The organism is Humibacter ginsengisoli (genome assembly GCF_054780095.1).
Genome location: NZ_BAAGWZ010000003.1, coordinates 1 through 115,343, shown reverse-complemented (window position 1 = coordinate 115,343; position 115,343 = coordinate 1). Strand labels below are relative to the sequence as shown.

General features: G+C 68.0%; 103 protein-coding genes and 1 tRNA gene (1 of these 104 running past the window's edge). 22 read left to right on the top strand and 82 right to left on the bottom strand.

Features of this window, described 5'->3' with window-relative positions:
• The 5 genes in view from tal to pgl are tightly spaced (at most 18 nt apart) and all read left to right on the top strand, a layout consistent with a single transcriptional unit that may run on beyond the window.
• Window positions 1-86 carry the final stretch of a transaldolase gene (gene tal / locus ACYVI5_RS05245; protein ID WP_460579284.1) on the top strand. It extends 1,042 nt beyond the left edge of the window, so the window shows 86 of its 1,128 coding nt (coding positions 1,043-1,128); the start codon falls outside the window, past its left edge; the stop codon is at window positions 84-86.
• Complete coding sequence (locus ACYVI5_RS05240) at window positions 83-1,696, top strand: glucose-6-phosphate isomerase (protein ID WP_460579283.1); 1,614 nt, start codon at window positions 83-85, stop codon at window positions 1,694-1,696. The genes tal and ACYVI5_RS05240 overlap by 4 nt, the downstream gene beginning before the upstream one ends.
• 18 nt (window positions 1,697-1,714) lie before the next feature.
• The gene (zwf, locus tag ACYVI5_RS05235) at window positions 1,715-3,253 is read left to right on the top strand and encodes a glucose-6-phosphate dehydrogenase (protein WP_460579282.1); all 1,539 of its coding nucleotides are present in this window, start codon (window positions 1,715-1,717) and stop codon (window positions 3,251-3,253) included.
• Window positions 3,250-4,215: a glucose-6-phosphate dehydrogenase assembly protein OpcA gene (locus ACYVI5_RS05230; RefSeq protein WP_460534025.1), complete on the top strand. Its 966-nt coding sequence runs from the start codon at window positions 3,250-3,252 to the stop codon at window positions 4,213-4,215. Before zwf ends, ACYVI5_RS05230 begins: the two co-directional genes overlap by 4 nt.
• Window positions 4,212-4,982: a 6-phosphogluconolactonase gene (gene pgl, locus ACYVI5_RS05225; RefSeq protein ID WP_460579281.1), complete on the top strand. Its 771-nt coding sequence runs from the start codon at window positions 4,212-4,214 to the stop codon at window positions 4,980-4,982. Before ACYVI5_RS05230 ends, pgl begins: the two co-directional genes overlap by 4 nt.
• A 196-nt stretch (window positions 4,983-5,178) precedes the next feature.
• On the opposite strand, the gene ACYVI5_RS05220 is transcribed toward pgl, so the two are convergent.
• The 8 genes from ACYVI5_RS05220 to rapZ all read right to left on the bottom strand — a co-directional run bounded on the left by ACYVI5_RS05220 (window position 5,179) and on the right by rapZ (window position 11,718).
• Complete coding sequence (locus ACYVI5_RS05220) at window positions 5,179-5,547, bottom strand: RNA polymerase-binding protein RbpA (RefSeq protein WP_460579280.1); 369 nt, start codon at window positions 5,545-5,547, stop codon at window positions 5,179-5,181.
• Between the two features lie 42 nt (window positions 5,548-5,589).
• Window positions 5,590-5,835 (bottom strand): preprotein translocase subunit SecG, encoded by a 246-nt coding sequence (gene secG / locus ACYVI5_RS05215; protein ID WP_460537622.1) that lies wholly within the window; start codon window positions 5,833-5,835, stop codon window positions 5,590-5,592.
• Between the two features lie 52 nt (window positions 5,836-5,887).
• A complete protein-coding gene (tpiA, locus tag ACYVI5_RS05210; RefSeq protein ID WP_460579279.1) occupies window positions 5,888-6,712 on the bottom strand; it encodes a triose-phosphate isomerase family protein in 825 nt (274 codons plus the stop codon).
• Complete coding sequence (locus ACYVI5_RS05205; RefSeq protein WP_460579278.1) at window positions 6,700-7,917, bottom strand: phosphoglycerate kinase; 1,218 nt, start codon at window positions 7,915-7,917, stop codon at window positions 6,700-6,702. The genes tpiA and ACYVI5_RS05205 overlap by 13 nt, the downstream gene beginning before the upstream one ends.
• Before the next feature lie 22 nt (window positions 7,918-7,939).
• Window positions 7,940-8,950, bottom strand: coding sequence for a type I glyceraldehyde-3-phosphate dehydrogenase (gene gap / locus ACYVI5_RS05200; RefSeq protein WP_460579277.1), 1,011 nt, complete (start codon window positions 8,948-8,950; stop codon window positions 7,940-7,942).
• A gap of 101 nt (window positions 8,951-9,051) precedes the next feature.
• The gene (locus tag ACYVI5_RS05195; protein ID WP_460537630.1) at window positions 9,052-9,678 is read right to left on the bottom strand and encodes a superoxide dismutase; all 627 of its coding nucleotides are present in this window, start codon (window positions 9,676-9,678) and stop codon (window positions 9,052-9,054) included.
• Between the two features lie 93 nt (window positions 9,679-9,771).
• Window positions 9,772-10,749, bottom strand: a complete 978-nt coding sequence (whiA, locus tag ACYVI5_RS05190) for a DNA-binding protein WhiA (protein WP_460537632.1) — start codon at window positions 10,747-10,749, stop codon at window positions 9,772-9,774.
• 84 nt (window positions 10,750-10,833) lie between these two features.
• Window positions 10,834-11,718, bottom strand: a complete 885-nt coding sequence (gene rapZ, locus ACYVI5_RS05185; RefSeq protein ID WP_460579276.1) for a RapZ family nucleotide-binding protein — start codon at window positions 11,716-11,718, stop codon at window positions 10,834-10,836.
• Between the two features lie 279 nt (window positions 11,719-11,997).
• Between rapZ and ACYVI5_RS05180 the strand changes: the two genes are divergently transcribed.
• A complete protein-coding gene (locus tag ACYVI5_RS05180) occupies window positions 11,998-12,825 on the top strand; it encodes a M23 family metallopeptidase (RefSeq protein WP_460579275.1) in 828 nt (275 codons plus the stop codon).
• A 45-nt stretch (window positions 12,826-12,870) separates the two neighbouring features.
• Here the strand turns inward: ACYVI5_RS05180 and uvrC are convergent, their stop codons facing one another.
• The 9 genes from uvrC to uvrB all read right to left on the bottom strand — a co-directional run bounded on the left by uvrC (window position 12,871) and on the right by uvrB (window position 24,935).
• Window positions 12,871-14,859 (bottom strand): excinuclease ABC subunit UvrC, encoded by a 1,989-nt coding sequence (gene uvrC, locus ACYVI5_RS05175; protein WP_460579274.1) that lies wholly within the window; start codon window positions 14,857-14,859, stop codon window positions 12,871-12,873.
• A 6-nt stretch (window positions 14,860-14,865) separates the two neighbouring features.
• Window positions 14,866-17,757: an excinuclease ABC subunit UvrA gene (gene uvrA / locus ACYVI5_RS05170; RefSeq protein ID WP_460579273.1), complete on the bottom strand. Its 2,892-nt coding sequence runs from the start codon at window positions 17,755-17,757 to the stop codon at window positions 14,866-14,868.
• Window positions 17,758-17,901: 144 nt separating this feature from the next.
• A complete protein-coding gene (locus ACYVI5_RS05165; RefSeq protein ID WP_460579272.1) occupies window positions 17,902-18,417 on the bottom strand; it encodes a hypothetical protein in 516 nt (171 codons plus the stop codon).
• Complete coding sequence (locus ACYVI5_RS05160) at window positions 18,414-19,745, bottom strand: DUF58 domain-containing protein (RefSeq protein WP_460579271.1); 1,332 nt, start codon at window positions 19,743-19,745, stop codon at window positions 18,414-18,416. Before ACYVI5_RS05160 ends, ACYVI5_RS05165 begins: the two co-directional genes overlap by 4 nt.
• Complete coding sequence (locus ACYVI5_RS05155; protein WP_460537680.1) at window positions 19,742-20,755, bottom strand: AAA family ATPase; 1,014 nt, start codon at window positions 20,753-20,755, stop codon at window positions 19,742-19,744. The genes ACYVI5_RS05160 and ACYVI5_RS05155 overlap by 4 nt, the downstream gene beginning before the upstream one ends.
• Window positions 20,756-20,776: 21 nt before the next feature.
• Window positions 20,777-21,298 carry a hypothetical protein gene (locus ACYVI5_RS05150; RefSeq protein WP_460579270.1) on the bottom strand — a complete coding sequence of 174 codons (522 nt, stop codon included), beginning with the start codon at window positions 21,296-21,298 and terminating at the stop codon, window positions 20,777-20,779.
• A complete protein-coding gene (locus tag ACYVI5_RS05145; RefSeq protein WP_460579269.1) occupies window positions 21,295-22,104 on the bottom strand; it encodes a DUF4129 domain-containing protein in 810 nt (269 codons plus the stop codon). Before ACYVI5_RS05145 ends, ACYVI5_RS05150 begins: the two co-directional genes overlap by 4 nt.
• Window positions 22,105-22,113: 9 nt before the next feature.
• The gene (locus ACYVI5_RS05140) at window positions 22,114-22,869 is read right to left on the bottom strand and encodes an HAD family hydrolase (RefSeq protein ID WP_460579268.1); all 756 of its coding nucleotides are present in this window, start codon (window positions 22,867-22,869) and stop codon (window positions 22,114-22,116) included.
• Window positions 22,866-24,935 carry an excinuclease ABC subunit UvrB gene (gene uvrB / locus ACYVI5_RS05135; RefSeq protein WP_460537652.1) on the bottom strand — a complete coding sequence of 690 codons (2,070 nt, stop codon included), beginning with the start codon at window positions 24,933-24,935 and terminating at the stop codon, window positions 22,866-22,868. Before uvrB ends, ACYVI5_RS05140 begins: the two co-directional genes overlap by 4 nt.
• A 191-nt stretch (window positions 24,936-25,126) precedes the next feature.
• Here uvrB and ACYVI5_RS05130 point away from each other — a divergent pair, with 191 nt between their 5' ends.
• The gene (locus tag ACYVI5_RS05130; RefSeq protein ID WP_460579267.1) at window positions 25,127-26,449 is read left to right on the top strand and encodes an MFS transporter; all 1,323 of its coding nucleotides are present in this window, start codon (window positions 25,127-25,129) and stop codon (window positions 26,447-26,449) included.
• On the opposite strand, the gene ACYVI5_RS05125 is transcribed toward ACYVI5_RS05130, so the two are convergent.
• From ACYVI5_RS05125 to ACYVI5_RS05110, 4 genes are read right to left on the bottom strand one after another with little or no spacing between them, the layout of a single operon-like run.
• Entirely contained in the window at window positions 26,433-27,968 is a 1,536-nt protein-coding gene (locus ACYVI5_RS05125; protein ID WP_460579266.1) for a class I adenylate-forming enzyme family protein, read from the bottom strand. The genes ACYVI5_RS05130 and ACYVI5_RS05125 overlap by 17 nt on opposite strands.
• 23 nt (window positions 27,969-27,991) lie before the next feature.
• Window positions 27,992-31,462 (bottom strand): ABC transporter ATP-binding protein/permease, encoded by a 3,471-nt coding sequence (gene cydC, locus ACYVI5_RS05120; protein WP_460579265.1) that lies wholly within the window; start codon window positions 31,460-31,462, stop codon window positions 27,992-27,994.
• Window positions 31,459-32,490: a cytochrome d ubiquinol oxidase subunit II gene (gene cydB, locus ACYVI5_RS05115; protein WP_460579264.1), complete on the bottom strand. Its 1,032-nt coding sequence runs from the start codon at window positions 32,488-32,490 to the stop codon at window positions 31,459-31,461. Before cydB ends, cydC begins: the two co-directional genes overlap by 4 nt.
• A gap of 32 nt (window positions 32,491-32,522) precedes the next feature.
• Window positions 32,523-34,091: a cytochrome ubiquinol oxidase subunit I gene (locus tag ACYVI5_RS05110; RefSeq protein WP_460579494.1), complete on the bottom strand. Its 1,569-nt coding sequence runs from the start codon at window positions 34,089-34,091 to the stop codon at window positions 32,523-32,525.
• A gap of 135 nt (window positions 34,092-34,226) precedes the next feature.
• Here ACYVI5_RS05110 and ACYVI5_RS05105 point away from each other — a divergent pair, with 135 nt between their 5' ends.
• Both ACYVI5_RS05105 and ACYVI5_RS05100 read left to right on the top strand, forming a co-directional pair.
• A complete protein-coding gene (locus ACYVI5_RS05105; RefSeq protein WP_460579493.1) occupies window positions 34,227-34,586 on the top strand; it encodes a BlaI/MecI/CopY family transcriptional regulator in 360 nt (119 codons plus the stop codon).
• 42 nt (window positions 34,587-34,628) lie between these two features.
• Complete coding sequence (locus ACYVI5_RS05100) at window positions 34,629-35,609, top strand: M56 family metallopeptidase (RefSeq protein ID WP_460579263.1); 981 nt, start codon at window positions 34,629-34,631, stop codon at window positions 35,607-35,609.
• A gap of 20 nt (window positions 35,610-35,629) precedes the next feature.
• Here the strand turns inward: ACYVI5_RS05100 and coaE are convergent, their stop codons facing one another.
• From coaE to polA, 5 genes are all read right to left on the bottom strand, one after another.
• Complete coding sequence (coaE, locus tag ACYVI5_RS05095) at window positions 35,630-36,250, bottom strand: dephospho-CoA kinase (protein WP_460579262.1); 621 nt, start codon at window positions 36,248-36,250, stop codon at window positions 35,630-35,632.
• Window positions 36,251-36,252: 2 nt separating this feature from the next.
• Window positions 36,253-36,831 (bottom strand): MOSC domain-containing protein, encoded by a 579-nt coding sequence (locus tag ACYVI5_RS05090; RefSeq protein WP_460537666.1) that lies wholly within the window; start codon window positions 36,829-36,831, stop codon window positions 36,253-36,255.
• 304 nt (window positions 36,832-37,135) lie between these two features.
• A complete protein-coding gene (gene rpsA / locus ACYVI5_RS05085; RefSeq protein WP_460537668.1) occupies window positions 37,136-38,593 on the bottom strand; it encodes a 30S ribosomal protein S1 in 1,458 nt (485 codons plus the stop codon).
• A 205-nt stretch (window positions 38,594-38,798) separates the two neighbouring features.
• Window positions 38,799-40,472: a DUF885 domain-containing protein gene (locus ACYVI5_RS05080; protein WP_460579261.1), complete on the bottom strand. Its 1,674-nt coding sequence runs from the start codon at window positions 40,470-40,472 to the stop codon at window positions 38,799-38,801.
• A gap of 11 nt (window positions 40,473-40,483) precedes the next feature.
• Window positions 40,484-43,150: a DNA polymerase I gene (polA, locus tag ACYVI5_RS05075; protein ID WP_460579260.1), complete on the bottom strand. Its 2,667-nt coding sequence runs from the start codon at window positions 43,148-43,150 to the stop codon at window positions 40,484-40,486.
• A 62-nt stretch (window positions 43,151-43,212) separates the two neighbouring features.
• Between polA and ACYVI5_RS05070 the strand changes: the two genes are divergently transcribed.
• Window positions 43,213-43,644 (top strand): hotdog family protein, encoded by a 432-nt coding sequence (locus ACYVI5_RS05070; protein ID WP_460579259.1) that lies wholly within the window; start codon window positions 43,213-43,215, stop codon window positions 43,642-43,644.
• Window positions 43,645-43,690: 46 nt separating this feature from the next.
• On the opposite strand, the gene ACYVI5_RS05065 is transcribed toward ACYVI5_RS05070, so the two are convergent.
• Window positions 43,691-44,293, bottom strand: coding sequence for an ANTAR domain-containing response regulator (locus tag ACYVI5_RS05065; protein ID WP_440293280.1), 603 nt, complete (start codon window positions 44,291-44,293; stop codon window positions 43,691-43,693).
• A gap of 81 nt (window positions 44,294-44,374) precedes the next feature.
• Between ACYVI5_RS05065 and ACYVI5_RS05060 the strand changes: the two genes are divergently transcribed.
• Window positions 44,375-44,457: transfer RNA gene (locus ACYVI5_RS05060), tRNA-Leu, on the top strand.
• A gap of 15 nt (window positions 44,458-44,472) precedes the next feature.
• On the opposite strand, the gene ACYVI5_RS05055 is transcribed toward ACYVI5_RS05060, so the two are convergent.
• Complete coding sequence (locus ACYVI5_RS05055) at window positions 44,473-44,883, bottom strand: hypothetical protein (protein WP_460579258.1); 411 nt, start codon at window positions 44,881-44,883, stop codon at window positions 44,473-44,475.
• Window positions 44,884-45,078: 195 nt separating this feature from the next.
• On the opposite strand from ACYVI5_RS05055, the gene ACYVI5_RS05050 reads away from it, so the two are divergent.
• From ACYVI5_RS05050 to ACYVI5_RS05030, 5 genes are all read left to right on the top strand, one after another.
• A complete protein-coding gene (locus ACYVI5_RS05050; protein WP_460579257.1) occupies window positions 45,079-46,461 on the top strand; it encodes an HNH endonuclease signature motif containing protein in 1,383 nt (460 codons plus the stop codon).
• Window positions 46,462-46,514: 53 nt separating this feature from the next.
• On the top strand, window positions 46,515-47,198 hold the full coding sequence (locus tag ACYVI5_RS05045) for an HAD-IA family hydrolase (protein ID WP_460579256.1): 684 nt from the start codon (window positions 46,515-46,517) through the stop codon (window positions 47,196-47,198).
• Between the two features lie 155 nt (window positions 47,199-47,353).
• Window positions 47,354-49,039: an HAD family hydrolase gene (locus ACYVI5_RS05040; RefSeq protein WP_460579255.1), complete on the top strand. Its 1,686-nt coding sequence runs from the start codon at window positions 47,354-47,356 to the stop codon at window positions 49,037-49,039.
• A gap of 139 nt (window positions 49,040-49,178) precedes the next feature.
• Window positions 49,179-49,820, top strand: coding sequence for a hypothetical protein (locus tag ACYVI5_RS05035; RefSeq protein ID WP_460529101.1), 642 nt, complete (start codon window positions 49,179-49,181; stop codon window positions 49,818-49,820).
• 44 nt (window positions 49,821-49,864) lie between these two features.
• The gene (locus ACYVI5_RS05030; protein ID WP_460529104.1) at window positions 49,865-50,416 is read left to right on the top strand and encodes an EXPERA domain-containing protein; all 552 of its coding nucleotides are present in this window, start codon (window positions 49,865-49,867) and stop codon (window positions 50,414-50,416) included.
• A 64-nt stretch (window positions 50,417-50,480) separates the two neighbouring features.
• On the opposite strand, the gene ACYVI5_RS05025 is transcribed toward ACYVI5_RS05030, so the two are convergent.
• Complete coding sequence (locus ACYVI5_RS05025; protein ID WP_460529107.1) at window positions 50,481-50,855, bottom strand: hypothetical protein; 375 nt, start codon at window positions 50,853-50,855, stop codon at window positions 50,481-50,483.
• A gap of 151 nt (window positions 50,856-51,006) precedes the next feature.
• Between ACYVI5_RS05025 and ACYVI5_RS05020 the strand changes: the two genes are divergently transcribed.
• The 3 genes from ACYVI5_RS05020 to ACYVI5_RS05010 all read left to right on the top strand — a co-directional run bounded on the left by ACYVI5_RS05020 (window position 51,007) and on the right by ACYVI5_RS05010 (window position 54,110).
• Entirely contained in the window at window positions 51,007-51,792 is a 786-nt protein-coding gene (locus tag ACYVI5_RS05020; protein ID WP_460579254.1) for an SGNH/GDSL hydrolase family protein, read from the top strand.
• A gap of 120 nt (window positions 51,793-51,912) precedes the next feature.
• Window positions 51,913-53,385, top strand: coding sequence for an MFS transporter (locus ACYVI5_RS05015; protein WP_460579253.1), 1,473 nt, complete (start codon window positions 51,913-51,915; stop codon window positions 53,383-53,385).
• 86 nt (window positions 53,386-53,471) lie between these two features.
• Window positions 53,472-54,110 (top strand): phosphoribosyltransferase, encoded by a 639-nt coding sequence (locus ACYVI5_RS05010; RefSeq protein WP_460529116.1) that lies wholly within the window; start codon window positions 53,472-53,474, stop codon window positions 54,108-54,110.
• A gap of 15 nt (window positions 54,111-54,125) precedes the next feature.
• On the opposite strand, the gene pyk is transcribed toward ACYVI5_RS05010, so the two are convergent.
• From pyk to ACYVI5_RS04790, 44 genes are all read right to left on the bottom strand, one after another.
• A complete protein-coding gene (gene pyk / locus ACYVI5_RS05005; RefSeq protein ID WP_460579252.1) occupies window positions 54,126-55,574 on the bottom strand; it encodes a pyruvate kinase in 1,449 nt (482 codons plus the stop codon).
• A 77-nt stretch (window positions 55,575-55,651) separates the two neighbouring features.
• A complete protein-coding gene (locus ACYVI5_RS05000) occupies window positions 55,652-57,109 on the bottom strand; it encodes a glutamate synthase subunit beta (RefSeq protein ID WP_460579251.1) in 1,458 nt (485 codons plus the stop codon).
• 53 nt (window positions 57,110-57,162) lie between these two features.
• The gene (gene gltB / locus ACYVI5_RS04995) at window positions 57,163-61,740 is read right to left on the bottom strand and encodes a glutamate synthase family protein (RefSeq protein WP_460579250.1); all 4,578 of its coding nucleotides are present in this window, start codon (window positions 61,738-61,740) and stop codon (window positions 57,163-57,165) included.
• 151 nt (window positions 61,741-61,891) lie between these two features.
• Window positions 61,892-62,890 carry a prolipoprotein diacylglyceryl transferase gene (lgt, locus tag ACYVI5_RS04990; protein WP_460579249.1) on the bottom strand — a complete coding sequence of 333 codons (999 nt, stop codon included), beginning with the start codon at window positions 62,888-62,890 and terminating at the stop codon, window positions 61,892-61,894.
• 80 nt (window positions 62,891-62,970) lie between these two features.
• Entirely contained in the window at window positions 62,971-63,774 is an 804-nt protein-coding gene (gene trpA, locus ACYVI5_RS04985) for a tryptophan synthase subunit alpha (protein ID WP_460579248.1), read from the bottom strand.
• Window positions 63,771-65,006 carry a tryptophan synthase subunit beta gene (gene trpB / locus ACYVI5_RS04980; protein ID WP_460529134.1) on the bottom strand — a complete coding sequence of 412 codons (1,236 nt, stop codon included), beginning with the start codon at window positions 65,004-65,006 and terminating at the stop codon, window positions 63,771-63,773. Before trpB ends, trpA begins: the two co-directional genes overlap by 4 nt.
• Window positions 65,007-65,008: 2 nt before the next feature.
• Window positions 65,009-65,797: an indole-3-glycerol phosphate synthase TrpC gene (trpC, locus tag ACYVI5_RS04975; RefSeq protein ID WP_460579492.1), complete on the bottom strand. Its 789-nt coding sequence runs from the start codon at window positions 65,795-65,797 to the stop codon at window positions 65,009-65,011.
• A gap of 3 nt (window positions 65,798-65,800) precedes the next feature.
• Window positions 65,801-66,031 (bottom strand): DUF6704 family protein, encoded by a 231-nt coding sequence (locus ACYVI5_RS04970; RefSeq protein WP_460529137.1) that lies wholly within the window; start codon window positions 66,029-66,031, stop codon window positions 65,801-65,803.
• Window positions 66,032-66,069: 38 nt separating this feature from the next.
• Window positions 66,070-66,771: a Trp biosynthesis-associated membrane protein gene (locus ACYVI5_RS04965; RefSeq protein WP_460529140.1), complete on the bottom strand. Its 702-nt coding sequence runs from the start codon at window positions 66,769-66,771 to the stop codon at window positions 66,070-66,072.
• Window position 66,772: 1 nt separating this feature from the next.
• The gene (locus tag ACYVI5_RS04960; protein WP_460579247.1) at window positions 66,773-68,326 is read right to left on the bottom strand and encodes an anthranilate synthase component I; all 1,554 of its coding nucleotides are present in this window, start codon (window positions 68,324-68,326) and stop codon (window positions 66,773-66,775) included.
• Window positions 68,323-68,733, bottom strand: a complete 411-nt coding sequence (hisI, locus tag ACYVI5_RS04955; protein ID WP_460579491.1) for a phosphoribosyl-AMP cyclohydrolase — start codon at window positions 68,731-68,733, stop codon at window positions 68,323-68,325. The genes ACYVI5_RS04960 and hisI overlap by 4 nt, the downstream gene beginning before the upstream one ends.
• 14 nt (window positions 68,734-68,747) lie before the next feature.
• Window positions 68,748-69,512, bottom strand: coding sequence for an imidazole glycerol phosphate synthase subunit HisF (hisF, locus tag ACYVI5_RS04950; protein ID WP_460529146.1), 765 nt, complete (start codon window positions 69,510-69,512; stop codon window positions 68,748-68,750).
• A 19-nt stretch (window positions 69,513-69,531) separates the two neighbouring features.
• Complete coding sequence (gene hisG, locus ACYVI5_RS04945) at window positions 69,532-70,413, bottom strand: ATP phosphoribosyltransferase (RefSeq protein ID WP_460579246.1); 882 nt, start codon at window positions 70,411-70,413, stop codon at window positions 69,532-69,534.
• 59 nt (window positions 70,414-70,472) lie between these two features.
• The gene (locus ACYVI5_RS04940; RefSeq protein WP_460579245.1) at window positions 70,473-70,736 is read right to left on the bottom strand and encodes a phosphoribosyl-ATP diphosphatase; all 264 of its coding nucleotides are present in this window, start codon (window positions 70,734-70,736) and stop codon (window positions 70,473-70,475) included.
• Between the two features lie 30 nt (window positions 70,737-70,766).
• Entirely contained in the window at window positions 70,767-71,423 is a 657-nt protein-coding gene (gene rpe, locus ACYVI5_RS04935; RefSeq protein ID WP_460579244.1) for a ribulose-phosphate 3-epimerase, read from the bottom strand.
• Between the two features lie 2 nt (window positions 71,424-71,425).
• Window positions 71,426-72,853 (bottom strand): RsmB/NOP family class I SAM-dependent RNA methyltransferase, encoded by a 1,428-nt coding sequence (locus tag ACYVI5_RS04930; RefSeq protein WP_460579243.1) that lies wholly within the window; start codon window positions 72,851-72,853, stop codon window positions 71,426-71,428.
• Window positions 72,850-73,797, bottom strand: coding sequence for a methionyl-tRNA formyltransferase (locus ACYVI5_RS04925; protein WP_460579242.1), 948 nt, complete (start codon window positions 73,795-73,797; stop codon window positions 72,850-72,852). The genes ACYVI5_RS04930 and ACYVI5_RS04925 overlap by 4 nt, the downstream gene beginning before the upstream one ends.
• A 208-nt stretch (window positions 73,798-74,005) precedes the next feature.
• Window positions 74,006-76,003, bottom strand: a complete 1,998-nt coding sequence (locus ACYVI5_RS04920; protein WP_460579241.1) for a primosomal protein N' family DNA-binding protein — start codon at window positions 76,001-76,003, stop codon at window positions 74,006-74,008.
• Window positions 76,004-76,011: 8 nt separating this feature from the next.
• Window positions 76,012-77,205: a methionine adenosyltransferase gene (gene metK / locus ACYVI5_RS04915; protein WP_460529167.1), complete on the bottom strand. Its 1,194-nt coding sequence runs from the start codon at window positions 77,203-77,205 to the stop codon at window positions 76,012-76,014.
• A gap of 98 nt (window positions 77,206-77,303) precedes the next feature.
• Window positions 77,304-78,542 carry a bifunctional phosphopantothenoylcysteine decarboxylase/phosphopantothenate--cysteine ligase CoaBC gene (coaBC, locus tag ACYVI5_RS04910; RefSeq protein ID WP_460579490.1) on the bottom strand — a complete coding sequence of 413 codons (1,239 nt, stop codon included), beginning with the start codon at window positions 78,540-78,542 and terminating at the stop codon, window positions 77,304-77,306.
• Window positions 78,543-78,602: 60 nt separating this feature from the next.
• Window positions 78,603-78,860, bottom strand: a complete 258-nt coding sequence (gene rpoZ / locus ACYVI5_RS04905; RefSeq protein WP_460529170.1) for a DNA-directed RNA polymerase subunit omega — start codon at window positions 78,858-78,860, stop codon at window positions 78,603-78,605.
• A gap of 100 nt (window positions 78,861-78,960) precedes the next feature.
• Complete coding sequence (gene gmk, locus ACYVI5_RS04900) at window positions 78,961-79,917, bottom strand: guanylate kinase (RefSeq protein WP_460579240.1); 957 nt, start codon at window positions 79,915-79,917, stop codon at window positions 78,961-78,963.
• A 23-nt stretch (window positions 79,918-79,940) separates the two neighbouring features.
• Window positions 79,941-80,774 (bottom strand): beta/alpha barrel domain-containing protein, encoded by an 834-nt coding sequence (gene pyrF / locus ACYVI5_RS04895; protein WP_460579239.1) that lies wholly within the window; start codon window positions 80,772-80,774, stop codon window positions 79,941-79,943.
• Window positions 80,771-84,058: a carbamoyl phosphate synthase large subunit gene (gene carB, locus ACYVI5_RS04890; protein ID WP_460579238.1), complete on the bottom strand. Its 3,288-nt coding sequence runs from the start codon at window positions 84,056-84,058 to the stop codon at window positions 80,771-80,773. The genes pyrF and carB overlap by 4 nt, the downstream gene beginning before the upstream one ends.
• A gap of 3 nt (window positions 84,059-84,061) precedes the next feature.
• Window positions 84,062-85,312, bottom strand: coding sequence for a carbamoyl-phosphate synthase small subunit (gene carA / locus ACYVI5_RS04885; RefSeq protein ID WP_460579237.1), 1,251 nt, complete (start codon window positions 85,310-85,312; stop codon window positions 84,062-84,064).
• 1 nt (window position 85,313) lies between these two features.
• A complete protein-coding gene (locus ACYVI5_RS04880) occupies window positions 85,314-85,901 on the bottom strand; it encodes a PH-like domain-containing protein (protein WP_460579236.1) in 588 nt (195 codons plus the stop codon).
• The gene (locus ACYVI5_RS04875) at window positions 85,894-87,258 is read right to left on the bottom strand and encodes a dihydroorotase (protein ID WP_460579235.1); all 1,365 of its coding nucleotides are present in this window, start codon (window positions 87,256-87,258) and stop codon (window positions 85,894-85,896) included. The genes ACYVI5_RS04880 and ACYVI5_RS04875 overlap by 8 nt, the downstream gene beginning before the upstream one ends.
• Window positions 87,258-88,208, bottom strand: a complete 951-nt coding sequence (locus ACYVI5_RS04870; RefSeq protein ID WP_460579234.1) for an aspartate/ornithine carbamoyltransferase family protein — start codon at window positions 88,206-88,208, stop codon at window positions 87,258-87,260. Before ACYVI5_RS04870 ends, ACYVI5_RS04875 begins: the two co-directional genes overlap by 1 nt.
• Window positions 88,208-88,801: a bifunctional pyr operon transcriptional regulator/uracil phosphoribosyltransferase PyrR gene (pyrR, locus tag ACYVI5_RS04865; RefSeq protein WP_460529194.1), complete on the bottom strand. Its 594-nt coding sequence runs from the start codon at window positions 88,799-88,801 to the stop codon at window positions 88,208-88,210. Before pyrR ends, ACYVI5_RS04870 begins: the two co-directional genes overlap by 1 nt.
• A 200-nt stretch (window positions 88,802-89,001) precedes the next feature.
• Complete coding sequence (locus tag ACYVI5_RS04860; protein WP_460529197.1) at window positions 89,002-89,712, bottom strand: DsbA family protein; 711 nt, start codon at window positions 89,710-89,712, stop codon at window positions 89,002-89,004.
• Between the two features lie 52 nt (window positions 89,713-89,764).
• Window positions 89,765-90,181, bottom strand: coding sequence for a transcription antitermination factor NusB (gene nusB / locus ACYVI5_RS04855; RefSeq protein ID WP_440293318.1), 417 nt, complete (start codon window positions 90,179-90,181; stop codon window positions 89,765-89,767).
• Window positions 90,182-90,195: 14 nt separating this feature from the next.
• Window positions 90,196-90,762 (bottom strand): elongation factor P, encoded by a 567-nt coding sequence (efp, locus tag ACYVI5_RS04850; RefSeq protein ID WP_440293319.1) that lies wholly within the window; start codon window positions 90,760-90,762, stop codon window positions 90,196-90,198.
• Window positions 90,763-90,883: 121 nt separating this feature from the next.
• Complete coding sequence (gene aroQ, locus ACYVI5_RS04845) at window positions 90,884-91,354, bottom strand: type II 3-dehydroquinate dehydratase (RefSeq protein WP_460529201.1); 471 nt, start codon at window positions 91,352-91,354, stop codon at window positions 90,884-90,886.
• The gene (aroB, locus tag ACYVI5_RS04840; protein ID WP_460579233.1) at window positions 91,351-92,457 is read right to left on the bottom strand and encodes a 3-dehydroquinate synthase family protein; all 1,107 of its coding nucleotides are present in this window, start codon (window positions 92,455-92,457) and stop codon (window positions 91,351-91,353) included. Before aroB ends, aroQ begins: the two co-directional genes overlap by 4 nt.
• Window positions 92,454-92,954 (bottom strand): shikimate kinase, encoded by a 501-nt coding sequence (locus ACYVI5_RS04835; protein ID WP_460529204.1) that lies wholly within the window; start codon window positions 92,952-92,954, stop codon window positions 92,454-92,456. The genes aroB and ACYVI5_RS04835 overlap by 4 nt, the downstream gene beginning before the upstream one ends.
• On the bottom strand, window positions 92,951-94,150 hold the full coding sequence (gene aroC, locus ACYVI5_RS04830) for a chorismate synthase (protein WP_460529207.1): 1,200 nt from the start codon (window positions 94,148-94,150) through the stop codon (window positions 92,951-92,953). Before aroC ends, ACYVI5_RS04835 begins: the two co-directional genes overlap by 4 nt.
• Before the next feature lie 103 nt (window positions 94,151-94,253).
• The gene (locus ACYVI5_RS04825) at window positions 94,254-95,177 is read right to left on the bottom strand and encodes a shikimate dehydrogenase family protein (protein ID WP_460529210.1); all 924 of its coding nucleotides are present in this window, start codon (window positions 95,175-95,177) and stop codon (window positions 94,254-94,256) included.
• A complete protein-coding gene (gene mltG, locus ACYVI5_RS04820; protein ID WP_460579232.1) occupies window positions 95,161-96,564 on the bottom strand; it encodes an endolytic transglycosylase MltG in 1,404 nt (467 codons plus the stop codon). The genes ACYVI5_RS04825 and mltG overlap by 17 nt, the downstream gene beginning before the upstream one ends.
• Window positions 96,561-97,034, bottom strand: a complete 474-nt coding sequence (gene ruvX / locus ACYVI5_RS04815; protein WP_460579231.1) for a RuvX/YqgF family protein — start codon at window positions 97,032-97,034, stop codon at window positions 96,561-96,563. Before ruvX ends, mltG begins: the two co-directional genes overlap by 4 nt.
• A gap of 7 nt (window positions 97,035-97,041) precedes the next feature.
• Complete coding sequence (alaS, locus tag ACYVI5_RS04810) at window positions 97,042-99,696, bottom strand: alanine--tRNA ligase (RefSeq protein ID WP_460579489.1); 2,655 nt, start codon at window positions 99,694-99,696, stop codon at window positions 97,042-97,044.
• Window positions 99,697-99,758: 62 nt separating this feature from the next.
• The gene (locus ACYVI5_RS04805) at window positions 99,759-99,974 is read right to left on the bottom strand and encodes a hypothetical protein (RefSeq protein ID WP_460529219.1); all 216 of its coding nucleotides are present in this window, start codon (window positions 99,972-99,974) and stop codon (window positions 99,759-99,761) included.
• Window positions 99,975-100,040: 66 nt separating this feature from the next.
• Entirely contained in the window at window positions 100,041-100,421 is a 381-nt protein-coding gene (locus ACYVI5_RS04800) for a DUF948 domain-containing protein (protein WP_460579230.1), read from the bottom strand.
• Window positions 100,422-100,593: 172 nt separating this feature from the next.
• The gene (rpsD, locus tag ACYVI5_RS04795; RefSeq protein WP_440298895.1) at window positions 100,594-101,217 is read right to left on the bottom strand and encodes a 30S ribosomal protein S4; all 624 of its coding nucleotides are present in this window, start codon (window positions 101,215-101,217) and stop codon (window positions 100,594-100,596) included.
• A gap of 262 nt (window positions 101,218-101,479) precedes the next feature.
• A complete protein-coding gene (locus ACYVI5_RS04790) occupies window positions 101,480-102,859 on the bottom strand; it encodes a replication-associated recombination protein A (protein ID WP_460529226.1) in 1,380 nt (459 codons plus the stop codon).
• A 235-nt stretch (window positions 102,860-103,094) separates the two neighbouring features.
• Here ACYVI5_RS04790 and ACYVI5_RS04785 point away from each other — a divergent pair, with 235 nt between their 5' ends.
• The 3 genes from ACYVI5_RS04785 (at window position 103,095) to ACYVI5_RS04775 (ending at window position 105,936) form a co-directional block, all read left to right on the top strand.
• Complete coding sequence (locus ACYVI5_RS04785) at window positions 103,095-103,907, top strand: peptidylprolyl isomerase (RefSeq protein ID WP_460579229.1); 813 nt, start codon at window positions 103,095-103,097, stop codon at window positions 103,905-103,907.
• Window positions 103,908-104,006: 99 nt separating this feature from the next.
• The gene (locus ACYVI5_RS04780; protein ID WP_460579228.1) at window positions 104,007-105,236 is read left to right on the top strand and encodes a DUF349 domain-containing protein; all 1,230 of its coding nucleotides are present in this window, start codon (window positions 104,007-104,009) and stop codon (window positions 105,234-105,236) included.
• Between the two features lie 124 nt (window positions 105,237-105,360).
• Window positions 105,361-105,936, top strand: a complete 576-nt coding sequence (locus tag ACYVI5_RS04775; protein ID WP_460579227.1) for a type IV toxin-antitoxin system AbiEi family antitoxin — start codon at window positions 105,361-105,363, stop codon at window positions 105,934-105,936.
• Here the strand turns inward: ACYVI5_RS04775 and ACYVI5_RS04770 are convergent.
• The 9 genes from ACYVI5_RS04770 to ACYVI5_RS04730 all read right to left on the bottom strand — a co-directional run bounded on the left by ACYVI5_RS04770 (window position 105,906) and on the right by ACYVI5_RS04730 (window position 114,987).
• The gene (locus ACYVI5_RS04770) at window positions 105,906-108,161 is read right to left on the bottom strand and encodes a RelA/SpoT family protein (protein ID WP_460579226.1); all 2,256 of its coding nucleotides are present in this window, start codon (window positions 108,159-108,161) and stop codon (window positions 105,906-105,908) included. The two genes, ACYVI5_RS04775 and ACYVI5_RS04770, sit on opposite strands and share 31 nt — an antisense overlap.
• 76 nt (window positions 108,162-108,237) lie before the next feature.
• A complete protein-coding gene (locus ACYVI5_RS04765) occupies window positions 108,238-108,579 on the bottom strand; it encodes a rhodanese-like domain-containing protein (protein WP_460579225.1) in 342 nt (113 codons plus the stop codon).
• The gene (gene secF / locus ACYVI5_RS04760; RefSeq protein ID WP_460579224.1) at window positions 108,576-109,598 is read right to left on the bottom strand and encodes a protein translocase subunit SecF; all 1,023 of its coding nucleotides are present in this window, start codon (window positions 109,596-109,598) and stop codon (window positions 108,576-108,578) included. The genes ACYVI5_RS04765 and secF overlap by 4 nt, the downstream gene beginning before the upstream one ends.
• Window positions 109,598-111,337 carry a preprotein translocase subunit SecD gene (secD, locus tag ACYVI5_RS04755; protein ID WP_460529247.1) on the bottom strand — a complete coding sequence of 580 codons (1,740 nt, stop codon included), beginning with the start codon at window positions 111,335-111,337 and terminating at the stop codon, window positions 109,598-109,600. Before secD ends, secF begins: the two co-directional genes overlap by 1 nt.
• A gap of 59 nt (window positions 111,338-111,396) precedes the next feature.
• Window positions 111,397-111,801: a preprotein translocase subunit YajC gene (gene yajC, locus ACYVI5_RS04750; protein ID WP_460579223.1), complete on the bottom strand. Its 405-nt coding sequence runs from the start codon at window positions 111,799-111,801 to the stop codon at window positions 111,397-111,399.
• A 76-nt stretch (window positions 111,802-111,877) separates the two neighbouring features.
• Window positions 111,878-112,915, bottom strand: a complete 1,038-nt coding sequence (gene ruvB, locus ACYVI5_RS04745; protein ID WP_460529253.1) for a Holliday junction branch migration DNA helicase RuvB — start codon at window positions 112,913-112,915, stop codon at window positions 111,878-111,880.
• On the bottom strand, window positions 112,912-113,529 hold the full coding sequence (gene ruvA / locus ACYVI5_RS04740) for a Holliday junction branch migration protein RuvA (RefSeq protein WP_460529257.1): 618 nt from the start codon (window positions 113,527-113,529) through the stop codon (window positions 112,912-112,914). The genes ruvB and ruvA overlap by 4 nt, the downstream gene beginning before the upstream one ends.
• Before the next feature lie 47 nt (window positions 113,530-113,576).
• Complete coding sequence (gene ruvC, locus ACYVI5_RS04735; RefSeq protein WP_460579222.1) at window positions 113,577-114,203, bottom strand: crossover junction endodeoxyribonuclease RuvC; 627 nt, start codon at window positions 114,201-114,203, stop codon at window positions 113,577-113,579.
• 25 nt (window positions 114,204-114,228) lie between these two features.
• The gene (locus tag ACYVI5_RS04730) at window positions 114,229-114,987 is read right to left on the bottom strand and encodes a YebC/PmpR family DNA-binding transcriptional regulator (protein WP_460529263.1); all 759 of its coding nucleotides are present in this window, start codon (window positions 114,985-114,987) and stop codon (window positions 114,229-114,231) included.
• Between the last annotated feature and the right edge of the window lie 356 nt (window positions 114,988-115,343).

Below are 115,343 nucleotides of genomic sequence, written 5' to 3'. Positions count from 1 at the left end.
AGAAGTTCGACGTGTCATGGGCTCAGCTGCTCGACACGGTCACCGCGGCGCTCCAGCAGGCGGGCGCGGCGGAGACCGTGCGGTGAGCTTCAAGATCCACGTCTCGGGCGACGCGGAAGCGGCGGTCAGATCGGCCGTGCCCGGCCTGGTGAACGACCTGGTGGCCTCCGGTATCACCGCTCAGGATGCGGCGCTCTGGGGGCCGGACGCGGAGGCCGAGGCGGGCATCCGCCTCGGCTGGACAGAGGCCGTCGCCATCTCACGCCCGCTCGTGCCGCGGATCGTCGAGCTTCGTGAGAAGTTCCTCGCCGAGGGCATCGACCACTTCGTGCTGAGCGGGATGGGCGGCTCGTCCCTCGCCCCCGAGGTGATCACGCGAACGGGCAACCTCGAGCTGACCATCCTCGACACCACCGATCCAGGGCAGGTGCTCGATGCCGTGAACGACAGGCTGCGCTCCAGCGTGCTCATCGTGTCGTCGAAGTCGGGCTCCACCGTGGAGACCGACAGCCACCGTCGCACATACGAGAAGGCGTTCCGGGATGCCGGCATCGACCCCGCCGAGCGCATCGTCGTGGTCACCGACCCTGGCTCGCCGCTCGATGCTTCCGCCCGGGAGGCCGGCTACGCGGTGTTCAACGCGGACCCGAATGTCGGGGGTCGCTACTCGGCGCTGACCGCGTTCGGGCTGGTGCCCTCCGGTCTCGCCGGTTTCGACATCGAGGAGCTGCTGGAAGAGGCCGAGACCATCTCCCTCGAACTCGCGATCGACGACGAGACGAACCCGGGGCTGATCCTTGGTGCCGCCATCGCCGGCACCAAGCCCCTGCGCGACAAGCTCGGTATCGTCTCCGACGGCACGCACATCGCGGGCTTCGCCGACTGGGCCGAGCAGCTCATCGCGGAGTCGACCGGCAAGGAGGGCAAGGGGTTCCTGCCCGTCGTGCTCGACGTGGTCTCCCCCGAGCTGTCGCAGAACCTGTCCGACCTGCAGGTCGTGCGACTGGTCGACAACGCAGCGGCTCACCACCTCTTCCCTGCCGATCGGCATCGCGGCGAGATCCTGGTCTCCGGCTCGCTCGGCGCCATGTTCCTGGTGTGGGAGTACGCGGTTGCGGTTGCTGGCCGACTTCTCGGCATCGACCCGTTCGACCAGCCGGACGTCGAGTCGGCCAAGAAGGCTGCACGCGGCCTGCTGGACGCGCGTCCCGAGCCGACGGAACCGGCTTTCGTCGACGCCGGCATCGAGGTCCGCGGCGACCCCGCGGTGCTCCGCGATGCGGCGACCGTGGATGCTGCCATCGGTGCACTGCTGGAGCAGCTGCCGGTCAACGGGTACGTCGCCGTCCAGGCGTACGTGAACCGGCTGGCGCTGCCGCAGTTGTCAGGCATCCGTGATCTGCTGGCGGCCAGGGCCAAGCGCCCCGTCACGTTCGGCTGGGGGCCGCGCTTCCTGCACTCGACGGGACAGTTCCACAAGGGCGGTCCCGCCGTCGGCGTGTTCCTGCAGATCCTCGCCCGCGAGCCGGACGACCTGCAGGTGCCAGACCGTCCGTTCACGTTCGGCCAGCTGATCCAGGCTCAGGCCGACGGGGATGCCGCCGTGCTCGCACAGCACGGACGTCCCGTTGTCACTCTCACCCTCACCGACCCCACCACGAACGTCGAGACCCTCTTCGGCGACGTGGACGACTGAACCGACACGAGGAGATCCATGTCACCGGTGGCAATCACCGCGGATCATAATCCGCTCCGGGTACCGGAGGACCGCCGGCTCAACCGCATTGCGGGCCCGAGCAGCCTCATCATCTTCGGCGTGACAGGCGACCTGTCCCGCAAGAAGCTGATGCCCGCCGTCTACGACCTCGCGAACCGAGGCCTTCTTCCACCAGGGTTCGCGCTCGTCGGATTCGCCCGGCGCGACTGGGCGGACCAGGACTTCGAGAAGGTTGTCTACGACGCCGTCAAGCAGTACGCCCGCACCGAGTTCCGTGACGAGGTGTGGCGCCAGCTCGCTCGGGGCATCCGCTTCGTGCCCGGCGAGTTCGACGACGATGCCGCGTTCGAGCGGCTCAAGCAGACGGTCGACGCACTCGATCGCGAGCGCGGCACGATGGGCAACCACGCGTTCTACCTGTCGATCCCGCCGAAGGCGTTCCCGCTCGTCACCGAGCAGCTGCGTCGCTCCGGCCTGGCCGAGCAGTCCAAGGGATGGCGCCGAGTCGTCATCGAGAAGCCGTTCGGCTCCGACCTGAAGACAGCCCGCGAGCTGAACAAGGTCGTCGAGACAGTCTTCCCGCCCGACGCGGTGTTCCGCATCGACCACTATCTCGGCAAGGAGACGGTGCAGAACATCCTGGCTCTGCGCTTCGCCAACGAGCTGTACGAACCGATCTGGAACGCGAACTACGTGGACCACGTACAGATCACGATGGCCGAGGACATCGGCGTCGGCGGCCGTGCCGGCTACTACGACGGCATCGGCGCGGCTCGCGACGTCATCCAGAACCACCTGCTGCAGCTGCTCGCCCTGACGGCGATGGAGGAACCGGTGTCGTTCGACGCCGCCGACCTGCGTGCCGAGAAGGAGAAGGTGCTCAAGGCCGTTCGGTTGCCGAAGGATCTGGCCACCGCAACGGCGCGTGGTCAGTACTCGGGCGGATGGCAGGGCGGCGAGAAGGTCGTCGGGTTCCTCGACGAGGACGGGATGAACCCGCATTCCACGACCGAGACCTATGCCGCCATCAAGCTCGAGATCGGAACCCGCCGATGGGCCGGCGTTCCGTTCTACCTGCGAGCGGGAAAGCGCCTCGGCCGCCGCGTCACCGAGATCGCCGTGGTGTTCAAGCGTGCACCGCAGCAGCTCTTCGCCGAGTCGCAGACCAGCGCGCTCGGCCAGAACGCCCTCGTCATCCGGGTGCAGCCGGACGAGGGCGTGACGATCAGGTTCGGCTCCAAGGTTCCGGGGGCCGGCATGCAGGTGCGCGACGTGAGCATGGACTTCGGCTACGGCCATGCGTTCACGGAGGCCAGTCCCGAGGCGTACGAGCGCCTCATCCTCGACGTGCTGCTCGGCGATCCGCCGCTGTTCCCGCGCCACGAAGAGGTCGAGCTGTCGTGGAAGATCCTGGACCCGATCGAGGAGTTCTGGGCATCGCACGGCGTGCCGGAGCAGTACCGGCCGGGAACCTGGGGCCCGGCATCCGCTGACGAACTACTCGCCCGCGACGGGCGGACCTGGAGGCGCCCATGATCGTCGACCTGCCCGACACGACCAGCAGCAATGTGTCGAAGACACTGATCAAGATCCGCGAGGAGGGCGGTGCTGTCGCACTCGGCCGCGTCCTCACGCTGATCATCGCCACCCGGCTCGGCCAGGAGGAAGAGGTCATCGAGGCGGCGAACGAGGCGTCGCGCGAGCATCCGATGCGCGTCATCGTCGTCTCGACGGCAGACCCCGATCATCCGCACGCGGATTCCGCAAGCCGGCTCGACGCGCAGATCCGCGTCGGCGGCGATGCGGGCGCGAGCGAGGTCATCGTGCTACGCGCCTACGGGGAGACCGCGAGCGACGAAGAGGGTCTGGTGACGGCGCTGCTTCTGCCGGATGCCCCCGTCGTCGTGTGGTGGCCGGGCACGGCGCCCGACGTGGTGTCCACCTCGGCGCTCGGACGCATCGCGACCTGCCGCATCACGGACTCGTCGTCTGCCGGCGACCCGCACGAGGCGCTGCTGCACCTCGCCGAGACGTACGCGCCTGGCGACACCGACTTCGCATGGACGCGGCTCACGCTGTGGCGGGCCCAGCTCGCGGCCGCGCTCGACCAGCCCCCGTACGAGCCGGTCGAGTCGGTCGAAGTTTCAGGTGCGCCCGACTCCCCGTCGACGGTGCTGCTGGCCGCGTGGCTGCGCCTTCAGCTGGATGCCCCCGTGCAGCACGACCTGACGGCGCGGCAGCGCGGGCTCAGCGGCATCCACGGCGTCCAGTTGCGCAGGGCATCGGGAACGATCGAGCTGGTGCGCGACATCCCCGATGTCGCGACGCTGAGCCAGCCCGGAGAGCCGACGCACGATCTCGCGCTCCCCCGGCGTAACCTGCGCGACTGCCTCGCCGAGGAGCTGCGCCGACTCGATCCGGACGAGCTGTACGGAAGGGTCCTGACCAAGGGCCTCCCGCTTCTGGAGTCCGAGGAACAGGAAGCGGCGGCACGATGACCGGTGAACGGCGCGTGCTCGTGCACCACGACCGGGACGCCCTGGTCTCCGCCGTCGCAGCACGCTTCCTCTCGAAGACGGCCGACCTCGTCGCCGACCGGGGCAAGGCGCACGTGTGCCTCACCGGCGGCACCGTGGGCATCGGCGTGCTCGCAGCCGTCGGCGGGTCCGAAGCTCGCGGCTCCGTCGACTGGTCGAAGGTGCACTTCTGGTGGGGCGACGAACGCTGGGTGGGCGCGGATTCCGACGATCGCAACGACAAGCAGGCGAGGGAAGCGCTCCTCGACAGCCTCGAGATCCCGGCGGCGAACGTGCACCCGTTCCCTGCACCGGACTCCGGTCTCGGGCTCGACGACGCGGCAGATGCCTACGCACGGGAGTTGGCGCGGTTCTCGAAGAAGGGGCTGCCGTACCCGCGCTTCGACATCACGTTCCTCGGTGTCGGGCCGGACGGGCACATCGCCTCGCTGTTCCCCGACCGCTCGGGCATCCGGGAGACCGAGCGCACCGTGATCGCCGTGCGGGACTCCCCCAAGCCGCCGCCCGAACGACTCAGCCTGACCCGGCCCGTGCTGAACGCGTCCGCGCGCATCTGGCTCGTGCTGGCCGGCGCAGATAAGGCATCCGCGCTCGGGCTGGCACTTGCCGGCGCCAGCTACACGGAGGTGCCGGCTGCGGGCGCGAAGGGCCGCAAGCGCACGGTCTTCTTCGTCGACCAGGATGCCTCGGCTGAGGTTCCGGAGAGCCTCATCGCGCAGGAGTATTGACCGGCACCGTGTAGGCGATCAGCTGAGGCGCGCGGTCGACGCGTCGAGGGCGAAGGCGCTGTCCGGAGGTCCCATACATCGCGCCGTCAGGGAATCCCGTGCTCTTGACTCCTGCGGCCGTGTGCCGGTCAGCTTCAGATACCTGCTCGAAAGCAGCGACGTGAGTGCGTCCGTCGGCTGGTACGGAGAACTTGCGCTATTTGGTCGGCGTGAGCCTGCCTCGACGCTCGCGAAGCTGCTTGAGCGCGTCGTCGAGGAGCTGCTCGGCCTCTTCCTCCGTGCGGCGCTCCTTCACATAGGCCAAATGCGTCTTATACGGCTCGAGCTTGGACATCGCAGGCGGGTTCTCCTTGTCCCGGCCCGCGGGAAGGCCCGACGTCGGGCAATCGATGATGTCCGGGATCTCCTCGTCGGGAAGGTTCGCTGCGAAGTAACGGACGGTCTCATTGCCGAGCGCGTCCCAGTACTGCACAGCGATCCGCTCTGCGTGGAAGCCGTGGTCCTGCTCGCCCATCGGGCCGGAACCGACCCGAGACCCCCTGATCGCGCTGCCGCCAGCTGACATGAATCCTCCTTGATCGCGCGAAAGGCAACGACGTACGCGTCGCTACGCGCTGAACTTCGTGATGAGCCCCAGCACGACGATGCAGGCGAACCAGACCAGACCGAGAACGACCGTGATGCGGTTGAGGTTGCGCTCAGCCACACCGGAGGCTCCGAGGTTGGAGGTCATGCCACCGCCGAACATGTCGGACAGACCGCCACCGCGTCCCTTGTGCAGCAGGATGAGGAGGGTCAGCAGGAGGCTCGTGATGCCGAGCAGCACCTGGAGAACGACCGTGAGAATCTGCACGAGTGAAGGGCCTTTCGGATTGCGGGAGGCGAGGATCAGTATATCGATTTCCTCAAACCCCGACGTGCTTCTGGTAGCGCACGATCGCCGAAAAGCCGTCCACATCGAGGCTCGCCCCGCCCACGAGCGCACCGTCGACATCCGGCTGACGCATGAAGCCCGCGATGTTGTCCGCCTTCACGGATCCGCCGTAGAGGATGCGCGTACCCTTTGCGGTGTCGTCGTCGAGGCGTTCGGCGATCGCGGCGCGCAGCGCTGAGGCGACCTGCTGCGCCTGCTCCGGCGTGGCCGCCTGTCCCGACCCGATAGCCCACACGGGCTCATACGCCACGACGAAGTCGGTGCCCTTCGGGAGCGACTCCAGCACCGCGTTCAGCTGCGCGACCGGCACGGCGCTGGCGCCGTGCGTCTCGAGGTCCTCGGCAGTCTCGCCCACGCAGATCAGCGGCACCAGCCCGGCGCCGAGCGCCGCTCCGGTCTTCGCCGCGACGACCTCATCCGTCTCACCGTGCAGCGTGCGACGCTCCGAGTGGCCGATGACGACGTAGGTGCAGTCCAACTTGGCGAGGAACTCTGCCGCGATTTCTCCGGTGAAGGCACCAGGGGCGTGCTCGCTGACATCCTGGGCCCCGTACACGATCGGAAGCTTGTCTGCCGCGACCAGGGTCTGCACGCTGCGCAGGTCAGTGAACGGCGGGAAGACGGCCACCTCCACAGCGCCGAAGTCGTGGCGGGCATCCTTCAGGCTCCATGCCAGCTTCTGCACGAACGCGATCGACTGCAGATGGTCGAGGTTCATCTTCCAGTTGCCGGCGATGAGCGGAACGCGGCCGCCTTGCGGCTGTCCACCGCCACGAGCCGTTGTCACACCTGCCATCCCAGCACCTCCAGTCCTGGCAGCGATTTGCCCTCGAGGAACTCGAGGCTCGCTCCCCCGCCGGTCGAGATGTGACCGAACTGATCGTCGTCGAAACCGAGCGCGCGCACGGCCGCGGCGGAGTCGCCCCCGCCGACGACGCTGAGTCCGCGCGTCTCGGTCAGAGCCTCGGCCACTGCACGGGTGCCGGCGGCGAACGGCGCCAGCTCGAACACGCCCATCGGTCCGTTCCAGAACACCGTCACCGACTCACGGACGATCTCCGCAAACTTCGCCGCCGTCTCCGGCCCGATGTCGAGGCCGAGTCCGGATGCTCCCCACGGGGTGTCCTCGATGCCCGCGATCGGACGCACCTCGTGCTCCGCGTCGGCGCCGAACTTCGACGCAACGACGATGTCCGTCGGCAGGATGAGCTCGACGCCGAGCTCCTGCGCCTTCTCGAGATAGCCGCGCACCGTCTCGAGCTGGTCCTCCTCCAGGAGGCTGGAGCCGACGTGGTAGCCCTGTGCGGCGAGGAAAGTGAACAGCATCCCGCCGCCGACGAGCAGCGTGTTCACGCGCGGCAGCAGGTGCCCGATCACGCCGAGCTTGTCGGAGACCTTCGAACCGCCGAGCACGACCGTGTACGGCCGCTCCGGGCTGCTGGTGAGGCGCTCGAGCACGTCGAGTTCGGTCGCGATGAGCAGGCCGGCAGCGCTCGGCAGCGCCTTGGCGAGCTCGTAGACGCTCGCCTGCTTGCGATGCACCACCCCGAAGCCGTCCGAGACGAAGGCGTCGCCGAACGCGGCGAGTTTCGCTGCGAAGGCGGCACGGTCATCTTCCGACTTGCTCGTCTCCCCCGGGTTGAAGCGGAGGTTCTCGAGCACCGCCACATCCCCATCGGCGAGCGACGAGACGGCATCCTTCGCAGACTCCCCGACCGTGTCGGTGGCGAAGCGCACCGGCTTGCCGAGCAGTTCGCCGAGGCGCGCCGCCACCGGCGCGAGGCTGTACTTCGGGTCGGGGGCGCCGTCCGGACGGCCGAGGTGCGAGATGACGACGACGCGGGCGCCCTGCTCGACGAGGGCGTTCAGAGTGGGCAGCGACGCGCGGACACGACCATCGTCCGTGATCTCCCCGTCCTTCAGAGGGACGTTGAGATCACAGCGGACGACGACCGTGCGACCGGCGAGCGCACCCAGCGAGTCGAGAGTGCGGAGGGTCAACCGAGTTCCTCGTCTGTCGCGATCAGAGACGCTCGGCGACGTACTCGGTCAGGTCGACGAGGCGGTTCGAGTAGCCCCACTCGTTGTCGTACCAGCTCGAGACCTTCACCAGATTTCCGCTGGCGTTCGTGAGGCCGGCGTCGAAGATCGACGAGTGCGGGTTGTGCTGGATGTCGGTGGAGACGATCGGGTCGTCGTTGTACTGCAGGATGCCCTTCAGCCGCCCGTCGGCCGCCGCGGCCTTGTATGCGGCGTTGATCTCGTCGACGGTCAGGTTCTCACGGCCGGTGACGAGCGTCAGGTCGACGATCGATCCCACTGGGACCGGCACGCGGTACGAGGAGCCGCTGAGCTTGCCGTTGAGCTCCGGGAGGACCAGGCCGATCGCCTTCGCAGCGCCGGTGGATGCCGGCACGATGTTGATCGCTGCGGCGCGTGCGCGGTGCAGGTCCTTGTGCGGGCCGTCCTGCAGGTTCTGGTCGGCCGTGTAGGCATGCGCGGTCATCATGAAGCCGCGCTCGATGCCGAACGTGTCGTTGAAGACCTTGGCCAGCGGGGCGAGGCAGTTCGTCGTGCAGGAGGCGTTCGAGATGATGTTCATCGTCGACGGGTCGTACTTCTCCTCGTTCACGCCCATGACGAACGTGCCGTCCTCGCCGGTCGCGGGTGCGGAGATGATGACCTTCTTGGCGCCGGCCGCGATGTGCTTGCGCGCCAGGTCGGCGTTGGTGAAGAAACCGGTGGACTCGATGACGATGTCGACGCCCAGCTCGCCCCATGGGAGGCCCGCCGGGTCGCGATCCGCCAGAACCTTGATCGGCTTGCCGTTCACCACGATGCTGTCGTCGGTGACCTCGACTGTGGCGTCAAGACGGCCGCCGACCGAGTCGTACTTCAAAAGGTGTGCAAGGGTCTTCGTGTCCGTCAGGTCGTTGACGGCGACGATCTCGAGGTCGCTGCCCTTCGCGAGTGCTGCGCGGAAGTAGTTGCGACCGATGCGGCCGAACCCGTTGATGCCGATCTTCACGGACACGAATGTCTCCTGTTACTGGGGCGCCGAAAAGGCGCTGGATTCGATGGGGGACGAACGGACGACGGTGTCCCGGGCGGTTCCCGCCCGGGACACCGACCCGCTTACGACAGTACCAGCAGGCCCGAGGTCTTCTCGCGCGCCCGCGTGAAGCGCTCCTGCACGTCGGCCCAGTTCGTGATGTTCCAGAACGCCTTGACGTAGTCCGCCTTCACGTTCTGATAGTCGAGGTAGAACGCGTGCTCCCACATGTCGAGCATGAGGAGCGGAACGGTCGCCGTCGCCAGGTTGCCCTGGTGGTCGTAGAGCTGCTCGATGATGAGCTTCTGCCCGAGGGAGTCCCAGGCGAGGATCGACCATCCGGAGCCCTGGATGCCCAGCGCAGACGCCGTGAAGTGCGCGCGGAACTTGTCGAACGATCCGAAGAACTCGTCGATCGCCGCGCCCAGCTCACCGGTCGGCTTGTCGCCGCCGTCTGGCGAGAGGTTCGTCCAGAACACAGTGTGGTTGACGTTGCCGGCGAGGTTGAAGGCGAGATCCTTCTCCAGCTTGTTGATGTTCGTCAGGTCGTCGTTGTCGCGCGCCTCGGCGAGCTTGGCGATGGCGGTGTTCGCCCCGTCGACATAGGCCTTGTGGTGCTTGTCGTGGTGCAGTTCCATGATCCGGCCACTGATGTTCGGCTCGAGCGCCGAGTAGTCGTATGGAAGGTCAGGAAGCGTGTAGTCAGCCATTCACTCTCTCCTCGTGATCGACCCGCGTGCGAGGTGCGCAGCGCGGTCTGAGCAACCGTTCCAGTTTAGTGAGCGCGCTGGAGGTTGGGGTGGCTACAGGTCGAGGTCGGCAGGAAGGCTGGCCTCGGTGCCGGGGATGCCCAGATCGGCGGCGCGCTTGTCCGCCATCGCGAGCAGGCGGCGGATGCGGCCGGCCACGGCGTCCTTCGTCATGGGCGGGTCCGCGTGGTGGCCGAGCTCATCCAGGCTGGCGTCGCGGTGCGAGAGCCTCAGTTCTCCTGCGTAGCGCAGATGATCCGGGATGGTGGGCCCGAGGATCTCCATGGCGCGCTCGACTCGTGCGCACGCGGCGACGGCGGCCTGCGCGGAACGCCGCAGGTTCGCATCGTCGAAGTTCACCAGGCGGTTGGCAGTGGCACGAACCTCCCGGCGCTGCCGCAACTCCTCCCAGGTGCGCACGGTGCCCGTCGCACCCATGCGGGCGAGCATCGCGCTGATCGCCTCGCCATCGCGGATGACCACACGGTGCACGCCGCGCACCTCGCGCGCCTTCGCAGGGATGTCGAGGCGGCCGGCCGCGCCGACCAGCGCCATCGCGGACTCGTTCCCAGGGCAGGTGATCTCCAGAGCAGCGGACCGGCCGGGGTCGGTGAGCGAGCCGTGCGCCAGGAACGCGCCGCGCCACACGGCGGCCAGGTCTTCCTTGGAGCCCGTGGTCAGCCGGTTCGGCAGCCCTCTGATGGGTCGCCGGTGCTGGTCGAGGAGTCCGGTCTGACGGGCGAGCGTCTCGCCCCCTTCGAGCACGCGGACCGTATATACCGTGTTCTTGCGGATGCCGCCGGCAGAGGTGACCGAGACCTCGCTGCGCACACCGTACAGTTCGGCGAGCGCCTTGCGTACGTGACGGGCCAGTGCGGGCGAGTCGAGTTCCGCCTCGACGGCGATGCGGCCGGAGATGAGATGGAGTCCGCCGGCGAGGCGCAGGATGGTGGCCAGTTCCGCTGCACGCACCGTGTTCTTGCCCGCCTCGACGCCGAGGAGCTCTTCTTTGACGTCAGCGGTCAGTGCCAATCGCGTGGTTCCGTTCTGTGTTGAAAGGTCTCGTGTCGGTCGTAGCTGCCGTCCGGGCAGGGAGGCGACGCGGTACGCGATGCGTCATTCCCGGCCGAGATCGCGGTGCTTGATCGCCACTGCGACGCCGGGAGCATCGCGCAGACGAGCGGCCAGCGCTTCCGCCATGGCCACCGAGCGATGCTTGCCCCCAGTGCAGCCTACCGCGATGGTGGCGTGCCGCTTGTTCTCTCTGCGATACCCCTCCAGCACCGGACGCAGTGCCTTCGAGTAGTCGTCTACGAACTCCACGGCGCCCGTCTGCTCGAACACGAAATCGCGCACCTCCGGGTCGAGACCGGTGAGCGCGCGCAGATCGGGCTGCCAGAACGGGTTGGGCAGGAAGCGCGCGTCGGCGACGAGGTCGGCATCCGGTGGCAGTCCGTATTTGAAGCCGAAGCTCATCAGCGTGAGCTGGATGTCTGCGGAGTCCTGAGCAGCGAAGATCTGGTTGATCTCCACGGCGAGCTGGTGGATGTTGAGGTCCGACGTGTCGATGATGATGTCGGCAGATTCGCGCAGCTCGCGTACGCGGGCACGTTCGGCAGTGATGCCGTCGAGGATCGTGCCGGTTCCCTGCAGCGGGTGCGGACGGCGCACGGACTCGAAGCGGCGCACGAGCGCGGCATCCGTCGCGTCGAGAAACAGCACGCGCACCTGCACGCCGCCGCGCAAAGACTGGATCATCTCCTGCAGGTCGGAGAACAGGCCGCGGCCGCGCACATCGACGACAGCCGCGACCCGCGGCAGTCGGGACCCTGCGCGGCCGGCCAGGTCGATGAGCGGGCGCAGCATCTGTGGCGGGAGGTTGTCGACGACGTACCAGTCGAGGTCTTCCAGCGCGTTGGCCACCGTGGAACGACCCGCTCCGGACATGCCGGTGACGATCAACAGCTCCTGCTGCTCCGAGCTCTCGGGTTCCTCGCCCATGCGTCCTCCACCACGCCGCGTGCTCCGCCACGCCGTCCCTGGTGCTCGGCGCTCGGCGTGATCGGGCTCACACCAGCCTATCGGCAACGCCGTTCGGCCAGTGCTGGCGGGGCTGGCAGACCTGCGACGGCGGTTCCGGTGACGGAGAGACGGATGTCTGCCTCGTGTCGGAACGTGACAGAACCGTAATCTTCGAGTACTTTCAGACGGTCGGTCTTGCCCCGGTACGTTTCCGTACGGATTCAACCGCACCGAGGCCGACGACGACACGAATCCCCTATGAACGAATCCCGCACGAAACACCGGGCCGCCCCGGCCGACCTCCGCAGCACGCGCATCCGGCGCGCAGATACGGGCAAGGAACGTCAGGCGACTCGTCGTGGCGGCACTGCGGGAGGAGTCCGGCGGGCGCTGCGTGCGTTCCTCATCTTCGGCGTCGTCGGCGGAATGTTCGCGACCGTCTCGCTGCCGGCCTTCGCCTCGTCGCCGCAGGGCGACCCGGTTGCGACGATGTCGTACCATCACGGCGCCGCTCAGCGACTCGCCATCGGGGCCGTCATGGCACCGGATCCGCAACACGACGACTTCTCCGCGACGACTCAGGAAGAGCTGGACCGCGCGAAGGCGGCGGCCGCTGCAGCGGCGAAGGCGAAGCAGGCGGCATCGGCGCTCGGCAACGTCGACCTCAACATGGTCGCCGCTGGTTCCGGCGCGGTGCGCTGGCCGCTGCCCTACTACGACTCGATCGGCGACGGATTCATGGCAAGGGGTGGCGAGCACCAGGGCGTGGACCTGCTCGTGGGTGCTGGGACGCCGATCTTCGCCGTGGCCGCCGGAACGGTGAAGGTCTCGAGCGAGAGCTACTACGGCTACGGCGTCGGAGTCGTCATCGAGCACGAGATCGGCGGGCAGCGGGTGGAGACGACCTACGGCCACATGACATACGGGAGTCGTGCCGTGCAGGCGGGAGACACCGTTGCCGTGGGACAGCTGATCGGTCTCGTCGGCAGCACGGGGCAGTCGACCGCGAACCACTTGCACTTCGAAGTGCGGGTCAACGGCGGCCTCGTCGATCCGTTGGCCTGGCTGCGGGCGAACGCGGGCTGACGGCACCGGCGAGTCTGTAGTTCCGGCTGACTCCCGCTCCGAGACTCAGCCCCGCAGCGCCTCCTCGACCGTCGCGGCGAGCCGCGGGCCGATGCCGCGCACCTCGGCGATCTGCTCCACGCCGGCCTTCTTCAGCTCGGCGACCGAGCCGAAGTGCCGCAACAGCTCCTTCACCCTGGCCGGGCCCAGTCCGGGCACGTCGGCGAGGACCGAAGCGATGTCCCGCTTCCGACGAGCGCGTTGATACGTGATCGCGAAGCGATGCGCCTCGTCACGAATGCGCTGCACGAGGAACAGGGCATCGCTGTTGCGGGGCAGGATGACGGGAAAGTCGGAGTCCGGCAGCCACAGCTCTTCCAGTCGCTTGGCGATCCCTGCGAGCTGGATGCCCGTCACACCGGACTCCTCCAGCGCACGCCTCGCCGCCGCGACCTGGGGCTGCCCGCCGTCGACGAGCAGCAGCTGCGGCGGATACGAGAACTTGCGCGGGCGCCGGCCCACCTCGGCCTCCGCGATGTCGTTTGCCGTACCCGCAGCATCCGAACCGTCCGCGTCCGCCGTCGCCGGCCCCTTGCTCGCCTCCTCGACGGCATCTGTGCCGGCCTCGTCCGGGTCGGACTTCAGGTACGCGAGCCGCCGGGTGAGCACCTGGTAGATGGATTCCGTGTCGTCGGTGGAAGCGGGAATGCTGAACCTGCGGTACTGGTCCTTTCGCGGAAGGCCGTCTTCGAACACGACCATCGACGCGACGATGTTGGTGCCGGAGAGGTGCGAGACGTCGTAGCACTCCATGCGCAGCGGCGCCTCGTGCATGCCCAGCGCATCCCGGATGTCTTCGAGTGCCTGCGACCGCGCGACGAAGTCCGCGCTTCGCCGGGTCTTGTACAGCATGAGCGCGTTCTTGGCGTTCGTCTCAGCGGTCTGCGCCAGCGCGGCCTTCTCCCCGCGCTGTGCGACGCGGAGTCGCACCTTGGACGGCGCCACTCCCCTGCTGCGCGTGCCTTGCGCACCTTGCGTTCGGCGCGTGCCGAGCCACAGTTCGAGCTCGGCTGCGTCATCAGGCAGCACCGGGACGAGGATCTCGCGCGGCGGGGCGAACTCTCCTTCGTAGGCATTCTCCAGCACCGTCTCGACGAGCTGGGCGACGTCGACGTCGAGCTCCTTGTCGACCACCCAGCTACGTGTTCCGCGAATGCGGCCGCTTCGCACGATGAACTGGTGAACCGCTGCGGCGAGCTCGTCGTCGGCGATGCCGAAGACATCCGTGTCGACGTCGTCCGAGAACACGACGGCCGTCTTCTCCATCACGGCGCGCATGGCCTGGATACTGTCGCGGTGGCGGGCCGCCGCCTCGTACTCCTGGTGCTCGGCGGCCTCGCGCATCCGCTGCTCGAGGGCACGCACGTAGCTGGTGTCGTTGCCGGCCATGAACGACACGAAGTCGTCGGCCACCTCGCGATGCTCATCCAGGGTGACCCGGCTCACACACGGTGCGACGCACTTGCCGATGTCGCCCAGCAGGCAGGGGCGGCCGGTCAGCTCAGCCCTGTGATACACGCCGTCTGAGCAGCTGCGCATCGGGAACGCCTTGAGCATGAGGTCGAGCGTCTCCCGGATGGCCCACACCTTGGTGTACGGGCCGAAGTAGCGCGCCCCCTTGATGCCGCGGTTGCGGGTGACCATGGCGCGCGGCACCTCGTCGGCGAGCGTGACCGCGAGGTACGGGTAGGTCTTGTCGTCGCGGAACTGCACGTTGAACGGAGGGTTGAACTCCTTGATCCACGTGTACTCGAGCTGCAGAGCCTCGAACTCGTTGGCGACGACCGTCCACTCCACGCTGGCGGCCGTGGTGACCATGCGCCTGGTGCGCTCGTGCAGATTGCGCAGTGGCTGGAAGTAGTTGCTCAGCCGGGCGCGGAGGTTCTTCGCCTTGCCGACGTAGAGCACGCGCTTCTTGGCGTCCCTGAACCGGTAGACGCCCGGTCCGGTGGGAATCTCGCCGGTCTTGGGACGATACGGGACGGTGTCTGCCATCGCGGATCAGGCGGTCTTCTGCTCGACGCGAGAGTCGGCATCCAGCATCTCGCGCAGGAACACGCCGGTGTGGCTGCCCTTGACGGTCGCGATCTTCTCCGGTGTGCCCGTCGCGATGATGCGACCTCCGCCTGAGCCGCCCTCCGGACCGAGGTCGATGATCCAGTCCGCGGACTTGACCACGTCGAGGTTGTGCTCGATCACGATGACCGTGTTTCCCTTGTCGACAAGACCGTTCAGCACCTCGAGCAGCTTGCGCACGTCTTCGAAGTGCAGCCCCGTGGTCGGCTCGTCGAGCACGTAGACGCTGCGGCCGTTACTCCGTCGCTGCAGTTCCGTCGCGAGCTTCACGCGCTGGGCCTCGCCACCGGAGAGGGTTGTCGCGCTCTGTCCGAGTCGCACGTAGCCGAGCCCCACGTCGACGAGTGTCTGCAGGTAGCGGTGGATGGCGGAGATCGGCTTGAAGAACTCCGCGGCCTCCTCGATCGGCATGTCGAGCACTTCGGCGATGTTCTTGCCCTTGTAGTGCACCTGGAGCGTGTCCCGGTTGTACCGGGCTCCCCCGCAGACCTCGCACGCGACGTACACGTCGGGCAGGAAGTTCATCTCGATCTTGATCGTGCCATCGCCTGAGCACGCCTCGCAGCGCCCGCCCTTGACGTTGAAGCTGAACCGGCCGGGCAGGTAGCCGCGAGCCTTCGCTTCGGCGGTTTCCGCGAACAGTGTGCGGATGCGGTCGAACACGCCGGTGTACGTCGCCGGGTTCGACCTCGGTGTACGGCCGATCGGCGCCTGGTCGACGTGGACGACCTTGTCGAGGTGCTCCGTGCCGGTGACGCGGGTGTGCTTGCCCGCCACTTTGCGCGCACCATTGAGGCGGTTCGCCAGCACCCGGTACAGGATGTCGTTCACCAGGGATGACTTGCCCGAGCCGCTCACGCCGGTGACGGCGACGAAGACGCCGAGCGGGAAGTCGACCGTCAGGTTGCGCAGGTTGTTGGCGTTCGCGCCGACGACGCGGAGCATCCGTCCCGGGTCGACCGGCCTGCGCACGGCGGGCGTCTCGATCACACGACGACCGGCGAGATAGTCGCCCGTGAGGGACTCCGCGTTGTCGAGCAGTTCGTCGTACGTGCCGGAGTGCACGACGCGGCCACCGCCCTCACCCGCTCCCGGCCCGATGTCGACGATCCAGTCCGCCGTGCGAATGGTGTCTTCGTCGTGCTCGACCACGATGAGCGTGTTGCCGAGGTTGCGCAGGGCGACGAGCGTGTCGATCAGCCGCCGGTTGTCGCGCTGGTGGAGTCCGATGCTCGGTTCGTCGAGCACGTAGAGCACCCCGGTGAGGCCGGAGCCGATCTGGGTGGCGAGCCGGATGCGCTGCGCCTCGCCGCCGGAAAGCGTCGCGGCCGCGCGGCCCATGCTGAGATAGTTCAGCCCGACCTGGATGAGGAAGTCGAGGCGCACCTTGATCTCGCGGAGCACCTGGGCGGCGATGACCTGCTCCCGCTCGGTCAGTTCGAGCTTGTTCATGAACGATCTGGCGTCGGCCAGGCTCAGGTCGGCGACGTCGGCGATGCTGTGGCCGTGGATGAGAACGGCCAGAACCTCGGGTTTCAGCCGTTTGCCCTGGCACACCGGGCACGGCACCTCGCGCAGGTACTCGGCCCAGCGCTGCCGTTGGGTGTCGGAGTCCGCCTGCAGGTACTGGCGCTCGATGTACGGCACCACACCCTCGAATCCCGACGTGTAGCTGAGCTCGCGGCCATAGCGGTTGCGCCACTTGACCTTGACCTTGAAGTCCTTGCCGCGCAGGATCGCGTCGCGCACGGTGCGCGGCAACTCGTCCCACGGCGCATCCAGATCGAAGTCGAGATCGCGGGCGAGGCCGTCGAGCAGCTTGTCGTAGTACTGATACAGGCCCTTGCCCTGGGTGCTCCACGGCAGGATCACGCCCTCCGAGATGCTCAGCGAAGGGTCGCCGAGCAGCAGTTCCTCGTCGACCGACATGCGAGTGCCGAGGCCGGAGCACTCGGGGCAGGCACCGAACGGCGCGTTGAACGAGAACGTGCGCGGCTCGATCTCGGTGAGCTGGATCGGGTGCCCGTTCGGGCAGGCGAGCTTCTCGCTGAAGTTGCGCGTCGCATCCGGCCCCGACTCGTCGACGAAGCTGACCGAGACGAGTCCGTCGGTCAGGCGAAGCGCGGTCTCGAGCGAGTCCGTGAGGCGGGTGAGGATGTCCGGGCCCGCGACCAAGCGGTCTACGACGACCGAGATGTCGTGCTTGTACTGCTTCTTCAGCGTCGGCGGGGCGGAGAGCTGCACCTGTTCCCCGTCGACGAGGGCACGTGAGTAGCCGGAAGCCGACAGCTCGGCGAACAGGTCGACGAACTCGCCCTTCTTCTGCTTGACCACCGGGCTGAGTACGAGGTAGCGGGTTCCCGGCTCCAGCTCCATGAGCTGGTCGGCGATCTGCTGCACCGTCTGCCGCTGGATGACCTCACCGCAGACCGGACAGTGCGGAACGCCGATGCGCGCCCAGAGGAGCCGCATGTAGTCGAAGATCTCGGTGATGGTGCCGACCGTCGATCGGGGGTTGCGGTTCGTGGACTTCTGGTCGATGGACACCGCCGGACTGAGGCCCTCGATGAAGTCGACATCGGGACGGTCCACCTGCCCCAGGAACTGCCTGGCATAGGCCGACAGCGACTCGACATAGCGGCGCTGCCCTTCGGCGAAGATGGTGTCGAACGCGAGCGACGACTTGCCCGACCCGGAGAGCCCGGTGAAGACGACCAGCGAATCCCGCGGGATCTCGACATCCACGTTGCGGAGATTGTGCACGCGGGCACCGCGAACGCTGAGTTTGGAGTGGGTTTCCACTTTCGAGATCGACACGGCGAAAAGTCTAGAGAGAGGGTCTGACAAACGAGTGAGCCGAGAGCGATGGATGCTTGCATCCACCCCGAGGCGATCGAGTTTTTTGAGCTGCGAAGCGGCGATCGCATTCGCCTGCCGCGAACGTCCGAGGCGGGTCGCCGGTCATCGCCTGCGGATGACGAGCACGACGAGCGCGCCGGCACAGACGGCGCCCACGGCGGCGAACGCTCCGGGCAGGGGCAGAAGCATCGGACGCACCGAGGCGAAGATGAGCACCGCGACGAGTACGCACTGAGCCGGCACCTGCACGGCCACCCAGCCGAGCAGCGGTCGGCGGAGCACTCGCGCCTGCAGTACCCCGCCCGGCTCGACCACGATCGAGAGCGCACCGATCACGTGCAGCAGGTGCACGACGGCGAGAGTGACGTACGGATGCCAGTCCGTGGGCTCGGGCACTCTCCCGAGCTGGGCCAGCGCGATGACGAGCGCACACCCCCACACCGCCAGCGTTGCGGGGAACAGGGCGCCGAGGATCGCGAGTGCGAGCCCGAGGTATGCGAACGGAACGGGCACCAGAAGAAGCGCGGCGACGCCGCCGACCAGTGCGATGGCGAGCCGCGGAGCGAATCCGGGCAGGTGCGGGCCGACGGAGATCCTGGCGTGCAGACGTTCGCTCATGACCGCCTCGGCCGGCTCACGGAGCGAAGGTCGGCTGCGAGCTCAGCAGACGACCGGTGCCAGGCGATGACATCGGCACCCACCGCACGCAGATCGAGCAGCCTCTCGTCGCGGCGGCCGAGCACCACGCGCAGCGCGAGGAGCTGGCGACGGTTCAGACCGTTCACGTCGGGCCGCGGCAGCGTGTCGACGGCCAGCACGCGGTGTCCGGCGGCGCGCCACAGGGATGCCAGCCGTACCGCATCGCCGTCGAGGAACGTGGAGAGCAGCACGATCATCGCACCCGGCGCGACAAGCGGCGTGCGCGCGCGCGTGAGGAAACGCGGATGCGGCGCCGTGCGCGCGATCGCCGCCTTCAGCCGCTCGCGCTGCCGGCCGCCCGAGCCGCGAGGCACCGCTCCTCCGGCCCGCGACAGCACCTGGAACGCCACCGCGTCGCCCGCGTCGAGGTAGGCGGAGGCGAGGCTCCAGGCGGCGTCGCGGGCGACATCCATCGACGTCGTCCCGGTCAGCGTCGGGTCACCGAGCGTCCACTCGGCGACCGCTTCCCCCACGTCGTCCGCGTCGTCGAACACGATCGCGACGTCGATGTCGGAGGTGGCGTTGGTGCGTCGTACGTACAGGTCGCCGGGCCGCCGAGCCAGGCGGGCCGTGGCCTTCCAGTCCACCCGGCGGAGCCGGTCGCCGCTGACGAACGGGTGGATGTCGCGGAACTCGCCGCCGTCGCCCGGTCGGCCGGACTGGTGTGCACCGGTGAGTCCACGCAGCCGGTGAGGGACGGGCAGGAAACGGATCGGGGTCAGCTCCGGCTCGACGACCACGTGGAGGGAGGTAGGAGGTGCGACGTCGGCGACGAACGCCGCTCCGCGAGTCACACCACGCTGCTCCGCCGCGAGGAGTTCCTGCTCGCCGGAGTGCGCCAGGGGAACCCGTGCGTGCAGTCGGGCGGGTGGAACCACGGCGAACTGCTGCACCTCGAACCCGAGCGTGGTGACGCGCAGCAGCACGAGTTCGACGTCGTCGGAAGCAGTCACCTCGATGTGCACCGGTGCCGCCGGCCGATACGTTTCAGCGCGTACGGCGGCCCTCGCGGTTCGCGTCCGTTCGCGCGCCGGCGGTCGCTCGGCCGGCTCCTCCCCCTGCGTCTGCACGAGAGTCACCTCGACCGAGTCCGTCGCGGGCCGTCTCGTCGCGATGGCCACGGCGACGAAGAGTGCCACGCCGACGAGCGCGACGTCGCCACGGCCGAACACGATCGCCGCCGCGCAGACGATCAGCCCGCACAGCGTTCCGGCCGCGGGGACGGCGGTGCGCCGCCAGATCGTCACGACCCTGTTCCGTCACGCACCGTTCCGGCCCGCGCCACCACGGGCGGGCCCGGCACCATGTCCACGATGCCCGCGACGATGCGTGCGGCATCCGTTCCTGCGGCCCATGCGGCCGGCGTCAGAGTGAGGCGATGCGCCAGCGCGGGCACCGCAACGCGCTTGACGTCGTCGGGCGTGACGTAGTCCCTGCCGTCCATCACCGCCAGCGACCGGGCGACGAGCATGAGCGCCTGCGAACCGCGAGGCGACGCGCCGACCTCGACCGTGCGGTCGGCACGGGTGGCCGCCGCGAGGTCGACGCAGTAGCGCAGGATGTCCGCATCCACGTGCACGCGCTCGACGCCCGCCTGCATGGCCAGCAGGCCGCCGGCATCCGTCACCGCGGCAACCGTTGCCACCTCCCGGCGGCGTGCCAGCCGGTTCGCGAGCACCCGCTCCTCCTCCGCACGGTCCGGATAGCCGACGCTCAGCCGCACCAGGAACCGGTCGAGTTGCGCCTCCGGAAGGGCGTAGGTGCCCTCGTACTCGATCGGATTCGCGGTCGCGATCACGTGGAACGGGGCGGACAGTGCGAAGCTCGTCCCCTCTACCGTCACCTGTGCTTCCGCCATGGCCTCCAGCAGCGCGGACTGCGTCTTCGGTGCGGTGCGGTTGAGCTCGTCCGCCAGAAGCAGACCGGTGAAGACGGGCCCTGGCCGGAAGACGAAGTCCCCGCTGGCCGGGGCGTACACATACGAGCCGGTGATGTCGGCGGGTAGCAGGTCCGGTGTGCACTGGAGGCGCCGGAACGGCAGACCCATGGCCGAGGCGAGGCTGCGCGCCGCCAGCGTCTTGCCGAGGCCCGGTACGTCTTCGAACAGCACGTGGCCCCCCGCAAGGATGCTCGCCATGGCGATGCGCAACGGCTCACCCTGCCCGATGACGACGCTCTCCACGGCGGCCAGTACCGCGGTCGTCGTCTCGGCGATGGACGCGATGGATGCGGCCTCGGTCTGCGAGCGCACTGTCATGCTGTCGTCGGTCACAAGAGATCAGTGTCCTCTTCTGTCGGGTGTGGATGGAGCGTCGGAAAGGCCGTCCAGCACATCGAGACAGCCCACCAGCTGTGCGACCGAGGGAAGCACGCCTCGTACCGGGTTCAGGGCGGCGTACGACGGCTCCCCGATGAGGGCGACGATCGCGTCCCGATCGCCCGCCGACGAAAGGTCGAGGCCGAACCGTGCAAGGCGCACGGCGGCCAGTTCGCGTACGGCTTTGAAACCCGGTTCGCGCACCGATCCTCTGCGCATCTGGAACCCCCACGCGAGCCGGGAGACATCCGACCGCGTGCCAGGTCGCGGCGTCGGGCGTTCGAACGGCCAGCGTACGGCGCTCGGTCCGCTGTAGGCGGCCCAGGCGAGGCCGATCGCGATCGTGAGGAACCCGATCGCGCAGGCGAACCCGAGATCGACTCCGAAGAACCAGAGCACGACGCTCGCGACCACGCCGGCCGCCACGGCTCCAACGGTCCTGCCCGCTGTGATGCCGCCGGGACGGCCTTGCGGATCTGTCACGGGGTGCCTCCCCGATCCTCGAGGGCGGAGGATCCGCTGCTCGGCAGATCCGGTACCGGGCGGTGCTGCGCCCTGCCGGCGTTAGTCGATTCGTGCCACGAATCCCGCAATCGGGCGAGGCAGGCGCGCGCCGACTCGACCGTGCTCGCGTCGACCTCATGCCCGCCGAATCTCACCCCCTGGTACAGGTCGAGCAGGGTGAGCGCGGCATCTCGATCGGTGCCGAAGCGGGCGATGATACGGGTCGTGTACTCGCCGGGCGTCTCCGACGGGCGGCGCCCCGCGCCGGATGCCTCCGCCGCCTCCTGCAGACCGAGCCACGCCCGCACGATGGCATCGTGCGGCTCCCTGGCGTCGTCGAGCAGTGCGATGGCGCGATCGATGCCGCGCACCACGACCGGCGCGATCGGGTCGTCGGTGCGAGTGTCCGCGGTCGGCGCCGAGACCGCGGACACTCGGCCATCCCTCGGCTCCGTGATAACCCGCGATCGGCGCAGAAAGCGCCTGATGAGGTAGACGAGGATGCCCGCCACCACGATCGCCGCCAGTGCCGCCCATAGCAGCCACAACTGCAGCTCGGCCGGCGAGAAGTGCTGCGCCGGCCCAGGGACCGCGCTGCTGGTCTGGAACGGTGCGGGCGCGACGGAACGCGGTGCTCCGTTCCCGGCCGTCGGGAGCCAGAGCGGCCGCCCTGCGCGGAGCGGTCCCGACACCAGCGTTCCCATGACCAGGGCGAGCCCGAGCAGCGTGACGGCGACGATCACACCGATTGCCGATCGTCGAGGATCCGCACCGCCCTTGCCCACTCGTTCACGTTAGGGCACGTTGCCCGGCACGTGCTCCGCGATGCGCTCGGCATTCCGCCCGTCGATCGCCGCATCGATGATGCGCACGGCCTCCGCGTGCGTGACTCCGCCGTTCGCAAGGTACGAGCCCTCGACGAGGACGGCCCGGATGCCCGCGGCAGTCGCACCCTTGACGTCGGCGACCGGGTTGTCGCCGATCAGCCACACCTCGGGAGGATCGCCGAGCTCGGTGATGGCATACGAGAAGATCTGCGGGTGCGGCTTCTCCCACCCGATCGCGGCTGAGGTGAACACGCGGTCGAAGAAACCCCCGAGCCCCAGAGCGTCCACGATCTGCGGAAGCTCGGGCACGTGGTTGCTGAGCACGGCCTGTCGTGCGCCTGCGGCTTGCAGCGCACTCAGGGCATCCAAGGCCCCGTCGATCACTCGCCAGGCGGAGACGTCGCTGAACCGGATGCGCACAGCGGACGCCGCATCGTCGGCGAGCGTGTCCGGCACACCGGCGCGAAGATACGCGGCTCGCAACACGGGATGCAGGGCGGACCACCAGGCGTCGGGATCGGTGAAGTGCCGGCGATCCACCGTCGTGTCCTGCCACGGGAAACCCGTACGCAGGTGCACCTCGATCGCTTCTGCGGTGAGGCCGTGCCCGGGCCAGAGCGGCTCGAGCACGTCGACCATGCACGACGACCAGTGCCCCGGGCGCTCAGCCAGCGTTCCGTCGAAATCCCACAGCACGACGGTGCCGGCCAGATCACGGGTCACGCGTGCCCGACCTTCTCCATCTGGCGCAGGTCCCGCTTCAGGTCGGCGAGCTCGTCGCGCAGCCGCGCCGCGAGCTCGAACTTCAGCTCACCCGCGGCGGCGAGCATCTGGTCGTTCAGGTCCGCGATGATCGACTCGAGCTCCTCAGCACCCTCGGCCGCGATGCCTTCGCGACGAAGGTTGGGCGTCGGCGCCTTCTTCTTCGACGAACCCGTTCGCGCGGCGAGCATCTTCTGGGTGTCTGCTCCCTCCCGCGCCAGCACATCCGTGATGTCGGCGATGCGCTTGCGCAGCGGCTGCGGGTCGATGCCGTTCGCCGTGTTGTATTCGACCTGCTTCTCCCGGCGGCGGTTCGTCTCGTCGATCGCCTGTTTCATGGAGTCGGTGAGCACGTCCGCATACATGTGAACCTGGCCGGAGACGTTGCGCGCGGCGCGGCCGATGGTCTGGATGAGCGACGTCGACGACCGCAGGAATCCCTCCTTGTCGGCGTCGAGGATGGCTACCAGCGACACCTCGGGAAGGTCGAGTCCCTCGCGCAGCAGGTTGATGCCGACGAGCACGTCGTACACGCCCTGTCGCAGCTCGGTGAGCAGTTCCACGCGGCGAAGGGTGTCGACATCGGAGTGCAGGTACCGCACCCGCACGCCCGCCTCGGCGAGATAGTCGGTGAGTTCCTCGGCCATCTTCTTCGTCAGCGTCGTGACGAGCACGCGTTCGTCGCGCTCCACCCGCACCCGGATCTCCTCGAGCAGGTCGTCGATCTGGCCCTTCGTGGGCTTCACCACGACCTCGGGATCGATGAGGCCGGTCGGGCGGATGATCTGCTCCACCACACCGTCGGCGATGCCCATCTCGTACCGTCCCGGTGTCGCCGACATGTACACCGTCTGCCCGATGCGCTCGGTGAACTCCTCCCACTTCAGCGGGCGATTGTCGAGTGCGCTGGGCAGGCGGAAGCCGTGCTCGACGAGGGTGCGCTTGCGCGAGGCATCCCCCTCGTACATGGCGCCGATCTGCGGCACGGTCACGTGCGACTCGTCGATGATGAGGAGGAAATCGTCGGGGAAATAGTCCAGCAGACAGTGCGGCGCCTCCCCCGGCGCCCTGCCGTCGATGTGGCGAGAGTAGTTCTCGATTCCGGAGCAGAAGCCGATCTGCTCCATCATCTCGATGTCGAACGAGGTGCGCATGCGCAGGCGCTGCGCCTCGAGCAGCTTGCCCTGGCGCTCCAGTTCCTCCAGACGCTCCGCCAGTTCGATCTTGATCGTCCCGATGGCTCGCTGCATCGTCTCAGGGCTCGCGGCGTAGTGCGTTGCAGGAAACACGGAAACCGCATCCAGCTGCTTGATGACCTCGCCGGTGAGCGGATGCAGCGAGTACAGCGCCTCGACCTCGTCGCCGAACAGCTCGATGCGGATCGCGTGCTCCTCGTACATCGGGATGATCTCGATGGTGTCGCCGCGCACCCGGAACTTGCCACGGGAGAAGTCGATGTCGTTGCGCTGGTACTGCATGTTCACGAACATGCGGATGAGATTGTCCCGGCCGATCTGCTGGCCCACCTGCACGGCGGCCATGGCATCCAGGTACTCCTCGGCCGCACCCAGGCCGTAGATGCACGAGACGGTGGACACCACGACGACGTCGCGTCGGCTCAGCAGCGAGTTCGTCGTCGAGTGCCGCAGTCGCTCCACTTCGGCGTTGATGGACGAGTCCTTCTCGATGAAGGTGTCCGTCTGCGGAACGTAAGCCTCTGGCTGGTAGTAGTCGTAGTACGAGACGAAGTACTCGACAGCGTTGTGCGGCATCAGGTCGCGGAACTCGTTCGCCAGCTGCGCGGCGAGCGTCTTGTTGTGCGAGAGCACGAGCGTCGGACGCTGCACCTGCTCGATGAGCCACGCGGCCGTCGCGGACTTGCCGGTGCCCGTCGCGCCGAGCAGAACGACATCCGTCTCCCCCGCGTTGATGCGAGCGGCGAGCTCCTTGATGGCCTGCGGCTGGTCACCGCTCGGGGAGTACTCGCTGACCACCTCGAACGGGCGGACTGCACGGGTGGGTTGCATGGATTCAAGTCTAGGAAGACCCCCTGACAAGCGGGGGCGCCGCGAATACGCTCGGGCCGGATCACGCTCAGAGCGGATCGTCAAGCACGGGCTGCATTCTCAGCAAAATGCTCAGCTGCGCAATCAGGGCACTTACGGTAAAAACGTACCTTTCGGAGAATGTACTCAGACGCGGGTGACGGAACGACACGATGACGGCGACGACGACGAAGCACACGGCGAAACGCGGAACACCTCTCCTCTGGCATCGTCGGCGCGGCCGGGTCGTGGTGCTGCTGTGCATCATGTACTTCATCGCGTACTTCGACCGGAACAACATCGCGACGGCCGGGCCGAGCATCATCAAGGAGTTCCATCTCACCAACGCCGAGTTCGGCCTCGCCGCATCGGTGTTCGCGCTGTTCTACGCGCTGCTGCAGATCTTCGGCGGCTGGATCGGCGAGAAGATCGGACCGCGGCGCGGGCTGCTGATCCTCGGCGTCCTCTGGGGGCTCTCCACCCTGTTCACCGGGCTCGCCGTAGGGCTGGCGACGTTGCTGATCGCCCGCGCGATTCTCGGGTTCAGTGAGTCGGCGACGTTCCCCACCGCGACGCAGGCGATGAGCCGGTGGGTGCCGGCCGACCGCAACGGGTTCGTGCAGGGCATCGTCCACTCGGCGTCTCGCCTGGGAACGGCGCTTGCGCCGATCGCAGTCGCAGCGATGATCCTGTGGAGCGGATGGCGGTCTTCCTTCGTCTACGTCGGCATCCTGAGCATGTTGTGGGCGCTGATCTGGTACGCCATGTTCCGCGACCGGCCCAAGGAGATGAAGGGCATCACGAAGCAGGAGCTGGCCGAGGTTCCCGACCTGCCCAAGGCGGCGGACCTGCCGCCGGTGCCCTGGAAGCGGCTGATCCGCACGATCCTGCCCGTCACGCTCGTCGATTTCGCGTACGGCTGGGTGGCGTGGGTGTTCTTCACCTGGATCCCGACGCTGCTGTCGGATGTCTACCATCAGGACGTCGCGAAGTACGGTCTGCTGACCTCGCTCGTTCTGATCGGCGGCGTAGTCGGCGACACCCTCGGCGGGGTGGCCAGCGACTGGCTGCTGCGCCGCGGCTGGTCCGCCAGCGGCTCGCGCCGCACGCTGCTTCTGATCGGGTTCATCGGCGCGGGCGTCTGCCTCGTGCCTCTGGTATTCACGCCGCCGCTGACCCTGACCGTCGTCTCGCTCGGACTCTCGTTCTTCTTCCTCGAGCTGACGAACGCGCAGCTGTGGGCGATCCCGATGGATGTCGCACCGCTGTGGTCGGGAACGGCGAGCGGCATGATGAACACCGGCTTCGGCGTCGCGGGCATCGTGTCGCCGATCATCGTCGGTTCGCTGGTCGACGTCACCGGAGGATTCGCGTGGCCATTCGGCCTCTCGATCGGCATCCTCGTGGCCGCTACGGTGCTGGCCGGCATCATGCGTCCCCGCATCGTGCGGCCGAACGTGCCGGCTGACGATGCCGCGGTCACCGGTCAGGCGTGAGCGTTCCCCTCAGCCGCACGCGCTGAACCTTACCTGTGGGTGCCCGCGGAACGTCATCCACCACGGTGATCGTGCGCGGTCGCTTGAACCGGGGAAGCCGTTGCGCGGCGAGCGTCGTCAACCGCTCCACCAGGGTGCGGTCGTCCTCGTCGCTGCGTGCCACCTCGGCCGGGATCACGAAGGCGACCGGCACGGCGCCGAGCACGTCGTCGGGCGCGCCGACGACGACGACCTCCCGGACCGCCGGGTCCTCGAGGAGCGCCTCCTCGACCTCCAGCGGGTACACCTTCTCGCCGCCGCGGTTGATCACGTCGTCGACCCGGCCGGCGAGCGTGACGTAACCGTCGGCATCCACCGAACCGAGGTCTCCCGTGCGCAGCCAGCCGTCCGCATCGAACCGGTCGGCCGCCGCTGCGCCGAAGTAGGAGTCCACCACGCCGGCGCCGCGGATCCAGAGCTCGCCGATCTCGTCCTGCCCCACCGGGCTCCCGGCCGCGCCGCGCACCTGCACCTCCGTGCCGACCGGAACGCCAACGGTTCCGGGACGTGGAGCATCCACCGGTGTCGCCGTGATCTGGCTCGACGCCTCGGTCATGCCGTAGCTGACCACGAGCGGGATGCCCGTGAACGCCTCGGCCACCGGGCCGGGCAGTGGGGCCGACGCCGTGCGGATGAGCCGCAGCCCGCGCGGCGCTTCGATAGGTTCGGTGGCGAGCACGGCGAGGATCGCGGGCACGGCGTTGATCCACGTGATGCGGCGGTCGGACATCAGCGGCCAGAATCCGGTGCGGTGGAAGCGCTGGTCGAGCACCAGAGTCGATCCGGCGACCAGTGTGGCGAGCAGCCCGACGACCTCGGCGTTGATGTGGAAGAGCGGCAGCGGGTTGTAACCGCGATCCTCAGAGGTCAGACCGAGGTGCTCGGCGACGGCCGCTCCGACGAACGCGAGCTGATCGGCGCGCAGTTCGACGCCCTTCGGGGTGCCGGTCGAACCGGACGTGAAGAGCATCGCCGAGCCTCCGTCGCGGAAAACGGGTGCCGCGGCCCGGCTTGCCGCGCCGCCCCCGGCAAGTGGCATCGCCGCTGACCGCGTCGCACCGAGCTCAGGCGGGTCGATGCGTCTGACGCCGGCCGCTGCGGCGAACGCGGCATCCGCCGTGACTATGACGGGCTCGCTTTCGCGGGACGAACCGGATGCGACCAGCTCGGCGAGGCGGGCGACGTCGGCAGGCGCGAGTGCCGGATCGAGCGGAACGCATCGGTGCCCTGCAGCGATGACGCCGAGGTGTGCGACCGCGAACGTCAGCGGGTCGGGCTCCCGGAGGAACACAGTCGTGGGTTCATCGAGGCCCGCGCCGGCGGCGAACCCCGACGCCGCCTCCATCGCCTGGGCGTACGTGAGATTGCGATCGCTGCGCGCGTCTTCGAGGTAGGCGCGACCGCCGTCGGAGGCTGCTCGGTCGATCAGGAGCCGTCCGATCGAAGGGATGCCTGTGCCGTCCGTTCGTTCGCCGCTCATCCCATCGAGGGTATCGGTGGCGGCTATGCGGCAGCCGTGTGCGGGATCGGTGCCTGCCGTGATGTTCCGGAGACAGCACTTCCTGGCAGCTCGATCACGTGCTCGGCGCGCCGAGCCTGCTCGGCGTCGTGGGTCACCAGCACCGTGGCGCGATCGCGCAGTGCGGTCCGCAGGTCGGCGATCAGAGCGGCGGATGCCTGTTCGTCCAGCTGCGCCGTCGGCTCGTCGATCAGAACGACGTCGCCGCGTGCGAGCAAGGTGCGCGCCACGGCGACGCGCTGTCGCTGACCGCCGGAGAGGTGCTCCCCCGCCGGGCCGATCCTGGTGTCGAGACCGTGCGGCAGCGTGGCGAGGAGGGGGGCGAGACCAACGCGGTCGAGGGCATCCATCAGCTCGTCGTCGGGCGGCGAATCGGAGCGCGGCCGCGCGATCACCAGGTTCGCACGCAGGGTCGAATCGAAGAGGTGGCCCTCCTGAGGGCACCACGCCACGCGAGTGCGCAGCTGGTGCGGCGGCACCGTGCGGGCATCCACGGTGCGGGTGCCCGCGGCATCGACGTGTGAGCCGGGTTCCTGTTCATCGAGCAGGTAGCGGCCGACGAGCGGGTCCGCGAAGCAGAGCAGCATGGCGAGGAGAGTGGACTTGCCCGACCCGCTCGGACCGGTGATGGCGAGCCACTCTCCGCGCGTGACGGCGCCGTCGATTCCCGTGAAAACGGGCCGTGCCGCGCCTGGGTAACGGTATGCCACCCCGTCGAGCCGGATGCCGCGGAGGCCGCCCATTCTCGCTCGCGTAGCGGGGTTTCCCTGCGGCACGCCGGCCGGGGTGCCCGTCGTGGCGCGCACGTGCGCGAGAACCCCTGCCAGCGCAGGTGCCCGGGACGCCGCCGCAACGCCGTCGAGAAGCGGCTCGATGAGCGCGAGCGGCACCAGCACCAGCACGGCGACGAGTTCCGGCCGCAAGAGGCCGGACGCCACTGGCGCCGCAGCGAGCGGAAGCATTGCGACCGCGGCGGCGCAGCACGCGAGAACGACGAGCGCTGAGGCAACACCTTCGGTGTAGGCCGTTCGGCGCTCTCCCCTGGCGGCTGCGGCTCCGGCGTCATCGATGCGGTGGATGACGCGGTCGGCGGCGGCGGGTGTGAGGTCGTCGCGGGCGACGAGAAGGTCGGTGTACGCGGTGAGGATCCCCGAACGCGCCAGCTCGGTCCGTCTGGCAGCCGACCGCCCGGCCGCGAACGCGACGCCCGGTGCAACGGCAAGGGCGATGACGGCCAGCGCCGCCATCACACCCGCGGCGGCCGGGTGGAGCATGCCGAGCACGACGGCGGCGCAAGCGAGCACGACGGCGGCCCCCACGGGCGGCTGGACTACGCGTGGGACGAGATCACGTGCCCGGTCCGCCGCGCCGATGAGCGTGGCCAGCGCGTTCGCGGGCGAGAGCGCCCGCCGGCCGGCAGGACCGGCCTCGGCGAGAGCGCGCCATAGGCGCAGCCGCAGCGCTGTCGTCGCTCGGAAGACCGCGTCGTGGGTGAGCAGGCGTTCGGCGTAGCGGAGCGCGGATCGGCCGATGCCGAAGAAGCGGACGCCCACGATCGCCACGAGCAGGTACATGATCGCCGGTTCCTGGCTGGCTCGCACGATGAGCCAGCCGGAGAGCGCGGTGAGCGCTATCGCGAAACCGCTGGAGAGCACGCCCACGAGTATGGCGGCGAGCATCCGCCACGAGACCGGCCGAAGGAAGGCGACGAGCTCTCGGATGGCCCCGCTGCTTCCGTTCGATCGACCGGCGCCGGGGGTGTCGACGACGAAGCCGGATCCAGGGGTGGTCCCCTCCGGGGCGCGATCGATGTCGCCAGGGGCGCCGATGTCATCGACCGTTCTCTCGCCTGTGCGCCCGAGGATCGAGTCGGCGGCGTGCGCTGTGCCGACCGGCACGATCTGATCGGCGAGAAGGCGGATCGCGGGATCGTGGGAGGCGACGAGCACGGTGACGTGACCGCGAAGCCGCGCGATCTCGCGTCGGATGCTCGCGGCCGAGTCGGCGTCGAGGTGCGCCGTCGGCTCGTCGAGGAGTACCAATCGTGCCCCCGCGGAGGCTGCAGCGAGCATGCGTGCGAACGCGAGCCTGCGCGCTTCGCCGGGGCTCAGCTCGGCCGGGTCGCCGTCGGCGAGCCTGGTCAGGCCGACGCGGTCGAGCAGGGCGCGGGCATCCGGCGCGCCGAAGCCATCGGCAGGCCCGTACAGCTGTACCTCGTCGAGGACCGTGCGTGACGAGAAGCGCGGGTGCTGCGGCATCCACGCGGTCCGCCCGGCGTCCGGCGCGACCACGCGACCCGTGCAGTCCGCGTCGTCGTCCAGCGCGGCGCCGCGTCCTGCGAGCACGGCGAGCACGGTGGACTTCCCGGCGCCGCTCTCGCCGGCCAGGAGCGTGACCGCACCTTCCGGTGCGCGGAACGACAGCCGCTGCACAGCAGGCTCCGTGCGGGCGGGGTACCGGATCGTGAGGTCGTTGACGACGACACCTGCCCCGGGGCGCCTGGTGATGCCGCTCCGAGCCGATGGTCGCGAGATCGCCGCCCGCGCTCGGCGCAGGGCCTCCCGCCCGGTGTCCGATGCGTGGAACGCGGCGCCGACGTCCCGGAGCGGCGTGTAGCACTCCGGCGCGAGGATGAGCGCCATCAGCCCCGCCTCCAAGGGAAGCTCCCCGCCGAGAAGCCGCACGCCGATCATCACTGCGACGACGGCGACCGAGATGGTGGACAGCAGGTCGAGGGCGAGCGAGGACAGGAATGCCGTGCGCAGCGCGGTCATGCTCTTCAGCCGGTGGCTCTCGGAGATCTCCGCCAGTGCAGCGGTCTGCTCACGGTCGCGGCCGAGCCCGACCAGCACGGGCAGCCCACGCGCGAGCTCGACCAGATGGTCCGAGAGCCGGGCGAGGGCGTCCAGTGATGCCGCCACCCGGTCTGAAGTGTGCAGTCCGATGAGCGCCATGAAGAGCGGGATCAGCGGAACCGTCACGACGATCACGACGGCGCTCACCCAGTCGGCGGCCAGGATGCGCGCACCCACGAGCAGCGGAACGGTTGCGGCGCTGACCAGAGACGGCAGATACGAGGTGTAGTACGCGTCGAGGTCGTCGAGGCCCGTCGCGGCCAGGACGGCGTCTGCGCCGACCCCTTCGCTCCGCCTGGCCAGAAACGCTCGGGCGAGACGGATGCGCAGTCCCTGCTTGACTCCGGCCGCGGTCGACTGAGAGACGACACGGAGTCCCCACACGGCGAGAGCGCGCAGCAGAGCACCGCCGAGGCCCTCCAGCACCGTAGGACCGACATTGCCGTGCGCGATCACCGTGACGATGCCGGTGGCGAGGGCGTCGGCCACGAGCACGAGTCCCATCGCCTTGAGTGCACCGAGAAGTCCGAGCATCAGGAGTCGGTTCCGGCCCACCTCGGCGAGGCCGTCAACGGGCGAGCGCCGGGTCGTGTCCGTCACCGGGGCTTCACCGCCGCTTCAACGGGACGCACGGCAGGGATGCTGGCGCCGGCGATACGCTTGCGGAAGACCCAGTAGGTCCAGCCCTGGTAGGCGAGCACGACCGGGATGCCGAATGCGGCGACGACGCTCATCACTCCCAGCGTGTACGACGAGCTGGACGCATTCGAGACCGTGAGATCGAATGCCGGATCGACCGTCGACGGCAGCACCACCGGATACACGTTCGCGAAGATCGACGCGATGCCGAGCACGAGGAAGCCCGCCGTACCGGCGAACGCGGCCCCTTCCCGCCCGCGCCTGGCCGACAGCAGCGCCCACACGATGGCTCCCAAGGCTCCTGCCACGAGCAGCCAGGTGTATGCCTTGCCGTGCATGAGCTGCACCGCGACCGCCCAGAGCGCGAGCGGGATCAGGAGCACGGGCATCCAGCGCCGTGCGAATCGTCCGGCACGCTCGCGCACATCGCCCTCGGTCTTCAGTGCGAGGAAGGTGGCGGCGTGCACCAGGCAAAAGCCCACGACCGCGAGGCCGCCCACGACGGCCCAGCCGTTCAGCCAGGCGAAGGGACCGCCGACGCCGTCGCCGTTATGGTCGATCGGGAGGCCCGTCGTCGTCAGCGCCAGCGCCGCGCCCACTCCGAATGCGGCCACGAAGGAGCCAGCGCCGAGCGCGAGATCCCAGCAGCGCGTCCAGCGAGCCGTGTGGCCCTTGCCGCGATATTCGATGGCGACGGCGCGGAAGATGAGCCCGAGCAGCACGACGACGAACGGCACATACAGTGTCGAGACGAGCGACGCATACCAGAACGGGAATGCGGCGAACGTGGCGCCGGCCGCGGTGATCAGCCACACCTCATTGCCGTCCCAGACCGGCCCGATCGTGTTGAGCATGACACGACGGTCGTTCTCCGAGCGGGCGGAGATCAGCATGTGCATCCCGACCCCCAGATCGAACCCTTCGAGGAACAGATAACCGGTCCAGAGCACGGCGATCAGGATGAACCACAGTGTGGGAAGGAAGTCCACGGCTCGTACCTCTCTTTACTCGTCCAGGCGGGTCAGTACGCGAAGGCCAGCACGTCGTCGGCGGCGGGCGCGTCCGGGTCCTTGGGCTTCTCGCCCAACTCGGGGATGGCGCTCGCCACTCCACCGCGGATGTACTTCACGAGCAGCCGCACCTCGACCACCATGAGCACCGCGTACACGAGCGAGAACGAGCACAGCGAGAAGAGGATCTCGCCGAACGTCACCCCCGGCGAGACGGCGGCGGCGGTGAACATGAAGACGCCGTCGACGCCGCCGGGCGTCGGGTTCGGGGCCACCACGAACGGCTGCCGTCCCATCTCGGTGAAGATCCATCCGGCCGAGTTCGCCGCGAACGGCGACAGGATGCCTGCGACGGCCAGCCACATCACCCACCTGAACCGCGGCACGGTTCCGCGCCGGGTCAGCCACAGTGCGACGGCGGACGCGAACGCCGCGAGAGCGCCGAACAGGATCATCAGCCGGAAACCCCAGTACGTGACGGCCATCACCGGCACGTAATCGATCTTCTGGCCGGCTCGCGCCCCGAGCTTCGGGTCGTCGGGCAGGTGAGTTCCGTACTTCTGCTGATACGCGGGCACGAGCTCGTTCACGCCGCGCACCGGCTCGTTGAAGTCCCCGTTGGCCAGGAAGCCGAGCACGCCGGGGATCTCGATGACGTTGACGACGCCCTTGCAGTCCTTCGATGCGATGTCGCCGAACGCCAGTACCGAGAAGCTCGTGCCGGTGTGGCAGGCCGCCTCGGCCGACGCCATCTTCATGGGCTGCTGCACGAACATCAGCCGGGCCTGGGTGTCGCCGGTGATCGCGACACCGGCGAACGCGATGATCGCGGTGACCGCGCCGATGCGCAGCGACGTGAGCCACACGCGGTGGTCGGCCTTGTCCCGGCCGGGGATGTCCGGTGCCTCTCCGACGATCACCCGCTTGTCCCGGCCGACGAGATCGATGCCGTCGCGCCGGCGCTGCCACAGGTGGTACCACCCGACGCCAAGCAGCATCGCGCCACCGACGGACAGCGCGCCGAAGACCGTGTGCGTGAACGCCGCGACGGCCGTGTTGTTGCCGAGCACGGCCCAGACATCCGTCATCACCGGCCTGCCGTCGACCAGCTTCACGCCGACCGGATGCTGCATCCATGAGTTCGCCGCGATGATGAAGTACGCGGAGACGACCGAACCGGCCACGGCGAGCCAGAGGCAGGCGAGGTGAATGGGCTTCGGGAGTTTGCCCCAGCCGAAGATCCAGGCGCCGAGGAAGGTCGACTCGACGAAGAACGCGAGCAGGGCCTCCATCGCCAGCGGTGCGCCGAAGACGTCGCCGACGAATCGGCTGTACTCGCTCCAGGCGAGACCGAACTGGAACTCCTGCACGAGGCCGGTGGCCACGCCCATGATGAAGTTGATCAGGTAGATCTTCCCCCAGAACTTCGTCATGCGGTAATAACGATCGTTCCCGGTGCGCATCCACAACGTCTGCATGAGCGCCACCAGCGGGCCGAGCCCGATGGTGAGCGGCACCATCCAGAAGTGGTAGACGGTGGTGATGCCGAACTGCCAGCGGGCGATCAGAAGCGGATCCAGCTCGGTGGTGAAATGCACGTCGCCTCGATTCGATCAGTTCTACGCTACGTAGAATTCTACACGCTGTAGAACGTTGTACCACGGTCGCCCGAACATTTCTACGCGCGGTAGAATCTAGATATGGCAAGTCGCACGGTGGTCAAACTCGGTGAGCTCGAACGCGCGATCATGGACGTCGTGTGGGACTCCCCTGCACCCATCGCGGCGACCGATCTGCGCGACGCGCTCAAGGCATCCGGACCTGAGGGCAAGGAGCCGGCCATCACCACCGTCATGACCGTGCTCTCCCGCCTGGAGGGCAAGGGCTTCGTGGTGCGCGACAAAGATGCCCGGCCTCACCTGTACCGGCCGGCGATGAGTCGCGAGCAGCACGTGGCCGAACTCATGCACGAGGTGCTCGGCTCGGCATCCGATCGCGACGCCGTGCTCGCGCGATTCGTCGGGCAGGTCACACCCCACGACGCGGAGCGGCTGCGCAAGCTGCTGGAGGCGTAGGCGTGTCCCCGAACCCTCGAACTCCGCGAGGCGGCCGATAGCGTGCTCGCCGTAGCCGCATCGCTCGCGCTCCTCGCGTTCGCGCTCGCATGGCCCGTGCCGGTCGTCCTGGCAGGGGCGAGTTGGCCACGCCGCATGCCGGGCGCGGCCCTTGTGCTCTGGCAGGCGATCGCGCTCGCCGGAGGTCTGTCGATGATCGGCTCGCTGCTCGTCTTCGGGTTGATCCCGTTCGGCGACGATCTGCCGCACGCCGCGGGCGCGTTCACCGCGGACCTGTTCGCCGGCCGCCTCCCGCACGACGCGAACTTCTTCGAGATGTTCGCGCTGGCCGGGGCGGTTCTTCTCGGAGTGCACCTTCTGCTGAACCTCGTGCGCACGAGCTGGCGTGCCGAGCGGCAACGTCGTCATCACGTTCGCCTGCTGCGGCTGCTCTCCGACCCGATGCCGGAACGCCCCGGCACGCGTGTCATCGACCACGCGGCACCCGTCGCCTACTGCCTGCCGGGCGCGCCGCGGGCCACGACGGTGCTGTCGGCCGGCCTGCTCGAGCTGCTCAGCGACGACGAGCTCGCCGCGGTCGTGGCGCACGAGCGCGCGCACGTCACGCAACACCACCACGTGCTGCTCGTCGCATTCAGCGCGTGGCGGAGCGCACTCCCGTGGTTCCCGATCGCCACCCGCGCCCATGAAGCGGTGGGCCTGCTGATCGAGCTGCTCGCCGACGACCAGGCCAGGCGCACGGTCTCGCAACGCAACCTGTCGCGCGCGGTCGCTCTCGTGGCCCTCGCCGGAGCGCCCGCCGACGGTGAATCGCCCGCCGGCACACACGGAATGCTCACGTCGACGGTGTCCGGTACGAGCTCGTCGCGGTCGTCGGCGGGTGAGTGGGCGGATGCCCGCGTCGCGAGGCTCACGGATGTCGCAGCGCCCGCGGCCCCAGCGTTACGGCTCACCGTGCTGGCCGGCGCCCTCGCGCTCGTCGTGCTCCCGACTCTGATGCTGCTGGGACCGGCAGTACGCTGACCACACTGTCGGCGGCTTCGCTAGCGGCTGTCCTCGGCGGACTCGCGTAGCTCGTTCCAGAGTGCGTCGACGCGCCGCAGCAGGTCGTCTGTGCTGCCGTTGTTATCGATCACGATGTCGGCCACCGCGCGACGCTGCTCATCGTCGGCCTGCACGCCGATGCGTCGTTCGGCATCGGCCTCGGTCATCCCGCGGTCTGCGACGAGCCGGCGGATGCGCTCTGCCCGGTCCGCCTCCACCACGACGACGCGGTCGAACCGCAGTGGCCGATCCGGCGACGCCTCGACGAGCAGCGGCACGTCGTAGACGACGATGGCGTCCCGGTCCGATGCCTCCGCCTCCGCGAAGCGTTCGAGCGCCGCCCGCCATACGGCGGGATGCGTGATCCCGTTCAGATCGGCGAGTGCGTCGGGGTCGCCGAACACGATCGCTCCCAGCGCCGGTCGATCGAGCGACCCGTCCTCGGCGATCACCGCGTCGCCGAACCTGCTCCTGATCGCCTCGAGGCCCGGAGTGCCGGGCTCGACGACCTTCCGGGCGAGCAGGTCTGCATCCACGATCACGGCACCGTGCTCCGCGAGCCGGTTCGACACGGTCGACTTGCCGGAGGCTATGCCGCCGGTGAGTGCGACGATCTGCACGGTTACACCGGCTCCATCGCGACGTGGTCGCCGGACGGCAGCTCGGCTCGCACGGCATCCCCAGGGCGCACGACGCCGCCGGTCAGCACCACCGACATCACGCCCGCCTTGCGCACGACGGTGCCGTCGGACCGGCGCACGACCATCTCCTTCATCAGGCGCGGTGCGATCCCGTTGATCTGCTCGCACGGATTCCGCAGGCCGGTGAGGCGGATGCTCGCGCTCTCGCCGATGTGCAGCACCGTTCCGGTCGGCAGGGCGAGCAGGTCGAGCCCGGCCGTCGTGATGTTCTCGCCCAGTTCGCCCGGCTCGACGTCGAAACCGTTCCGGTGCACCTCGTCGAACAGTTCAGAGTGGATCAGGTGCACCTGACGCAGATTGGGCTGCTGAGGGTCACGAGCGACTCGGGACAGGTGCTGCACCGTTGTTCCGGCGTGGGCGTCGCCCTCCACGCCCCAGCCCTCGATCAGCCGGATCTCCTCGACGCGCGGCTTGCTGAACCTGTGCCCGTCGTCGCGACTCACGGACACCACCCGCGGGGTGTCGGCATCCGGTCGTGCTGCGCTGTCGCGGTGATCCATGCTCTCCATTCTGCCGGAGACACGGCCACCGGCCGACCGGGCCGACGGCATCCGGAACGCGACGGAGCGGCCGGGCCCCGAAGGACCCGGCCGCTCCGTGTGAACGCAGATTGCGATCAGCTGTGATCCGGCTCTCGCCTCAATCAGCTGTGTTCCGGCTCTCGCCGTCCAACAGCTTCAATCGGCTCGGCCGAGCGAGCAAGCTCGCTCGGCTCTCGCCTCAATCAGCTGTGTTCCGGCTTCGCCGTCCAACAGCTTCAATCGGCTCGGCCGAGCGAGCGAGCTCGCTCGGCTCTCACCTCAATCAGCTGTTGCTCGACAGCTTCTCGCGCAGAGCTGCGAGCGACGCGTCGTCGGCGAGCGTGCCGCTCGCGTTCGAGTCGCTCGAGTAGGTGGCACCGCCACGTGAGGTGGTTTCCGCCGCAGCGGCCTCCTCCTCGATGCCCTTGGCGACCTGGCGCTTGTGCGCCTCCCAGCGCGACTGAGCCTCGGCGTACTCCTGCTCCCACTTCTCCCGCTGAGCGTCGGAGCCCTCGGTCCATTCGCCCGTCTCGGGGTCGAAGCCCTCCGGGTACTTGTAGTTGCCCTGCTCGTCGTACTCCGTGAGCATGCCGTAGAGCGCCGGGTCGAACTCGGTACCCTCCGGGTCGACGCCCTCGTTCGCCTGCTTCAGCGACAGCGAGATGCGGCGACGCTCGAGGTCGATGTCGATGACCTTGACGAACACCTCGTCGCCGACCGACACGACCTGCTCGGCGAGCTCGACGTGCTTGCCGGAGAGCTCGGAGATGTGCACGAGGCCCTCGATGCCGTCCGCGACGCGTACGAATGCACCGAACGGAACGAGCTTCGTGACCTTGCCGGGTGCGAACTGCCCGATGGCGTGCGTACGGGCGAAGACCTGCCACGGGTCTTCCTGCGTCGCCTTCAGCGACAGGGAGACGCGCTCGCGGTCGAGCTCGACGGAGAGCACCTCGACGGTGACCTCCTGACCCACCTCGACGACCTCGCTGGCGTGCTCGATGTGCTTCCACGACAGCTCGGAGACGTGCACGAGGCCGTCCACACCGCCGAGGTCGACGAACGCACCGAAGTTGACGATGGACGACACGACACCCTTGCGCACCTGGCCCGGGTGCAGGTTGGCCAGGAATGTGGAACGGCTTTCGGACTGCGTCTGCTCGAGCAGAGCGCGGCGCGAGAGCACGACGTTGTTGCGGTTCTTGTCGAGCTCGAGGATCTTCGCCTCGATCTCCTGGCCGAGGTACGGCGTGAGGTCGCGCACGCGGCGCAGCTCGATGAGGGATGCCGGCAGGAAGCCGCGCAGTCCGATGTCGACGATCAGGCCGCCCTTGACGACCTCGATGACCTGACCGGTCACGACGCCGTCGGCTTCCTTGATCTTCTCCACATCGCCCCAGGCGCGCTCGTACTGGGCGCGCTTCTTGGACAGGATGAGGCGGCCTTCCTTGTCCTCCTTCTGGAGAACGAGCGCCTCGACGGTGTCGCCGACGCCGACGACCTCGCTCGGGTCGACGTCGTGCTTGATGGAAAGTTCGCGGGAGGGGATCACACCCTCGGTCTTGTAACCGACGTCGAGGAGAACCTCGTCGCGGTCGATCTTCACGACGGTGCCTTCGATGAGGTCACCGTCGTTGAAGAACTTCAGAGTCTTCTCGACCGCGGCAAGAAAATCGTCAGCAGAGCCGATGTCGTTGATCGCGACCTGCTTGGGTGCCTTGTCGGTCGTTGCGGTTGTCATTGAGTGGGTACTCCAGTTATGGACATGAATCAGGCTCGGAAGGATTGCTTCAATTGGATTTCCCGCCGGGCAGACGGATAAGAACGTCACAAAAGTGACTCTCCAGACTACCGTCGTGCGGCAGCCTCATGCAACAACGCGGGCGGGGCATCCGGTATTCCTCTCGGATGCCCTGCCGCGGCGTCTCAACCGCGCCTGCCGCAGATCATCCCAGCAAGGCTGTCTTCAGCGTGTCGAGGCCGACTCCGCCGATGTCGAGCGCCTTCTTGTGGAACGCCTTGATGTCGAATGCCTCGCCCTCCCGACGCTGGTACTCGTCGCGGAGCTGTTCCCAGATGCGCTGACCGATCTTGTACGAAGGCGCCTGCCCTGGCCAGCCCAGATAGCGGTTCACCTCGAAGCGCACGAAACCCTCGTTCATGTTGACGTTCTGGCCGAGGAACTCGAAGGCGTAGTCGCCGGTCCACGGTCCCTCGCCGTCGGGTCGCTGCTTCGCCAGGTGCACGCCGATGTCGAGCACCACCCGGGCGGCGCGCATGCGCTGGCCGTCGAGCATGCCGAGCCGGTCGGCCGGGTCATCGAGGTAGCCGAGCTGTTCCATCAGGCGCTCGGCGTACAGCGCCCACCCCTCGGCATGACCAGAGGTGCCGGCGATCCGGCGCCAGGTGTTCAGCTGCGCCTTGTTGTACGTCGCCGTGGCGAGCTGAAGGTGATGCCCGGGCACACCCTCGTGGTACACCGTGGTCAGCTCGCGCCAGGTGTCGAACTCGGTGACGCCCTCCGGCACGCTCCACCACATGCGGCCCGCGCGGGAGAAGTCGTCCGCAGGGGGCGTGTAGTAGATGCCGCCCTCCTGGGTTGGCGCGATCATGCACTCCAGATGCCGGATCGGTTCTGGGATGTCGAAGTGGGTCTTGCCGAGCTCCTCGATGGCCCGATCGCTGGTCTCCTGCATCCAGCGCTTCAGCGCGTCGGTGCCGTGCAGTTTGCGCGCCGGGTCACCATCGAGGAAGGCGATCGCCTCGGCGACGGATGCCCCTGGCTTGATCTCGCGCGCGATCGATTCCTGCTCGTCCACCATGCGGCGCAGCTCTTCGACGCCCCAGTCATAGGTCTCGTCGAGGTCGACGGTCGCGCCGAGGAAGCTGCGGGAGGCGAGGGAGTAGAGCTCGCGACCGACGGCATCCTGCTCGGGTGCGTGAGCGGCGAGCTCGTCCTCGAGGAACACCGCCAGTTCTCCGTATGCGGCGGCCGCCTCGGCGGCCCCCTTTTCGAGGTCGCTCTTCAGTGCATCGGGCAGTTCGTCGTCGCCGGCTTTCGCGTCGCGTGCGAGCGCGAAGAAGAAGCCGTTCGAGCGGACCTGCTTGTTCGCCTGTGCAATGCCCTCGTTGACCTGACGGATGGCGGGAACGTTACCCGCCTGCATGCCCGATCGCAGTGAAGCGATGTAGCCGCGCATCGCCGCGGGAAGGTTGTGCATGCGGCGCGCGATCGCCTCCCAGTTCTCGATCGTGGCCGTGGGCTCGAGGTCGAAGATCTCGCGCAGGCTCTGTTCGGGCGAAGCGATCACGTTGAGGTCGCGCTGATAGAAGCCCGCCTCGTGCTTTTCGAGCTCGAGCTTCAGCTCGCGGGTCAGATCGAGCTTCGTGACGCGGTCGATCTCGTCGACGGGCTCGGCGGCCTCGACACGACGCAGCACATCGGCCTGTGCTTGGGCGAGCCGGTCGTTGCCCTCTGGCGAGTAGTCGGCGTACTCGCCCTCGCGGCCGGGACGGCCGAGCCAGACGTGGTACTCCGGCACGATGTCGAGTTGGGTGTCGACCCACTCTTCGGCGAGCGCGTCGATGGGTGTGGGAGTTCTCTGCGGTTGCTGAGTCATGGTGGATAAGCCTAATGAGCGGCGGCGTCCCAGTTCTCTCCTCGGCCAAGCTGCACCGTGAGGGGCACGCGCAGCTGGGCAGCCGTGGACATGCGGCGCGAGACGATCTCGGCCAGGGCATCCCACTCCCCCGGGCTCACCTCGAAGATGAGCTCGTCGTGCACCTGCAGAAGCATGCGCGAGCGCAGTTGCTGCTCCCTGATGTCGGCGTCGATTCCGATCATGCCGATCTTCATGATGTCGGCAGCCGAGCCCTGGATGGGGGCGTTCAGCGCGGCACGCTCCGCGTTGTCGCGGATCACGCGGTTGGTGCTCGTGAGATCCGGGAACGGACGGCGACGCCCGAAGATGGTCTCCGTGTAGCCGTCGACGCGCGCCTTCTCGACCACGTCGCGCAGGTAGTCGCGCACAGCGCCGAACCTGGCGAAGTAGTCCGTCATGAGCTGCCTCGCCTCCGCTGTCTCGATGCGCAGCTGCTTCGAGAGCCCGAACGCGCTGAGGCCGTACGCGAGGCCGTACGACATGGCCTTCACCTTCGTGCGCATGATCGGCGTGACATCTTCCGGGGCGACGCCGAAGATGCGTGCCCCCACGAAGCGGTGCAGGTCCTCCCCGGCGTTGAAGGCCTCGATCAAACCGGCGTCCTCACTGAGGTGCGCCATGATGCGCATCTCGATCTGCGAGTAGTCGGCGGTGAGGAGCGTCTCGTAGCCGTCCCCTTTGATGAAGGCCGAGCGGATCTGCTTGCCCACCTCCGTGCGCACCGGGATGTTCTGCAGATTCGGGTCGTTTGAAGAGATGCGTCCGGTGGAGGTCCCGGTCTGGTCGTAGGTGGTGTGGATGCGCGCATCCGGCCCGACCGACTTCTCCAGCGTCTCGATGATCTGCTTGAGCTTCGTGGCGTCCCTGTGCTGCAGGAGCAGGTCGAGGAACGGATGCGGGTTCTTCTCCTGCAGGTCGGCAAGCGAACCGGCATCCGTCGAGTACCCGGTCTTCGTCGAGCGCGTCTTCGGCATGCCGAGCTCGTCGAACAGCACCTGCTGCAGCTGCTTCGGCGAGCCCAGGTTCACCTCGTGGCCGATCTCGGTGTAGGCCGCCTGCGCGAGACCGTCGGCGCGCACCGTGAGCTCCTCCCGCTGGCTGCGCAGGATGCCGGTGTCGATGGCGACGCCGTTCCGCTCCATGCGCGCGAGCACACCGGTGATCGGCAACTCGATGCTCTCCAGCACACCGCGCGTGCTCTCCTCGAGCGCGACCGAGACCGCTTCGGCGACCCGGTGCACGTACCACGCCTCCGTCGCCGCGCCGACGGGCTCCACCTCGGGAACGAGCTGCGCCGGGTCGGACTGCGGCATCTGCTCCCCGAGCACCTCATACACCTGGTCGGCAAGACCCGATGGGGTGCGGTTCGGGTTCACGAGCCAAATGGCCACCCTCGCGTCGCACTGCAACCCGGCGAGGGCGAGGCCCGCGGCATCCAGCGCCTTGAGCTGGTTCTTCGCGTCGTAGAACCACTTCGGCGAATCGGAGGCGAGCCAGGCGACCAGCTCGGGATCGAGCGTGCCGTTCTCCCCCGCCTGCACGTACGCGGACGCGTCGTCGGTGGACAGACCAACGCCCGCGAGCACGACGCCGGCGAGGTCGAGCTGTACCGCTATGGGCCGCGACCCGTTGGCGGATGCCTCGGCCAGCCATCCGCGCAGCTCCTCGCCCACCGGTTCCTGCACTTCGGGCGCGGTGATGGTGCCGATCTGCGCACCGGTGACGGCTCCGGTGTCGGACCCGTCGCCCTCGATCAGCTTGAAAACGCGCTCCAGCAGCGTGCGGAACTCGAGGCGGGCGAACAAGTCGCGCACGGCCTGCTCGTTCATCGGCCGGCGGGCGAGATCGGCCGGCCCGACAGGCAGCTCGACATCGCGCACGAGCTGGTTCAAGCGTCGATTGCGCAGCGCGTTCTCCTTCTGGTCGCGCAGGTTCTGCCCGACCACGCCCTTGATCTCGTCGGCGTGGGCGATGAGGTTCTGCACGTCGCCGTACTGCAGCACCCATTTCACGGCGGTCTTCTCGCCCACCTTGTCGATACCGGGCAGGTTGTCGCTGGTCTCCCCGACGAGCGCCGCCACCTCCGGATACTTCTCCGGCGGGATGCCGTACCGGTCGAGCACGGTCTGCCGGTCGTAGCGCTTCAGCTCTGAGACACCTCGCACGTTCGGATACAGGAGCGTGATGTCGTCGTCGACGAGCTGGATGGTGTCGCGGTCGCCGGAGACGATGAGCACGCGGTAGCCCTGCTCCGCGCCCTGCGTGGCAAGCGTGGCGAGGATGTCGTCCGCCTCGAAGTCGTCTTTCTCCAGCGTCGGGATGTTCATCGCGGCAAGAGCTTCCTGCAGCAGCGGCACCTGGCCGGAGAACTCCGGCGGCGTCGCGCCACGTGTGCCCTTGTAGTCGGCGTACTCCTTCGTGCGGAACGAGTACCGGGACACGTCGAACGCGACGACCAGGTGGCTGGGCCGCTCGTTCTGCAGCAGCAGAAGAAGCATCGAGAGGAACCCGTGAATGGCGTTGGTGTGCTGCCCGTCACGGGTGGTGAAACTGTCGACCGGCAGCGCGTAGAACGCCCGGAAAGCCAGCGAATGGCCGTCGACGATCAGGAGGGTAGGCTTTTCCGAGTCCGACACGCCTGCCAGCCTACAAGCGGCGTGCGACGTTCCTTTCCGGCCCGCGAAGCACCAGGAGCAGCATGTCGACGACCGGTGAAACGGATGCCGCACCCGACGCCCTCGATTACGTCAGGAAGCGCGGATTGGGCGCCCTGGCCGCGAAGATGGGCATCGAGATGGTCGAGTTCTCCGTCGATCGCGCCGTCGCCACGATGCCCGTCGAGGGCAACACGCAGCCGGCGGACCTGCTGCACGGCGGCGCTTACGTCGTGCTGGCCGAGACGCTCGGATCCATGTCGGCGAACCTGTGGGCCGGTGAGGGCCGGCTCGCGGTCGGCATCGAGATCAACGCATCCCACACCCGCTCGGCGACCAGTGGCGTGGTCACCGGAGTGTGCATACCGATCCACCTCGGTCGCACTCTGACGACGCACGAGATCGCCGTCACGGATGACCGCGGGCGGCGCTGCTCCACGATCCGCATCACGAACCTGATCAAGGAGCGCGGCTAACGACCGGTCCCCTCAGGCCGAACGTGCGGGTGTGCGCGCGTAGGTGCTACTTCTTCGGCGCGAGCTGGTCGATGATCGCCTTGGCGACATCGTGCATGGTGAGGCGGCGATCCATCGACGCCTTCTGGATCCAGCGGAACGCCTCGGGCTCCGTGAGCCCCATCTTCTCGTTGAGCAGCCCTTTGGCGCGGTCGACGAGCTTGCGGGTCTCGAACCGCTCGTTGAGGTCGGCGACCTCGGCCTCGAGGGCGATGATCTGCTGGTAACGCGCCAGCGCGATCTCGATGGCGGGCAGAAGGTCGTTCGGGGTGAACGGTTTGACCACATAGGCGAGTGCGCCTGCCTCGGTGGCCCGGTCGACGAGCTCCTTCTGGCTGAACGCGGTGAGCAGCACGACGGGTGCGACGTGATTCTCGGAGAGCCGCTTCGCAGCCTCGATTCCGTCGAGGTTCGGCATGCGGACATCCATGATCACGAGGTCGGGGCGCAGCTCGGTGGCGAGCGCGACGGCCGTCTCGCCATCGCCGGCCTCGCCGACGACCTCGAACCCGTTGTCGCGCAGGATCTCGACGATGTCGAGACGGATGAGCGATTCATCTTCCGCGACGACTACTCGACGCGGTGCAGCGGTGTTCTCAGTGTCGGTCACGGTGAACAAGCCTACGATACGTCGGCGAGGTGATTGAGCCTCTGAGCGGCGAAGCCGCGATATGGTGTACAGCGCACCTGAGCCGGTGTGGCGGAATGGCAGACGCGGAGCACTCAAAATGCTTTGCCCGAAAGGGCGTGTGGGTTCGAGTCCCACCACCGGCACTCTCTAGAGCTCGTTCAGGCGTCTTCCCGCCCGGGATTGTCGAACTGGAAGAAGTTGGACTGGCTGCCGTCGGACTTCTCTTCCTGATAGATGAAGTTCAACTCGCGTTGGTCGAACGTGTCGAACCACTCGTCCCAACTCACCTCGCGCAATCCTTGAGTCTGTTCCCCGAAGTCGAACCGCAGCACGCCGAGGTGGTCGCCGTGTTCGGTTCCGTCGACCGTCGCCGGTCGTGCACCGCGGGCATCCGCCCACCGCTTGATCACCTCGTGGTTGGTGGTGACGAGGCTGCGCCCCTCACGTTCCGGGTCTTCCTCCGTCGAGGTGATCTCTTGCGAGTACTTCACAGACTTCGACTCCTCGGGGCCGTGTCGTACGCCGCCCTGTTCGCTTCCGTTCCGGGACTCATCGTTCGATTCAGCCATGGTTTCCTCCTCTGCGTCGTGAACGGCTTGCATTCGCAGGCGGAGTGTATCCACACCGATTCGGGCCTCACACGGGGTTGCGTCTCCTCGTCATGACGGTGTTGGTGGCGGCGCAGAAGGCCATCCGTCGGCGTTGCATCCGGCTGCTTCGACGACCTCGGTCGATTGTCGGTGGCTTGATCTAGCTTCGGCGGTATGAACGACGACGAGTTCCGTGGCCCGGCCGGCGAGGGCTCGTGGGCTGACGCCGTCGAGTTGCCATGGTTCGAGGAGCTGGATGTTCCTGTGGACGTCGATTGGACGGCTGAGCCTTCGCAGCGCACGTCGTTTGTCTCGGCGCAGGATGTGATCGGTTTCGCTCTGGATGATGCTGTGGCGTCGCAGACGATGGTGAACGTTGAGGCGGCTCGGCAGATGTTCGCGATCCGGGAAGCGTTCCAGTTGGCGCGTGAGGATCCGCGGATCTACGTGCCGGTGGGGATCACGGAACGGGACCCGAAGGCGGATGAGGTGGACTTCGCTCTCCGGTCGGTCGCGTTCGATCTCGCGCACCGGTTGCATGTCAGTGAGAACGTGGTGCGGAACCTGGCGTGGGAAGGTGACGTCCTCACGACGTCGTTGCCGCGGTTGCGTGATCTGTTCACCTCGGGTCGGATCAGCGTGCAGCATGTGCGTGCCGCGGTCGACTCGTCCACCGGTCTCCCGGATGCTGTGCTGGGCACGTACGACGAACGTCTGGCCGGGATCGCCGAACGCATGACTCCCGGCGCGTTCGGTCGTCGGGCGCGCCTGTTGCGGGAGCGCTTGTGTGCGGACACCCTGGAGCAACGGCATGAGGAGGCCAGGAAGCGTCGCCGGGTGTGTGTGGAACCGGCCGAGGACGGCATGGGGTGGCTGTCGGTGTACGGGCCGGTGCTTCAGATCGCGCAAGCCGAAGCCCGGCTCACCGCGGAGGCGCGCCGGTTGCGTGCCCTGCCCGGTGAGAACCGCACCCTGGACCAGCTGCGTGCCGACCTGACCCTGCAACTCCTCACCCGCGGCGGCACCACCCGCGACGGCGACGGCGACGGCACCGCCACCAGCGGCGGCGACGGCGACGCAAAGGGTGTCGCACCGGTGAAGACTGGTGTGCAACCGTTCGTGCTGATCGACGTGGACGGCCGGTTCGCCGAGCTCCTGGGCTACGGTCCGATCCCGCCCAGTGTTGCCGTGAAAGCGTTACGGGACGCACCCTCGTTCCGGAAAGTGCTCGCCGACCCGATCCGGCCGGCACAGCTGAATCTGGACACGAAACGGTACCGGCCCACCCCGGATCAGCGGACCTGGCTCACGTTGAGGTACGGGCTGGACGAAGACGCCGCCCCCTACCTCCCGGTCGGCGTCACCACCGGTGCCGAGATCGACCACGTGATCGAACGACAACACGGCGGACCCACCAACGTGACCAACCTTGCCCCGTTGAAACCCCGGCTGCACCGGTTGAAGACGGTCACGAGGATCCGGTTGGACCCGAAACCCGACGGCGGCATCCGCGTCCGCACCCCCACCGGATACGACAGCAACCCACCACCCTTCTAGGCACCAGCACCGCGTTCGTCGTCCGGCGTTTCGTCCGTGTACTCTTCGGCAAGGTGACCACGATCATCCGGGCATCCGCCGTTCTGCTGGACATGGATGGCACGCTCGTCGACTCGTCGGCCGTCGTGGAGCGTGTATGGACCGATTGGGCTCTCGCGAACGACCTCGAGCCGGCCGGGGTGCTCGAAGTCGTCCACGGTAGGCAGGGTCACGAGAGCATGGCCATTCTGCTTCCGAACCGAGCGCCGGAACAGAACCTCGCCGACAACCGGGCCCTGCTGGAGCGCGAGACCGCGGATCTCGACGGCATCGTCGAGATCACCGGCGCGGCGAGCCTGCTCCGTTCACTGGCGGGTGCCCCGCACGCCCTCGTGACCTCGGCGACGCGTCCATTGGCAACGGCGCGGATGCACGCGTCGGGCCTGGCCATTCCCGGTGTGGCGGTGACCGCGGAGAACGTTTTGGCGAGCAAGCCGGATCCGGAAGGATTCCTGGTCGCAGCCGCAGCACTCGACGTACCGGCCGCTGAGTGCGTCGTCTTCGAGGACTCCGGTGCCGGCATCGCCGCTGCAAGAGCCGCCGGGATGCGGGTCGTCGGGGTGGGCACCATGGCAGAGCGTCACGGCCCGGATTGGCTTGTGCCCGATCTAGCCGATGTGCGCGTTGGCATCCATGAGGACGGCATCGAACTCGTGCTTAGCGACGGAGTCGACGCTTCGCTCACTGCGACCTCATAGGCGGCTCACATGAGCAAAACCGCTGTCCGGTTCTAGTCATCCGCACATCGCGTCGATACGGTGCAGGCGGACCCCTGTTCAGGGGTGCAAAGCGCAGGGCCGCAGAGCACCGGCCCTGACGGATCGAGGAATTCGAATCACACAGGGGGTGTGGAATGCAACCTGAGCACGCGAGGGCGGCAACGCGAAGCCTTGGCCTGCGGATGCTCGCGGGCGCGGCCGTGGTGGCGGTCGCGATGGGAGTCGGGCTGTCTTCGGCGGCGCCGGCCCAGGCATGGGACGGCGGACAAGGCCGGGGCGGCGGCTGGGGCCACGGTCAGCAGCTGGCTCCGCGCACGCAGTTCACGATGGCGCCGGACGGGTCGAGCGGAGCGACGCAGGGCGGCGAGGGCATCCCGAACATCGACTCCGTGAAGAAGACCATCTACACGTACTACGGCGACCCGGGCACCGGGATCGCGAACAAGGAGTCCTCGCCGTACATCAGCGAGATGGACGGCATCGTCGCCAAGGCCACGGCCGAACTGAAGCCCGAGTACGACGCCGCCATCGCCAAGGGCGAGAAGCCCGCCATCGTGTTCGATGCCGACGACACCACGTTGTGGACGTACGACATGGAGGTGGGCGACATGCACTTCAACTACAACCCCGCTGAACAGGATGTCTGGGTGCAGGGTCAGAAGTTCCCCGCGGTTCCCGGAATGGTCGCCTTCGCCAATGCGGCCGCTGCCATGGGCTACACCGTGTTCGGGCTCACCGGCCGCAATGACGACCAGAAGGCCGCCACGCTGGGCAACCTGGCCAAGGTGGGCTACACCGCGTTCACCGCCGACGACTACTTCACGAAGTGGACCGGCAAGGGCACGTCGCAGCAGCCGCCGTACATCACGTGCGCGACGTCAAGCTGCACGACGGTCGAGTACAAGGCGCTCACCCGCAAGCACATCGAGCACGACCTCGGCTACACCGTGACGTTCAATATCGGCGACCAGTGGAGCGACCTGCAGGGCGGTTACGCAGACAACATCATCAAGCTGCCGAATCCGACCTATTACCTGCCCTCCCCCGACCTGCCTGGCATGTCCGAGCCGAACCTGGCACCCCGCACCCACTTCACCATGAAGCCGGACGGGTCCAGCGGCGCGACCGAGCCCGGTGACGGCATCCCGAACATCGACTCCGTGAAGAAGACGATCGCCACCTACTACGGCGACCCGGGAACGGGCATCGCGAACAAGGGCACCTCGCCGTACATCCGCGAGATGACCCGTCTCGTCGCCATTCAGACGCCCATCGTGGCGGCGCAGTGCTTCGTCGCGAAGAAGCTGCACAAGAACCCGGCTATCGTGCTCGACGCCGACGACACGACGTTGTGGACGTACGACATGGAGGTGGGCGACATGCACTTCAACTACAACCCCACCGAGCAGGATGTCTGGGTACAGGGCCAGAGGTTCCCCGCGGTCCCCGGCATGGTCGCCCTCGAACGCGCCGCCGAGAAGGCCGGATGCACCGTGATCGGGCTCACCGGGCGCAACGACAACCAGAAGGATGCCACGCTGGCCAACCTCGCGAAGGTGGGTTACACGGGCCTCACGCCGCAGAACTACTACACCAAGTGGACCGGACAGGGCGCATCCCAGCAGCCGTCGTACATCCACTGTGAGGCAGCGAGCTGCACCACCATCGAGTACAAGTCGCAGACCAGAGCGCACGTGGAGTCGTGGGCTGGCGGCCACTACGACATCGTGGCGAACTACGGCGATCAGTTCAGCGATCTGATCGGTGGCCACGCCGACCGCACGATCAAGCTGCCGAACCCGACGTACTACCTGCCATAGAAATCGGGATCCCGATGGTCCGGCGCCTCTGCAGCGCCGGACCATCGGCGTGTTCGAAGCAGGAGCAGCCTGACATGCAGCACGCTGGTGCCGGCATCCATCGCAATTGATCGCGCGGCGGTTGCCGTGAGGAGGGCAAGTGGACTGGGCTGTGCTGGCCGACTTCGGCACCGCGATCGGCACGCTGGTACTCGCGGTCGCGACGTTCGTCTCGACTCGCTCGGCCAACCACTCTGCGCGCCTGGCGGAGCGGGCGCTTCTGGAGGGGCTACGCCCCCTGCTCCTGCCGTCGAACTTCACCGACGACGCACAGAAGGTGCGCTTCATGGATGGCCGTTGGCTCACCGTGCAAGGCGGGCGAGCCACGATGGAGGTTGACGAGTCCGTTGTCGCGCTCGCACTGTCGGTACGCAACGTCGGCTCGGGCATCGCCGTGCTGCACGGCTGGCACATTCCGGAAGGTCCGTACGCTCAACCCGCAACGCCCGAGGAGTTTCAGCGTCTGACGAGAGACATCTACCTTTCGACCGCGTACGTCGGATTCGTGCAGGTGGCGATCCGGGATCCGCGCTCCGACGCCTACCGGCGCGTCGTCGATCGGATGAGTGCCGGTGAAATCGTGCTGGTGGACGTGCTGTATGGCGATGCGGAGGGGACTCAGCGCGTGATCAGCCGCTTCAGCGTGAGCAGAGGCCCGGCCGAGCACGACGCGTCCGAGCAGGAGTTGTTCGTGACGGTGTCGCGGCACTGGAACATCGACCAGCCGGCGCCGCGCGTCTGAGCGGTACTGCGTCGCAGTGGCCTTCCGGCGATAGTCTGCAGACCATGTCGGAAGCCCCCACCACTACCGCGCACAACGCATCGGTTGCCGGCGCCACGAGCCCTGCGAACCTTCCGCTGAAGAAGCGGCCGATCGACATCGTGTTCCTGGTCATCTTCGCTGCGTTCATCGTCACCTGCATCATCAGCGACTCCGTCGAGGGACTCGGTCTCGACCAGGTGAAGGACTCGCCGAACATCCTCGTGCAGTGGAACTACTGGTACGCGTCGAACTTCGACCCGCTCTACCGCTCGCATCCGGTGTGGCTGCGGTTCATCAGCGGAACGTCGGCGTTCGTCTACGTCGCGTTCTACGTGCTGCTGATCCTGGCCATCGTGCGCAGATGGAACTGGATCCAGCTGCCGAGCGTCATTTACGCGACGATGATCATCTCGCTCACGGGCATCCCGATCTTCGGCGTGGAGTTCTTCGGATCCGCGGCCGAGCGGACGCCGAACCCGGCCGTGTTCCTGGCGTTCAACCTGCCGTACATCGTGTTCCCGTTGCTGCTGCTCATCCGCATGCGCAAGCCGCTGCCGTTCACCCGCAGGTTCTGAGTCAACAAGCTGCGAGCCGGATGCCCAGGAGGGCATCCGGCTCGCGCGGTCTCTGCCGGTTCGCCTACGCGAACACCTTCACGCCGTTGGCCATCTTGAACGTAGGGGCGATGATCACCGCGAAGAACGGCACGGCGATCCGCAGGAAGTAGACGAGCGGCACCAGGTGCAGGAAGTCGCCGAACGCGAAGCCGACGACAGCGATCAGCGCGAACAGCAACGCGATGCCGAATCCCTTGACCGTCTTGAGGAACGGCGTCGCCGTGCCGACACTCGCAATGACGATGCCCACGTCGACGATGAAGGGCTGCCACGCGCCGGTGTTGCCGAGCGCGACCCCGGCGACGATCCAGGCGGCGATCGCCACCACCCAGAACAACAGGAACACGGCGCCTGCGATGCGCTTGTCGAGTTCACCCTTCGGTGGCCGAGCGATCATCTTTTCAGTAGTCCTTCCGAAGGCGGTGGGCCGGCGAGTTCAGCACGTCGTCTGAGGTGAGACGGCTGGTCGAAACGTCCTCTCGATAGTACCGCCGGGCGCGAGCCGCCCGAGCGCGAAGCACCCTGGCTGCGCCGGATACCGTTGAGGGATGTACACGAGCTACGTCGCGATCGGAGACAGCTTCACCGAGGGCGTCGGCGATGTCCTTCCCGACGGTCGTGTGCGCGGGTGGGCCGATCTCGTCGCCGTCGGGCTCGCCGCCGCAGCGGACGAGCCGGTGCGTTATGCGAACCTGGCGATCCGCGGCCGCAAGCTGGGACCGATCGTCGGTGAGCAGCTGGATGCCGCCATCGCGATGCACCCTCAGCTGCTGAGCATCAACGGCGGCGGCAACGACATCATGCGGCCCCGCGTCTCGGTGGACGACATCGCCGGGCAGACTGCCGAGGCGGTGGGCAAGGCCGTGGACGCAGGCATCCACGTGCTGCTGCTGAGCGGCGCCAACCCGAGCGACAACCTTCCGGGCGGTCGTGCGATCCAGCGCAGGGGCGACGAGCTGGCGGTGCGGGTGCGCGCCTTCGTGAGCGAGGTGACGGCGGCCGAGAGCGACGTCACCTTCGTGGACAACTTCGCCGATGCCGGGCTACGCGACCTGCGCTACTGGTCGCTCGACCGGCTGCATCTGAACTCGTTCGGCCATGCACGCGTCGCCTCCAACGTGCTGACGGCGCTCGACGTGGGCGTGCCGTCGGCCTGGCGCGTCGACGAGGTGGCGGCCCAGCCGCCGTACGGACGGCGCCCGCCGTCGTTGAAGTACTACCGGGAGTACGTGCTGCCGTGGATCGGACGCCGGATCACCGGGAGGTCGTCGGGCGACGGCCGCAGCGCGAAGTTGCCTGAGCTGACGCCGATCGATCCCGGCGCCATGTTCTGAGGCGGAGTCTCGCCGCTTTCCGGTTTCCACGAGCGGGGCCTGCAAGGGGTTGTCGCGCCGTCGCTCCTGCCCTTACCGTCGCCAGGTCGCCGTCGAGGTAGGCGGGGTTGAGGAGGACGCATGAGCACGCACGAGTTGAAGACGATCCGCACGAGCATTCCGGCGCGGATGGATCGTCTGCCATGGTCGAAATGGCACTGGATGGTCGTGGTCGGGCTCGGCACCGTGTGGATTCTGGACGGACTCGAGGTCACGATCGTGGGGGCGATCGGCAGCCGCCTCACCGAGAAGTCCAGCGGACTGGGACTCACTGCCGGCGAGGTCGGGCTTGCGGCGGCGATCTACGTCGCCGGTGCCTGCGTCGGAGCCCTGGTCTTCGGCTACCTCACCGACCGGTTCGGCCGCAAGAAGCTCTTCATGATCACGCTCGGACTGTACCTGCTGGCGACGGTCGCGACGGCGTTCTCGTTCACGCCGATCTTCTTCTTCGTGTGCCGGTTCTTCACCGGGGCCGGCATCGGCGGCGAGTACTCGGCCATCAACTCCGCCATCGACGAGCTGATCCCGGCGAAACGGCGCGGCGTCGTGGACCTCGCGATCAACGGCTCGTACTGGCTGGGCACGGCGTTCGGTGCCATGCTCACGGTCGTGCTGCTGAATACCGCGATCTTCGCACCCGCACTCGGCTGGCGCCTCGCGTTCGGCCTCGGCGCTGTGCTCGGCCTCACCATCCTGCTCGTCCGGCGCAACGTGCCCGAGTCGCCCAGGTGGATGTTCATCCACGGCCGCGACAAGGATGCAGAGAAGGCGGTCGGCGAGATCGAGCAGCAAGTCGAGGACGACACGGGCGAGAAGCTTGCGAGCGTCGACGACGACAAGGCGATCGAGATCAAGCAGCGTGAGACGACCGGTTTCGGCGAGATCGCACGCGTGGCCGTGACGAAGTACCCGAAGCGGTTCGTTCTCGGGCTCTCGCTGTTCATCGGCCAGGCCTTCCTCTACAACGCGGTGTTCTTCACGTACGCGCTCGTGCTGACGACGCTTCTGCACGTGCCCGACGACGTGGCACCGTGGGCGCTGGTGCCCATCGCGGTGGGCAACTTCCTCGGTCCGCTCCTGCTCGGCAGGCTGTTCGACACCGTCGGCCGCAGGGTGATGATCTCGCTGTCGTACATCCTCAGCGGTGTGTTGCTGGTGGGCACCGGCATCCTGTTCGATGCTCGCATCCTGGACGCCACGTGGCTCACAGTGTGCTGGGTGATCGTGTTCTTCTTCGCCTCGGCCGGCGCCAGTTCCGCCTATCTCACGGTGAGCGAGATCTTCCCGATGGAGACCAGGGCCATGGCGATCGCGTTCTTCTATGCGGTGGGCACGGGCCTCGGCGGCATCATCGGCCCGTTGCTGTTCGGACAGTTCGTCTCCATGGGCATCGGCGCCGTCGCCGTCGGCTACTTCATAGGTGCAGGCCTCATGATCGCCGCCGGGCTCGTCGAGGTGTTCCTCGGCGTGAACGCGGAGAACCGGTCGCTGGAAGACATCGCCGACCCGCTTTCCAAGACGGATGCCCCGCAGCAGGAAGCGCATGCCACCTGAACTGGTGCGCGGTTGCACCCGTGTTTGCCATCCGACCGGTTCCACGCGGATGCCGCGCCGTAAGCTTGGGCCGGAAAGGGACGGACATGATCTTCGTGGATCGTCTTGACGCGGGACGCCGCCTCGCCGCGGTGTGCTCGACGTACCGGCAGGACTGGCCGCATCCCGTCGTCCTCGGCATTCCACGTGGCGGGGTTCCGGTCGCGGCGGTCGTCGCCGAGGCGCTGGATGCCCCGCTCGACGTGATCCTCGTGCGCAAGCTCGGACTTCCGCACAACGAGGAGGTCGCGATGGGCGCGATCGGCGAAGGCGTGCGCGTGGTCGACGAAGACCTCATCCGCGTGATGGGCGTGACCGATGAGCAACTGGCCCGCGTCGAGGAACGCGAGCAGGCGGAGCTGGAACGGCGGGTGCGGCGGTACCGGGAGGACAGGCGTCCGGTCGATCTGAACGGCGCGACGGCCGTGGTCGTGGACGACGGGCTCGCGACCGGCGCGACCGCCCGCGCTGCGTGCGCCGTGGCGCGGGCGCAAGGGGCGGCATCCGTTGTGCTGGCCGTGCCGGTCGCACCTCCCGACTGGGAGCCCCAGCCGGGAGTAGACGCGGATTCCTTCGTGTGCGTCGCGCGACCGAGCGGGTTCTTCGCGATCGGTCAGTGGTACCGAGACTTCACGCAGACCACCGACGCCGAGGTGCGCCGGCTGCTCGGCTTGCCCAACGAGTAGAAGGGCGAAGCCCGATCACCTGAGTGCGGCGTACGCGGGCGCTGCCTCGTTGTGCACATCTCCGACGACGTGCACGCGCACGTCGTTCGTCGAGCCGGGGATGCCGGGAGGGGATCCGGAGATGACGACGACCTTGTCGCCCATCTCCGCCAAGCCCTTGCCGATGAGCAGGTCGTCGACCTGGCCCATCATCTGGTCGGTGTGGGTCACTCGGTCGACGAGGAAAGCCTCGATGCCCCACGTGAGCGCCAGCCTGCGCCGGATGCCCTCGCTCGGGGTGAACGCTTTCATCGGCAGCGGGGAACGTAGCCGCGACATGCGTCGTGCCGAGTCGCCGGACTCGGTGAAGACGCAGAGATAACGCGCGTCGACGAAGTCCGCCACCTCCGCAGCGGCCAGCGTGAGCACGCCGCCCTGCGTGCGCGGCGTGGTGCCCAGCGGCAGGATGCGCTCCAGCCCGTGCTCCTCGGTGGACTCGATGATGCGCGCCATCGTCTGCACCGTGACGACGGGGTACTCCCCCACGCTCGTCTCGCCGGACAGCATGACGGCGTCGGCACCGTCGAGCACGGCGTTGGCGCAGTCGGATGCCTCGGCGCGGGTGGGCCGTGGGCTGGTGATCATCGACTCCAGCACCTGGGTCGCCACGATGACCGGCTTCGCCATGCGGCGTGCGATCTCGATGGCGCGCTTCTGCACGATCGGCACTGCCTCGAGCGGGAGCTCCACGCCCAGGTCGCCGCGGGCGACCATGATCGCGTCGAAGGCGTTGACGATCTCGTCGAGGTGATCGACGGCCTGCGGCTTCTCGATCTTGGCGATGACCGGCACCCGCCGGTTCTCCTCGTCCATGATCTCGTGCACGCGCTTCACGTCATCCGCGTTGCGCACGAACGACAGCGCGATGTAGTCGGCGCCGAGATTGAGGCCCCAGCGCAGGTCCGCCTCGTCCTTCTCGCTCAGCGCGGGAACGTTGACGGCGACGCCGGGCAGGTTGATGCCCTTGTTGTTGGAGACCGGCCCTGGCACGATGACCTGCGTCTTCACCCGCGGACCGTCGACCTCGAGCACGCGCAGCGCGACCTTGCCGTCGTCGATCAGGAGCGGGTCACCCGGCTTCACGTCCTGCGGCAGGCCCTTGAAGGTGGTGGAAGAGAGCGCCTTGTCGCCGAGCACATCCTCCGTGGTGATCGTGAAGATGTCGCCCTCGGCGAGCTCGTACGGTCCGCCCTCGAACTTGCCGAGACGGATCTTCGGACCCTGCAGGTCGACCATCACCGCCACAGCGCGACCCGAGTCGTCGGCAGCGCGGCGCACATTGGCGTAGACCGCTTCATGCACGTCGTAGGTGCCGTGGCTCAGATTCAGGCGGGCGACGTCGACGCCCGCATCGATGATGGCGCGGATGTTCTCGTAGCTGGACGTTGCCGGGCCCAGCGTGGCGACGATCTTGGCTCGTCTCATACTTATTCTTCGTACTCCATGGTTGCTTGCACGTGCACAATCGATCGGCACCGTGATCGATGCGGATGCGACGAGCGTCAGATCGAGATGGCGCGGTCGGTCGGCCTGATGGGCGACGGAAGGGCGGTCTCCCCTTCAAGATACCGGTCCACAGCCGCCGCCGCAGCCCGGCCCTCCGCGATGGCCCACACGATGAGCGACTGGCCGCGTCCCGCGTCGCCCGCCACGAACACGCCCGGCTCCTGGGTTTGGTAGTCGTCGTCGCGCACGACGTTGCCGCGCTGGTCGAACGGAACGGAGAACTGCTCACCGAGCGTGTCCTGCTCCGGCCCCGTGAAACCGAGCGCCAGCAGCACCAGGTCGGCCGGGATCTCGCGCTCGGTGCCCGCCTTGGGCACGCGCCGGCCGTCCAGGTACTCGGTCTCCGCCACCCGGACGGCCACCACCTCGCCGACGTCGTTGCCGACGAACTCGACGGTGGACGCCAGATACTCGCGTCTGCCGCCCTCTTCGTGCGCGGTCTGCACCTCGAAGAGGGTCGGCGTGGTCGGCCAGGGCTGGTGCTCCGGCCGCTCATTCGGCGGCTGCTTGCCGATCGCGAGATTGGTGACGGATGCCGCCTTCTGCCTGTGCGCCGTGCCGATGCAGTCGGCGCCGGTGTCGCCTCCGCCCAGGACGACGACGTGCTTGCCCTCTGCGGTGATCTGCGTGGGCACCGAATCGCCTGCACCGACGCGGTTCTGCTGCACCAGGTATTCCATCGCGAAGTGCACACCGGCGAGGTCGCGGCCGGGGATGGGCAGATCGCGTGGCACCATGGCGCCGGTGGCGATGACGACGGCGTCGTAGCGTGCCTTGAGGTCGGGCCAGCTGATGTCGACGCCGATGTCGACGCCGGCACGGAATCGGGTGCCCTCTGCGGTCATCTGCGCCAGCCGCGCCTCGATGTGCTTCTTCTCCATCTTGAAGTCCGGGATGCCGTAGCGCAGCAGACCGCCGATGCGGTCGTCGCGCTCGTACACCGCAACCGTGTGCCCGGCGCGGGTGAGCTGCTGGGCGGCGGCGAGACCGGCGGGGCCCGATCCGACGACCGCGACGGTCTTGCCGGTCAGCCGCTGCGGCGGATGCGGCTGCACCCAGCCGTTCGACCAGGCCTGATCGATGATGTCGTGCTCGATCTGCTTGATCGTCACAGCCGGCTGGCTGATGCCGAGCACGCAGGAGTCCTCGCAGGGGGCAGGGCACAGGCGTCCGGTGAACTCCGGGAAGTTGTTCGTCGCGTGCAGACGCTCGATGGCCTGGCGGCCTTCGCCGCGCCACATGAGGTCGTTCCATTCCGGAATGAGGTTGCCCAGCGGGCATCCCTGATGACAGAACGGGATGCCGCAGTCCATGCAGCGGCCCGCTTGGCGACGCAGCTGCGCCGGGTCTCCGGCCTCGTAGACCTCTTTCCAGTCCATCAGGCGCACCGAGACGGGCCGCCGCTTGGGCAGCTCGCGCTCGGTGACCTTGAGGAAGCCCTTCGGATCAGCCACCAGTGACCTCCGGCGTTCTCGAGAGCGCAGCTCGATTCCAGACGACGTTCGGGTCAGCCACCGGTGACCTCCAAGATTCGATTCCAAACAATGTCACCGTCGGGGTCGAGTCCCTCGTCGACAGCGTTCCTGCGTGTCTCCAGCACGGCGGCGTAGTCGCGCGGCAGCACCTTCGTGAAGCGAGCGGATGCCGCCTCGAGATCTGTCAGCAGCGTCTTGGCCACGGTCGAATCGGTCTCGGCGACGTGCTGCTCCAGCAGGTCGCGAACGATCTCGATGTCTCCGCTGCCGAGCGTGGAGAGCTCCAGCTCCCCCGTGGCCAGCGACTCGCGGTTGACGCACTCCTCACGCAGGTCCAGCACGTAGGCGGTTCCGCCCGACATGCCCGCGCCGAGGTTGCGGCCGGTCGTGCCGAGGATCAGCGCGAGACCGCCCGTCATGTACTCCAGCGCGTGGTCGCCGACGCCCTCGACCACGGCGGTGGCACCCGAGTTGCGCACCAGGAACCGCTCGCCGACCGTTCCGCGGATGAACATGCTGCCCTGCGTGGCTCCGTAGCCGATCACGTTTCCCGCGATCACATTGCGCTCGGCCGGGAACACGCTCGACCGATCCGGTCGGACGACGATGCGTCCGCCGGAGAGCCCCTTGCCGACGTAGTCGTTCGAGTCGCCCTCGAGTCGCAGCGTGATGCCGCTCGGCAGGAACGCGCCGAACGACTGGCCGGCCGAACCGGTGAGCGTGACATCGATCGACCCGTCTGGCAGACCGTGCTCGCCGTGCCGCACCGTCACCTCGTGACCGAGCAGGGTTCCGACCGCGCGCTCCGTGTTGCGGATGGGCAGCGCCAGCTCGACATGTCCGCCGTGCTCGAGCACGTCGGCCGCCCGCTCGATGAGCCGGTTGTCGAAGTGCTTCTCGATCTCGTGGTTCTGGTGCCTGCGGTTGCTGCGCGGGGCATCCTCGGGGAACTGCGGCCCGTGGAGCACGGGCGTGAGGTCCAGCCCGGACGCCTTCCAGTGATCGACGGCGCGGTGCACGTCGAGCAGTTCGACGTGACCGACCGCCTCCTCGATCGAGCGGAAGCCCAGTGCGGCCAGGTACTCGCGCACCTCCTCCGCGATGAACTCGAAGAAGTTGACGACGAACTCGGGCTTGCCGCTGAACCTGCTGCGCAGCACCGGGTTCTGCGTCGCGACGCCGACCGGGCACGTGTCCAGGTGGCAGACGCGCATCATGACGCAGCCCGAGACCACGAGCGGTGCGGTGGCGAATCCGAACTCCTCGGCCCCGAGCAGCGCGCCGACGATGACGTCGCGCCCGGTCTTCAGCTGGCCGTCGACCTGCACGACGACGCGGTCGCGCATGCCGTTCAGCATGAGGGTCTGCTGCGTCTCGGCGAGGCCGAGCTCCCACGGGGTCCCCGCGTGCTTCAGCGAGTTGAGCGGGCTGGCGCCGGTTCCCCCGTCGTGCCCGGAGACCAGGATGACGTCGGCCAGAGCCTTCGCTGTACCCGCGGCGACTGCCCCGATTCCGGTCTCGCTGACGAGCTTCACGTGCACCCGGGCATCCGGATTCGCGCGCTTCAGGTCGTAGATGAGCTGCTTCAGATCTTCGATCGAGTAGATGTCGTGGTGCGGCGGCGGCGAGATGAGACCGACGCCGGCGGTCGCGTGCCGGGTGCGCGCGACCCACGGGTACACCTTCGCGGGCGGCAGCTGGCCGCCTTCGCCGGGCTTCGCGCCCTGCGCGAGCTTGATCTGCAGGTCGGTGGCATGCGTCAGATACATGCTCGTCACGCCGAACCTGCCGGACGCCACCTGCTTGATGGCGCTGCGCCGCTCGGGATCGAGCAGCCGGTCGATGTCTTCGCCGCCCTCGCCCGTGTTGGACTTGCCCCCGAGGCGGTTCATCGCGATGGCGAGGGTCTCGTGCGCCTCGCGCGAGATGGAGCCGTAGCTCATCGCGCCGGTGGAGAAGCGCTTCACGATGGAGGCGACGGACTCGACCTCCTCGATCGGCACCGGTGGCCGGATGCCTGTGCGCAGGTCGAACATGCCGCGCAGCGTCATGAGCTGCTCGGACTGGTCGTCGACGAGCTTCGTGTACTGCCGGAAGATGTCGTACCGGCGGGTACGCGTGGAGTGCTGCAGCCGGAAGACGGTCTCCGGGTTGAACAGGTGCGGGGCGCCGTCGCGGCGGTACTGGTACTCGCCGCCGGTGGCCATGCGCTCGTGCGCCAGCACCGCACCCTCTTCGGGGTAGGCGGAGCGGTGACGCGCCAGGTTCTCGGCGGAGATCACCTCGATGCCGACGCCGCCGAGCTTCGAGGTGGTGCCGGTGAAGTACTCGTCGACGAACTCCTGAGCGAGTCCGACCGCCTCGAACGCCTGGGCACCGGCGTACGAAGACACCGTGGAGATGCCCATCTTCGACATGATCTTGAGCACGCCCTTGCCGAGCGCCTTGATCACGTTCTTCACGGCCTTGTCACCGGAGATGCCGGTGATCATGCCGCTGCGCACGAGGTCTTCGCACGTCTCCATCGCCAGGTACGGGTTCACCGCGCTGGCGCCGTAACCGATGAGCAGCGCGACGTGATGCACCTCGCGCACGTCACCGGCCTCGACCACGATCCCGACCTTCAGACGGTCCTCCGTGCGGATGAGGTGGTGGTGCACGGCCGAGAGCATCAGGAGCGACGGGATGGGCGCAAGGTCTTTGTTCGAGTCGCGGTCGCTGAGCACGATGAACTTCGCGCCGTCCGCGATCGCCTGGCTGACCTCCTCGCAGATCTCGTCGAGGCGGCGTTCCATGGCGTTCACACCCACGTCGAACCGGTACAGGCCGCGCACGGTCACGGTAGTGCGCTGTCCAGGCGCCGGGTCGATGTGCTGGATCTTCGCCAGCTCGTCGTTGTCGATCACCGGGAAGTCGAGCACGACCTGGCTGGTGTGCTCCGGCCCGGGCTCGAGGAGGTTGCGCTCCGGGCCGAGGCCGAGGCTCAGCGAGGTGACGACCTCCTCGCGGATCGAGTCGAGCGGCGGGTTGGTGACCTGCGCGAACTGCTGCGTGAAGTAGTCGAAGAGCAGGCGAGGTCGCTTCGACAGCACCGCAATCGGTGTGTCGGAGCCCATGGCGCCGAGCGGCTCTGCACCGGTCTTCGCCATCGGCGTGAGCAGGATGCGCACCTCCTCCTCCGTGTAGCCGAAGGTGCGCTGCCTGCGCGTCACCGACGCGGGCGTGTGCACGATGTGCTCGCGTTCCGGGAGGTCCTTGAGGTTGATGCGGCCGGCATCCAGCCATTCGCCGTAGGGCTGAGCGGATGCCAGCGACGACTTGATCTCGTCGTCTTCGATAAGGCGGCCCTCGACCGTGTCGACGAGGAACATCTTGCCGGGGCGCAGACGCCCCTTGCGCACGACGCGGCTCGGGTCGATGTCGAGCACGCCGGTCTCGCTGCCCAGCACGACGAGTCCGTCGTCGGTGATCAGGTAGCGTCCGGGGCGCAGCCCGTTGCGGTCGAGCGTCGCACCGACGAGCGAGCCGTCGGTGAAGACGAGAGCGGCAGGGCCGTCCCACGGCTCCATGAGCATGGAGTGGTACTCGTAGAACGCCCGGCGCGCCGGATCGATCTCCGTCTGCTTCTCCCACGCCTCCGGCACCATCATCATGATGGCGTGCGGCAGCGAGCGGCCGCTCAGCGTGAGGAGCTCGACGACCTCGTCGAAGGATGCCGAGTCGCTCGCGCCCGGTGTCACGATCGGATACAGCGACTTCAGCTCGCCCAGCAGGTCACTGTGCAGCTGCGATTGGCGTGCGCGCATCCAGTTGCGGTTGCCCTGCACGGTGTTGATCTCGCCGTTGTGCGCGATCATGCGGAACGGCTGGGCAAGCGGCCAGGACGGGAACGTGTTGGTCGAGTACCTGGAGTGCACGAGCGCGAGCTTCGAGGCGAACCGCTCGTCGGAGAGGTCGGGATAGAACGGCTCCAGCTGGAGCGTCGTGACCATGCCCTTGTAGACCAGTGTGCGGGCCGACAGCGATGCGAAGTACACGTCGAGCTCGCGCTCGACTCGTTTGCGCAGCCGGAATGCGAGCCGGTCGAGCGCGATTCCGGACAGGTGCGAACCGTTCTCGGCGGTGCGCTCGGTGTCGACATAGAGCTGCTCGATGGCAGGCATCGCCTGACGGGCGAGCGTGCCGATCTCGTCCGCCCGCACCGGCACCTCGCGCCAGCCGAGCACGCGTAGTCCCTCTTCGTCGGCGATACGCTCGATCGCCGCCTTGACGGGTGCGCGTTCGGTGTCCTCCAACGGCAGGAACGCGTTGCCGACGGCGTACTTGCCGACCTGCGGAAGCTCGAAGTCGACGACGGCGCGCAGGAAGGCATCCGGTATCTGCGTCAGGATGCCTGCACCGTCACCGGTCCCTGCATCGGAGCCGACCGCGCCGCGGTGCTCGAGGTGACGCAGCGCGTTGAGCGCGTTGTCGATGATGTCGTGGCCGGCGGTGCCGCGCAGGGTGGCGACCATCGCCAGGCCGCACGCGTCGCGCTCGGCGCTCGGGTCGTAAAGGCCCTGGGCGTCGGGAACGGTGCTGAACCGGGAAAACGGGGTGCGCTGCGCCATGGGTACCGTCCTCACATCGATCGGGGAGAGGGACGACGTCGGCCCGTGGACAGGGAGGGGATTCGCGGGTCGCCCGCCGTGTGGTGGGGTGACGCTCGCAACGTGGCTGTACGGGTGTGCCGTGATACCTGTCAGCCAGTTGTCGTTGGGATCAGCCTGCAGAGCTTGTGGCTTCGGCCTTGGTTTCACGCGATTCGCTCGAATTGCTCGTCGCGGAGGCGTCGTCGTCGACGTTGTCCTCATCGGAATCGGTGTCGAACGAGTCTACCGCGTCGCCGGACTGCTTCCATTCACGGCCGCGCAGGTACACGCTGGTCTCGAGTCCAGGGTGCCTGCGCGACTGCACGATGAACAGCACCAGCCCGAGCACGAAGGCGAGGAAGGCCGCCCACACGTTGAACGGGATGCTCAGGAACGAGTACTCGCTCGGGTCGATGCGGATGGACTCGAGGTAGCTGCGCCCCAGCCCGTACCACATCAGGTAGCCGGCGAACATCTTGCCCCAGCGCCACTGGAACCGCTTCTCGAGCGCCACCAGCACGATGACGCCGACGACGTTCCAGATGATCTCGTACAGGAACAGCGGCTGGAACAGCGTGCCGCTCGGAAGACCCGTCGGGTACGCGGCGTTCGTGCTCTCGATCTGCAGCCCCCACGGCAGGTTCGTGGGAAGCCCGTACAGCTCGTGGTTGACGTAATTGCCGAGCCTGCCGATGGCCTGGGCCAGCAGGATGCCTGGGGCGAGGGCATCCGCGAAGGAGAGGAAGCGCACCCCGGTCTGCTTGCTGGCGATGAACGCCCCGACCGCGCCGCCGATCAGCGACCCGAAGATGGCGTTGCCGCCCTCCCAGATGAAGAAGATGCGCCACGGGTTCGCGCCCGGGTAGAAGTAGTCGTGCGGGTGCGTGAACACGTGGTATAGACGCGCGCCGATGAGACCGAGCACGACGGCCCAGATGAGGAAGTCGATGACCACGCCCGGCTCGCCGCCGCGGCGGGTGAGCCTGCGAGACGTCCAGATGGTGCAGATGATGATGCCGACCAGGATGATCAGGGCATACGTGCGGATCTCCCAGTGCAGCCCGAAGAGGTCGATCGGGATCGACTGCCACGCAATCGGCGGGCTCGGAATGCTGAGGTGTGCGATCACCTGTCGGGTTCCCTTTCGTGTGGATGCGCGCAAGCAGCGCGCGTAACGCAACTGAAGTCTAAGAGGTCCCGCTGGTGGGACTACTGCGCCCGTGCGCCTTCGGCGAGGCTCCTGGCCGTCTCGGCGGCACCGGCGGCTCCCCCGTCCGCCAGCGCGTGCACCAACGCCGACCCGACGATGGCGCCGTCGGCGTACTCGAGAACCTCGCGCACCTGCTGTCCCGTCGAGATGCCGATGCCGACGCACACGGTGCTGGCGCCGGCGGTGCGCAGACGCGAGACGAGAGTGCGAGCCGCGGAATCCACGTCGGCGCGCTCGCCGGTGATGCCCATGGTGGAGACGGCGTAGACGAAGCCGCGGGAGGCGCCGGCCGCCAGCTGCAGCCGTTGGTCGCTCGAGGTCGGCGCAGCGAGGAAGACGCGGTCCAGCCCCGTTCGGTCGCTGGTGGCGATCCAGTCGGCGGCCGAGTCCGGCGTGATGTCTGGCGTGATGAGCCCGCTTCCGCCTGCGGCGGCGAGCTCGTCGGCGAAGCGGTCGATGCCGAACTGCACCACCGGGTTCCAGTACGTCATGACCAGTGCAGGCACATCCGACCGGGAACGGATCTCACGCAACGCCGTGAACACGTCCCTGACGCGGAAGCCATTGTGCAGGGCCTGCTGGGTCGCCGCCTGGATGACGGGCCCGTCCATGACGGGGTCCGAGTACGGCAGCCCGAGCTCCAGCACGTCGACGCCGTTCTCGGCGAGTGCGACCGCGGCGTCGATGCTCGTGGCCAGATCGGGGAAGCCGACCGGCAGGTATCCGACCAGTGCACCGCCACGGGTCGCGCGTGCGGCCTCCACGGCCGGCTGCACGTGGGCAGGCGTCATCACGTCGCTCATCGTGTCGTGCCGTTCGCGTCGTCCGTGCCGGGGAGCTTTTCGTCGAGAAGGCCGAAGTACGCGCCGGCGGTCTCGACATCCTTGTCACCGCGACCGGACAGGTTGACCAGGATGAGGGCATCCGGTCCCAGCTTGCTTCCCAGCTGGAGCGCGCCCGCCAGCGCGTGCGAGGACTCGATCGCGGGCAGGATGCCCTCGGTGCGGCTGAGAAGCCGGAACGCCTGCATCGCCTCGTCGTCGGTGATCGGCAGGTAGCTGGCGCGTCCGATGTCGCGCAGCCACGCGTGCTCCGGGCCCACCCCCGGGTAGTCGAGACCGGCCGAGATGGAGTGCGACTCCATGGTCTGGCCGTCTTCGTCCTGCAGAACATAAGTCTTGGTGCCGTGCAGGATGCCGGGGGTTCCCTCGCTGAGCGTCGCTCCGTGTTCGCCACTGGAGATGCCGTGACCGCCCGGCTCGAACCCGTAGAGCTGCACGTCCGCGTCGTCGAGGAACGCGTGGAAGATGCCGATCGCGTTCGAGCCTCCGCCCACGCACGCCGCAACGGCGTCCGGGAGCCGGCCGGTGAGATCGAGCACCTGCTGCCTGGCCTCCTCGCCGATCACCTTGTGGAAGTCGCGCACCATCGTGGGGAACGGGTGCGGGCCATTGACCGTGCCGAGCAGGTAGTGCGTGTTGTCCGCGTTGGCGACCCAGTCCCTGAAGGCCTCGTTGATGGCATCCTTCAGGGTGCGCGAGCCGGTCTTCACCGGGACGACCTCGGCGCCGAGCAGCCGCATGCGTGCGACGTTCAGCGCCTGGCGCTTCGTGTCCACTTCGCCCATGTAGATCGTGCACGACATGCCGAAAAGTGCTGCGGCGGTCGCGGTGGCCACACCGTGCTGGCCTGCCCCGGTCTCGGCGATGAGGCGCGTCTTGCCGAGTCGGCGAACGAGAAGGGCCTGGCCGAGCACGTTGTTGATCTTGTGCGATCCGGTGTGGTTCAGGTCTTCGCGCTTCAGGATGACGCGGGCACCCCCGGCGTGCTGGGCGAACCGCGGCACCTCGGTGATGATCGACGGACGGCCGGTGTATGTGGCGTGCAGCCGCGCCAGCTCTTCGGCGAAGGCTGGATCCTGTTTGGCCGCCTCGTACTCGGCGGAGAGCTCGTCGAGAGTGGCGATGAGCGACTCGGGCATGTACCTGCCGCCGTAGTCGCCGAAATCGGGACCGTTCTGGTCGCGTAAGGCCATGGTCACTTCCCGTCGGGGATGGGCACGGAGAGGAATTCGGCCAGGCGCGCCGTCGGGTCGCCCGTGACGAGCGCCTCACCGACGAGCACCACGTCGGCGCCCGCCTCGCGGTAGTGCGCGACGTCGTCCGGACCGAGCACGGCTGACTCCGCGACGCGGATGACGCCTGAGGGAATGCGGTCGGCGAGCGATCCGAAGAGATCGCGGTCGAGTTCGAACGTGTCGAGGTCGCGCGCGTTGACCCCCACCAGGGCGGCGCCGGCATCGACCGCACGCGAGACCTCCTCCGCCGAGTGCGTCTCGATGAGGGCGGTCATGCCCAGCTGCACGGTGAGCTCGTGCAACAGCACCAGCGTCGGCTGGTCGAGCGCCGCCACGATGAGCAGCACGATGTCAGCCCCTGCGGCGCGCGCCTCGTACACCTGGTATGGCTCGGCGATGAAGTCCTTGCGCAGCACGGGGATGCTGACGGACCGGCGCACTGCTCGCAGATCGTCGAGGGACCCCAGGAATCGGCGCTGCTCGGTCAGCACGCTGATCGCGCTCGCCCCGCCCTGCTCGTACAGCGATGCGAGCGCCGCGGGATCCGGGATGTCCGCCAGCCGGCCGCGAGATGGGCTCGCCCGCTTCACCTCGGCGATGATCTTCACGCGGTCGGCGGGTGCAAGCGCCGCAAGCGCATCGAGCGCATCAGGGGTGCGTTCGGCAGCCGCGGCGACAGCGTCGAGCGGCACCTCGGCGGCGCGAGCGCGGGCATCCGCCACCGATCCGCCGACGAGTTCGTTCAGCAGCACTCAGTGACCCTTGGGCTGATACTTCGGCCCGTTCACGCCGTAGCCGGCCCTGGCCATGATGAGGCCGACGATCGGGCCGATGACCACGACGATCGCGCACGCGACGACGACCCACGGCTGGTCGAACCAGAAGGCGAACACCCCGACGACGAAGCCGATCAGCATGATGATGACGGCCGTCCATGCGGCAGGTGAGTGGCCGTGGCCCGGATCCGAGGACTCAGCGCTCATGACTCTCTTTCGGTACTGGCGAGTGGGACCTTCCCATCCTATCGAACGGGAGGATCCTGCCCGTCTTCGGTGGGGTCGTCTCCGCGGCTGAGCTCGTCCCAGTCGTCGATGGCGGCGTCGCGGGCCCTTGCTCGGCGATCTGCGGGTGACAGCGCGTTCTCGTCGTCCGGAACGTCCCGCCCCTCGAGGTGCGCGGAGCGCGCGTTCGGTACCTCCTCCGTCGTGCCGTAACGCCGCGACGTGGCCGGCCACAGGTGACCGGTGCCGGCGACGCAGAGCGCGGCGACAGCCAGCGCGATACCGCCGGCCAGCGCGAGCGCGGGCCAGGGCGAGGCATCCGCGCGGGAGACGATGGCGCGCACGCTGGTATCGCCGGCGATGCCGGTCGCCTTGCTGACCACGGTGATGCCGGTGGCGACCGGATCCGCCATCGCGGAGATCGTCGAGCCGATGATGCCTGCAGCGAGCACGAGGCCGAGCAGCGCGAGCACGTAGCGCAGGATGCGCCCGGCAAGCGCGAGTGCGCCGGCGAACGCGACGCCAGCCAGAGAGAGTGCGGCGATAGCCGGCGCGGCCTGGGCGCCGGTCACCGTCAGCGTCCCCGCATGACCGGAGGCCGCCGTGAGGTGCAGCGTGTACCAGGTCTGCGTCGACGCACTGAGCACGAGACCGCAGGCGAGCACGGCGAGCAGCATCGTGCCGTACTTGAGGCGACCGGCGAGTCGGGTGCGCTCTGCCATGTCAGACCACGCGTTCCAGGGCGTTCGCGATGGCCACGGCGCGCAACGGGGCCGCCGCCTTGTTCTGCGACTCGATGAACTCGCTCTCCGGCACCGAGTCCGCCACGAGGCCGCCCCCGGCCTGAACACGGGCGACGCCGTCCATGATGGTGGCGGTGCGGATGGCGATGGCCAGGTCGGCGTCGCCGCCGAAGCCGAAGTAGCCCACCACTCCCCCGTACACGCCTCGCTGCGCCGGCTCGAGCTCGTCGATGATCTCCAGCGCCCGCGGCTTGGGCGCCCCGGAGAGCGTGCCGGCCGGGAACGTCGAGCGGAAGACGTCGACCGCGGTGGCGTCGTCCCGCAGATCGCCCTCCACCGACGAGACGATGTGCATGATGTGGCTGAACCGTTCGACCCGCATGAACTCGGTCACCTCGACGGTACCGGCCACGCACACTCGAGCCAGATCGTTGCGGGCGAGGTCGACGAGCATGAGGTGCTCCGCTCGCTCCTTCTCGTCGGCGAGCAGCTCGGACTCGAGTTCGGCATCCTCCTCGGGTGTCGCGCCGCGCGGCCGGGATCCGGCGATCGGATGCGTGTACGCTCGCCGCTCCTGCACCTTCACGAGCGCCTCCGGCGAGGATCCGACGACCGTGTACGGCGCTCCGCCGACGCGCTCGAGCCGGAGCAGATACATGTAGGGGCTCGGGTTGAGGCTGCGCAGCACGCGGTACACGTCGAGCGGGTCGGCAGCCGTCGGCAGCTCGAACCGCTGGGAGACGACGACCTGGAAGATGTCGCCCGCCCTGATCCGCTCCTTCGCCGTCTCGACCGAGGAGAGGAAGTCCTCTCGCCGGGTGCGGGAGACGGGCGAGGGCGCTATCGAGAAGTCCGCGCGCTCGAGGTGCGCCTCGGCCGGCTTCGACAGCGCGGCCTGCATGCGGTCGAGCCTGGCCTGGGCATCCGCCCAGCGCGTGTCGGCCCAGTCGGCGCCCGCATCGTCGCCGGGGGCGAGCACGTTCGCAATGAGCTGCACAGTGCCGAAACGGTGGTCGACGGCCACGAGGTCGGAGACGAAGCACAGCGCCTGACCGGGAACGTCGAACTCCGCGGGCGGCTGGTCGGGCAGCCGTTCCAGTTGGCGCACCGCCTCCCAGCCGATGAAGCCGACGAGCCCGCCGGTGAGGGGCGGCATGCCCTCGACCGGCTCGGAGCGCCAGCGCTCGTACAGCAGCGCGAGCAGCTCGAGCGAGGGTGTCGCAGCCAGCCGGGATGCGGCATCCGCTCCGAACGCGGCCGAGGCATCCAGTCCGTAGTCCAGCCACAGAGCGTCGTCGCCGTTCTGCGTGAGAACGCCGAACGCTGCGACGCCCACGAACGAGTAGCGGGAGAAGATGCCGCCCTGCTCGGCCGACTCGAGGAGGAACGTGCCAGGTCTTCCGTCTGCGAGTTTGCGGTAGATGCCGACCGGTGTCTCGCCGTCGGCGAAGAGCTCGCGAGCGACCGGGATGACCCGCCGTGTGCCGAGCAGTTCCTCGAACCGCTCGCGCGTGGTGGTTCCCGCGCTGCTCATGATCCGCTCCGTTCGGCGTGCTGCACGGGAGTCTGGATCTCGAGCGGATCCAGGAGGTCGGTGTCGAAGCACGTGCGCGTTCCGGTGTGGCACGCGGCTCCGATCTGCTCGACGCGCACCAGCAGGGTGTCGCCGTCGCAGTCCAGCGCGGCACCGCGCACGTACTGCACGTGACCCGAGGTGTCGCCTTTCCGCCAGTACTCCTGACGCGACCTGGACCAGAACGTGACTCTGCCCTCGCTCATGGTGCGCAGGAACGCCTCGCGGTCCATCCAGCCGACCATGAGCACCTCACGGGAGTCCCACTGCTGGATGACGGCGGGCAGAAGCCCCTTGTCGTCGAAGCGCACGCGATCGAGAATCGCGGATGCCTGTTCCCTGGCCTGCTCGCGCTCTCCCTGCGTCACTGCACCCTCGTCGGTCACCGCCGCACCTCCTCGCCCGCTGCTTGCAGGGCATCCTTCACGTCACCGATCGTCATCAGCCCGTCGTGGAACACGCTGGCAGCGAGCACCGCATCCGCGCCGGCATCCACCGCCGGGGCGAAGTGCTCGACGGCGCCGGCGCCTCCGGATGCGATCACCGGAACGGTGCTGGCCTCGCGCATCCGGCGCACGAGCTCGAGGTCGAAACCCTGTTTCGTGCCGTCAGCGTCGATCGAGTTCACCAGGAGCTCCCCCGCGCCCAAGTCGATGGCCTGCCGCGCCCAGGCGATGGCATCCAGATCGGTCTCGGTGCGGCCGCCGTGTGTGGTCACCACGAAGCCGGAATCGGTGCGCGGTGACCGTTTCACATCCAGCGAGAGCACGAGCACCTGCGCACCGAACCGGTCGGCGATCTCCGCGATGAGCGCCGGACGGGCGATGGCCGCGCTGTTCACGCCGATCTTGTCGGCGCCACTGCCGAGGAGCCGCGCGACGTCATCGCTCGAACGGACTCCCCCGCCGACGGTGAGCGGGATGAAGACCTGCTCCGCCGTGCGCCGCACGACATCGTGGGTCGTGGCACGGCCCTCGACCGTGGCCGTCACGTCGAGGAACGTGAGCTCGTCGGCGCCCTGCTCGTAATACCTGGCGGCGAGTTCGACGGGGTCGCCGGCGTCGCGCAGGTTCGCGAAGTTGACGCCCTTCACGACGCGCCCGTCGGCAACGTCGAGGCACGGGATGACCCGGATCGCGAGAGACATCGGAAGCCCTCCTTACGCCTCAGAGCCTCGCCGCGTGGATCGCGGTCACCAGGATGGCCCGGGCGCCGAGCTCGTAGAGGTCGTCCATCGTGCGGTTGGTGCTGGTGCGCGGCACCATGGCCCGCACTGCGACCCATCCGGAGTCGCGCAGCGGCGAGATCGTCGGCGACTCGACACCTGGCGTGAGGGCGACCGCCTTCTCGATCAGGTGCGATGGCAGGTCGTAGTCGATCAGCACGTACTGCCTGGCGACCATGACCCCCTGAAGGCGGCGGTGCAGCGTGCCCAGGCCGGACGTCCTCTCCGGTCCGGCCGAGGCATCCGTCGACGCCCGCGCGGCCCCGTCGGGGGCGGCGATCAGCACGGCCTGCGACTGCAGGATGACCGGTCCGAAGATCTCCAGACCCTGCTTGCGCAAGGTGGAACCGGTCTCGACGACGTCGGCGACGGCATCCGCGACGCCGAGGCGCACCGCCGACTCGACGGCCCCATCGAGGCGGACGAGCGTCACCGAGACGCCCGCATCGCGCAGATAGCCGCCGACCAGTCCGTCGTAGCTGGTGGCCACCCGGTGGCCCTCGAGATCCTTGACATCGGTGAACCGCCCCGCCGGTCCGGCGAACCGGAACGTCGAGGAGGCGAAGCCGAGCTCGTCGATCTCTTCGGCGGGCGATCCGGAGTCCAGCAGCAGGTCACGGCCGGTGATTCCCACGTCAAGTGCGCCGCTGCCGACATAGGTGGCGATGTCGCGCGGGCGAAGGTAGAAGAACTCGACGTCGTTCGCCGGGTCGGCGACGATGAGCTCCTTGGGGTCTTTGCGTCCGTTGTAGCCGGCTTCGGCGAGCATCTGGGCGGCGGTTTCGGAGAGCGAGCCCTTGTTGGGCACGGCGATCTTCAGCATGGGGTGCAGGTCTTTCTTGTCGTGTATCTGGCAGCTGTCATCGGCTGGGCTGGTGCCGTTCACAGATGTCGGTACACGTCCTGCAGCGTGAGGCCCTTCGCGAGCATGAGCACCTGAAGGTGGTAGAGCAACTGGGAGATCTCCTCGGCGGTCTCGTCGTCGCTCTGGTACTCGCCCGCCATCCACACCTCGGCGGCCTCTTCGACGATCTTCTTGCCGATGGTGTGGATGCCTGCGTCGAGCTCGCGCACGGTGCCGGATCCCTCTGGTCGGGTCTCGGCCCTCTGCGTCAGCTCGGCGAACAGGTCGTCGAAGGTCTTCACCCCACCAGGTTAGCCGCGATAGTGGCGCGATCAGTGCGCGAGAGACGCACGCTCCCGCAGCAGGTCGATCTGGGCGGCAGGATCGTCGGCACGGAACACGCTCGAGCCCGCGACGAACGTGTCGGCGCCCGCCTCCGCGGCTGTGACGATCGTCTCCTCGGTGATGCCGCCGTCCACCTGCAGCCAGACATCCAGACCCCGCGCGGTCGCGGCATCCCGCAGCCTTCGCAGCTTCGGCAGCGTCTCTGGCATGAAGCTCTGGCCGCCGAATCCGGGCTCGACGGTCATCACGAGCACCTGGTCGAACTCCTCGAGCAGGCCGAGGTAGGCATCCGGCTCGGTACCCGGCTTGAGGGCGATGCCCGCCCGTGCCCCTATGTCACGCAGCCGACGGGCGAGCGCGACCGGCTCGGAGGCCGCTTCGGCGTGGAACGTGACCGAGTAGGCGCCCAGCTCCGCGTAGCCCGGCGCCCAGCGCTCCGGCTCGGTGATCATCAGGTGCACGTCGAGCGGTACGGGCGAGACGTCTTGAATGCGCCCCACCATCTGCGGCCCGAACGTGAGGTTGGGCACGAAGTGGTTGTCCATCACGTCCACGTGCACCAGGTCGGCCGAGGCGATCCGGTCGAGCTCGTGCTGCATGTTCACGAAGTCGGCGGCGAGGATGCTGGGGTTGATACGGGGCATGGCTATTGCTTCTCCAGGAGTGCGATGAACATGGCATCCGTTCCGTGCCGGTGCGGCCACAGCTGTACCTGCGCCGGGTCGCCGGCGAGTTCGAGCGGGTTCACGGCGAGGCCCTGCACGACATCCTGGGTGGGCAACTCCCGCAGCTCCCCCGGATGCCGCTTCAACGCGTCGCTGACCTGCACGCGCGTCTCCGCGAGGTGCGGTGAGCACGTGACGTAGCAGAGCAGTCCGCCGGGCCGCAGCGCCTTCACCGCCGAGTCGATGAGCGCCGCCTGCAGCCTGGTGAGCTCGGGAACGTCGCCCGGTGTCTTGCGCCATCGTGCCTCAGGCCGCCGCCGCAGCGCGCCCAGGCCGGTGCACGGGGCGTCCAGCAGCACACGGTCGTACCGTTCCGGTTCGTGGCTTCCGATCGTCGTCCCGTCGCGCTCGGTGAACTCCACCACGGATGCGACGGGAGCGACCGCGCGTCGCACCAGTTCGAGGCGGGCCTGCACGAGCTCGTTCGCCACGAGCCATGAACCGGATGCCTTCGCAGCCGCCGCGAGGATCGCCGCCTTGCCGCCGGGTCCGGCGCAGAGATCGAGCCAGCGCTCGCCGCGGGCGACGTCGCGGGCACGGAGGAACAACTGCGCCGCGAGCTGAGAACCCTCGTCCTGTACTCGGATCGCGCCGTCCGTCGCCGAGACGATTGCTGCCGGGTCTCCGCCCTTCCACACGAAGCCGATCGGTGAATAGCGGTCGAGGTCGGAATCCTCCGGGCGCTGGGCGAGTCCCGGCAGCGCCGCCAGGTTCACCCGCGGTGCCTCGTTGTCGGCCTTCAACAGCTCCTCGAGCTCCGCTTCCCGGTGCTCGGCGGCCAGCGCATGGCGGAAGGCCCGCACGATCCACGCCGGATGCGACTCGAGTGAAGACAGGCGATCGTCTTCCGTTCGGGCACGGTCGGCCACGCGCTGCTGCCAGACATCCGGCTTCACGCGTGCGATCGCACGAAGCACGCCGTTCGCGAAGCCCACCGCGGAGCGGGACGCTGCCGTGCGCACGAGCTCGACGGTCTCGTTCACGGCGGCGTGGCTCGGCGTGCGCAACGTGAGCAGCTGATGGCAGCCCAGGCGGAGCGCGTCGAGCACGGGTTCGTCGATGCGGTCGGTTGCGCGGCCGGCGGCGAGCTCGATGACCCGGTCGTAGTAGCCGAGCATGCGCAAGGTGCCATACGTCAGCTCGGTGGCGAGCGCCGCGTCGGAGTGCGGAAGGCGGGCACGTTCGAGGCGCACCGGCAGCAGCAGGTTGGCGTAGGCATCCGACTCGGCGACGGCTCTGAGCACGTCGAACGCGATGGAGCGTGCCGAAGCCGCCGTGCGAGCCGGACCAGTTGTGCGGCCGGAGGCACTGGTGCGGCCGGATGCGTGCCTGGCCGGGCGGTCGCTCACGATGTCGCCCCCGCGTCGCAGGGAGCGCAGGCCACGTCAGCGCTCGCGTCTTGCGGGAGGCCCCGGAGCCAGTCCGCAGCGCCCATGGCGCGCTTGCCCGCCGGCTGAACGGTCAGGAGCTCGAGCGGAGACGTGCCCGTGCCGAGGTACGCACGGCTGCCGTGCAACCGAAGCGTACCGGCGGGTAGCGGCTCCGATGCGGCCCGTGCCGCCGCCAGCACCTTCACCCTCGTGCCGCCGATCGTGAAGAACGCACCCGGCTCCGGCGTGACGCCGCGCAGGCGGGCATACACCTCGCGGGCGTCGCGAGTGAGGTCGAGTCGTGCGTCGTCGAGCGTGAGCTTGGGGGCGAGGGTGGTCTCCCCCACCTGCGGAGTCGCGACAGCGGTGCCGTCGGCGATCCCGTCCACGACGCGGGCGACCAGTCCGGCACCGTCGACCGCGAGCGATTCGAGAAGGTCGCCTGCAGTCTCGTCCGCACCGATCGGGCGTTCCAGGGCGTCATACACGTCTCCGGCGTCCAGCTCGGGAACCAGCCGGAACACCGCGGCGCCGGTGCTCTCGTCGCCGGCGATCAGCGCGCGTTGCACCGGAGCAGCACCTCGCCATCTGGGAAGCAGCGAGAAGTGCAGGTTGATCCAGCCGTGCGCGGGCGCGGAGAGCAGCGGTTCGCGCACGAGACCGCCGTAGGCGACGACCACGCCGAGCTCCGCACCTGTCTGCAGGATGCGCTCGGTCGCCTCGTCGTCGAGCCGCGCCGTCTTCAGCACCGGGAGCCCGAGTGCGCCGGCGGCCCGTGCGACCGGGGAGGGCGTGAGCACGCGCTTACGACCGAGCGGCGCGTCCGGCCGGGTGACGACCAGGGCCACGTCGTGCTGACCGCCGGCCAGCATCTGCAGCGTGGGAACCGCGGCGGACGGAGTTCCGGCGAACACGATCCTCATCGGATGGGCGCTCCTTAACGGTGGGCTGGCAGCTCTGGGAAGTCTTCGTTCTATCGCGGCTCCGCGGCTCAGAGACTCAATCGGTTCGGCCGTGCGAGTGAACTCGCACGGCTCTCACCTCAATCGTCTCTATCGCGGCTCCGCGGCTCAGAGACTCAATCGGTTCGGCCGTGCGAGTGAACTCGCACGGCTCTCACCTCAATCGTCTCTATGTGAGTTCGGGGTCGTCGAGCCTGACTCTGAGTGTAGGCGGCGGCCGGTAGCCGCGGTCGCCGCGGGGTCTTCGGCCCTTCGCAGCGGCGCGCACGACCGCTGACCGCAGGGCGGCGGCGACCTCCGCTCCGTGGGCGTAGTCGAAGCGCACGATCGCGCGAACGGCATCCGGATGCGTACGAGCCGTTCGGGCCGCCGCCACGTTTTCGCCCTGCCGATCAGGAGTGGGCCCGAGAACGTCGATGAAGCTGCCCGGCCGGAGGGCCGCGATAGCCTCGCCTACAGACTTGGCTGTTCCGGTCACGGTGGCCATTCGCACGGCCGGCGGGAATCGCAGCGCGCGCCGGTCGGCGAGCTGCTCGGACGCGTACGCGGGCTGACGCCAGGTCGCCAGCGCCTGAGCGAGCGGGCCGGCGACTCCGACGAGCACGACAGGAGCACCGGGAGCGGCGAACGAGGCCGCATTCGACCACCAGCGCAGGCAGTCCTCCGCGACGTTGAGGGACTCGCGTGCGAGCATCCGTTCCCCGTCCAGCAGGAGCACAGCACGGTATCCGCCCGGTGCGACGGGTTCGGCGCCCCGGGTCGCGACCACCAGCGCGGGCCGCTCGTCGACGGCCGTCACCCGGCGCTCGCCGTCGGAGACGACGACGCGGGTGCCGGGGAACGCACGGCCCAGCTCCTCGGCCGTGCGCGAGCTGCCGCGAGTCACGAGCCGCACCCGGGTGCCGCCGCAGTGCGAGCACGTCCATCCGGTCGCGATGGCGCCGCACCAGCGGCAGGATGGGGCCGCACCGGCGCGATCGAGTCCCAAGGGACCGCCGCACCGCCGGCACCGTGCTGCCTCTCGGCACTGCGCGCACGCCAGCACCGGGGCGTAACCGGGCCGGGCGACCTGCACGAGCACCGGCCCCTCCTTCAGCCCCTCAGCGGCCGCACGCCAGGCGCCGTCGGGCACCCGGGACGGCGCGGCGTCGCCGGACTGCGCGGCAGTCACCACGATGCGCGGAGCCACTCGTGGCTCCGGTGAGTGGGCGGTCAGCCAGCCGAGCTCGACGAGGCGTTGCACCTCGAGGCTCCGGGTGTGTGCGACGAACGCGAGGCCGCATCCTTCCTCCTCGGCCCGCACGAGCGCGACATCCCTGGCGTGCGCATACGGCGCGAGCGGCTCGGCGTGCAACGGGTCGGAATCGTCCCATAACGCGATCAGTCCGAGGCGATGCGCGGGTGCGTACACGGCGGAGCGGTTCCCGATCACGACGACCGGGCGTGACTCCAGGCAGCGCAGGAACGCTCGGTACCGGTCCTGATTCGGTTGCGCGGCGTCGAGCCGCGTCACGGCCCCCGGCTCGACGAGGCCGGCCAGGGCTGCCTGGAGCTGGTCGAGGTCGCGGTAGTCGGGCACCGCGAGGATGGCGCTTCGACCGGATGCCAGACACCGGGCCGCCAGCTCCGCCAGCGTCACCGCCCAGCCGCCAACCCACTCGCCGTCAGCCGTGCGCGCCAGTCGCGGCACGGCATCCACCGCCAGACGCGCGCCGTCGTCCACGGCCCGGCCGAGCTGTGAGCCGTAACCGCGAACGGGACGCTCCGGTCCCTGGACCGAAGCAGGAGCGGCAGGATGCTCGCTCGCCAGCCACGTCTTCTCCACCCGCACCATACGCGGAGGGATGGCCAGCCGCAGCACGTCGCTGGCGCTGCCTGCGGAGCGGTCCGCAACGCGACGAGCCAGTCGCGCCACCTGCGGCGTGAGCACTCGGGCGGCGGAGACGACGGAGTCCAGCTCGCTCAGCTCTCCCTCGAAATCGGCGTGATCCGTCACCTCGACGAGGTAGCCGTCAGCAAGCCGGCCGGCAGAGCGCAACGGCACGGTCACCCGCACGCCGGGCACGGCCTCACCGCGCAACCGCTCCGGGATCGAGTAGTCGAACAGCCGGTCGAGCTGAGGCAGAGGCGTGTCGACGATCACCCGCGCCACACGGGCTGCCGGCATCGCAGCTCCTAGATTCCGGCGGCCGACCGCAGATCGTCGACGCGGTCGAGTCGCTCCCAGGTGAAGTCGGGCAGCTCGCGGCCGAAGTGCCCGTACGTGGCGGTCTTCGCATAGATGGGCCGCAGAAGCTCGAGGTCACGGATGATCGCCGCCGGCCGCAGGTCGAAGACCTCGCGGATGGCGGCCGTAATGCGGTCGTCGGGGAGGTGCCCCGTGCCGAACGTCTCGACATAGAGGCCCACAGGCGACGCGGTGCCGATCGCGTAGGCAACCTGCACCTCCAGCCGGTCGGCAAGCCCGGCGGCGACGGCGTTCTTCGCCACCCAGCGCATCGCGTACGCGCCGGACCGGTCGACCTTCGACGGATCCTTGCCGCTGAACGCCCCACCGCCGTGCCGGGACGCGCCGCCGTACGTGTCGATGATGATCTTGCGGCCGGTGAGTCCGGCGTCGCCTTGCGGGCCGCCGATCTCGAACCTGCCAGTCGGGTTGATCAGCAGCTTCACGTCGCGCGAGTCGAGGTCCACCCTGTCGAGCACGGGACGGATGACGTGCTCGGCCACCTCTGCCCGCAGCCGCTCCGTCGAGACGGCGGGCGAGTGCTGCGTGGAGAGCACCACGGTGTCGATGGTGCGCGGCACGATGCCGTCGTAGCCGATCGTCACCTGGGTCTTGCCGTCGGGTCGCAGGAAGTCGAGCTCATCAGCCTTGCGCACCTCGGCGAGCCGCTCCGCGAGACGGTGCGCGATCCAGATCGGCACGGGCATGAGCTCCGCCGTCTCGGTCGTCGCGTAGCCGAACATGATGCCCTGGTCGCCCGCGCCCTGCCGGTCGAGCAGGTCGACGGATGCCTCCTCGCGCGACTCGTAGGCGTCGTCGACTCCCTGCGCGATGTCGGGCGACTGGCCACCGATAGAGATCGAGACGCCGCACGACCGCCCATCGAACCAGACGTCTGACGATGTGTAGCCGATCGAGGTGATGATGTCGCGCACGATGGCCGGGATCTCGACGTAGCCACTCGTGCTGACCTCCCCGGCGACGTGCACCAAGCCGGTGGTCACCAGCGTCTCCACGGCGACGCGACTATACGGGTCGACGGAGAGGAGGGCATCCAGGATGCCGTCGGAGACCTGGTCGCAGATCTTGTCGGGGTGGCCCTCGGTCACCGATTCGGAGGTGAAGAGACGCAGAGATGTCATGAGTGCTCCAGCTGATCCTCAGGGCGCTTCTCGCGCCTCGCTGGTCGCGACGCGCTCGGGAACGGCGCCCCTCGCCCCATCCACGTTCTGGTCGCGGGTCAGGCGGAGGTGATGACGTCGAGAATACGGTCGGCCACCGACGCCTTGGTGCCGGAGGCCTCCATCACTATATCGCCGCCGGAATCGAGGACGACGACCTCGTTGTGGTCGGTGGAGAACCCGGTGTGCCAGCCCACGTTGTTGATGACCAGGAAGTCGCAACCCTTGCGCTGCAGTTTGCGTCTGCCGAGCTCGATCAGCGCTTGCGGATCGCGCTCGGTCTCTGCGGCGAACCCCACCACGACCTGGTCGGGCTGCTTCTGCGCGGAGAGCTCGGCGAGGATGTCGGGGTTCGCGACGAGCGAGAGCTCGAGCCCGTCGCCGACGTTCTCCTTCTTGATCTTCGCCTCGCTGGTGGCCTCCGGCCGGAAGTCGGCGACGGCGGCGGCCATCACCACGAGATCGGCGTCGGCCGCGGCGTCCGTCACAGCGCGCTGCAGCTCGAGAGCCGTCGACACGGTGCGCGTCTCCACCCCCTCGGGAGCAGGTACGTCCAGGTGCGCCGCGACCAGCACGACGTCCGCTCCCCTGTCGCGCGCCGCCACGGCAAGCGCGACACCCTGCTTGCCGCTGGATCGGTTGCCGAGGAATCGCACAGGGTCGAGGGGCTCCCTCGTGCCTCCTGCGGTGATCACGATGCGGTGACCCACCAGGTCCCGGCGGCCGCGTGCGGCGTCCTGTGCGGATGCCGCACGGTCGCGCCGCCCCTGCTGTCGCACAGCGAGCGCCATGGCAGCCGCCACGATCGCGTCCGGCTCCTCCATGCGCCCGGGACCGGAGTCCGATCCAGTGAGCTGCCCGACGCCTGGACCCACGACGGCGACGCCGCGCAGGCGCAGGGTCTGCACGTTGGCCTGAGTGGCCGGATGCCGCCACATCTCCGTGTGCATCGCAGGCGCGATGAGCACGGGCGCTTCCGTCGCGAGCACGGTGTTCGTCAGCAGGTCGTCCGCCAGACCATTCGCAAGCTTCGCGATGGTGTTGGCAGTGGCCGGCGCGATCACGACGAGGTCGGCGCGCTTGCCGATCCCGACGTGCCGCACCTCCGAGACCCCCTCGTAGAGGTCGGTGTTCAGTGGCTTGCGGCTGATCGCCTCGAAGGTGGGAGCGCCGACGAAGCGCAGAGCGGCGTCGGTCGCGATCACGTGCACGTCGTGCCCGAGGAGCACGAACGAGCGAATGACCGACACCGCCTTGTATGCGGCGATGCCGCCGGTCACACCGACGACGATCGTCAACGGCGTGCTCACGGCGGCACTCTCGCTCGAGCTCACTCGACTGTCGTCACTCGCAGGCGATCACTCGTCGACGGGACGGCTGACGAGCTTGTCCTCGTTGATCTCGTGCAGGGCGACCGACAGCGGCTTGTCGTCGATCGTGGAGTCCACGAGCGGGCCGACGTTGTCGAACAGGCTGCCCTCGTGCAGGTCGGCGTAGTAGTCGTTGATCTGACGTGCTCGCTTGGACGCGAAGATCACCAGCGCGTACTTGGACTCGACGCGCGAAAGCAGCTCGTCGATCGGCGGGTCGATGATGCCCTTGGCTGCTGTTGACATGAATGCTCCTTCGATTACGGCCGCTGGTCGTGCCTGTTCTGCCTTACCACTGCCGGGACGAGACTCTGGGTCTGCTGCGGAGGCGGGCTGACCTCGACGTTCAGCGACCGGATGACGTTGCGGCGCGACGCGGTCGGCGCGCGCGCACCTTCATCAAGTCTACGACCTGAACCGCGGCGTCGGCCACGGTGCTGTTCACCACCTGCGCGTCGAACTCGTCCTGCGACGCGAGCTCGACCTTCGCGGTGGCCAGTCTGCGGTGCTGCTCCTCCTGCGATTCGGTGCCGCGGCCGATGAGGCGGCGCACCAGCTCGTCCCAGCTCGGCGGCGCGAGGAAGACGAGCACGGCATCCGGCATCGCCGCCCGCACCTGCCGCGCGCCCTGAAGATCGATCTCCAGCAGCACGCTGCGACCCTCGGCCAGAGCGCGCTCGATCGGCGCACGCGGCGTGCCGTAGCGGTGGCTGTTGTGCACCTTCGCCCACTCGAGCAGTTCGTGGTCCGCGATCATGCGGTCGAACTCGGCGTCGTCGACGAAGTAGTAGTCGACGCCGTCGATCTCTCCTGGACGTGGACGCCTCGTGGTCGCCGAGACCGACAGCACCACCTGCGGGTAGTTCTCTCTGATGTGCCTCGCCACGGTGCCCTTGCCGACGGCGGTGGGTCCGGCGAGCACCGTGAGCCGGGCACGGTGACCGGCCGTCGGCCGCTCGAAGCGCTCGATGAGGAACTCACGCAGGCGGGTGCGCTGGTGCTTGCCGAGCCCTCCGAGCCGCTTGACGGGGGCGATCTCTAGGCGCGACAGAATGTCTGCGGTCTTCGTCGCGCCGATGGCCTTCAGGCTCATCAGGAAGTCGGTGATGCGCAGCGTGCCTTCCGGGCCGCCGGGGTTCGCGGTCGCCTTCTCGAGCACCTCGACGGGCGACCGCACGCCCTTCGAAAGATCCGATTTGACGGCGGCCCGGGCGCGGCGGGCGGCCACCGCGGCGCGCGACGCGGCGACGCGGTCGACCTCTGGCGGTCGGAGGCGGGGAGAGCGGAGTGCTGAGTCGGGCATGTCGTCAGTAAGGGTGGTGTTGGTCAGCGGGCACTGAGGTATTCGTTCGCACGCGAGGCGATCGCGTTGGCGAGGCTATCGGGACCCGCCGACAGGATGCTACGGCTCTCGCTCGCGATGACCCACTCGGCTGCCGCCCCGAAGCGGGCGAGGTCGGCGATATCGGCACCCTGGTGGCCGAATCCGGGGCCAAGAATCGGAGCGGGGGGCGAGAACGCTGCGAGGCCGGCATCTGCCCAGTTTACGGTTCCGCCGACGACGAACCCGAGGCAGGCCCACTCCCCCGCCGGCGTGTGCTCGGCGTTGCGTGAGGACACCTCGGCGACGATGCGGGCCGACACCGTGTCACCGTCGTCGAGACGTGCACGCTGCGCGGCGAACGCGTCCGGATTGCTTGTCGCCGCGAGCACGAAGACGCCCTTCTCGTGGGCCTCCGCGAGCTCGAAGGCGTGATTCAGGGCGCCGGTACCGAGAAACGGGTTCACGGTCATGGCGTCCGCCTCCAGCGGTGACCCGGGACGCAGCCAGGCGTCGGCATACGCGTCCATGGTCGTGCCGATGTCGCCGCGTTTGGCGTCGGCGATCACGACGAGACCCGCGGACCTGCCGGCACGCACAACCTCTTCCAGCGCGGCGAACCCGGCTGACCCGTAGCGCTCGAAGAACGACACCTGCGGCTTCACGATCCCGGCAGAGCCGATGGCTGCCTCGACCACGCGCAACCCGAACTCGCGCGCGCCGGCGGCAGAGACATCCAGACCCCACCCCGTGAGCAGAGCAGGATGCGGATCGATGCCGACACAGAGCGGACCGCGTTCGCCAAGCACAGCCCGGACGCGTTCGCCGAAACCGGTCACGCGCGCTCCGCCCTGTCGATCGCGTACTGCTGCAGCGATCTCACATCGAAGCCCTCGCGGATCGCGTCGATGGAGGCGACGGCCGCGCTCAGCTCGGCGATCGTGGTGAACAGTGCGATGTCGGCGGCGACCGCGGCCGCACGGATCTCGTACCCGTCGGCGCGCGCCGAGCGACCGCTCGGCGTGTTGACGACCACGTCGATCTCGCTGCGATTGATCAGGTCGACGATGCTCGGCTCGTCGCCGGATGGTTCGTCGCTGAACTTGCGCACCGTCGAGGCATCGATGCCGTTGCGCGCCAGCACCTCCGCCGTCCCCTCCGTCGCGACCAGCCTGTAGCCCTGCTGCGCCAGACGCAGCGCGGGCAGCACGATGGACCGCTTGTCGCGATCGCTGACCGAGACGAAGACCGTGCCGCTCAACGGCATCCCGCCGTACGCCGCCGTCTGGCTCTTCGCGAACGCGCGCGGGAAGTCACGGTCGATGCCCATCACCTCACCGGTCGAGCGCATCTCGGGCCCGAGCACCGAGTCGACCATCTGGCCGTCGCGGGTGCGGAAGCGCTTGAACGGCAGCACGGCCTCCTTCACCGAGATCGGTGCGTCGAGAGGTACCACCGAGCCGTCCTGCGCGGGCAGCAGGCCGGCATCCTTCAGCCCGGCGATCGACTCGCCGACCATGATGCGGCTCGCTGCTTTGGCAAGAGGGATCCCCAGCGCCTTCGACACGAACGGCACCGTGCGACTGGCACGCGGGTTGGCCTCCAGCACGTACAGCACGCCGGCGGCGATGGCGAACTGCACGTTCAGCAGTCCTTGCACGCCGATGCCCTGCGCGATCTTCAGCGTCGCCTCGCGCACCCGGTCGATCTCGGCACGGCCAAGCGTGACCGGCGGCAACGTGCAGCTGGAGTCGCCGGAGTGGATGCCCGCCTCCTCGATGTGCTCCATGACGCCGCCGATGTAGAGCGCGGTTCCGTCGTACAGCGCGTCAACGTCGATCTCGGTGGCGTCGTCGAGGAACCGGTCCACCAGCAGCGGATGCCCTGGCCCGATGATCGCCTGGTCGGCGACGCGCTCGAAGTAGTCCTCGAGCGACGGCGAGTCGTACACGATCTCCATGCCGCGCCCGCCGAGCACGTAGCTGGGGCGCACCAGCACCGGGAACCCGATCTCCGCAGCGACCGCCTGCGCGCCTGCCACGTCGTACGCCGTGCCGTTTCGCGGAGCGAGAAGGCCGGCATTCTCCAGGATCTCGGCGAACAGTCCGCGCTCCTCCGCGAGGTCGATCGCGCTCGGCGACGTGCCGAGGATCGTCACGCCCGCCGCCTCCAGGCCCTTCGCAAGGCCCAGCGCGGTCTGGCCGCCGAGCTGCACGACGACGCCGACGAGCTCGCCGGACTGCGACTCCGCATGGATGACCTCGAGCACGTCCTCGAGGGTGAGCGGCTCGAAGTAGAGCCGGTCGCTCGTGTCGTAGTCGGTGGAGACCGTCTCCGGGTTGCAGTTGACCATGATCGTCTCGAACCCGGCGTCGTGCAGGGCGAACGAGGCGTGCACGCAGGAGTAGTCGAACTCGACGCCCTGCCCGATCCGGTTCGGACCGGAGCCAAGGATGACCACCTTGCGCTTGTCGCTCGGCTCCACCTCGGTCTCGCTGTCGTAGCTCGAGTAGTGGTACGGCGTGAGGGCCGGGAATTCGCCCGCACAGGTATCGACCGTCTTGTACACCGGGCGCACGCCGAGGATGTGCCGCACCTCGCGCACCTCGGCCTCGCCGAAGCCGCGCAGCTGCCCGATCTGGGCATCCGAGAAGCCGTGGTCCTTGGCCAGCAGCATGGTCTCTGTGTCGAGCATGCCGGCACCCGCGATCTGGTCGGCGACCTCGTTGATGAGCACGATCTGGTCGAGGAACCACGGGTCGATGCCCGTCGCGCGATAGACGTCGTCGATGCTCGCACCCTTGCGCAGCGCCTGCTGCACGGTGACGATGCGGCCGTCCGTGGGGGTCGAGGCCGTCACGAGGAGTTCGTCGACGCTCCTGTGCTCGTCGCCCCAGTGGAACGACGACCCGTTCTTCTCCAGCGACCGCAGCGCCTTCTGCAGTGCGCTCGTGAAGCTGCGGCCGATGGCCATCGCCTCGCCGACGGATTTCATGGTCGTCGTCAGCGTGGGGTCGGCGGCGGGGAACTTCTCGAACGCGAACCGCGGAACCTTCACGACCACGTAGTCCAGAGTCGGTTCGAAGCTCGCCGGGGTGACCTTCGTGATGTCGTTCGGGATCTCGTCGAGCCGGTAGCCGATGGCGAGTTTCGCCGCGATCTTCGCGATCGGGAAGCCGGTCGCCTTCGACGCGAGGGCACTCGAACGCGAGACACGCGGGTTCATCTCGATGACGATCACGCGCCCGTTCTCCGGATTCACCGCGAACTGGATGTTGCAGCCGCCGGTGTCGACGCCCACGGCCCGGATGATGTCGATGCCGATGTCGCGCAGGCGCTGGTATTCGCGGTCGGTGAGCGTGAGCGCAGGAGCGACCGTGATGGAGTCGCCGGTGTGCACGCCGACCGGGTCGACGTTCTCGATCGAGCAGACCACGACCGTGTTGTCGGCCGTGTCGCGCATGAGCTCGAGCTCGTACTCCTTCCAGCCGAGGATCGACTCCTCCAGGAGCACCTCGTGAGTCGGCGAGTCGTGCAGGCCGGCTCCCGCGATGCGGCGCAGGTCGTCCTCGTTGTACGCGAACCCTGAGCCGAGTCCGCCCATCGTGAAGCTGGGTCGCACCACGAGCGGGTAGCCGAGTTCCTCGGCGCCGGTGAGCACCTCGTCCATGGTGTGGCAGATGCGGGATGCCGCGACATCCGCTCCGCACTCGATCACCAGCTCTTTGAAGACCTGCCGGTTCTCGCCCTTCTCGATGGCGTCGACGTTCGCGCCGATCAGCTCGACGCCGTATTTGTCGAGCGTGCCGGCCTTGAACAGCGCCATCGCGGCGTTGAGCGCCGTCTGGCCGCCGAGGGTCGGAAGGATGGCGTCGGGCTGCTCCTTCGCGATGATGGTCTCGATCACCTCGGGGGTGATCGGCTCGATGTAGGTGGCGTCCGCGAAGTCCGGGTCGGTCATGATCGTCGCCGGGTTGGAGTTGACCAGGATGACGCGCACGCCCTCCTCGCGCAGCACCCGGCACGCTTGCGTGCCCGAGTAGTCGAACTCGCAGGCCTGGCCGATCACGATCGGGCCGGACCCGATCACGAGAACGCTGGAGATGTCTTCTCTCTTGGGCATGGCTCAGGCTTCTCCGCTTTCGTTCATATCCTCGTCACCGTCGTTCTCTGCGCCTTCGCGTCGCGCCACGACCATGTCCCTGAACCGGTCGAACAGGTAGTTCGCGTCGTGCGGGCCGGCCGCCGACTCGGGGTGGTACTGCACGCTGAACGCCGGGATGTCCAGGCAGTTCAAACCCTCGACGACGTTGTCGTTGAGGTCGTAGTGGCTCACCTCGACCCGGCCGAATCCGGCGGCCGACTCGCTTACCTCGTCCAGTGGCGCGTCGACGGCGAATCCGTGGTTGTGGGCCGTGATCTCCACTCGTCCCGTGGCGCGGTCGAGCACCGGCTGGTTGATGCCGCGGTGCCCGAACGGCAGCTTGTACGTGCCGTATCCGAGCGCCCGGCCGAGCAGTTGGTTGCCGAAGCAGATGCCGAAGTAGGGAACGTCGTTGCGCAGCACTGTGCGCAAGAGCTCCACATGCTGGTCGGATGCCGCAGGGTCGCCCGGTCCGTTCGAGTAGAACAGCGCGCTCGGCTGAAGCGCCATGATGTCGTCCGCGGTCGCGGTCTCGGGAAGCACGATCACGTCGAATCCTCGCTCTGCGAGGTAGTTCAGCGTGCTGGTCTTGACCCCGAGGTCGAGCACGGCGACGGACCCGATCCGCTCCCCCTGCGCCGGAATCGTGTACTGCTCAGGCGTCGAGACGATCGAGGAGAGGTTCAGCCCGCGCATGTCGGCGCCGCCGCGCACCAGGTCGAGCTGCTCGGGGGCGCTGAGTGCGGCATCCGCCCCGGAGAAGATGCCGGCGCGCATGGCGCCCGCCGAGCGCAGGTGCCTGGTGACGGCTCGCGTGTCGATGCCGCTGATGCCGACGACGCCGTTCCCGGTGAGGTCGTCGTCGAGGCTTCGCTTCGACCGGAAGTTCGAGACGATGCGAGCCGGCTCGCGCACGGCGAACCCGGCGACCCAGATGCGCTTCGACTCCATGTCGTCGTCGTTCATACCGGTGTTGCCGACGTGTGGCGCCGTCATGAGCACGATCTGGCCCGCGTACGACGGGTCGGTCAGCGTCTCCTGGTAGCCGGTCATGCCCGTAGCGAAGACGGCCTCTCCGAGCGTCCGGCCGAGCGCACCGTACCCGCGGCCCTCGTATCGGGTGCCGTCCTCCAGCACGAGCACGGCCGGCTCGCGACGCGCGGCGACGGCGCCGTCCGAGGGCGCAGCCGGCTCCACGCGTGGTGCGTTCGGAGTGAACTGTTCGTCTGACATGTCAGGCCTCGTTTCCGGGGGTCGTGTCTGCGCTGGTCTCCTGTGCGGCGACGTCGGCGGCGCCGGGCGTGCTGTTCTGGTGCGAGCGGAGCGAGCGGATGCCCGCGATGAGCCGTTCCTGCTCCGTCGCGTCCGCGGTGCGCAGGTAGGTGTCGATAACGGTGCCGCCGGCATCCGTTCCCGCGCTTTCGCCTTCGCTGCGCCACGCGAGGAGCACGAGTCCGTCCTGCTCCACGGTGCGGTCGATCGTCCAGGTGGCGGTGCCGGCGCCGAGGATCGCATCCGCGGAGATCGCCACGCTGGTCTCGCCCGGTGCGCTGATCATGATGCCTCCGGTCGATACCGTGACCGTCGCGTTCGCGCGGAAGGCGAGCCCTGGCACGACGACGCGGTCGAGCGGACGGCCGTTGTGGGTGCTTCCCACGTGCAGCGCCTTGATGGTGAGGAGTGTCTCGCCGGGCGTGGCCAGCGCCGAGGGAACCGCGATCGCCGAGTCACGCCGGACGCGGCGCCGCCAGCCGATCCACATGCCCACGAAGATGAGCACGACGACGATCGCGATGAGGGCGGTTGGCCAGAGCTTATCCATGCGACGCCTCCGCCCGGTTCGTCGCGAACGTCGCGTCGGCCGCGAGCCGCTCCGCCTCGTCCACATCGATCAGGCCCCCGTCGCGGACTGTTGCGGTGCCGTCGTGGAACGTCCAGACGACCCGTCCCGGCAGCTCACGGCCGAGGTAAGGAGAGTTCACGCCCTTTCCGGCGAGCCGGTCCAGGCCGAAGACGCTGCTCGAGCTCGGGTCGTACAGCGTGAGGTCGGCGCGCGATCCGGTGGCCACGGGCATCCCGCGATCCACGCGCCCGATCCGGCCGGGCGTCTGCGACATCACACGGGCTACATCGGCCCAGTCCAGCAGCCCCGTGGCCACGACCGCCTGGTGAACCACGCTCAGCGCCGACTCGAGGCCGACCATGCCGTTGGCGGCGGCATCCCACTCGCAGTCCTTCGCCTCGATGGGGTGCGGGGCGTGGTCGGTCGCCACGATGTCGATCGTGCCGTCGGCGAGGGCCTCGCGCAGCGCGAGCACATCCTCGTCGCGCCGAAGCGGCGGATTCACCTTGTAGCGGGCGTCGTATCCGGCCACCAGGTCTTCGGTGAGCAGCAGGTGGTGCGGCGTGGCCTCGGCGGTCACCTCGATGCCGCGCGCCTTCGCCCAGCGGATGATGTCCACGGACCCCGCCGTGGACACGTGACACACGTGCAACCGGCTGCCCACGTGCTCGGCCAGCAGCACGTCGCGCGCGATGATCGACTCCTCGGCCACCGCCGGCCAGCCCGCGAGGCCGAGCATGCCGGAGAGTGCACCCTCGTTCATCTGCGCCCCGATCGTGAGCCGGGGTTCCTGCGCGTGCTGGGCGATGACGCCGTCGAACGCCTTGACGTACTCCAGCGCCCTGCGCATGAGCAACGGGTCGGCGACGCACAGGCCGTCATCGGAGAAGACGCGAACCCGGGCCCGGGATGCCGCCATGGCGCCGAGTTCTGCGAGCCGCTCCCCCGCCAGCCCGACCGTGACCGCGCCGATCGGCTGCACGGTCGCGTAGCCGGCGGCCTGCCCGAGGGAGAGTTCCTGCTCGACGACGCCGGCGGTGTCGGCGACCGGCGACGTGTTCGCCATCGCGAAGACCGTGGTATAGCCGCCCGCCGCCGCTGCGCGCGTTCCGGTGAGCACCGTCTCGCTCTGCTCGAAGCCGGGCTCGCGCAGGTGCGTGTGAAGGTCGACCAAGCCGGGCAGGGCGATCAGACCGGAGGCGTCGATGCGCATGGCATCCGTCGCGCCGTCGCGGGCATCCGTGCCGACCGTCAACACCCCTTCGGCGACAAGGATGTCCGCACTCGAGCCGTCGACGAGTGTCGCGCCTTCGATGAAGAACCGTGTCCGTGACACTAACCGACCTCCCGATCGCCTGACAGCAGCAGATAGAGCGCAGCCATGCGCACCCAGACGCCGCTCGCGACCTGGTCGCGCACCAGCGAGCGCGGCGAATCGGCGGCTGCGGCAGAGATCTCCAGGCCCCTGATCATCGGGCCCGGATGCATCACCATCGTACCGAGAGGCAACCTGGCCAGACGCTCGGCGTCGAGTCCCCAGGTGCGCGAGTACTCGCGGGTGTTGGGGAAGAACGCGGCGTTCATCCGCTCGGCCTGGATGCGCAGCATCATCACGACGTCGGGATCGTCGGCGATCGCCGCGTCGAGGTCGTAGCCGATCGCCGCCGGCCACTGGGCTGTGTCCACCGGCAGCAGCGTGGGCGGCGCCACGAGCGCCACGTGGGCGCCGAGCGTGTCGAGCAGCCACACGTTCGAGCGCGCGACGCGAGAGTGCAGGATGTCCCCCACGATCACGACCCGCAGCCCGGCGAGATCCTTGCCGCGGCTGGCGCCGCCGTGCAGCCGTTTGCGCATGGTGAAGGCATCCAGCAACGCCTGCGTCGGATGCTCGTGGGTGCCGTCGCCCGCGTTGAGGATGCCCGCGTCGATCCAGCCGCTGGAGGCCAGCGTGTGGGGTGCGCCCGATGCGGAGTGCCGCACGACGACGGCGTCCGCTCCGATGGCCGCGAGCGTCTGCGCCGTGTCTTTCAGGCTCTCGCCCTTGGACACGCTTGAGCCCTTCGCACTGAAGTTGATGACGTCGGCCGAGAGACGCTTGGCCGCGGCCTCGAACGAGATGCGGGTGCGCGTCGAGTCCTCGAAGAACAGGTTCACGACCGTCTTGCCGCGCAGGGTGGGGAGCTTCTTGACCTCCCGGGTGGAGACGTCCGCCATGTCTTCGGCGACGTCCAGGATGCCGACCGCCGTGTCGCGGTCCAGGTCGCGTGTGGAGAGCAGGTGCCGCATCAGCGCTCAGCCTCCTCGCCCGCGCGGGTTCTGGCAGCCTCCGTGACGGCATCCGGTGCAGAGTCCGAGTCGATGGTGACGGCGTCTTCGCCGTCGACCTCCGTGACGCGCACGTTGATACGCTCCCGGGTCGAGCTCGGAAGGTTCTTGCCCACGAAGTCGGCCCTGATCGGGAACTCGCGGTGTCCGCGGTCGACCAGCACAGCCAGGCGCACGGCGCGGGCCCGGCCGAGGTCGCTCAGCGCGTCGAGCGCCGCGCGGATCGTGCGTCCGGAGAACAGCACGTCGTCGATCAGCACGACGGTCCTGCCGTCGATCGAGACCGGAACGCTCGTCGGCGAGGGAGCACGGGTCGGATGCTTCGCGAGGTCGTCCCGGTACATCGTCACGTCGAGCGATCCCACCGGAGGAGCCGCGCGGTCTTCAATCCGGGCGATCGCGGCGCCGATGCGCTCGGCGAGCGCGACTCCGCGCGTCGGGATGCCGAGAAGCACGAGATCGGCGGATCCCCGGTTGGACTCCAGGATCTCGTGTGCGATCCGAGTCAACGCCCGGGCGATGTCAGCCTGTTGCAGCACGGTGCGTGCCGTCATGCCGACCCCCTTCCCCGCCTCACAGGACGGCCTTAAAGGTTGCCAAACTCGCACAAGCCTATCAGGGGTGCGGGCCGGTCATCGCGCACCCCTGCCCGTTGGCCGTTCGCGCTACACGTACCGGCATCCGCGACGTGAATGTTCTGTAGCGGATGCGAGTTCGACGGCCGGCCCCCAGGACCGCGCGAGGCTCTGTGACGCTATTTGCCGCCCTTGGCGATGAACGCGAGAAGCGCCTTCGTGTCTGTGATGTCCCCGCCGTACTGGTGCCCGTTCACGAGCACCGTCGGAGTTCCCTTGATGGTCTTGATGTCTGCACCCGGGATAGGGCCGTTCAGGGCTTTCTGCGTGTTCTGCGTCAGCCAGCTCGCGTATCGGTGCGAGGTGATGCACGAGTCGGCGGATGTCGACCCCACGCCGTGCGCCAGCGACTTCAGCTTGGTGTCGGTGAGGCCCGATGAGCCCTCTTCGGGCTGGTTCGCGTAGAGCGCGGCGAGATACGTCAGCGTGGTCTTCGGATCGGATGCCGCCACGCAGGTGAGCGCGCTCCCCGCCCGCGACGAGTAGTTCGTGCCCTGGGAGTTCGGATCGAGGAAGTTCAGCGGATGCACGCGCAGAGTGATCGTGCCGTCGTTCACTTTCTCAGCGAGGGTCCGCCCGTTCGCACGCTCGAACTCCCCGCAGTACGGGCACATCGGGTCGATGTATGTGTCGACGATCGTCTTGCCATCGCCAACCACGAGTGCACCCTTGTCGAAATCCGCGGCGCCGGTCACGCCGGTCGGAACCGCCGCGGCGCTCGGGCTGTGGCTCGTCGAGGCGGCAGGTGTCGCCGAGCATGCGGCGAGCACCGCGGCGACGGCGACGGTTAGCGCGGCGGCGCCAAGGTGCCGGGTGAGCGATCGTCTCATGCGGAAGGGTTCCTCACGTTGTGTGCCGGCGAACAGCATCCGCCGGATGTCGTCAGTGCGCGACGGCAGTACCGATCTTGGCCAACAGGCCGTTCACGAACTTGGCGGAGTCGTCGGTCGAGAGGATGGTCGCCTGTTCCACCGCCTCGGAGATGGCGACACCATCGGGGATCGACGGGTTGTGCAGCAGCTCCCACACACCCATGCGCAGGATCGCGCGATCGACGGCGGGCATCCGGTCCAGTGTCCATCCCTGGGCGTAGGTCTGGATCAGCTCGTCGATCTCGTCGCTGTGGTCGATGACGCCGTCGACGATCTCGCGTGCATAGAGCCATGAAGCCTCACGTGCCGGCTCCTGCGCGGCGCGTTCCGCCTCTGCTGCCAGCGCCCGCGCGAACGGGATGCCGCGCACATCGGCGCTGTACAGGATGTCGATGGCGCGTTTGCGTGCCTTGCTCCTGGCGCTCATTCCGTCGCCGGCGCCTAGTCGTTGACGCGGCCGAGGTACTCGCCGGTGCGCGTGTCGACCTTGACCTTCGTGCCGGTCTCGAGGAACAGCGGAACCTGGATCTGGTAGCCGGTCTCGACGGTGGCCGGCTTGGTTCCGCCCGTCGACCGGTCGCCCTGCAGGCCGGGCTCGGTGTAGGTGATCTCGAGCACGACGGATGCCGGCATCTCGACGTAGAGCGGGTTGCCGTTGTTCGTCGCGATGGTGACGTTCTGGTTCTCCAGCATGAAGTTGGCGGCGTCGCCCACGATGGTGCCTGGAACCGTGAACTGGTCGTAGTCGCTGGTGTCCATGAAGACGAAGCCGTCGCCGTCGCTGTACAGGTACTGGTATTCGCGGCGGTCGACGTTCTCGAACTCGAGCTTGGTTCCCGCGTTGTACGTGCGGTCGACGACCTTGCCGCTCACGACGTTCTTGAGCTTGGTGCGTACAAACGCGCCGCCCTTGCCCGGCTTGACGTGCTGGAACTCGATCACGGTCCAGAGCTGGCCGTCGATGTTGAGGACGGCGCCATTGCGGATGTCGGCGGTGTCGGATGCCATGCGTGAAGATCCTTCGAAGGGGTGAGAAAGAGGAAGCCGGACGGTCAAGGCGCCAGGGAAGGCGCCGACCATCGCACGATTCTACCGGGTTCGACGACTGGAGTTCGCTCGGAACGGGTTGTCAGCCGTCGGCACGACCGGTGATCACCTCGACGAGCTTCGCGACCGCGATGGCGTACCCGGGCACACCCTCTCCGATCACATGTACCGCGGAAACGTCGCGCACATACGAGAGCCGACGGAACTCCTCTCGTGCGTTCACGTCCGAGATGTGCACCTCAGCGACCGGCAGGGCGACGCTGGAGAGCGCATCCCGCAGCACGACGGACGTGTGGGTCAGGCCGCCGGGATTGATGACGATGCCTGCGCAGTCCGCGCGCGCGGCGTGAATGGCGTCGATCAGCACGCCCTCGTGGTTGCTCTGCACGGCGCGCACCTCGAACCCGTGCTGAGCCGCGGTGCGCTCCACGAGAGAGACGACGTCGTCGAGCGTTTCGGTTCCGTAGATCTCCGGCTCACGAACGCCGAGGAGGTTGAGGTTCGGCCCGTTCACGAGCAGCAGGCGCCGTGGCGCGGCCTCCGACGCGGTCACGAGCCGATCTCCTGGTAGGCGGCGAACAGCAGACTGGGATCCGGCGCCTGCATGATGGTGGGCCGGGCGATGTCATCGAGCACGATGAATCGCAGTGTGTTGCCGCGCGTCTTCTTGTCGCGCCGCATGGTCGCCAGCAGCGTCTCCCATCGTCCCGCGGGATAGGTGATCGGCAGTGTGAGCGAGGTGAGGATGCTGCGGTGCCGGTCGACGACGTCATCGTGCAGCCGGCCGCTGAGCCGGGCGAGCTCCGCAGCGAAGACCATGCCGACGGACACGGCCGCTCCGTGCCGCCACTGGTAACGCTCGGTGTGCTCGATGGCGTGCCCGAGCGTGTGCCCGTAATTGAGGATCTCCCGCAGTCCCGCTTCCCGGAAGTCCTCGCTGACGACCTTCGCCTTCATATCGATCGCGAGCTCCATGTTGCGGCGGAACACCGGACTGTGCGGATCGGTGGAGCCATCCAGATCGCGCTCCACGTTGTCGAGGATCTCCGGGGCCCAGATGAACCCGGCCTTCACGACCTCCGCGTACCCGGCCAGCACGTCGTTGCGCGGAAGCGCCTCGAGCGTGTCGAGGTCGCAGAGCACGCCGGCCGGTGCGTAGAACGCGCCGACGAGGTTCTTCCCCTCCGCCGTGTTGATGCCGGTCTTGCCGCCGATCGCAGCATCCACCATGCCGAGCACGGTGGTCGGGATCTGTACGAGCTTCACCCCGCGCAGCCAGGTGGCGGCGACGAAGCCGGCCAGATCCGTGGCTGCCCCTCCCCCGAAGCCGATCACGGCGTCGCTGCGGGTGAAGTCGGCCTGACCCATGATCTGCCAGCAGAAGGCGGCTACCTCGACCCGTTTCGCGGCCTCGGCGTCCGGAATCTCCGCCAGGAGTACCTCGTAGCGATCCACCAGGTTCTCACGCAGTTCGGCCGCTGCCGCGGCGAGCGTGGGCTGGTGCACGATCAGCACCCGTCGCACATCGGGACCCAGCAGCTCGCCGGCCTGGAAACGGATGCCTCGCCCCACCCGGATGCCGTACGGGTTCGCTCCCGTCACCTCGAGCAGCGTCGTCTCCGTTCCCGTTTCGCCGGCTGCGCTCTCCTGAATCATGCGTCCTTCCGTTCCGATCGTTCGCACCACTGAGCGATCTCCTCCACGATCGCGGAGATCGGCCGCCGCGATGTGTCTGCGCGGTAGTCCGCGAGCGACTCGTACAGCGGCATCCGCTTCGCCACGAGCGCCTGCCAGGAGTCGAGTCCCTGCACGAGTGGCCGCTTGCCGTCGTCGATGCGTGCGGCGACCGCTTCGGGGCTCACCGTGAGCAGCACGACACTCGTGCGCTTCAGGTCTTGTTGCGTGCGCTCATCCAGTACCGCTCCCCCGCCGACCGACACGACGCCGCCGGCCGACAGTGCACGCACGACCGCATCGCGTTCCAGCGCCCGGAAGGCCGGCTCGCCGCGATCGGCGAAGATCTGCGCGATCGGGCCGTGCTCGCGCACGATCGCCGAATCCGTGTCGATGAACGGCACATCGAGCCGCCGGGCGAGCCGTTTGCCGATCCTGCTCTTGCCCGCCGCAGGCGGCCCGATGAGCACGACGGTCACGCGCGTACGGTCTCGGTATGGAGGGCGGCCGGGATCGCGTCGAGGTAGGCGCGCAGGTTGCGCTGCGTCTCGGGCAGGGAGTCTCCGCCGAACTTCTCCAGCACTGCGTCCGCGAGCACGAGCGCGACCATCGCCTCGGCCACGACACCGGCGGCGGGAACGGCACACACGTCGGAGCGCTGGTGGTGTGCCGGTGCGGCATCGCCGGTGGCGACGTCGATGGTGCGCAGGGCGTGCGGCACCGTCGCGATGGGCTTCATGCCCGCTCGAACGCGCAGCAGTGACCCGGTCGTCATGCCACCCTCGGTGCCGCCCGCCTTGTCGCTCGTGCGCGAGATGGTCGAACCGTCGGTGACGAGCTCATCGTGGGCCGCCGATCCGCGCCGTCGCGTGGTCTCGAACCCGTCGCCCACCTCGACGCCCTTGATCGCCTGGATGCTCATCAGCGCCTGAGCAAGCCGCCCGTCGATCCTGCGGTCCCAGTGCACGTGCGAGCCGAGCCCGACGGGAACCCCGTATGCCAGCACCTCGACGACACCGCCGAGGGTGTCGCCGTCCTTGTGCGCGGCATCCACCTCGGCCACCATGAGCGCCGAGGTCGCCGCGTCGAAGCAGCGCAGCGGATCCGCATCGAGGGCGTCGACGTCGGACGGCCTCGGAAGCGGTGAATCATCCGGAACGCGCACGGGTCCGATCGCCAGAGTGTGGCTGACGGTGGTGATGCCGAGCTCGGCGAGGAACGACTTCGCCACGGCACCGAGTGCGACCCGGGCGGCGGTCTCGCGGGCGCTCGCCCGCTCGAGGACGGGCCGGGCCTCGTCGAACCCGTACTTCTGCATGCCGACCAGATCGGCATGACCAGGACGCGGCCTCGTCAGGGCGGCACCACGGCCGGTGGTGAGCTTCTCAGGGTCGACCGGTTCCGGGTTCATCACATCGACCCACTTCGGCCACTCCGTGTTGCCGATGCGCAGCGCGATCGGGCTGCCCATGCTGAGGCCATGCCGAACCCCGCCGGAGAGCGCGAGCTCGTCCTGCTCGAACTTCATACGGGCGCCGCGGCCGTACCCGAGCTTGCGGCGTGCGAGGTCGTCACGCACGGCATCCAGCGAGACGGGCACGCCTGCCGGCAGCCCCTCCAGAATGGCCACCAGTTCAGGGCCGTGCGATTCTCCTGCGGTGAGCCAACGAAGCATGCGTCAATTCTGGCATGCACGCGCAGGCCGTCCCGCCATCGGCGGCAGCGCCCCGGCTCGGCTCAGAAGCTCCGCTCAGAGGCCCAGGCTCAGAGGCCGAGGCTCAGACGGGACGCCCGCTCGCGTCGAGCCCCACGGCCTCGAGCATCGCGGCGAGCACGCGGGCCTCGTCGGGCAGCTCACGCTCCGGGTCGCCGGTCACGAAGATCCGCACCTGCAGGAGCGCCTGCTGAACGAGCATCGCGAGGCCGGAGAGCACATTCGGCGCTCTATTCGCGGCGCGAGCGGTGGTGCTCCATTCGGAGACGATGCGCGTGGGCCACGGGTCGTACGCGACGTCGAAGAGCAGGATGCCCTCCGCCGCCGCCTGCTCCAGCGCGGGCGAGCGCACCAGCAACTCCGCTGTGCCGTCCGCACCTGCATGCCCGGGAAGTGTGCTGACGACCAGGTCCGGTCGCCTGGCGACGGGATTGTCGAAGCGCGCGATGAGCACGCGCAGGCCGGCGGATGCGCCGAGCGAGACGAGGTGCTCGGCGCGAGCTGGCTCCCGCACCTGCACCACGGCCTCGTCAGCGCCGAGCTCGGCAGCCGCGACAAGGGCTGACGCCGCGGTCGCGCCGCCTCCCCAGATCAGCACGTACCGTGCCGCCCCCGTGCCGGCTGCCGTCAGTGCGCGCACGATGCCAGCGACATCCGTGTTGAAGCCGCGCAGAACCCGTTCCCCGTGCTCATCCGCATCGAACAGGATGGTGTTGGCCGCACCGGTGAGCCGAGCCGTCTCGTCGAGCGTCGCCACGAGCGGCAGCACCGACTGCTTGAGCGGCATGGTCAGCGAGAGTCCGCGCCAGGCATCCGACCTGCCACGCACGAAGCCGGCGAGCTCGTCGGACGCGACTTCGGCGCGTCCGTAACTCCAGGGAAGGCCGAGCGCTCGGTATGCGGCGCCGTGCAGGTCGGGCGATTTCGAGTGCGCGATCGGTGAGCCCAGCACCGCGAGCTCGCGCACCCCGTCACTGGCAGTAAGCATCGTTCGCCGGGCTCGCGTTGCACCAGTCCTGGAGCTGCTGCACGGCCTGCTCGTGCTGCTGCTCGGTCTCCGAGAAGACGGTTTCGCCGGTCTTCAGATTCACCGCGACGAAGTACAGCCACGGGCCGGGTGTCGGGTTCAGCGCCGCCTTGATCGCGTCGTCGCCCGGGTTCGAGATGGGGCCGACCGGGAGCCCGGCGTGCACGTACGTGTTGTACGGGTTCGAGGCATCCGCGCGCTGCGCATCGGTGGTGAACACGGTCTTCACGCCGGCGCCGTACGCGACGGTCGCGTCGGATTGCAGGTCCATGCCCTGATCCAGGCGGTTCTGGAACACCCTCGCCACCTTGCCCATATCGGCGACGCTGCCCGCTTCCTTCTGCACGATGGAGGCGAGGACGACGGTGCTGTAACGCTTGTCGGCGGGCACGCCATCGGCGTCCAGCGCCTGGAACGCGCGATCGACCAGGGTCTTGATCACGGTCTTCGCGTCGACTCCGGGGTCGAACGTGTACGTCGCCGGGAACAGGAACCCGTCTAGGTTCGGTGCCTGAGCCGGGAGCCCGAAATCGGCGGGCTTGGCGGCCGCCTGGAGATCTGCCAGTGGAATGCCCGTCGTCTTGGCGAGTGCGGGAAGGATGCTTGCCTCGGTGTCGCCCTCCACGATCGTGAGCGTGCGCTGCAGCTTGTTCTTCGGGTCCTGCAGCGCGGCCAGCGCGGCCTTCGCGCTCATCTGCTTCTTCACTTTGTACACGCCGGGCTGGAAGACGGGATCCGGCTTGGTGTGCAGCAGGAGTGTGTAGAAGGCATCGGAGGTCTTGACGACTCCGGCCTTCGCGAGGGTCGCGGCGACGTCCGACCCGTTGTCGCCGTCGTGAATCGTGATGTCCACGGGCGACGTGCCCGATCCGGTGTAGTCGTTCGGCTCGTTCAACGCGAGCAGCTTGCGCACCTCGGGCTGGAACGCGTTCCACACATAGGCACTCGCGCCGCCGAGCAAGCCGAGGATGACGACGATCACGATGGTGACGACCAGCCAGCGGCGCTTCTTCTTGGGCCGCTGCGCACGGGCATCCGTCGGATAGTCGAGGCTCGACCACGCGTGAGGTCCGCCCTCGCCCGGCGGTTTGCGTGCCCCGGCGGATGTCGCGTCTGCGTCACCGACGGCGCGGTCGTCACCGAGTGCACCCCAGAACGACTCTTCGAGGCCGGACTCCGGCTCAGGGGGCTCGTGCCGTTCTTGCACCGCGTGCCCCTGCGCCTCGCGCTCCTGCTTCTCGCTCAGAAGGGCCTCACGTTCCCGGGCCTCGCGCCGGGTCAGCGGAGGACGCTCGGAATCGAGCGCGGGTTCAGACTGCGGGGATCCGGGCGGGTGGGGTTGCGTCACGATGATGGTCCAATGCTGGGGGCCGCGAGCTCGCCGGGGGGCCTGCCGCTGGAGCGTTCGGCGTCGAGCGCGTGCTGCAAAATTACCGTGGCGGCCGCCTGATCGACGACGGAACGGGAATTCCGAGTGGTGCGTCCCGACGCCCTGAGCGCGGACTGAGCGGAGACGGTCGACAGCCGCTCGTCGACGAGCCGCACCGGAATGCCGCACACGTCGGCCAGCCTGGAGGCGAAGGCCACCGCGTCGTCCGTCGACGCTGTGTGAGCGCCGGAGAGCGAGAGCGGAAGACCGACGATAGCCTCGACGGCTCCGAGTTCCGTGGCAAGCGCCTGAATGCGGGCGAAGTCGCTGCCGTCGTCGGCCCGTTGCACCGTCTCCACCGGCAGCGCCAGCATCCCGGCCGGGTCGCTGCGGCTCACGCCGATCCGCGCTCTCCCCACGTCCACGCCGACGCGAACACCTGCGCGCACGCCGCTGTTATCCGATCGCCGAACGCACGGAAGCCAGTGCCGCCTCGATCGCGCCGGAATCGGACCCGCCGCCCTGCGCGAGGTCGTCTTTGCCGCCTCCGCCGCCGCCCAGCACGGACGCCGCGCCCTTCGCGAGTGGTCCCGCCTTCACGCCCGCGTCGCGCGCCGCCTGGTTCGTTGCGACGATCACGACGGGACGCTCTCCGGCCACAGCTGCCAGCGCGACGACAGCCGCGTCCGAGCCGAGTCGTTCGCGCACCGTTGTGGCGAGCATCCGCAGATCGTCCGCGGAGCCGAGCGAGCCGGCGTTCTGCGCGACCAGACGCACGCCACCGACGCGTTCCGCCTTCTCAACGAGGGCGGGAACGCGGTCGAGCACGGCCCGTGCCTCGAAGGCCGCGATCTTCTTCTCCGCAGCCTTCAGACTCGTGATGAGGTCGTCGATGCGTTGCGGCAGCTGCTCCCGCGGAGTCTTCAACATGCCGCTCAGCTGCGAGACGATCGTGCGCTCCGCTGCGAGGTCTCGGAACGCCTCGATGCCCACCAGCGACTCCACGCGGCGGTTGGTGGACCCGACCGACGACTCGCTGATCAGATTGATCATGCCGATCTCGGAGCTCGACGACACATGCGTGCCTGCGCAGAGTTCGCGCGACCACGGACCGCCGATGTCGACGACGCGGACCACATCGCCGTACTTCTCGCCGAAGAGGGCCATTGCGCCCATAGCCCGGGCCTCGTCGAGGGGCAGCTCGCGTGTCACCACCTCGAGGTCGTCGCGGATCGCATTGTTCGAGATCTCCTCGATCTCGCTGCGCGTCTCGGCAGAAAGGCCCTGATTCCACGAGAAGTCCAGGCGCAGGTAGCCTGCCTTGTTGTACGAACCGGACTGGTGCGCGTTCGGGCCAAGCACCTGGCGAAGCGCCGCGTGGATGATGTGGGTTCCGGAGTGCGCCTGTCGCGCGCCCCTGCGGTAGTCGGCATCCACCACGCTCGTCGCGGGCGCGTCGACGCCCACCTCGCCGCGCGTCACCTGCACCGTGTGGCTGATCAGCCCCTTGACCGGCTTCTGCACGTCGAGCACCTCGAGCTCGTAGCCCGGACCGACGATGACGCCCTGGTCGGCATCCTGTCCCCCGGACTCCGCGTACAGCGCCGTTTCGGCGAGTATCACCTCGGCGAGCTGCCCTTCGGATGCCCGTGGCACGGAGACGCCGTCGACGAGGATGCCCAGCACCCGCGACTCCGTCTGCAGCTCGTTGTACCCGGTGAAGACCGTCTCGCCCCTGCCGCGCAGTTCGCTGTACACCGACAGGTCGGCCAGCTGGCGCTTCTTCGCCTTCGCGTCGGCCTTGGCCCTCGCCTTCTGCTGCGACATCAGGGAGTCGAACGCGGCACGGTCGACGGTCAGACCCGCTTCTTCCGCCATCTCCAAGGTGAGGTCGATCGGGAAGCCGTAGGTATCGTGCAGCAGGAATGCGGTGTCGCCTGCGAGCTGCGACTTGCCCGAGGCGCGCGTGTTCTCCACAGCGGTGTCGAGGATCGTCGTGCCGCTCGCGAGCGTGCGCAAGAAGGTGTCCTCTTCGGAGAACGCCAGATGAGAGATGCGGTCGTAGTCGTTCTCGACTTCGGGATAGGTCGCCTTCATCGCATCCCGTGACGCCGCGAAGAGGGTCGGGAACGTTGCCCCCTCGACGCCGAGCAGGCGCATCGCACGAACGGTGCGACGCAGAAGCCGGCGCAGGATGTATCCACGTCCCTCGTTCGACGGCGTGACGCCGTCCGACATCAGCATCAGCGCGCTGCGCACGTGATCGGCGACCACGCGCATCCGTACGTCGTCCTCGTGGTCGGCACCGTACGCCTTGCCAGACAGCTCCGCTGCGCGGTCGAGGACCGGGCGGATCTGGTCGATCTCGTAGATGTTCTCCACGCCCTGCTTGAGGAACGCGACGCGCTCGAGGCCCATGCCGGTGTCGATGTTCTTCTTGGGCAGTTCGCCGAGGATCTCGAAGTCGGTCTTGCCGGTTCCCTCACCGCGCAGGTACTGCATGAAGACGAGGTTCCAGATCTCGACATACCGGTCGTCGTCGGTGGCGGGGCCCCCGTCGACGCCGTACTCCGGACCACGATCGAAGAAGATCTCCGAGCACGGTCCGGCCGGGCCCGGCACGCCGGTCGACCAGTAGTTCGTGTCCATGCCGAGGCCCTGGATGCGCTCATCCGGCAGCCCGGCTACCTCTTTCCAGTAGCCGCGCGCCTCGTCGTCGTTTTCGAAGACCGTGACCCAGAGGTCCTTCGGATCGAATCCGAGCCCGCCCTCGGCCTCCGGCGTCGTCAGGAGCTCCCACGCGTACCGGATGGCCTCCTTCTTGAAGTAGTCGCCGAACGACCAGTTGCCGAGCATCTGGAAGAACGTGCCGTGCCTCGGGGTCTTGCCGACCTCTTCGATGTCGAGTGTGCGGATGCACTTCTGGGAGTCGGCTGCGCGGGGGTACGGCGCAGGAACCAGACCGGTGAGATAGGGGACGAACGGCACCATTCCGGCGATGGTGAAGAGCAGCGTGGGGTCGTCGCTGACGAGCGACGACGACGGCACGATCGTGTGGCCGCGCTCGGCGAAGAAGTCGAGGAATCGGCGGCGGATCTCTGCCGTTTGCATGGGGGCCGTCGACAGGGGTGCGGTCTGCATGTTTCCGTTCGTTCGGTTGGTGTGATGCGTGCTCAGGACAGGTCGGAAATGACGTCTTCCGCTTGATCGATCGCGGTGCGCAGCTCGGCCTCGCGCTTGCGGTAGCCGTCGCTGACGGCAGCGCCGAAGTCGTGGGCCTTGCGGTCCAGTTCCTCGAAGAACTGCTTGCCCTGATCGGTCTTGTTCACCTGGTGTGCGATCGCGAAGCCGGCGGCGATGCCGACGACGAACCAGAAAAAGCTCTTCATGGCGGATCTCCTAGTGGTCGTGAGCGTATTGATGATAATGAGGGCGGTCGGCGCGGCAGGGGGTCGTCAGTTCTGCGGGGCGCCGTTGTCGGCCTTGCCGCCCCGGCCGAAGCGGAACGCGGCACGCACCGCGGCACTGAACCCGGCCATCTTGATGAGCGGACCGCCGACGGTTGCGGCGAAGAGCGCCACCAGCGCCGACACATTGCCCGTGACATCCTGCACGTTGCGAGTGATCGCATCCACTCGCTTCAGCTGCATGTTGGTCTCGCGGAGCGTCTCGGTGGTCTCTTCGAGGATCGGCGTGATGCCGTCGCTGACCTCTTTGATGGAGTCGGTCGTCTGATCGAACACCTTGCCCAGCTTCACGAGCGGGACCGCCATCAGCGCGACCAGCACGGCGAAGACGCCTGCGGCGATCAGGCCCGCGATGTCTCCACCTGACACGGTGCACCATCCATTCCGTAACGGGAATATACGTGAAGGGCGGGCCGCGTGAACGACCCGCCCTCCAGCGTAGTAGGTACGACCGCCGCGTTGCCTAGAGCGGTCGCTACGCGCCTGTGTTGCTGGTGCGTAGGCTCTGCTCTTCGGCCGCTCCGCGGCTGAGTACGCGCCGCTATCGCGCTGCGTAGTACTCCACGACGAGCTGCACGTCACAGGTCACGGGGACCTCGGCGCGCTTCGGCCGGCGAACCAGGCGGGCCTGGAGCTTGTCGAGCTCGACCTCGAGGTAGGCAGGCGTCTTGGCGAGCACGTCCGCGTTGCCACCGGCGGCGGCAACCTGGAACGGCTCGGTGCCCTCGGAGCGCGCCTTCACGTGCACGAGCTGGCCCGGCTTCACGCGGAACGAGGGACGGTCGACGATGCGGCCGTCGACGAGGATGTGGCGGTGCACCACGAACTGGCGCGCCTGCGACATGGTGCGGGCGAAGCCGGCGCGCAGCACGAGGGCGTCGAGACGCATCTCGAGCAGCTCGACGAGGTTCTCACCCGTCAGGCCCTGGGTGCGGCGGGCCTCGTTGAACGCGATGCGGAGCTGCTTCTCGCGGATGCCGTACTGGGCGCGCAGGCGCTGCTTCTCACGCAGACGCACAGCGTAGTCGCTGTCGGCCTTGCGCTTGGTGCGACCGTGCTCACCGGGAGCGTACGGACGCTTCTCCATGATGCGAGCGGCCTTCGGGGTCAGGGCGACGCCCAGCGACCGCGAGAGGCGGGTCTTGCTGCGGGAACGTGATGACACGTCTTTCCTTTCGTAGTTCTTCTCGCTTGTGCTGCCTTGCGCGGTGTGGACCGCGGCAGCCATTGGCTGATCCGGCGACGCATGTCGGATCGACATGCACGGTGACCTGCCTCGGGCACGGCACCGCCATGGTCGCTTTCGCAATGGGAGGGATGGCCGGGGATGCTCGGCTAAAGAGCGCTTCCCTGTCGAAAAGGATGCCCGCAGCCGCACGGAATCCTTCTTCTCGGCCCGTCAATGGTAGCAGAGCCCTATCTGGACGTCACTTGCCCTTCGTGATGCGCCGAAGCTTCGCGAGTCTCGCGGCGATGTCCCGTTCGTTGCCGTGCTCGGTTGGCGTGTAGTAGATGGAATCCTTCAACGCGTCCGGCAGGTACTGCTGGCGCACGACGCCGAGCTCGTCGTCGTGCGGGTACAGGTAGCCCTTGCCGTGACCGAGCCGCTTTGCGCCGGGGTAGTGCGCGTCGCGCAGCGGCTTCGGAACACGACCGATCTTGCCTGCGCGAACATCCGCGATCGCGGCGTCCAGCGCCATGTAGGCCGCATTCGATTTCGGTGCTGTGGCGAGATGAACGACGGCCTGCGCCAGTGGAATGCGTCCCTCGGGCATTCCGATGTATTGCACGGCGTCGGCCGCGGCCACCGCGACACCCAGCGCTGCGGGGTCGGCCATCCCGATGTCTTCGGAGGCCAGAACGATGATGCGCCGTGCGATGAACCGTGGATCCTCCCCCGCCTCGATCATGCGGGCCAGGTAGTGCAGAGCCGCGTCCACATCCGAACCGCGCACCGACTTGATGAATGCGCTGATCACGTCGTAGTGCTCGTCGCCGTTCCGGTCGTAGCGCAGCAGCGCCCTGTCGACAGCGGATGCCACGAGCTCAGCCGTCACAACCGGTTTCGCCGGGCTCTCCCCGGTCTGTTCCTCCTCGGCTCGTTCCGCGTCCTCGCTGCCCCGTGCGTTGTCGACGGCCGAGTTGGCGGCCGCCTCCAGCGCGGTCAGCGCACGCCGTGCGTCGCCCGAAGCGAGCCGGATCAGCGTGGCGCGAGCCTCGGCGTCCACGATGACGGCGTCCTTCAACCCGCGCTCGTCGCTGACTGCACGGTCGACGAGCGTCCCGAGGTCGTCGTCGGACAGCGGCTCGAGCGTGAGCAGCAGGGACCGGGACAGAAGAGGAGAGATCACCGAGAATGACGGGTTCTCCGTCGTTGCCGCGACGAGGATGACCCAGCCGTTCTCGACGCCGGGCAGGAGGGCATCCTGTTGCGCCTTCGTGAAGCGATGGATCTCGTCGAGGAAGAGCACCGTCGACACCCCGTAGAGGTCACGGTTGGACTGGGCCTCCTCCATCACGGCACGCACGTCGCGCACCCCGGCGGTGACGGCCGACAGCTCGACGAACCGGCGTCCGGAGGAGTGGGCGATGACCTGGGCGAGCGTGGTCTTGCCCGTACCCGGCGGTCCCCACAGGATGACCGAGACCGAGCCGCGCTCCCCCGTCGTGTCACCTGCCAGGGTGACCAATGGAGAGCCGGGAGTGAGGAGGTGGCGCTGTCCTGCGATCTCGTCGAGCCGGCGAGGACGCATCCGCACGGCCAGCGGGGTGGCGCCCGCGCGCAGCCCCTGCTGTGTGCTCGGCATGCGCTCAAGGATAGAAGGTACGTCTGACGAAAGAGGCAGCCTTTGAGCGACGCAGTCGCGATAGAGGCGATTGAGGTGAGTGCCGCGCAAGCTTGCTTGCATGGCCGAACCGAGTGAGCCTTTGAGCGACGCAGTCGCGATAGAGTTCGTTTCTGGGATCGGCCCGGCCTCGGTCCCGGGCCGTCGCGGCCCCCGAACACCCTGACTCGGCGCCGCCGACGCGCCGAAGTGGAGGATGCCCGTGTCCCCGAAGAGGCAGAACGACCGTGAAGCGCGCCAGGCGCGCGAACGCCTTCGCGCGTATCAGGCACGTCAGGCAGTGCACGAGCACACCAAGAAGCGGCGCGTGCGCGACAACATCATCGCGGGAAGCGTCGTGGTCGTCGTGCTCGCGTTAGCGGTCGTGCTGCAGCTCACCTACTTCGCGGCGGGACCGGGCAAGCACGTCGCATCGCCGAAGGCATCCGCGTCGTCTACGGCGACCCCGACGCCCGCCGCGACGGGGAAGAACGAGGGCGATGTGCCGTCGAAGGCGATCGCCGACGGCCGCACCTGGACTGGGACGCTCACCATCAACGGCATCCCGCTCGGCGTCTCGCTCGACGGGGCGAAGGCGCCGCAGGCCGTGTCTTCGATGATCTCGCTCACGAAGAAGAAGTTCTTCGACGGCACGGTGTGCCACCGTCTCACTACGGGTGCGACTTTCAAGGTGCTGCAGTGCGGCGACCCGAAGGGCGACGGCACGGGCGGTCCCGGCTACAGCTTCGGCCCGATCGAGAACGCGCCCTCCGACGCCAAGTACCCCACGGGCACCATCGCGATGGCACGGCAGAGTGGCAACGCGTACAGCAACGGGAGCCAGTTCTTCATCGTCTACGGCGACACGACGATTCCGAACGACAGCGCCGGTGGATACTCCGTGATCGGCAAGATCACGAGCGGGCTCGACCAGCTCAAGGCTGACGTCACCGACAAGGGCGTGCAGGGAGGCGGCGACGACGGCAAGCCGGTCGTCAGCCCGAAGATCGATTCCTTCACGCTCGAATAACGGCCTGATTTCGACTCAGGAGTGCGCCTTCAGCGGTGCAATAGGCTTTGTAGGCAGCAACGACGGCCACCCCCGGCCGTCTTCGAACAGGTGAGGCTCGTGTCAACTACTGATCAGCACCCGTGGGGTCGTGTCGACGATGCCGGTGTGGTCTACGTGCGCACCGCGGACGGTGAACGTGTCGTCGGCGAGTATCCGGATGCGACGGCGGACGAAGCGCTCGCCTACTTCGAACGCAAGTACGCCGATCTCTCGGGGCAGGTCGGGCTGCTGGAGCAGCGGGTGCGCCGTGGCGCCCCCGCCGCCGACGTCGCGAAGGCCGTCGCGACGCTTCGCAGCGCAGTCGCCGCCGCCAACGCGGTGGGTGACCTCGCGGCCCTCGACGAACGGCTCGCCAGGCTCGGCGGCACCGTCGAGGAACTCTCCGAGCAGCAGTCGGCCGAGGCGAAGGCCGCCGTCGAGCAGGCGATCGCGGAGCGAACGGCGATCGTCGAGCAGGTCGAAGCGCTGGCCGCGGAAGACCCGGCGAAGACGCAGTGGAAGCAGGCGAGCGCACGCCTCGACGAGCTGTTCTCGGCATGGCAGAAGCACCAGCACGAGGGCCCGCGGATTCCGAAGAACGACGCCAACGAGCTGTGGAAGCGGTTCAGGGCGGCGCGCACGACGCTCGAGCGCAACCGCAAGGCGTTCTTCGCCGAGCTGGACTCCCAGCATCGGGACGTTCGCGCGCGCAAGACGGAGCTGATCGAACGCGCCGAGGCGCTCGCGCCGCTGGGGGCGGATGGGGTGCCGCAGTACCGTTCGCTGCTCGACGACTGGAAACGTGCTGGTCGCGCCGGCAAGCGGAACGACGACGCGCTCTGGGCCAGGTTCAAGGCGGCCGGTGACGTTCTCTACGCCGCGAAGGCGGAGTCCGACGCCGTCGAGAACGAGGAATACCAGCAGAACCTGGAGCAGAAACTGGCGCTTCTGGCCGAGGCCGAGCCGCTGCTGAAGGCGACCGATCGAACGGCGGCGCGCTCCGCGCTGCTGTCCATCCAGACGCGATGGGATGCGATCGGCAAGGTTCCGCGCGACCAGGTGAAGTCGGTCGAAGACCGCTTGCGCAAGGTCGAGACGGCCGTACGCAAGCTCGACGACGAGCACTGGGAGCGCAGCAACCCGGAGAAGAAGGCGCGCTCCGAGGGGCTCGCCGCACAGTTGATGGATGCCATCGCGAAGCTCGAGGAGGAACTCGAGGAGGCGAAAGCGTCCGGCGACTCCAGGGCGATCAAGCAGGCGCAGGAAGCGCTCGACGCGCGGAAGGCGTGGCTGTCCGCGCTGCGCTGAGTCGAGCGCTGGGCTGACTCCAGCGCTTCACCGAGTTCTCCACCGTTCGTCGGACGACTCCTCTTCTCCACCGATGCGCGCCTTCGGGAGGCGGCGGATGCCGGCGTAGCGCGACGATGGGAACATGGCGCACTCGATGGCATCGGTACTCTCCCCCGGAGCACTGCCTCTGGCAGAACTGCATGCCGCCAGGCTCGACGGCGAACTGTTCACGATCGACGAACGGTTCTCTCCCGTCGACGAGGTCGAGACCGCGTGGTTGCGAGCGAGAGCGTTACGGAGCGTCGCTGGAACGCGGATGATCGCAGAGCTCGACAGTGCGCTGTGGGTGCACGGGCTGTTGCCCGTCGTGCCGTCGATCCACACGATGTGCGTGCCGCGATCGGATCGCCTCAAGTTCCCGCCGTCGCCGCGTTTCGTGCTCCGCGAGATGACGCACGAACCGGGAGACACGATGGAGATCGCGGGGCTTCGGGTCACGGTGCCTGCGCGCATCCTTCACGATCTGGCGTTCGTGGAGCGCGAGGATGTCGTGGGCGCCGCACGGAGCATCCTCGGCCGCCACCCAGAGCTCGCGCGCGAATGTGCTCGACGGATCTCCGGCACGCCGAATCTGCCGGGCAAGGGCCGTGCCCTGCGCCGACTCGAGGAGTGGGACGTCTCGGACTCTCAGCCCGCACTGACGCGATATACGTCGTAGACCGCGTCGATCCTGCGCACCGCGTTGAGCACACGGTCCAGGTGGGTGGTGTCGCCCATCTCGAAGACGAACCGGCTCAGCGCCAGACGATCGCTGGAGGTCGACACCGTTGCCGAGAGGATGTTCACGTGGTGCTCGGAGAGGACTCTCGTCACGTCCGAGAGCAGCCCTGCCCGGTCGAGCGCCTCCACCTGGATCTGCACGAGGAAGACGCTCTTCGACGAGGGCGCCCACTCGACATCGATCATGCGATCCGGTTCGCGCATCAGCTCCTGCACGTTGTGGCAGTCCGCTTGGTGCACGCTCACCCCGGAGCCGCGGGTGATGAAGCCGACGATCGGGTCGCCAGGCACCGGCGTGCAGCACTTGGCCAGTTTGACCAGGATGTCCGGGGCGCCACGCACCAGCACGCCGGAATCGCTGTTGCGCAGCCTGCGCCCACGGACCCGGGCTGGCGGCGGCAGCTCGGTGACGTCGCTCTCCGTCTCGGACTGCAGCGACGCGACCACCTTCTCCAGCACGGATTGCGTGCTGACATGTCCCTCACCGATGGCGGCGTACAGGGCGGAGACGTCGTCGTACTTCATCTGCGCGGCGACCTCGCCGAGCGAGTCCTGCGTCATCAGCCGCTGCAGCGGGAGATTCTGCTTGCGCATGGCACGGGCGATGGCATCCTTGCCCTGCTCGATCGCCTCGTCGCGGCGCTCCTTCGTGAACCACTGGCGGATCTTGTTGCGCGCCCGCGGGCTCTTCACGAAGTTGAGCCAGTCCTGGCTCGGGCCGGAGTCGGGGTTCTTCGAGGTGAACACCTCGACCACATCTCCGGTCGACAGCGGCGACTCCAACGGCACGAGGCGGCCGTTCACCTTGGCACCCATGGTGCGATGCCCCACCTCGGTGTGCACGGCGTAGGCGAAGTCCACCGGGGTTGCGCCGGAGGGGAGCCCGATCACCCTGCCCTTCGGGGTGAAGACGTAGACCTCCTTGGCACCGATCTCGAATCGGAGCGAGTCGAGGAACTCGCTCGGATCCGCGGTCTCGGCCTGCCAGTCGGAGATGTGCGCGAGCCACGCCATGTCGGTGTCGACCTTGCCGATGTCGTCGGACTTGCCCCCGGCGACCCGTTCCTTGTACTTCCAATGCGCCGCCACACCGAACTCTGCGCGCTGGTGCATCTCCTCGGTGCGGATCTGGATCTCGACCGCACGGCCCTCCGGACCGATGACGGTGGTGTGCAGCGACTGGTAGAGGTTGAACTTCGGCGTGGCGACGTAGTCCTTGAACCGACCGGGCATCGGCGTCCACCTCGCGTGGATCTGCCCGAGAACGGCATAGCAGTCGCGCACCGAGTTGACGATGACACGGATGCCGACGAGGTCGTAGATCTCGTCGAACTCGCGTCCGCGAACCACCATCTTCTGGTAGATCGAGTAGTACTGTTTCGGCCTCCCGACGACCTTGCCGCGGATCTTGGCGGACTTCAGGTCGTCGTTGATGGAATCCGTCACCTGCTGCACGACGCGTTCCCGCTCGGGGGAACGCTGCTTGACGAGATTCTCGATCTCCACGTACAGCTTCGGGTACAGCACCGCGAACGAGAGGTCCTCGAGCTCCCACTTGATCGCCTGGATGCCGAGCCGGTGTGCGAGCGGAGCGTAGATCTCCAGGGTCTCGGTCGCTTTGCGGGTCGCCGTGGCCGGCGGCACAAAGCCCCAGGTGCGCGCATTGTGCAGGCGGTCGGCCAGCTTGATGATGAGCACGCGGATGTCTTTCGACATCGCCACGATCATCTTGCGCACCGTCTCGGCCTGGGCACTCTCGCCGTACTTGACCTTGTCCAGCTTGGTGACGCCGTCGACGAGCATCCCGATCTCGTCGCCGAAGTCGGCACGCAGCTCGTCGAGTGCGTAATCGGTGTCTTCGACGGTGTCGTGCAGCAACGCTGCTGCGATCGCCTTCGACCCGATGCCGAGGTCGGCCAGAATCTGGGCTACCGCGACAGGATGTGTGATGTACGGCTCGCCGCTCTGTCGCGTCTGCCCGGAGTGCGCACGCTCCGCCACGGTGTATGCACGCTCTATCAGGGCCAGGTCGGCCTTCGGGTGGTGCAGCCGCACGGTCTTCAACAGCGTGTCGACCGCACCGGCTGGCTGCTGCGCCCTGGAGAAGATCCGGGGCACGAGACGGCGCAGGGAAGCGGTCTGCTGGGTTGTCGTATCGACCATCAGCATCCCCTCCCGAATCTCATTATCGCGACTCGGTGCCGACCTCGTCGGCGGGTCCGCCCACAGCGCACGGCGGCTACCGCTCCCGCTCGGCCTCGGCGCCCACGACATCGCCGCCGGATGCCTGCCACGCCACCATCCCGCCCGCGATGTCCACGGCGGCGTATTCTGCCTCGACCAGGGCGTCGGTGACCATGCGGGAGCGCTGTCCGACGTGGCAGATCACGGCGATCTTGGTGTCGTCTGGCAGTTCGCCCTGCCGCGGGCCCAGCTCGCCGAGCGGGATGTGATGCGCCATCGGGGCGTGGCCCGAGCTCCACTCGAAGTCCTCGCGCACGTCGAGGAGCCACAGCTCGCCGGATGCGACGAGCGCGATCGCCTCGCCTGCCGTGACCGACTCCCCTGGCTCGTGCGTCACTTGGCGGGGACCACCTCGGTCACCGGCGATTTCGCCCTGGCCGCCAGGACCTTGCGGTCGTGCTTGACGATCTCCTTCTCGCCGCGACGGAAGTCCGCATAGAGCGGGGCGGCGATGAAGATGGTCGAGTAGGTGCCGATCAGGATGCCGATGAAGAGCGCGAGCGAGATGTCGCGCAACGTGTCGGCTCCGAGAACGAATGCGCCGATGAAGAGGATCGCGCCCACCGGGAGCGCTGCGACGACGGCGGTATTGATGGAGCGCACGAGGGTCTGGTTCACGGCGAGGTTCACCGACTCGGCGAACGTGTGCTTCACCGCGTCCTTGTCCTGCCTGGTGTTCTCACGGATCTTGTCGAACACCACCACCGTGTCGTACAGGGAGTAGCCGAGGATCGTGAGGAAGCCGATCATCGTGGCGGGCGTGATCTCGAACCCGACCAGCGCATAGATTCCCGCGGTGATGATCAGGTCGTGGAACAACGAGAGGATGGCTGCCGCCGACATCTTCCACGTTCGGAAGTAGAGGGCCATCGCGATGAACGCGAGCAACAGGAAGACGACCAATCCCTGGATCGCCTGCCTCGAGACATCCGCTCCCCAGCTCGGGCCGATGTAGGTGGACGCCACGTTGTTCTGCTGCACTCCGTACGCAGATCCCAGGTTGGCGGCGACCGCCTTCGTCTGGTCGGTGGTCAGCTGGTCGGTCTGCACTCGGATGCCCTGACCGCCGGTGCCGTTGGTCACGCTGACCTGCACGACGGCGTTGGGTTTGACGTCATGCACGGACTTCTCGGCCAGGGACTGATCGGTCGTCTTGACGTCGGAGACGGTGAACTGCGAGCCGCCCCGGAAGTCGATGCCGAAGTTGAATCCGCCCTTGGCGATCGGGATGATCACAGACACGACGATGAGCACGGCGGCGATGATGTACCAGATCTTGCGTTTGCCGACGAAGTCGATCGAACGCGCACCGGTGTAGAGGTCGTTTCCGAACTTCTGGAAGCGTGTGGCGGCCATCAGGACTCCTTCTCGTCCTTCTCGGTCTTGCTGCCGCCCGCGGCGACGAGTTCGGCCTGCTTGCGCTCCGCGATCGTCTGGCGTCTCGCAGCCTCGCGGCTGCTGGCCGCGCGCTTCGTCTCGCTAACGGCCGTCGAGGTGCGGAACTGTGCTGCCCCTCGGTAGACGGCGCCGAGCGCATCCGGATCAAGGCCGGACCACTTGTTGCCGCTGGCGAAGAACCGCGTGCGTGCCAGGAGTTGAAGGGTCGGGTGCGTGAACATGATGACGATCAGCACGTCAAGCACCGTCGTCACACCGAGAGTGAACGCGAAGCCCTGCACATTGCCCACCGCGAGCACATACAGGACGATGGCTGCAAGCAGGTTCGTGGACTTCGATGCGTAGATCGTGCGGCGGGCTCTCTTCCAACCCGCTTCGACAGCGGATTCGAGACTTCGCCCGTCGCGCAACTCGTCACGTATTCGCTCGAAGTACACGATGAACGAGTCGGCAGTGAAGCCGATCGCGACGATCAGACCCGCGACGCCGGCGAGCGAAAGACGATAGTCGATGCGCCACGACAGGATCGTGATCACGAGATAGGTGAGCAACGCGGCCACCACGAGCGAGGTGATCGTCACGAGTCCGAGCAACCGGTACTGGAAGAGCGTGTAGATCACCACGAGGATCAGGCCGATCGCTCCGGCGATCAGACCGCTGAGCAGCTGTGCGGACCCCAGCGTCGCCGAGATGGTGTCCGAGCTCTGCACCTTGAAGCTGACGGGCAGGGCGCCGAACTTCAGTTGGTCGGCCAGCGTCTGCGCCGAGGACTGGTTGAAGCTTCCACTGATCTGTGCCTGACCGTTGGTGATCGCGCCCTGCATGGCGGGTGCCTCGAGAACCTTGCCGTCGAGCACGAACGCGAAGCGCGCGCGGGGGTCGCTGGAGTCCTTGCTGTAGTACCCGTACAGCCGGGTGCTCACGGTTCCGAAGTCCTTGGTGCCCTGGCCGTTGAACGTGAGGTTGACGACCCACTGCCCGGTCGAGTTGCCGCTGGAGTCGGTGGCAAGACCCGCCGTCGCGTTCGTGATCTCGGAGCCTTGCACCTCGACCGGTCCGAGCAGGTACTTCGCCGTGAGGTTGTCGTCGCACGTGATGAGCGGCTTGTCGGCGGGCGCCACGTTCGTGGTGCTGTTCTTCAGCGACGAACAGGAGAAGGCGTTGTACTGCGCCTGCAGCGCCGGCGTGATCCAGGCCGTGTCGCTGCCGTTCGTGGGCTTCGCGGTCGGTGTCGACTGCAGAGTGGGAGCCGGCGACGGGTACGGCGTGCTCTTGCCGTTCGACCCCACGAACGTGTTCGTGGGCGCTCCGGTGAGTAGCACCGGGCGCAACTCCATCTTCGACGAGGACTTGATGCGGTTCAGAGTCGCCTGGTCCGGGGTGCCGGGAATGGACACCACGATGTTGTCGCTGCCCTGCGTGCTGACCTGCGCCTCGGAGACGCCCGCGGCATCGACACGCTCGCGGATGATCGAGACGGCCTGGTTGAGTTCGTCGTTGCTGATCGTCTGACCGCCCTCGAGCTGTGGCGTCAGGATGATCTCGGTTCCGCCCTCGAGGTCGAGACCGAGCTTCGGCAGCCAGGTGGCGGTGGAGAACAGCACGCCGCCGCCGAGCACGAGTCCCAGCACGACGACGATGACGCCGAGCCAGATCAGCGACCGCGAGGCACTCTTGACCGGAGACGACTTTGCCACGGAGGAACTCTTTCTATGCTCGTGCGGCGGCCATCATCGACCGCGCACGGAAGGAGGGACTATTCGTCGGTCTTCTTGGAGTCAGCCGTCTTCGACGCGGTGTCGACATCTTCGATCCGCTCCCCGAACTGCGGCTTCTCGTCACCGACCGTGGTCTCGGTCTCGACGGCGTCTGCCGGCGTCTCCTCCGCAGTCTCGGGCGTCGTCTCGACTCGGCCGATGGTCTGACGGTGCACGGTGAGGATGTGGCCCGGGCTCGTCTCGAGCTCGACCTTGTTGTGCTCCTCGTCGATGGACACGATCGTGCCGAAGACACCGAAGTTCGTCATGACCGTGGCTCCGGGAACGACCTGCTTCTGAAGCTCCGCCTGTGTCTTCTGGCGCTTGCGGCTGCTGCGGAACATGAAGAAAATGAGGGCCGCCAAGATGACGACCATGACTATGGTCAGGATGTTCTGATCCAACGTGGAACCTTCCGGAAATGAGGGGGCAATGGGAACAACCACCTCATTGGCATGGGGGCTGCAGGCTAACTAAGGATTATAGGTCATCGGTGAAGAGGGCTTGCTGCGCGCCGGCAGTGGACTTCCTCGGTATTCCCAGGTGGTCCCATGCCGCCGGCGTTGCTACCCGGCCACGCGGTGTGCGGGTGATCAGTCCGATGCGCACGAGGAACGGCTCCACCACAGATTCGATGGTGTCCGCTTCTTCCCCGACCGAGACGGCGAGCGTGTTCAGGCCGACCGGGCCTCCGTCGAAACGCATCAGGATGGCCTGCATGACGGCGCGGTCGATGCGGTCCAGGCCGAGTTCGTCGACATCGTAGAGCTCCAGCGCCGCACGCACCGCCTTGCGGTCCGCCCGCTCGCCGTGCACAAGCGCGTAGTCGCGCACGCGGCGCAGGAGGCGGTTGGCGATGCGGGGCGTGCCCCGGCAGCGGCCTGCGATCTCGGCGATGGCATCCCTGTCGATCTCGAAATCGAGGAGCACGGCGGCCCGATCGAGAACGCGTTCCAGTTCGGCGTCGTCATAGAACTCGAGATGAGCGGTGAATCCGAAGCGGTCGCGAAGCGGGTTCGGCAGCAGCCCGGACCGGGTGGTCGCGCCGACGAGCGTGAACGGCGCGAGGTCGAGCGGGATCGAGGTCGCCCCGGCACCCTTTCCGACCATGATGTCGATGCGGAAGTCTTCCATGGCGAGGTACAGCATCTCCTCGGCCGAACGCGCCATGCGATGGATCTCGTCGATGAACAGCACCTCGCCGGGCACGAGCGACGACAGCAACGCGGCGAGATCCCCGGCATGCTGGATGGCCGGACCGCTCGACATGCGCAGTGTGCGGCCGCTCTCGTGGGCGACGATCATCGCGAGCGTCGTCTTCCCGAGGCCGGGCGGCCCGGCCAGCAGGATGTGGTCGGGCGTGCGCTCCTGCATACGGGCGGCGGTGAGCAGGAGCTGCAGCTGCCCGCGCACCTTGGACTGGCCGACGAACTCTGCCAGCGACTTGGGACGCAGCGCCCCTTCGAACGCGAGCTCTGCCTCTGACTGCGCCTCGGGAGCCGTGAGATCGTCGCTCATGCTTGCTGCCTCGCGGTGGGACCGAGCCGCGACAGCGCGAGTCGCAGCAGCGACTGCACCGTATCGCGCTCCGGCTCGGGATGCTCGTCGACCAGTTCACGGACCACCTCGGTGGCGGTCTTCTCGGCCCAGCCGAGTCCGACGAGCGCGATCACAACGCTGTCGGAGACATCCGAACGCGGTATCTGAGCGACGGTCTGCACGGGCTTCGCCGGAGCGAACAGCTTGCCGGTGAGCGAGACGACGATGAGCTTCGCGGTCTTCGGCCCGATGCCGCTCACCTTGCGGAACGCGCCGTCATCGTCAGATGCGACGGCCAGTGCGATCTCGTCAGGCGACAGCGCGGCGAGCACGCCGAGCGCCGACTTGGGGCCCACTCCGGAAACGCCGATCAGCGACTCGAACACGCCGAGGTGCTCCCTGGCGGGAAAGCCGAACAGGGCGACGGACTCCTGGCGCACGACCATCGAGGTGTACACCGTGGCCTCCTCGCCGATCCGCAAGCTTCTGGCGTGATCGGGCGTGACCTGAACGGCGTATCCCACTCCCCCGACGTCGATGACGACGACGCCGTCGGATGCCTGCAGCACGGTTCCGCGAAGGGAGGAGATCACCTCGCAAGCCTATGGGCGATTGAGTCTCGGACGTTGAGGGCTGGCCCTCAACGTCCGAGCCGATTGAGTCTGTGAGCGGCGTCAGCCGCGATATTGTGGGCCGCTGACCGTCCCGACGACTTCTCCGCGGCACGCCACGCCTGCTGGGCGGGCGTCAGGGTGGACGAGCCGGCATCCGGCGCGACGAAGGGTGCGCGCCAGGCATGGCAGATGGCTATCGCGAGGGCATCCGCCGCATCCGCCGGTTTCGGAATCTGCTCGAGTCCGAGAACCTTGGCGACCATGTTCTGCACCTGGCGCTTCTCCGCCGTGCCGTAACCGGTGATCGCCGCCTTCACTTCGGTCGGCGTGTGCAGACCGACTGGCAGCCCGCGTGAAGCCGCTGCGTGCAGCGCGACGCCACTGATCTGCGCCACGCCCATCACCGTGCGCACGTTGTGCTGAGCGAAGACGCGCTCGATCGCGATCGCATCCGGCCGATGCTGGTCCATGAGGGCGGCGATGCCGTCGCCGATCGTCAGAAGCCGCCGCTCGAGCGGGGCATCCGGTGCTGTACGGATGACCGTGACTGCGACGAGCGTCGCCCGCCTGTCCGGTGCGACGTCCACGACGCCGACCCCGCAGCGAGTCAATCCTGGATCGATCCCGAGAACCCGCACCGCGTCTCCCCGCATCCGATCGCTTGCAGGCCTCGTCGCTCTACTCGTCGTCTTCGAGTTCTGCCTGAACCTCGGGGCTGAGGTCGAGGTTGGTGTAGACGTTCTGCACGTCGTCGGAGTCCTCGAGCGCGTCGATCAACCGGAACACCTTGCGCGCGGTCTCGACGTCGACCTCGACTTTCACCTGCGGCACGAACTCGACATCGGCGGAGTCGTAGTCGATTCCGGCATCTTGCAACGCAGTTCGCGTCGCGACGAGGTCGCTGGCCTCGGTCAGCACCTCGAAGCCGTCGCCCTGCGGGGTGACCTCTTCGGCGCCCGCATCGAGCACAGCGGTCAGCACGTCGTCTTCCGTCGTGCCCTCTGCGGGAACGACGATTACGCCCTTGCGGTGGAAGTTGTACGAGACCGATCCCGGATCGGCCATCGTTCCGCCGTTGCGGGTCATCGCAGTGCGCACGTCGGCCGCCGCCCGGTTCTTGTTGTCGGTGAGGCACTCGATGAGCAGCGCGACGCCGTTCGGGCCGTACCCCTCATACATGATCGTCGCGTAGTCGATGCTCTCGCCGGTCAGGCCGGCGCCGCGCTTGATGGCCCGGTCGATGTTGTCGTTGGGCACCGAGGTCTTCTTCGCCTTCTGCACAGCGTCGACCAGCGTCGGGTTGCCGGAGAGGTCGGCGCCGCCGATCTTGGCGGCCACCTCGATGTTCTTGATGAGCTTGGCGAACGACTTGGCACGGCGTGCGTCGATGACAGCCTTCTTGTGCTTCGTCGTGGCCCACTTGGAATGCCCGGACACAATGCTCCTGACGTTTCGTGAAAGATCCGATCCATTCTAGAGGCGACTGAGGCGAGAGTTGAGCGAGCTCGCTCGCTCGACCGAGCCGATGGAGCCTTTGAGTCGCGCAGCTGCGATAGAGGCGACTGAGCGAGCTCGCTCGCTCGACCGAGCCGATGGAGCCTTTGAGTCGCGCAGCTGCGATAGAGGCGACTGAGCGGTAGGGCGCCGCAGGCGGGCGCTGTGGGTGGGGAAAGTCTCTGCGGGTGGTTGCCTCTTGTTTCTTGCGGGGTGTGGGCGGATGCTGGGGTGACGTCCCTCTGAGTGGTGGAGTTTCTCAACACCGCGCGAGGTCAGCTGTTTGATTATGCCGCGGT

Excerpts from the sequence above, each read along its gene's own strand:
- rpoZ (WP_460529170.1), bottom strand. The coding sequence starts at position 78,860 with ATGTCAACAGCAGCCAAGGGCATCATCGACCCGCCGATCGACGAGCTG.
- ACYVI5_RS05220 (WP_460579280.1), bottom strand. The coding sequence starts at position 5,547 with ATGTCAGCTGGCGGCAGCGCGATCAGGGGGTCTCGGGTCGGTTCCGGC.
- ACYVI5_RS04960 (WP_460579247.1), bottom strand. The coding sequence starts at position 68,326 with ATGAGCAGCGCGGGAACCACCACGCGCGAGCGGTTCGAGGAACTGCTC.
- ACYVI5_RS04805 (WP_460529219.1), bottom strand. The coding sequence starts at position 99,974 with ATGAAGAGCTTTTTCTGGTTCGTCGTCGGCATCGCCGCCGGCTTCGCG.
- rpe (WP_460579244.1), bottom strand. The coding sequence starts at position 71,423 with ATGCCCCGTATCAACCCCAGCATCCTCGCCGCCGACTTCGTGAACATG.
- secF (WP_460579224.1), bottom strand. The coding sequence starts at position 109,598 with ATGGCCGCCACACGCTTCCAGAAGTTCGGAAACGACCTCTACACCGGT.
- tpiA (WP_460579279.1), bottom strand. The coding sequence starts at position 6,712 with ATGGCAGGTGTGACAACGGCTCGTGGCGGTGGACAGCCGCAAGGCGGC.
- ACYVI5_RS05015 (WP_460579253.1), top strand. The coding sequence starts at position 51,913 with ATGAGCACGCACGAGTTGAAGACGATCCGCACGAGCATTCCGGCGCGG.
- ACYVI5_RS05130 (WP_460579267.1), top strand. The coding sequence starts at position 25,127 with ATGACGGCGACGACGACGAAGCACACGGCGAAACGCGGAACACCTCTC.
- rpsA (WP_460537668.1), bottom strand. The coding sequence starts at position 38,593 with ATGACAACCGCAACGACCGACAAGGCACCCAAGCAGGTCGCGATCAAC.
- ACYVI5_RS05055 (WP_460579258.1), bottom strand. The coding sequence starts at position 44,883 with ATGGCTGAATCGAACGATGAGTCCCGGAACGGAAGCGAACAGGGCGGC.
- ACYVI5_RS05020 (WP_460579254.1), top strand. The coding sequence starts at position 51,007 with ATGTACACGAGCTACGTCGCGATCGGAGACAGCTTCACCGAGGGCGTC.
- uvrB (WP_460537652.1), bottom strand. The coding sequence starts at position 24,935 with ATGCAACCCACCCGTGCAGTCCGCCCGTTCGAGGTGGTCAGCGAGTAC.
- ACYVI5_RS04970 (WP_460529137.1), bottom strand. The coding sequence starts at position 66,031 with ATGAGCGCTGAGTCCTCGGATCCGGGCCACGGCCACTCACCTGCCGCA.
- carB (WP_460579238.1), bottom strand. The coding sequence starts at position 84,058 with ATGCCCAAGAGAGAAGACATCTCCAGCGTTCTCGTGATCGGGTCCGGC.
- hisG (WP_460579246.1), bottom strand. The coding sequence starts at position 70,413 with ATGCTGAAGATCGCCGTGCCCAACAAGGGCTCGCTCTCCGAAACCGCC.
- ACYVI5_RS05025 (WP_460529107.1), bottom strand. The coding sequence starts at position 50,855 with ATGATCGCTCGGCCACCGAAGGGTGAACTCGACAAGCGCATCGCAGGC.
- nusB (WP_440293318.1), bottom strand. The coding sequence starts at position 90,181 with ATGAGCGCCAGGAGCAAGGCACGCAAACGCGCCATCGACATCCTGTAC.
- carA (WP_460579237.1), bottom strand. The coding sequence starts at position 85,312 with ATGTCAGACGAACAGTTCACTCCGAACGCACCACGCGTGGAGCCGGCT.
- ACYVI5_RS04790 (WP_460529226.1), bottom strand. The coding sequence starts at position 102,859 with ATGCCGAGCACACAGCAGGGGCTGCGCGCGGGCGCCACCCCGCTGGCC.
- ACYVI5_RS05165 (WP_460579272.1), bottom strand. The coding sequence starts at position 18,417 with ATGAGCGAACGTCTGCACGCCAGGATCTCCGTCGGCCCGCACCTGCCC.
- ruvC (WP_460579222.1), bottom strand. The coding sequence starts at position 114,203 with ATGCGGGGAGACGCGGTGCGGGTTCTCGGGATCGATCCAGGATTGACT.
- ruvB (WP_460529253.1), bottom strand. The coding sequence starts at position 112,915 with ATGAGCGACGATCTCACGGCTCCCGAGGCGCAGTCAGAGGCAGAGCTC.
- trpA (WP_460579248.1), bottom strand. The coding sequence starts at position 63,774 with ATGAGCGACGTGATGACGCCTGCCCACGTGCAGCCGGCCGTGGAGGCC.
- efp (WP_440293319.1), bottom strand. The coding sequence starts at position 90,762 with ATGGCATCCGACACCGCCGACATCCGCAATGGCGCCGTCCTCAACATC.
- ACYVI5_RS04825 (WP_460529210.1), bottom strand. The coding sequence starts at position 95,177 with ATGCTTACTGCCAGTGACGGGGTGCGCGAGCTCGCGGTGCTGGGCTCA.
- ACYVI5_RS05010 (WP_460529116.1), top strand. The coding sequence starts at position 53,472 with ATGATCTTCGTGGATCGTCTTGACGCGGGACGCCGCCTCGCCGCGGTG.
- ACYVI5_RS05040 (WP_460579255.1), top strand. The coding sequence starts at position 47,354 with ATGCAACCTGAGCACGCGAGGGCGGCAACGCGAAGCCTTGGCCTGCGG.
- ACYVI5_RS05050 (WP_460579257.1), top strand. The coding sequence starts at position 45,079 with ATGAACGACGACGAGTTCCGTGGCCCGGCCGGCGAGGGCTCGTGGGCT.
- gltB (WP_460579250.1), bottom strand. The coding sequence starts at position 61,740 with ATGGCGCAGCGCACCCCGTTTTCCCGGTTCAGCACCGTTCCCGACGCC.
- ACYVI5_RS04920 (WP_460579241.1), bottom strand. The coding sequence starts at position 76,003 with ATGCCGGCAGCCCGTGTGGCGCGGGTGATCGTCGACACGCCTCTGCCT.
- ACYVI5_RS04775 (WP_460579227.1), top strand. The coding sequence starts at position 105,361 with ATGGCGCACTCGATGGCATCGGTACTCTCCCCCGGAGCACTGCCTCTG.
- ACYVI5_RS04770 (WP_460579226.1), bottom strand. The coding sequence starts at position 108,161 with ATGGTCGATACGACAACCCAGCAGACCGCTTCCCTGCGCCGTCTCGTG.
- ACYVI5_RS05080 (WP_460579261.1), bottom strand. The coding sequence starts at position 40,472 with ATGACTCAGCAACCGCAGAGAACTCCCACACCCATCGACGCGCTCGCC.
- hisF (WP_460529146.1), bottom strand. The coding sequence starts at position 69,512 with ATGTCTCTCGCGATCCGGGTCATCCCGTGCCTCGACGTTGCCGACGGG.
- ACYVI5_RS04785 (WP_460579229.1), top strand. The coding sequence starts at position 103,095 with ATGCCCGTGTCCCCGAAGAGGCAGAACGACCGTGAAGCGCGCCAGGCG.
- ACYVI5_RS04860 (WP_460529197.1), bottom strand. The coding sequence starts at position 89,712 with ATGAGACGATCGCTCACCCGGCACCTTGGCGCCGCCGCGCTAACCGTC.
- ACYVI5_RS05070 (WP_460579259.1), top strand. The coding sequence starts at position 43,213 with ATGTCGACGACCGGTGAAACGGATGCCGCACCCGACGCCCTCGATTAC.
- ACYVI5_RS05090 (WP_460537666.1), bottom strand. The coding sequence starts at position 36,831 with ATGGATCACCGCGACAGCGCAGCACGACCGGATGCCGACACCCCGCGG.
- ACYVI5_RS05195 (WP_460537630.1), bottom strand. The coding sequence starts at position 9,678 with ATGGCTGACTACACGCTTCCTGACCTTCCATACGACTACTCGGCGCTC.
- ACYVI5_RS05155 (WP_460537680.1), bottom strand. The coding sequence starts at position 20,755 with ATGACAGTGCGCTCGCAGACCGAGGCCGCATCCATCGCGTCCATCGCC.
- aroB (WP_460579233.1), bottom strand. The coding sequence starts at position 92,457 with ATGATTCAGGAGAGCGCAGCCGGCGAAACGGGAACGGAGACGACGCTG.
- trpB (WP_460529134.1), bottom strand. The coding sequence starts at position 65,006 with ATGGCCTTACGCGACCAGAACGGTCCCGATTTCGGCGACTACGGCGGC.
- gmk (WP_460579240.1), bottom strand. The coding sequence starts at position 79,917 with ATGCCCGACTCAGCACTCCGCTCTCCCCGCCTCCGACCGCCAGAGGTC.
- pyrR (WP_460529194.1), bottom strand. The coding sequence starts at position 88,801 with ATGACGGCACGCACCGTGCTGCAACAGGCTGACATCGCCCGGGCGTTG.
- ACYVI5_RS04925 (WP_460579242.1), bottom strand. The coding sequence starts at position 73,797 with ATGAGGATCGTGTTCGCCGGAACTCCGTCCGCCGCGGTTCCCACGCTG.
- ACYVI5_RS04965 (WP_460529140.1), bottom strand. The coding sequence starts at position 66,771 with ATGGCAGAGCGCACCCGACTCGCCGGTCGCCTCAAGTACGGCACGATG.
- uvrC (WP_460579274.1), bottom strand. The coding sequence starts at position 14,859 with ATGGCAGACACCGTCCCGTATCGTCCCAAGACCGGCGAGATTCCCACC.
- ACYVI5_RS05180 (WP_460579275.1), top strand. The coding sequence starts at position 11,998 with ATGAACGAATCCCGCACGAAACACCGGGCCGCCCCGGCCGACCTCCGC.
- ACYVI5_RS04880 (WP_460579236.1), bottom strand. The coding sequence starts at position 85,901 with ATGGATAAGCTCTGGCCAACCGCCCTCATCGCGATCGTCGTCGTGCTC.
- ACYVI5_RS05030 (WP_460529104.1), top strand. The coding sequence starts at position 49,865 with ATGTCGGAAGCCCCCACCACTACCGCGCACAACGCATCGGTTGCCGGC.
- ACYVI5_RS04870 (WP_460579234.1), bottom strand. The coding sequence starts at position 88,208 with ATGCGGCACCTGCTCTCCACACGCGACCTGGACCGCGACACGGCGGTC.
- ACYVI5_RS05230 (WP_460534025.1), top strand. The coding sequence starts at position 3,250 with ATGATCGTCGACCTGCCCGACACGACCAGCAGCAATGTGTCGAAGACA.
- alaS (WP_460579489.1), bottom strand. The coding sequence starts at position 99,696 with ATGCAAACGGCAGAGATCCGCCGCCGATTCCTCGACTTCTTCGCCGAG.
- pyk (WP_460579252.1), bottom strand. The coding sequence starts at position 55,574 with ATGAGACGAGCCAAGATCGTCGCCACGCTGGGCCCGGCAACGTCCAGC.
- zwf (WP_460579282.1), top strand. The coding sequence starts at position 1,715 with ATGTCACCGGTGGCAATCACCGCGGATCATAATCCGCTCCGGGTACCG.
- pgl (WP_460579281.1), top strand. The coding sequence starts at position 4,212 with ATGACCGGTGAACGGCGCGTGCTCGTGCACCACGACCGGGACGCCCTG.
- aroC (WP_460529207.1), bottom strand. The coding sequence starts at position 94,150 with ATGCTTCGTTGGCTCACCGCAGGAGAATCGCACGGCCCTGAACTGGTG.
- rapZ (WP_460579276.1), bottom strand. The coding sequence starts at position 11,718 with ATGGGCGAGGAACCCGAGAGCTCGGAGCAGCAGGAGCTGTTGATCGTC.
- metK (WP_460529167.1), bottom strand. The coding sequence starts at position 77,205 with ATGACATCTCTGCGTCTCTTCACCTCCGAATCGGTGACCGAGGGCCAC.
- ACYVI5_RS05125 (WP_460579266.1), bottom strand. The coding sequence starts at position 27,968 with ATGAGCGGCGAACGAACGGACGGCACAGGCATCCCTTCGATCGGACGG.